This window comes from Roseateles oligotrophus, from assembly GCF_014204525.1.
Lineage (GTDB): Bacteria > Pseudomonadota > Gammaproteobacteria > Burkholderiales > Burkholderiaceae_C > Paucibacter_A > Paucibacter_A oligotrophus_A.
This window is the reverse complement of record NZ_JACHLP010000007.1, coordinates 222,567-337,909: the sequence shown is the minus strand read 5'-3', so window position 1 is coordinate 337,909 and position 115,343 is coordinate 222,567. Positions and strand designations below refer to the sequence as shown.

The following is a 115,343-nucleotide window of genomic DNA, read 5'->3' as shown; positions in this document are numbered from 1 at the left end:
AGCACCGCCACGTAGTGGCCCGCCATTCGCTCGATGGTCTCAGGCTCGAACAGCTCCCGGGCATAACTGAAGCTCGCTTCAATCTGGCCGTCCTCGTATTCGCACGTTTGCAGCGCCAACTCGAACTGAGCGTCAGATTCATCGAAATCAAGGCGCTCCACAGTCAATCCCAACCATGTCTGCAACGAGCGATGGTCGCGCCTCAAGTGGTTGAACATCACCTGAAACAAGGGATGGGTAGCCAAATGACGCTCGGGCTGCAACGCTTCTACCAACCGTTCAAACGGGAGATCCTGATTCGCCTGAGCCCCAAGCGCAACGTTTCGCGTTTGCACCAACAACTCAGCCAACGGCATCCGCCCATCGATCTTCGCGCGCAGCACCTGAGCATTCACAAAGATACCAACGATCTTGTCCACCTCGGAGTGGTTGCGGTTGGCCACCGGCACGCCAACCCGAAGGTCTGCCTGGCCCGTATGACGGAACAGCAATGCCTCGAAGGCCGTCAGGAGAGCCATAAAAAGCGTTCCGCCATAGGCCTTCGCCTGTTGCCGGAGTCGGCCCGCCAGCTCTGCATCCAGCACGATGCGATGCCGTGCCGCGGCGTACCCGCCGTCACCTGCGCGCGACCGGTTTGTCGGCAATGCCAGCACCGGATGCTCGTCGCCCATTTGCGCTCGCCACCAGGCGAGCTGGCGTTGACCTTCTACACCGTTGATCCATGCCCTTTGCCACACCGCATAGTCGGCATACTGGATCGGCGAGTCCGGCAGCTGTGGCGACGTGCCCTCAACGTACGCACCATACAAAGTGGCCATCTCATCGAGAATGATCTGAGTCGACCATTCATCGGAAACAATGTGGTGCATCACTACGACAAGGTGATGTTCATCCTTCTCAGTCTTGAACAGCGCGGCGCGAAGCAACGGCCCAGACGTAAGGTCAAAAGGCTGCGCGCATCTCCGTTCGATCTCGTCTTTCAGACGAACTTCTTTCTCATCAGAACTCATGTCCGATAGATCGAAGTAGGGCAGACGAATATCCAAACGAGCGTGGATGATCTGCTCGGCGACACCTTCGCCGTCCGCACAGAAAGTTGTCCGTAGGGAGTCGTGACGGGCGACGAGCGCATCAAGGCTGGCGCGAATGGCATCGACATCCAGATGCCCGGTAAGCGCCAGTCCGCCGCACATGTGATAGGCGGTACTCTCCGGGTTCATCTGCCACAGAAACCACTGCCGCTGCTGGGCGTACGACAGGGGCGCACGATCGCTTCGCGGTTGGCGCGGAGTGATGCTCTGTGCAGCGTTAGTCATATGCCCGCCGCGTAGCCGGGCCTGCAACATGGCACGCTGCGTCAGGCTCAAATTTGCACGGCGTACGGATAGATCCAGACTGTCGGACATGGCAAATCTCTCAAGCGGTTTCGGACACGCGATGCGTCGTGGACTCTGTGTTCTCGATCTCTTCAATCAAACGCATCTCGATGAGCAAAGCCAAGGCAGCAATCGTGGGATCCCTGAAAAACACAGCAGGATGCAGGTCAACGCCGTAAGTGCCTCTCACCTTGGCCAGCAGTTGGATCGCAAGAAGCGAATCTCCCCCGAGTTCGAACAGGTTGTCATTCGCCCCCAGGGGAGCAATGCCAAGCACTTCGGTCCAGATGCGAGCCAGGCCACATTCAAGGTCTCCGGCCGGCGCCACATAATCGGCAGAAATGCGGGGGCGCGGATGGCTGCGATCGGGCCGATGTTGGGACGGTTCGGCAACCACGATGGACAGGATGGCATCGCCCTTCACGTCCAGGCGAGCGCTTAGGTCGGTCGTCGACACGACGATTTGTGGATGCGAAACTGCAGCAGCGACGCGCTCGAAGATCAGTACCCCTTGCTCGGGTCCGATCCCAAATTGGTCTGGTAGCTGGGTCCTTGCTGCCATGCCGACCTCGCGCCAACCGTCCCAGTTGATCGAGACCACCGGCGTACCTGGAGAACGCGCGGCATCCGCTGCCACCGCGTCGAGATAGGCATTTGCGGCGGCATAGTCGACCTTGCCCAAACCGCCAGCGAGGCTGGCGAGCGAAGAGCAGAACACAACAAAATCACGCGCCTCATTCGTGATTTGCGACATCAACACCTGAGTGCCTAACACCTTCGGCGCGAACACCTGCTCGACCGCCGCACGCTCCCGCTGCGCGATCATGCCCCCTCCCGCCAAACCCGCCGCATGGACAACCCCATGCAAGACGCCAAAACGGCGCCGCACCTCGTCGAGTGCCGCTCGCATCTGCACAGCATCGGCCACATCGGCCTGAAGGGCCAGCACCTCCGCGCCAAGCGCCTCCAACTCGGCCACCGCTTTGGCTTGATCCGACGAGATGTTGCGCCCGATCAGTACCAGCCGTGCCTGCCACTGCCGGGCCAAGTAGCGAGCGAATGTGAGTCCGATACCGCCCAGGCCGCCAGTGATCAGATAGACGCCGTTCTTGCGCAGCCGCTGGACAGGAGCATCTTCGCCTCGAAGTGCGGGATGGGCGGGCTCGAATGCCCTCACCCAACGATGCGGGCCGCGGTATGCCACAAGCGACTCGCCGTCTGGCATCTCGATTTCGGCGACGATCTGCTGCACGACCCGGTCCAGCACATCGGCGTCGTCAGAAGGCAGCACCTCGACCACCCGGCATACGAGATGCGGATACTCCTGCGGCATGACCTTGCAGGGGCCGTGCAGGGTCGCCTTTTCCGGGCACAAAGGCTCGGTTCCCGTCACATCCTCAAGCTGGTTCGCCACCACCGTGAGCGAGACCTTTCGCCCGCCAGCGGCGCCCAGCACTTGCGCTAGCGCCAGCAGACTATAGAAGCTGCGCTCAAGCACTTCTTGCGGTTGCGACGGAGCGTCTCCGAGATCGACATTCCACAGATGGCAGACATCGGACGGCAGGCCGACCTCCGCTTCCACGTGGTGCAGCAGCCGCTCGAGGTCTGCCCGCTCGCCGGGACGCACTGCGTAGCGGAGTTCCCCCATCTGAGCGAACTCGTGTCCCTGCTGCACCCGAACCACAGTTCGACCCATCGCCCGCAGTTCTTGGCACAGCCGGTCGGTCAGCCCATTTTGATCGCCGATCATCAGCATGCTGCCGCGAGGCGACACAGGTTCGTCCGCAGACCGCACCAGGGGCTGAACACGCTTCCACGTCGGCACGTAGAACCAGTCGGCAATATCGCGCCCGACAGACGCTGGCTTCTCAGCGACCTTGCCGGCCGACTCCTTGGGCGGCTCCACCCAGTACGATTGGCGTTCAAACGGGTAGGTGGGCAGCGGCACGCGACAGCCGGATACACCACGGAAGAGCGGCGCTGCCTCGACCTCAGCTCCCGCTGCCCACAATTGCGCCAAGCAGCGCGCCGGCTGGTCGGCGTTGTACGCCGCGCGCTGGGGGTGGCACTGCGATGCCAGCATCGGTCTTGCACCAGCCCGCGCATGTCGGCGTGCCAGCGTGCTCAAGGTCTCGCCCGGTCCGACTTCGAGCAGCACGCGGTCGGATTTGGCGAACAGTTCGTCCAACCCATCAGTGAAACGCACAGTACCGCGCACATGCCGTACCCAATAAGCCGGACTGCATGCCTCATCGGCAGTGATCCAGCGGCCGCTGAGATTGGAAACAAAAGGAATCTGAGGTGCAGAAAGCTCGACGCGCGACAGCAACGCCTCGAACTCGCCGAGCATGGGTTCGACCAAGGCCGAGTGGAAGGCATGCGACACGTGCAGGCGTCGCACCGCCACACCGCGGCTCGCCAGACCGCGCTCGGCTTGTTCGATCGCCTCGACGGAACCAGAGAACACACACAGATCAGCCGCGTTGACGGCAGCCAGATCGCATCCAGCATAGGGGTGAGCCTGCAGGTGCGTCTCAGGCAGGCTGACGGCCAACATGGCGCCGGGCTCAGTAGCTTGCAGCAGTCGGCCGCGCGCCGCGACGATGCTCAATGCATCCTCCAACGAGAACACACCGGCCAAGCAGGCAGCCACGTACTCGCCGATGCTGTGTCCAAGCATGGCGTCGGGCCGGATGCCTTGATGCATCCACCACCGAGCGAATGCGTACTCGACCACGAAGAGGGCTGGCTGGGTGATTGCGGTCTGCGCCAGTCGCTCTCCGGCCGTCGTTTCATCCGAGGCCGCAGGAAACAGCAGTTCGCGCAGATCCAGTGCCAGGTGCGGGCGCAGCAACTCGCTGCAGCGATCGACCGTCTCCCGGAACACAGCCTCGCGCTCGTACAACGCACGGCCCATATTCGTATGCTGCGCACCCTGGCCAGGAAAAAGGAAAGCCACCGTGGGACGATCCGACAGCGCCTCTCCATGGAAGAAAGTGAGCGAGTCACGCTGGGTGAGCGCGTGAACCGCATCCTCGCGGTTGCGAACGAGCGCAACCGCGCGATGCCCGAAGTGCTTGCGCCCGACGCGTAGCGTGTGGGCGACATCGGCCAAGCGCGGGCCAGGATGCCTCTCCAGGTACCCCGCCAGTTCGCGGTTGGCTGCCTCCAATGCCGCGGCGCTTCGCGCCGACAGCATCAGTGCCTGCATACCGCCGCCGGACGCGCCGGCGTCGTTCTGTTGCGTGACACCTTCGCTGGCCTGAGGTGCTTCTTCCAGAACCAGATGCACATTGGTTCCACCCATGCCGAAGGAACTCACTCCAGCGCGCCTCGGAGTAGGCGCCGCGGGCCAGTCCTTGGCCTCGGTATTCACATAGAAGGGACTACCGGAGAAGTCGATCTGCGGATTGGGATCATCGAAGTTCAGGCTCGGCGGCAAGGTGCGGTGCTTTAGCGCCATGACTGTCTTGATGAGACCCGTCACGCCGGCCGCAGCGTCCAGGTGACCAACGTTGGTCTTCACCGAACCGATGGCGCAATGGCCCTTGCGGTCGGTGCCACCCCGAAACGCCTGGGTCAAGGCGGCGATCTCGATCGGGTCGCCAAGCACGGTGCCGGTGCCGTGCGCCTCGACGTAGCCGATGGTGTCTGCGCTCACGTCCGCCATGGCTTGTGCTGCGAGAATCACCGCCGCCTGGCCGTCGACGCTCGGCGCCGTGTAGCCCACCTTGGCCGCGCCGTCGTTGTTCATCGCCGACCCTTTGATGACGGCGTGAATGGTGTCGCCGTCGGCAATCGCCTCGTTCAAGCGTTTGAGCACCACCACGCCGACGCCGCTGCCGATCATCGTGCCCCCGGCCTTGGCATCGAAGGCACGGCAGTGACCATCCGGTGACAGAATGGCGCCGGGCTGATAGTGATAACCGCTGCCCTGCAGCACATTGATCCAGACGCCACCGGCCAGTGCCATGTCAGCCTCGTGGTTCAACAGCCCTCGACAAGCAAGATGGACCGCCGCGAGAGAAGTGGAGCATGCCGTCTGCACCGCAACCGCCGGTCCACGCAGATCGAGCTTGTATGCGACGCGCGTAACCAGGGAATCGAGGTCGCTGCCATTGAGCAGGCCGAGCAGCGAGGCAATGTCGCTGTCACGCAGGCTCATTGACGGCAATAGATGCTGAAGCAGGTAGAGGCTTGGGCCGCTGCCGGCATAGACACCGACCATAGCCGCGCCCGTACCGCCGCCGTAGCCGGCGTGCTCCATGGCCTGCCACGCCGCCTCCAAGAACAAGCGCTGCTGCGGATCGATGCGCTCGGCCTCGCGTGGCAAATAGCCAAAGAAATCGGCGTCGAACCGATCGATGTCCTCCAGGAGGATGCCCTTCTTGACATAGCCCGGTTCGGCGAGTGCCGCAGCTGAAACGCCGCGTGCGCGCAAGTCCTCGTCGCCCAGGGGGGCGACCGATTCGACGCCATCGCGGACATTGCGCCACAACGCGTCGACATCCGGGGCACCTGGAAAGCGACCTGCCATGCCGACAACGGCGATCTCGACGCCGGTGAACGCTTCGGGTGTATGACTCATGAACCGGTCCTCTCCATCTGCGGCCGACGCGGCAAGAACGCTTGCCGCTGCCGTACCGCCCGCTCTGCGACTTGTTGCCGCGTGTCGCCCGTGGCTGGGCCTGTGGTCAGAAACCCTGCCAGGGACTCGATCGTCGGATACCTGAACAGATCGACGACGGAAGGAGTGACTGCAAAACAATGGTCATCGAGGCGCTGGTGGAGTTTGAGCAGCAGCAGCGAATGCCCTCCCAGCTCGAAGAAGCTGTCGCGTCGGCCGATGCGCTCCATGCCGAGCAACTCGGCCCAGAGCTTCGCCAGCACTGCTTCCACTTCACCTTGCGGGGCCTCGAACGTGAGCTGACTCGGGCGTTCGGGTTGGGGCAGTGCGCGCCGATCCACCTTGCCGTTCGGGTTCAGCGGCAAGGACTCCAGCGACACGACCACGCCGGGCACCATGTAGTCCGGGAGCACACGGGTGAGCCGGGCGCGCAGCTCGCGCACATCAAGCGACATCCCCTTGTGCGGCGACACGTAGGCGACCAGCCGGGCATCCTTCTCCACCGCCACCACCACCGCCTCTCGGACCTCGGGCTGCGCCAGCAACTGCGCCTCGACCTCGCCCAACTCGACACGGAAGCCGCGGATCTTCACCTGATGGTCGATGCGCCCCAGGTACTCCAAGTCCCCATCAGCATTCCAACGTACACGGTCGCCGGTGCAGTAGAGACGGCCACCATCCGAGTCGAAGGGGTCCGCCACGAAACGCTGCGCGGTGAGTCCTGCCCGATCCAGGTAGCTGCGGGCGAGCAGCGGGCCGCCGATGTACAACTCTCCAGCCACGCCGGCCGGCACCGGCTGCAGATCGACATCCAGCACGCGCAAACTGCGGCCAGGCAGCGGCCGGCCGATTGGCATGTGAACCGGCAGTGCACGTTCACCCGCAACATGGGCGGTGCAATCAAGCAGGGAGGCGACGACCACCGCCTCAGTCGGTCCGTAGGTGTTGAGAAGTTTCACCCCGCTCAGGCCGGCCTCGTTCCAGACCGGCACGGCCTCGGCAGGCATGGCCTCGCCACCGATATGAACCTCGCGCAGGCTGCCGTAATCGCGTTGTCCGGTACGGGCGAACGACTGGATCAGCGCGAACCAGTAGGCTGTCGGCAGATCGACGATGCTGATGCGGCGTTCGCGCACTTCGCGCAGGAACTCGTCCGGACTCCACAGATCCGTCCCGCGCAGGACGACGGTCGCCCCCAGGATCAGCGGCGGAAACAGCTGCTCAATGAAGCCATCGAAATTCAGCGTAGCGAACTGGAGCATCCGGTCGTCCGGCGTCAGGCTGGAGAACGCCGCCGACAGCTGGGCGTGTTCGACGAGCGCGCGATGCGCGACAGCCACGCCCTTGGGCTTGCCGGTTGAACCGGAGGTGTAGATGACATAGGCGAGGTTCTCGCCGTGCAGTGCGATCACAGGCGTATGGGCAGGCTCGCCATCGAGATCGAGTTCGTCCAGCGCCAGAACATGCAGCGCTGGTCCGGCGGGAAGCCGCTCGCGGACGTGGCTTTGGGCAAGCACGAGCCGGGTCCGGCTATCCTCGACCATGGCAGCCAGCCGCTCGGCCGGATACTGAGGATCCAAAGGAACAAAGACCCCTCCCGCCTTCAGGATGGCCAGCAATGCCACGATCATGTCGATCGAACGCTCCACCGCCAGGCCCACCCGCTGCTCGGGCGTCACCCCTAGGCCAATCAACCGGTGTGCAAGTCGATTGGCGCGGGCGTTGAGCTCCGCATAGCTCAAGGCCTCATTGCCCAGGATCAAGGCTGTCGCATTGGGCCGGTGCGCCACCTGGCGTTCGATCAGGCTATGAACCGGTTCCCCATCGGGGTAGCGCTGCGGGTTTTGCGCCCATTGCTCGATCTGTCCCAACTCCTCGCCGTCCAGCATTGCAACGTCGCCCAGCGACTGCTCGGGCCGCTCGACCAGCGCACGCAGCAGCACGATGTAATGGCCGGCCAGACGCTCGATGCGCGACGGCTCGAACAGGTCGCGCGCATAGGTCAGATGGGCAGTCACACGACCGTCCGAATGCTCACGGGTGTCCAGCGTCAATTCGAACTGCGCTTCCTGTTCGAGCAGCGGCAGCCTCTCCACGACCAGACCGGTCTGGCGCGCAAACGCGCCGTAGTCCTCCTGAAGGTGGTTGTACATCACCTGGAACAAGGGACTGTGGCTCAGGCTGCGCTCGGGCTGCAGCGCCTCGACGAGTTGCTCGAAGGGCAGGTCCTGGTTCGACTGAGCGCCAAGTCCAGCCTCTCTGGCCTGAGCCAGAACTTGGGTAAGGCTCATGCGCCCGTGGAGACCCAAGCGCAAAACTAGCGTGTTGACGAAGAAGCCGACCACCGCCTGCAACTCGGGACGGCCGCGGTTGGCGACCGGCACGCCGACCCGGATGTCATGCTGGCCGGTATAGCGGTACAGCAGCGCATGGAAAGCGGCCAAGAGAACGGTGAAGAGCGTCGCCCCGTGGGACTCGGTCAGCCCGCGCAAGCCCACCAGCAGCTCATCCGGAATCTCGAACCTGTGCTGGGCTGCACGGTAGCGGGCCACCGGCTGGCGCGGATGATCGGCGGGCAAGGCAAGCACTGGCTGCGCTTCACCCGGCTCAACCTCGAGCTGCTTGCGCCAGAACGCCAACTGGCGTTCATGTGCGTCCTTGTCCGGGTGGCCGTGCTGCCAGGCGGCGTAGTCCGCGTACTGAACGTCAAGAGCAGGAAAGGTCGGCGCTGCCGCGCCGGCAAGCCGCGCCGCGTACAGCGCCGCCAGCTCATCCACGAGGATCTGCATCGATGCCCCGTCGGAGACGATGTGATGCATCACCAGCGCCAGCACATGAACCTGATCGGCCAGCCAGACGAGGGCGGCGCGCACCAGCGGCCCGCGGGTGAGATCGAAGGGCTGGGCGTTGAGCGCACGCAGGGCCTCGGCCGTGCGTGCCTCCCGCTCGGTGTCCGCGGCATCGCGCAGGTCGATCAGATGCAGATCCAGCGAACCGCCCGGCTGGACGATCTGCTCCACTTCGCCGTCCGCTCGCGCACGGAAAACTGTGCGCAGCGACTCGTGCCGCTGGGTCAGGCCGGCGACGGCCTCGCGCATGGCCTCGGCATCGAGCGCGCCGCTGAGCCGCAGCGCACCCTGGACATGGTAGGCGGTACTTTGCGGATCAAGCTGCCACAAGAACCACTGCCGCTGCTGGGCCGATGAGAGCGGCAGGGGCTGGGCGCGGTGCTCCGCAGACAGCACCGGGATGACGGATGCCGACTCCCGCACGCCCGCTTGCCGGCTGCGCCGAATCGCTGCGCCTTGGTCCTGCAGGCGGGGATGCTCGAACACCAGGCGTGGCGGGAAATCGCAGCCCCACCGCTGCGCAATACGCGCCGCCAGTTGCACCGCTGCGAGCGAGTTTCCGCCCAGAGCGAAGAAGTGCGCGTCGCCAGCATAAGGCCGTGTTGCATCGTGCTTGAGAACGTCACGCCAAACGTCGGCGAGCGCCCGCGCCAATTCATCGAGCGGCGGTGTGTCGATGCCGGCAGACTCCGCACCACCTTCCTGCCCACCAACGGCGCGACCGCCCTCGAAGAGCGCATAGGCATCCAGCGACCGATCCATCCATCCCTTGCGGCAGGCGCTGCGCTGCAGCTTGCCGCTCGACGTCTTGGGCAGCGCACCTGGATTGAGCAGCACCACAACCCGCGGCGCCTCGCCACACTGTTCGCTCACCACCGCGCTCAGCGCATCGGCCAACGCCTGGGGGGCGATGAGCTTCTGCAGTCCGCGCGACACCTCGGCCGCGAGGCCGATGCCTTCCTGCCCATCCACGTCCACCGCGAAGGCCGTCACCCTGCCCTTGCGCACCGCCTCCACCTCGGCTTCGACGGCGCGCTCGATGTCCTGCGGGTAGAGGTTGTGCCCGCGCACGATGATCATGTCCTTGAGCCGGCCGGCCACGAAGAGCTCACCCTCACGCACGAAGCCGAGGTCGCCGGTGCGCAGCCAACGGGTGCCGTCGCGCTCGACGAAAGCCTCTGCCGTCTCGCGCGGCTTGTTCCAGTAACCCGCAGCAATGCTGGGGCCAGCGGCCCAGACCTCACCGATGGCGCCTGCCGCAGCAACCTCGCCAGTCTGCGGATCGGCGATGCGTATATCGTGGGCGGAAGGCACCCGGCCGCAACCGACCAGCGCCGTGCCACCGGCCGCCTCCACGGCTGTGCGCCGCGACAGCGCGTCGGCATCGAACCGGTTCACCACCATTCCGCTGCCGCGTCGCCCGCCGGTCACGAAGAGCGTGGCCTCGGCGAGGCCGTAGCACGGATACACGGCGCCAGCCTGGAATCCAATCGGCGCATAGCGCTCGATGAAGGCGTCCATGGTGTCATGCCGCACCGGCTCGGCACCGGTATAGGCAATGCGCCAGCTCGAGAGATCGAGTCCGTCGACCTGAGTCTCCTTCACCCTATCCAGGCACAGCCGATAAGCGAAGTCCGGACCACCGCTGATCGTGACCCGATGACGGGAGATCATTTCGAGCCAGCGCACCGGTCGCTCCAGGAAGAAGCGCGGTGAGCACAGCACGCAGGGGATGCCGCTGTAGAACGGCTGCAGCAGGCCGCCGATCAAGCCCATGTCGTGGAACAGCGGCGACCACACGCCGAACTTGTCTTCCGCACCGATGGAGAGCCCTTCGCGGATCGCGCGCTCATTGGCCATCAGGCAGCCGTGCGTCACCATCACACCCTTGGGAGACGAGGTGGAGCCGGAGGTGTACTGCAGGAAAGCGACGTCCTCGGGCGCAGGCTCGTGCGGATGCCACTCGTCCGCCGTGGCGAGGTCGACCTCATCCACGGCGATCACCGACGACAGGCCAAACTGCGCGGCGGCCCCGCCAACCAAGCTCCGAATCGCACTGGCGGTGAGGATGCCGCGTGCCTGGGCATCGGCGGCGATGCCCGTCAGGCGCGCCAGATGCTGAGGGCGAATCGACTCGGGGGGAAACGCCGGCACCGCGATCACGCCCGCAAAGAAGCACGCGAACATGCTGGCGGCGTAGTCACCGTCGTTATCCAGCAGGATCAGCACCCGGTCGCCCTGGTCGAAGCGGCGCTGCAGCAAGGCAGCCAGGGCTCGCACGCGTTGGTCGAACGCCCGATAGGTGAGCGCCGCTTCGACAAGTTGGCCATCCCGCTCTTCCGCGACGATCAGCGCCACATCCTCCGGCCGATCCGCCGCGAGGCGCCGAAGGCATTCGACGAAATTGTGCGGAGGGGTGAAGGCGTGATCCGGAGAGATGGTTTGAATCGTCATCGGGTGTCCTCGCTGGCCGCCAGGCTCAGAACTTGTCCAGGTTGTCGTGGGGCTCGGCCATCGCCACGACCACTTTGCGCGGCCCCTTGAAGGGCGAACGCGCATGGGCGATCAACATGTTGTCGAGCATCGTGACGTCCCCCTTCTCCCACAGGAACGACACCGTCTCGGCATCCAACACCGCCCGCACGTCATCGAGCATGGCGTCGGGAATCGGGGAGCCATCGGCGAAGTAGGTGTTGCGCGGCACGTTCTCGATGCCCAGCAACTCCTCCAGCGATTCGCGCACCTCGGGCTGCAGGTTCGAGATGTGGAACAGATGCGCCTGGTTGAACCACACCAGCTCACCGGTGACCGGATGGGTCTCGACGGCCTGGCACAGCTGCGTGGTACGCAAGTCCCCGTCGGGCTTCCACTCCCAGCGGATCGCAGCCTTGCGACAAAAGGCTTCTACCTCGTCACGGCTCTCGGTGTTGAACACCTTCTGCCAAGGCACATCGAAGTCACCGAAGTTGCGCACGTAGATGATCCCGGGCGCAAAGCGATCCCGGATTGCCGCAGGCATGCGCCGGTAGATCGCCCGGCTGTCGGCAATCGGTGTCTCACCCCCTTCCGCTGCCGGTGTGACGCAGTGGAACCAAGCCTTCATCGGCCACATGCGGGTGTAGGCCTGTTCGTTGTGCAGCGGAATCGACTGGTGGGCTGGGTACTCGGTCGTCGTGTAGACGCCGCCGCCAACCTCCGTGCGCGGGGTGGAGCCAAAATCGTAAGAAAGCAGCGGATGGCCGAAGCCCGCCGCAAATGCACGGAAATCTTCCACGCTGGGCACATCAAAGCCCCGCAGCAGCACGCCTCCGACGGTCGAGACCATGGATTCGATGTCTGAGCGCAATCGACGCTGCGCGTCCAGCAGGGACTCCCCCGGCATGGACGGCGTGATCAGCGCGGGTAGATCGGACCCCACTGGCGCCTTGCGTTCGAATCGAGTCAATACCTCATTCATGTCGAATCCTTCCTATCAGCCAATATCGTCTTGAGCGGCCTGTCCACTAACACTGCGCCGCAGCAACGCGCCTGAGGAATGGCTGAGGCTCCTCGTGGAGCGCGCAGGCCACCGCCGCTGCATATCCCGCAGGGACATCGAGTCGCCATGCCCCCAACCGGGGCCATGCAGGTTCTGCGTCGTGCAGGCGATAGCGACGGTCGTCGCCTGCTGCGGGCATTTCCACGGAGAGCCGCTGGAGGTGGTCGGCCACGCCCACACCGACCGCCTTGAGCACCGCCTCCTTCACCACCCAGCGTTCGAAGAACCCGGGCTGCTGTCCAGCATCCATCTGCCGCTCGCGGGCAGAAAGCACCTGCAGTTCCAGACTCGGAACGTCGAGCGACGGATCGCAGCGCTCGATGTCCACACCAACGGCGCCGCGGTCCGAGATCGCGATGAGCGCATGGGAGCCGGCATGGGACACGTTGAACTCCACGCGCTGATCCGCCCCACACGGCTGGGCATGCTGCGGCTTGCCCCGGGCGCCGACGAAAAAGCGCAGATCCTGTGGGCGACGCCGCATCCGAGAGGCAAGCAGACGCCGCAAAGCGGCGCGGGTGGTCGCGTAGCGCACGCGGTCCTCGGCCTTCGCGTACCGAAGCGCCCTCGCCCCCTCGTCCTCGGCGAGGACCGCCCAATCCGCGTCGGCCACGGGCGCGGCAAGGTCCAGGTCAAGCCGCCAGACCTGGACGTGTGCAGGCACGGAATCAGGCAGTGCAAGCTGCTGCATGCTCTGCTCCAGAAAATCGATGCACCAGATCGCGCACGACGGCCGCCAACACCTCCCGCTCGCACGGACGAATGAAGAAGTGCCCCCCGTCGAACCAGTCCAGAGAGAACCGACCACCTGCCTCCTGGCGCCACGCCTCGATGCGGTCTGCGGCGATGTCGTCGTTCCTGCCCGCAAAGACATGGACGGGAACAGGCAGCGGCGCGGACTCGACATGTCGAAAGCTCTCGCATACGCGGTAGTCGGCCCCCAGGGTGTCGAGCGTGAGCCGCAGCAGTTCCCCGCTGGCGAACACCTCGTCCGGTGTACCGCCCTGCTTGCGCAGATCGGCGACCAAGGCTGCGTCGTCGTTCTTGCCGGCGAAACGCTGCGGATCCCGCCGCGACGGCGCCGGGCTGGCGGACGCGAACAGCGCCCACGGCAAGGGCCGCTCCAGCGCGCGCTGGCGTTGGGCAATGCCATAAGCCAGCAAGGCGCCCATGCTGTGTCCGAAAAGGGCGTAGCGGCCGCGCAGCGAGTCGGCATGCTCATCGCAAAGCTGCGCAACGAGCGGCTCGAAATCCTCGACGAAGGACTCGCCCAGGCGACCACCCCGGCCCGGCAGCTCCACGGGAACGATGCGAATCCACTCGGGGAGCAGGCGACGCCAGCGCAGGTACATGGTGGCGCTCGCGCCTGCGCACGGCAGAGCCAGCAGGTCGACGTACGGGGGCCGCATGGAAGGCATCACTGGGTGGCTACGGCGGAAGCGTCCACGACCTTGGCGGCCTGCTCGTCCATCCACTTGCGCAGCGACAGCGGGCGCATGTCGGTCCAGGTCTTCTCGACGTATTCGAGAACGGTCTTCTTGTCACCCTTGATCTGGACACCCTTCTCGTCCATCACGGCGGTCCAGCCACCGGGCACCTTCTTCCAGTGCGGCCAGATCGAATACTGGCCCTCATGGTTGACGAGGACGATGAAGGTTTCATCCTCGCGATCGAAGCAACTCGTCGTCATCTGGCATCTCCTTGCGTTGCAGGTAATGGGAGCCGGGCACCGAGCAGCGTTTGCCTCTCGTGAATTGCCCGTCCTTGCCATCAAGACGAGGCAGCCGAGAATTTGTTTAGTCCATCTCCGTCTCGGTCCGTCTCACGACGTGGCGACGGGATCCTGTGCTCGCAGCAGGACAGCGCAAGCAAGGGGGCATCAACGGCCGCGTCAGCAGCTTCGAGGACCCGACGAAGACAAATGGCGGCTACCGGAGACCGGTCGCCGCCATTGGAAGTGGGTGGGGAGTATGGAGAACTACACCCTGCCCGCGATGCTCACTCGCTGGCAGGGTCGCTACATCGGGACGGTGGCGAAAGATCGTTGACTGGCGGCACCAGACCCGCAACCAGCCAGATCTTTGCCGCCTTGTCGTAGGCAGCCCGGTTGGCGGGATCAGCCGACAACCAGGCCGCCAACTCTGCGTTGAAGGCCGGATCGTCAAACCCCACCTCATGCTGCCTCTGGACCCAGGTCCAGGCAGTGTCCCAACAGGCGTCTTGGCGAGGCGAAGGTTTGTTGTTCATGGAAGGAGCGCAGTCATGCAGCAATGCCTCCAACAATATCAAGATGAAAGCACTGTGACCAGAGTGCTACAACCTGTATCGACACTGGCGTGCATGCATCACGGCGTTGTTGCCTGGACGACGAAACCACTCTGACCGCCCCAGCAGGGAGCATGCATGCCCCTGGGGCCTTCAGTCGTCGAGGATGTCGCGGCAGCCAGCCAGCGCCGTCATCACATCCCTGATCATGAAATTCACGAGTGTGGCCGAGACGCCCACGATCTTGGCGATCTCCCGCTGAGTCCTGCCTTCCAGGCGATACAGTTCGAACACGAACCGCGTCCTTGGCGGCAGCGCTGCCAGCGCGACTTCGATCCGCTCGAGCATCCGGCGCTCGTCGATGCCCGCATCGGCCGGTTTGCCGCCTTCGACCTCAGGCAGATCGCCATCAGGGCTGCTGACAATGCAGCTGCCTTCCACCACGCGGCGCCGGCAATAGTCGAGAGCCATGTTCCGCACGACCTGACAGCAGTAGCCGAACGGGTTCAGGACTTCCCGGGCGCACACCCCGTCGACCAGCTTGAGGTAGGCATCCTGCAAGACATCGTCAACCTGGCCGTGGCGGCCAACAATCTTTGAGGCTATCGAGCGAAGATCGCTACGGCGCGCGAGATAGACCTCGACCAGCGCATGTTTCGGTGAATCAACTGTCGTCATGAAGACCTCCCTGGTCAGGTCAGCCACCCAGGGGCGGCACAAGATGCTCTTTCACCGAGGGACACTGACGCTCGGCGGCGTCTTCCTGGTGGTCTCGCGGTGCGCGGCGGCCTGAGGTACTGGATTTGCACTGGGAATGACCGCCGGAAGAAGGGAACGACGCGCACGCTCCGTGGCCCCGCAACTCCAGACGACGCCAATGGGCGTTGGTCCGGCCAGCAACGTCTCTCTGCGCCAGCCATCAATGGCTCTGCGGTTGAGGAACTTCGATCCAGCAGGCGAAGATGGGATGGCCGTCGATCACCATGGGAGATGCGGCACGGTGGGCCAGAAAGCCCGCGCGGCGCAGCAGCCGCTCAATCCCGAGCGGCGACACGGTGATGAGACGTTGAACACCATACTCGGCAGCCACCTTGAGCACCGAGCGCAGCAGATTGACCGCAACCGGCGAGGAGAACTGCCTGGACGCGCCACCAACAGGCCCCGCCTCGAGATCAACCGCCGTGAAGCGCGAGAGCTCCCACACCTCGGGATCCCTGGGCACGGGCAGCGAGCCCATCAGTTGCGGAAACACTTCGCCCAGCAAATAGGGTCGGTGGGTCGGCAGAAGACGCGCCATGCCGACCACCTCCTCGCCTTTGCGGGCGACCAGGTACAACGTATCCTCCCGGTCGAACTGGTCCAGTTCGAGCCCGTCGCGGCACGGCAGATCCCAGCCCAGCATTTCGACGAAGACCCGGTACCGGAACCGAGCCACCCGACCCATCATGTCGCCAGCCAGGGTGCGCTGCGTACCTGCAAGAATTTCCATCTGATGCCCATTGATAAATGCGAATGCTTCGCATTTCACATCAACCTATGGACGTAAGGAAACTCCCCTATTGTTCAGGTGCACAAACGGATGCCTTGTGCGTCCGGTTTTTGCGTATGGAAAGTCCTGGGCGATGAGCCGCTGCAGCGCAGCACCGCTCGCCATGGCGTGAGCAGGCGGGCTCGCCAGGCCCACCAGACGGCGGGCATCATGACGATCGGCTCTCAGGACAAGAGGCGGGGCATTCTGCCCGCCCAGGACAACAAGACCCTTTCCGACTTCAGGTTATCTGCGGCAGAGCAAGTCTGGGGCTGCTTGACGCGGACTGGTCAGGTGGTGATAGTGCGCCGCTCAATGGCAGCACGCGTTTCACCTGCCCATGGAATGGCGTCGACGATGCTGGCGAGCACCTGCAAATTGCGGTCCCAGCCGTAATCACGCTTGGCGCTGTCGATGAGCATCACATTCGAACGCGGCAAGCCAACCCGCATGCAGTTCGCCTCACCGGTCTGCAATCGATCAAGGCGCCAGTCCCAACCCAACGAGACAGGCTCGGCCATCCCCTCACTCACCCATTCGGTGTACCCCATGATGGAGGTTATGGTCCCGCAACGACGCACCTGACTCGGATCATCCTCGTCCAAGCCAGACACCAGATGCACCAAGCGAACAGCCAGCAGATCCTCGAGCGCGATCCGCAGGAAGCCATCACGAGGCGCTGCGGGTTTGGCTTCGGTTTCCACCAATCGATTCACCTCTTGAACTTCGGGCGCCCATCCTGGGCTCCTGACGCCCGGAGTGTCGGCAGTCCTTGCACTCAAAACAACAAGCCCATGGCGACCGCACGGGCAACAGCCGCGGTGCGATTGACTGTGCCGAGTTTTTCTGCGGCGTTGCGGGTATGGAACTTGACCGTGGCCACGGAGATGTCCAGGATTGCGGAGATCTCGGTGACGGTCTTGCCATCGGCCGCCCAGCGCAGCACCTCCTTTTCCCGGATCGACAAGGGGATGCTCCACTTCGCCGCCAGCACCCTTCGGAACCCCTGATGCGCGGTTTGGGCAAGCCAACGCATGCGGTGCTCCTTCGCAGCCAGTTCCTTGTCCGTGAGTGGCTCGCTGGTTCTCGATAGCGTCAGCATGCCGCCGACGCTCAGCCCCTCCAACGTTGACTTCGCCCAGCCGACACGCAAGCCGGCGTCACGCGCGTCGTCCCAGAGTTCGGGCGTCGTCGCGAAGACCTCGTCGCCCCAGATAATAGGCTGCTGCGACACCGCCCCCAGCTGCACCGTCGGATCAACGTCGAGATAATTGCGCTCTGCGTAGCGTTGCTGCCAGAGCGTCGGGTAGCTGTTGAGCATGACGGTCCTCGGACTGGTGACCGGCACCGGAAGCCGCATGCCGTACGCGCAATACTCGAAGCCCAATTGCTCGGCGGCGTGCTGCACCTTGTCAAACAAGGCGTGCTCGCTGTCAGCCCGATCGATCTCGTGGAGTAGGTCATCCGCCCAAGTCATCAACACCTCCGAACAAGCGGGGGCCCGCTCGGTTGCGCCCCGTGGGCTGCCCAGGGTTCGAACCGAGCGGCTCCACAGGAATGGGAACCGCTGTCTTGCGACAAGCGCTGCTCGGCTCCGTCTGCCTTGACCAATCAGGCCCCCTGGGTGGACAGAATTCCGGCTTGATTTTTTAGAGTAGCACGCCTTCGTAGACAAGCCGCACGGTTTAGCAGAATCGCATAACAAGGCAATGACGCGGGCGCCCAGGTGCCGGCACCTCATCCAGGCAAACGGTCGTCCAGCATCGCGCCGGCGGGAACAGTCATCGGTAACTCGACGTCGGTGTAAAGATCGGTCATCAGCTCGAAAATCTCCGGCCTTCTGGGGAGCAGTTCCCGCACGGCCTGCTTCTCCGTGATCCCGAGGATCAGTCCAATCTGCTCCTCGTCAGCACCGCGCGCGTCCAGCCGGAACGCGACCGTCCGCCTGAGTGTCATCGCCGAGAGGCCATGCATGTTGATGCGCTTGAAGATGCGGCGGTAGGTGTCGAGCATCTGGCGGCACAGGAAGCGAGTTCGCCCGTCCACGTCCTGGCACTGCACCACGTAGGGCTGCCCTGCGTCGTTGAGGAAGAGCCGGTCGGTCGGCGTGAAGCCCCGATAGGGCGCCTCGGCTTCAGGCACCGTTCCGTGTTGCACCAGGCGAAAGGCCAAGTAGCTATCGATGGCCTTGACCGCCGCCGCGCTCCGAAAAAACAGCGGACGCTCCTTGCGGTTCACCGACACCGCCGCGCGCATCACCGAGCAGGCGCGCACGGCCCCACCCGGTTCAAGGTAGTCAGCAATCTCCAACCTTGCCACCTCGAGAGGTCGCGCACCCGTGGCCAGCACGACGTGAATCAGCGCCATGTCGCGCAGCGGCGTCGGACTGCGCAGACCCGCCCGATGGATCATCGTTCTCACATCCTTGTCGGAGAGGACTTGGGGCGGAGCATCGGGCAGAACCTCACCGGCTTCGAACTGATTGAGCGCCGCATCAACACCTGCCCTTGCTGCGCGCAGCTTGTGCACATAGCCCGTCGCCTCGGGGTTGAGCCCGTCGATACCGACCTTGCGTTGCAGCAGCTTGGCCAAGCGCTTGACACGATGTTCGATGGCCGTCCGGGTCAAACCATGGGCGGCAGCAACGGCGTCATAGGTCCCCCCGGCAAGGACTGCCCTCAGTATCGCAATGGACAGGCGGGTTGACTCACTGTGCATTTCAAGCGCGGTGCATGCGGAATGGCTTGCCTCCGATGCTCTCGATCCAGCCCCATGCGGGACAGGAGAAGTTCGGCCCAAAGAAGGCCGAACTCGACATCAGCTTCCGCCCGGGAAGCGGGTTGGATGTGCCCAGCCCACACTCGCCCGTCCGCGCACAACACGCACCGCTCATGCACACCCCACCTCAAGCAGTTCCGCTCCTGAGGTCGATCCCCGCGTGAACGGGCGGGCTCGACGCCCTGCCCGCCACAAACAACCGCCCCAAACCGCCTACCCGACGAGAGAACACGCTTCCCAGGTGACACGGCATCTCCTTGTCGGCCAGGACGGCCGGTGACATTGGCATCCCCAAGACCCGGGCACGCCAGAGATTTGGACGTGGCGCGCTCGCGGGCCATCGCACGGTGACCGTCGCACGCGCGACACTGAACCGGCTTGCGGGTCATCGCGACCCGGCGCACGTCCTGACGGACGATCCGATCCTCATCGGCGTCGCGGTCGTTACCCGCCCCTCGCTAAGAAGTGCCGCCTCCGCCGCCCTTGCGCCGGAGAAAGCGGCACTGCCGCACAACGAGCGTCACGCGCTGTCGAGACGCCACACATGCATCGCAAGCAGCCCGGTCGTGAGACGACCGAACGTCGCAGTCTGGGTCTGCACTGCTTCGGCCCGCACCTTCAACCCCATCGAGGAGTTCCACTCCTCATGACGGGCGTGGGGACTCCTTGTTTATCCGGAGTCCTCAACATGGCGAAGAAAGCCACATTTGTTTCCATTTCGTATTGGCTCCCCGGCTTCGAACCTGAAGCTGGCCCAGCGAATACGCCAGTCAGTCCGGGACATCTTCCTGGCCCCCAAACGGCGCAAGTTCTGGTGCACGTCGCAGCGATTCCCCGCGATGAAGCCATCGAAGTCGTAGCGCCCCGAGTACAGAGCTGGCGACTCACCGTCGCCGAATCGGACAGCGTCGTCCGGGAAGCCGTCCCGCGATTGCATCCCGCCGATCTGAAAGGCCTGGGGAGCGCCGTAGCCAAGTTCGAAGCCAACATGCGCGCGGTCGAGGTCCTGGCCCGAATCGAGGCCGGGAACCGCTCGCCGGACAAGGATGAGCGCTCAGCCATGGTGCGCTACACCGGCTGGGGCAGCCTCCCGGCAGCGTTCAACCTCGAAGGGAAGGATCCGGCCTGGAGCACACGGGCCCAGCAGTTGCAATCCCTGCTGAGCGAAGTCGACCACGAGTCGGCCCGGGCATCGGTCAACAACAGCCACTACACGTCGCTCGACGTGATCAATGGCCTGTGGGCGGCCGTCCGGCGGCTGGGCTTCACCGGTGGGCGCATCCTCGAACCGGCGGCCGGTATCGGCCACTTCATCGGCGCCATGCCGGAAGACCTGATGGCACCCTCCCAATTGACCGCGGTGGAAATCGACCGTCTGTCGGGGCGGCTGCTCCAGGCCCTGTACACGCCGGCCGGCGTCACCGTGCACATCGCGCCATTCGAGAAGTCGTCCTTCCCGGATGGCTGGTTCGATCTGGTGATCGGCAATGTTCCGTTCGGCAACTACAAGGTGCCGGACGCGAACAACCGGCCCTACGCCGGCTTCAGCATCCACAACTACTTCATCGCCCGTTCGCTGGATCTGGTTCGACCGGGTGGCTTGGTGGTCCTGATCACCAGCAGCCACACGCTGGAATCGCACAGCACGGCCGTGCGCCGGCACCTTGCGTCCCAGGCTCACCTGCTGGGTGCGATCCGCCTACCCAAGGGCGCCTTTGCCGAATTGGCGGGCACGGAAGTCCAAACCGACGTCCTGATCCTGCGCAAGCGCGAGGGTTCGGAATCGGTCGATGGCGACTGGATCGAGCGCTTCCAGGCCCCTGACGGCTTGATCGACCCGGGCCACCGCCGGCCCTACATGCCGGTCAATGCGTGGTACGCCCGTCATCCCGAATGGGTGATCGGCCGCCTGCGCATGGAAAGCAACGGCTACGAGGAAGTGCCGACAGCAGTCTACGAGGGTGACCTCCCCGCCGCATTGGCCGAGCGGATCGCGATGCTGCCCGAGGGCATCTATCGCACCGCCAAGACCGCCGCCCTGGCGGTGCATGCGCCGGTCCCCGCCGAACCTGGTGCAAGGCCAGGAACCTTCCGCATCCGCAACAGCCGGATACACCGGGTGGATGGCGGATCGCTCGTCGATGTGCACGAGCAGTTCAACGCCACCCAGCGGGCAAGAATCACAGGCATGTGCGCGATCCGGGATCATGCCCGCGCACTGTTGGACGCCCAGTTGGCTGAGGACGGTGACGAGAAGCTGCGTCCCTTGCGGGCCATGCTGAACGGCACCTACGACCGCTGCGTGGCGAAGTACGGCTACCTGTCGACGCGGGCCAATGCGCTCGCCTTCCGGCGCGACCCGGACTATCCCCTGCTCCTGTCCCTGGAGCACTACGACGAGGAGACCGAAACCGCCCGCAAGGCGGCGTTGTTCACCCAACGGACGCTGCGCCGCGTGACGGCGCCGACCTCGGCCGACGAGCCGACGGCGGCGCTGGCGGCGTCGATGCAATGGCGCGGCCGGGTCGATCCGGGCTACATGGCGCAGTTGCTGTCCGCACCGGAAGAGGCGGTCACGGCGGCGCTGGCGGAAGCCGGACATATCTTCCAGGACCCGCTCGACGAGACCTGGAAGACGGCCGACGAGTACCTGTCCGGAAACGTCAAGGTCAAGCTCGACCAGGCGAGGATGGGTGGGCCGGCCTACCGGCGCAACGCCGAGGCGCTGGAGAAGGTTCAGCCGGAAGATCTGCCGCCGGCATCCATCGAAGTTCGGTTGGGTGCGGTCTGGATCCCAGCCGCCGACGTCGAGGCCTTCGTACAGGAGGTGCTGGAGATCAAGGACTGCAAGGTCCGGTACTCCGGTGAAGCGGGTACGTGGTCGGTCGAATACTCCGAGTGGTCGGTGCGCCAAAGCGTCAAGGCCACCCAGGAATTCGGCACACCGCGCATGCATGCGGTCGCCCTGGTGCTGTGCGCACTCAACGTACAGACCCCGACGGTCAAGGATCCGGTGCCCGACAAGGACACCTACGTCGTCAACTCCGATGAGACCCTGGCCGCCCGGGAAAAACTCGGGCTGCTGAAGGACCGCTTCGCCTCCTGGGCTTTCGAGGACATGGCCCGGCGCGAGCGGCTGTGCGCGCTCTACAACCGGCTGTTCAACGCCACCCGGCCGCGGACCTTCGACGGTTCGCACCTGGTGCTGCCGGGGTTCTCGCAGTGCTTCAAGCTGCACCCGCAACAGCCGAACGCAGTGTGGCGCATCGTGCAGTCCGGCAACACCGGGCTGTTCCACACGGTGGGCGCCGGCAAGACGGCGGTGTGCGTCATCGCCAGCATGGAGTTGCGCCGGCTGGGTTTCGCGGCCAAGCCTTGCCATGTGGTTCCGAATCACATGCTGCAAAGCTACACGGCGGAGTTCGTCCGGCTCTATCCCCAGGCCTCGGTACTGATGGCCACGAAGGAAGACCTGGAAGGCGACCGCCGCAGGGAGCTCATCTCGCGCATCGCCACCGGCGATTGGGACGCGGTAGTCATCACCCACGCGAGCTTCGAGCGCATCAAGACATCCCCCGAGTTCACCGAGGGGTTCATCAAGGAGGTCATCCATGACATAGAACTGGCCGTGCGTGCGGCCAAGAGCGAAGACCGGTCCAACCGGATCGTGAAGCAACTGGAAAAGATGAAGAAGAGCTGGGCGGCGCGCCTGGACAAGCTGTCGGCGCAGAGCAAGAAGGACGACCTGCTGACCTGGGAGCAGTTGGGCATCGACTGGCTGTTCGTGGACGAAGCCCATTTGCATAAGAACCTGTTCCGCTTCTCCAAAATGCGGGTGGCGGGTTTGCCGATGGCGAGTTCCGAGCGCGCCTTCGATCTGTACCTGAAGACGCGCTACACGATGCAGCTGCACGGTAACCGGCAGCGGGGCGTGGTGTTCGCGACCGCGACACCCGTGGCCAACACCATGGCCGAGATCCACACCATGCAGCGCTACCTGCAGCCCAACCGGCTGGCAGAACTCGGCTTGCAGCAGTTCGACGCCTGGGCCGCCACCTTCGGGGAAGCGGTCACGGCGCTGGAGATCGCGCCCGACGGCAGCGGCTACCGGATGCACACGCGCTTCGCGCGCTTCATCAACGTGCCCGAGCTGATGTCGATTTTCGGGGAAGTAGCGGACATCCAGACCGCCGAGATGCTGAAGCTGCCGGTGCCCAAGCTGCGCGGCGGCAAGGCCCGCATCGTGGCCTGCCCGCCGAGCCCGCAGTTGAAGGCTTTCGTGCAGACCCTGGTCGAACGTGCATCTGCGATCCGCAACGGTCACGTGAAACCGGACGAAGACAACATGCTGGCTGTCACAAATGATGGCCGCAAGGCAGCGCTGGACTTCCGGCTGATCGTGCCATCGGCCAAGTTCGACACCGCAGGCAAGGTTGCCGCGTGCGTACGCGAGGTGCATGCCATCTGGCAGCGCACGGCGGCGTTCCACGGTGCCCAGCTGGTGTTCTGCGACCTGTCGTCCCCCAAGGGCGGCAAGGCTTTCAGCGTCTACGAGGATCTGCGCATGCGGCTCATCGACGCCGGCATTCCCGAGCAGGAGATCGCGTTCATCCACGACGCGGACACCGACGCCCAAAAGGCGAAGCTCTTCAAGAACGTCCGGGAAGGCCGCATCCGGGTGCTGTTGGGATCGACCCAGAAGATGGGCATCGGCACCAACGTCCAGGACCGGCTGGCAGCCCAGCACGACCTGGATGCACCCTGGCGCCCGTGCGATGTGGAGCAGCGGGAAGGCCGCATCCTGCGGCAAGGCAACATGAACGAGGAGGTCGAGATCTTCCGCTACGTCACCGAGGGTTCCTTCGACGCCTACTCCTGGCAAACCCTGGAGACCAAGGCGCGCTTCATCGCGCAGGTCATGCGCGGGGATCGGGGCATCCGCTCCGTCGAAGACGTGGCGCTCGCGGCCCTGTCCTACGCCGAGGTGAAAGCCCTGGCCTCGGGCAACCCGCTCGTCATCGAAAAGGCGGGCGTGGACGCGGAGGTGGCCAAGCTCTCGACCCTGCATTGGGTGTGGCGCAACCAGCGCTACGCCAACGAGCGCGAGGTGACCGAGCTGCCGCTGTCGATCGCGGTGCTGGAGAAGAAGCTGGCGGCCCACGAGGCCGACCTGTCCCGACTGGAACCGCAGGAGATGGGCTCCATCACGGTGGAGATTGGCAAGCGGCGCATCGTCGGTCCGGACTCGGTCGGCGAGGCGCTGCGGGCGAAGGTGCTGGCGGCGAAAGAAGAAGCCGCCAGTGCGCACGTGCGCGTCGATCGCGTCATCGGGCGCTTCGGTGGCTTCGATTTGGGCATCGTCTGCGCGAGCGGTGAGCACGTGCCGGAGCTCTACCTGGCGGGCAATGTCGTGTACAACGCGACGCCCTACCAGACGGGACCGGCGCTCGTGGCGGGCTTGCTCGCCACGCTCGGCTCTGTCCAGGAACTGGCCGATAAATCCAGAACCCTGCTGCAGACACGCCGCAAGCGCCTGGCCGACCTTGAAGTCGAGCTGGGCCGGCCGTTCGAGCACGAACTGCGCCTGGACACGCTACGAGCGCGTCAGGCGGAACTGATCGAGCAACTCGACCTCACGAAGGACGAGGCCGGCAGCCACGCGGCTGATGCCGATGCCGACGCCGCGCTTGCCGTCGCATGATGGGCTCCCCCAGTCGCAAGGCTGGGGGTTTTTTTCGCCCCTCCAGCCATCGCATCATCGGTTCTGGCCCGGCCATGCTTGCCTGCGAAGATTCAATGAGGGACGAACGGACGCAACCCCAACCTCTGACCAACTGGCAGCAAGAAGGATTCAAGGACAGTCCTTGCCGGTGCGCAAACGCGTTAGTAAAATTTGATGCTGAAATTTTTACCAACACACATTGCTATTTAAGCCACCTTAACTTAAGGCCATGCCGAACAACGACGCTCCCCAGGACGCCCATCCGACGAATCCACGGATCGGGCGCTACGTCTCGACCGTAGCCTTCGACGAAACCGTCAACGCTTACGTTCCGCCCCCCTTGCCGCCGGAACCGCCACTGGCGCTCTCCCCTCAACTGCTCCAGCGACTCAGCGAGGCAGACCGGGCGATTGGCCGACTGGACGGCGTGTCCATGCTGCTTCCGGACAAGGCCTTGTTCCTCTACATGTACGTCCGCAAGGAAGCGGTTCTTTCGTCACAAATCGAAGGAACCCAGTCCACCCTTGACGACCTCCTGCAGTACGAGAACGCCGCACTTGCTGGCAAGCCACTCGACGATATCACCGAGGTGTCCAACTACGTGGACGCCATGATGTACGGGCTGGGCGTCCTGCGAGACCCCAAGGGGCTGCCGCTCTGCCTGCGCCTCTTGCGGGACATGCACGCCGGGCTCCTCCAGAAGGGCCGCGGGCAAAACAAGAATCCGGGCGAGTTCCGTCGCTCCCAGAACTGGATCGGGGGCACTCGGCCGGGCAACGCCCACTTCGTGCCTCCCCCGGTCAACGAGATGGAACGCTGCCTGGATGACATCGAGCGCTTTCTCCATGACGATTCCGCACTCATTCCCCCTCTCATCAAGGCCGGGCTGCTGCATGTGCAGTTCGAGTCCATCCACCCGTTTCTGGACGGCAACGGGCGTCTGGGCCGCCTGATGATTGCCCTGTTCCTGGTGGAGAAAAAGGTCCTCCACGAACCCCTGCTCTACCTCAGCCTGTACCTCAAGACCCATCGGGAACAGTACTACCGGCTGCTGCAGGACGTTCGACTTCGCGGCGACTGGGAAACCTGGACCGAGTTCTTCCTCACCGGTGTGGCAGAGACCGCCAACAACGCCCATGAGAGCGCGATGCGCATCGTGGCCCTCTTCCAGGCGGACAGGGAGCGTATCTCGGCTTGTGGAGAACAGACCAACTCCATGCTCCGGGTGCATGAGTTGCTCCAGACACACCCGTTTCTCAACGCGGCGCAGGCCCAGAAAAAAACCGGCCTCAGCGCTCCCACCGTCAACAAGGCATTCGAGGCATTGGAGAGTTTCGAGATCGTGGGCGAAATCACCGGCAAGCAACGCGGTCGTGTCTTTGCCTATACGGCGTTCCTGAAGATTCTGGAAAGCGGGACGGAAGTGCAGCCTCCAACCCACTGATTGAGGTTGGAACTTCGGCGGCATATTTGGAAGACGACAACCTACACAAACAGAACGACTGAAACCGTCTCTAAACAGGATCGGAGCTGTTTCAGTCTACACAGGCTTGACTCACGAGCCCATGAAAAGTATGCTGAAACCAACTCTATATCGATTTCAGACGAATTCAACATGCCCCGCCCCCTTCAGCTGAATCAGACCGCGCCGTTTGCCGTGAGGGATGGTGCCCTGCGCATCGGCGAACGGCTGACGATGGCCCGCAAGCGCCGTCGGCTGACCCTGCGCGAGCTGGCGGCCAAGGCGGGCATCAGCTACGACACTGCGCGTGCCGTGGAAGCCGGCAACCTGCAAACCGGCCTGGGGGCCTACCTGGCCATGCTCTGGGCCATGGGCCTGGAATCCGAGATCCAGGCGTTTGCCGACCCTGAGCGCGACGAGGAAGGCAAGCAACTGGAACTCACGCGCCTGCCGCAGCGGGTTCGCCACCGCAAGGAGCGACTCGATGACGAGTTCTGACCGGCGTGCCTACGTCTACCTCCAGTTGCCCCAGTCATTGGAGGTCGTGACGGCGGGGTTCTACGAGCTGGATTTCCCGCAGGGGGTGCCGACCGGCTCGTTCGTCTACAACCCGGCCTATCTGCAGCGCGCCGACGCCGTCCCGCTGGATCCGTACGAGCTGCCGCTGACGCCGCGCCGCGCTCAGACGGTCAAGCTCAAGGGCATCTTCGGCCCTCTGCGCGACGCCTCGCCCGATGCCTGGGGGCGCCGCATCATCGAAAAGCACACCGGACGCACCGACCTCACCGAGGTCGACTATCTCCTGCACTCGCCTGAGGACCGCGCGGGCGCCCTGTCCTTCGGCCGCGACAAGGTGCCCCCCGCGCCAGTCCGCAAGTTCAACCCGGTCATCCAACTGCCGGCCCTGCTTGCGGCGGCCGAACAGTTCCTGGAGGATGAGGCTGCGGGCAAGGCTGGCGTGCCCGAGCAGATGCTCGAGCTCCTGCAACCCGGCACCTCGATGGGCGGCGCCCGCCCCAAGAACGTGGTCGAAGATGGCGAGGGCCTCTGGCTCGCCAAGTTCCCGGACCGGGGCGATAAATGGAACAACGCCCGTGTCGAAGGCGCGATGCTCGCTCTGGCACAGGAATGCGGTCTGCGCGCGGCAAGACACCGCATCGAGACCGTCGCCGGCAAGGACGTGCTGCTTGTGCAGCGCTTCGACCGCACGCTGACCGCCGACGGATACCTGCGCCACCGCATGGTCAGCGGCCTGACCGCGCTGGGTGCCGAGGACTCGCATGGAGACCGGGCCAAGTGGTCGTACCTGCTGCTGGCCGACGAACTGCGGCGGCGAAGTGCGCGATCGGCACAAGACCTCGAAGAGCTGTTTCGGCGCATGGTGTTCAACGCCCTCATCTCGAACACCGACGACCATCCGCGCAACCATGCCTTGATCGCCACAACGGACAAGTGGGAACTGTCGCCTGCGTACGACCTGACGCCCAACCCGCTGACCAGCGCCGAAAAGCGGGATCTCGCCATGACCTGCGGGACCTTCAACCGCTACGCGAACCGCGCCAACCTGGTCTCGCAGCATGGGCAGTTCAAGCTCTCCCTCGAACACGCAACGGCCATCGTCGACCAGCTTCAGCAAGTGGTGGCCTCACGCTGGCATGCGACCCTGCGACAGCAAGGCGCGACGCTCGCCGACTGCGACAAACTGGCCGGCGCATTCAACTACCCAGGGTTTGAGCTTGATCCTGCCGTGGTGCTCGCGGGCCAGTAATGTCCTGTTGCAGAACGCCACCGTGGGCGACTCAGTGCCGGACATGAGCAAACTCACTCCACGCGAGCGAACCACTTCACGCTTTGCAGGACTGTTCTTCGCCGCGGGCTGCGTTCTCGTGGTGATCTTTCAGGCCACGATCGGCCTCTACTTCACGCGCCATTACTTCGTCGCCCACTTCCTGCTGGGGCTGTTCCTTCCCTTTCTGTTCTACAGCATGGGCGGCATGCGCCTGACCTTCTGGACAGGCATGGCGCTCACCGCCACGTGGCACTTCGGATACGAGTTCTGGGAAGACCAACTCGGTCGCCCGATTTACACACCGGACTGGGATCAGATCGTGTCGGGGACAGTAGGGCTTGTCGCAGCGTGGGCGACTTACCACGCGTGGAACCGCCACCTCGACGCGAGAGCCCAGTCGAAGACCGCTCCGCGCAATTCACCATGACAACGAGAGGCCCGACCCCGGTTTTCTGACTGCCCCTTCCAGGAGTCGGCGGGAAGCAGGGGCCGGAGGCCTCGACGACGGCTCACCCGGAGGGTGGGCCGCCATCTCCCTGAGCCTTGATCCAGGCACGAACGTCTTCCGCCCGCCAAGCGGTGACACGCTCGGACAGCTTGATGGGCGCGGGGAACGTTCCCGCGGAGACACGTCGCCACAGTGTCGAGTGGGAAAACGGCAGGAAGACGAGCAGTCGGGCTTCGCGCACGAACCCCGTCTCGGGCAAGGTTGGCGGGGGAGTACTCGCCGCACGCGAGGGCGGAACGAGTTGAAGAATGGTGGTTGCGGTGGGCATGTTCGGTTCCTCATGCGGGCCGAAGTTCATGACCCCCTCGTCACGATCGTGCTAGGTCAGTTTCGAACGATCGCTAGGGAAGCGCACACGCGAGGCTTGCCATCGGCTTCCCAGGCGACGGCACATTCGAAGAGACGGGTTCTCGGCGGACCAGGCGGCCACCCCGACGAACGGAAGATCCGGCAAACAACCGCAGTGGCTGCGGTCTGCCAGCAGAACAAAAGGCGGGTCACGTCCGCAACGCCCAGCGCACCATAGGCACCAGGTTCATCGAGCCAAACAGCATCTGCAGTACCACTGCTGCTTCACGGCTTGACGTGAGCGATACGGTATCGCACGTTCTGAACGACGATCAAGGCACTCCGATCCAACGCAGCAAGATTCCACCCCCAAGAGGCCGAAAACGAGATCGACTGAGCTGGTCCAGACAACGCCTCAATACAACGGTCTCCATGAAGGGGGTGCCGCCGCCGTGGCCGGCATCAAGCGGCCAAATCTGGCGGCGGCGATGCGCTCATGGCGCGCGCGATGATGCGAAAATCCCCCTCGTCGATCTTGAACAGGCCTCGACGGAACAACATACCCCAGGCCGAACGACCGCGCGTCAGGTTGAGAGCCTCCAGTAGTGGTTTGATCGCCGCGTCGTGCGCTTGAAAGTTGAAGACCCTGCGACGGAAGGGCTCGAAACACTCGCTCTGTATCGCCCGATGCGGTTCGTCATCCTCCACTCGGCCAATCGCGGTGAACGCCCGCACCTGTTCGCCCGCGTTCAACCCTCCCGCTGCGAGTAGTAGAGGATGTCGTCGCCGCGCTTTAGGCGTTTTACTGGCGCCATCTTGCCGTGACCGGCTTGGGCGAAGCCTCCTTCAATGGCGGCCTTCACATGGTCGCGGCTCGCGACACCGACCCAGCAGGTCATTGCCCGTCACCTGCAGTTGATGCCCGCTCAACGGCCTGACGCCACGCAGCGGTAGGGCGGCCGATCAGCGCACTCAACTGCTGGGCTCCATCCTCCAGTTCGCCCCTCGACGCACCCGTATCCGCGTCCGCGATGAGTTCGGCGACGACCTCGGGTAGCTTCATGTCGATGAGCATGCGCTTGTAGTCTGCCTCGGGCATGTCCCTGTAGGCGACGGGCCTGCCAGCGGCGGCTGAGATCGCGGCGGCGAAGTCGGCCAGGGTATAGCTCTCGTCACCGGCCAGCTCATAGATGCGGCCGGCCTGGCCTTCGGTCGTCAACACAACGGCGGCGGCCTCGGCGAAGTCACCGCGTGAAGCAGTCGAGAAACGCCCTTCGCCTGCGCAGCCGAGCACCACTTCATGCTGAAGCGCGGTTGGAATGAGGTGCACGTGGTTCTCCATGTACCACCCGTGTCGAAGCAATACATGAGGAACACCTGAGGCCGCAAGGATCGCTTCGGTCCGGCGATGGTCCTCACTGATGCCAAGAGCCGATGTGTCGGCATGAAGCAGGCTCGTATAGGCCAGCAGCCCCACTTTCGCGGCTTTGGCCGCGTTGATGACATTTTCGTGCTGGGCAAGGCGTCCATCGTCCGCACTGGACGAGATCAGCAGCAGCCGGTCGATCCCCTGAAAAGCCTTGACCAGCGTCTCGGGCTGCGCATAGTCGGCGACGCGGATTTCGATACCCTGGGCGACAAACTGCTTGGCGACCTCATGATCGGGGGATCGGACGCCCGCCACGATCCGACCCGGCGGGATCCGCTTGAGCAATTCCCCTATCACCAGGCGCCCAAGCTCGCCCGTCGAGCCCGTAACGAACAGCCGCGACTGGCCGGACCCTGTCACCTCAATCTCCTTGGCCGCCATGTTCAGGACCGCCCAACGGTGTGGGGCGTGATCGTGTAGCCGAAAGGATCACGAAACGCGAAGTAGCGGCCGAACGGCCCATCCTTCGGCGCGAAGACGATCTGGATGCCGCGCTCGACGAGAAGGGCGTGCAGTGCATCGGCGTCGTCGCAGCCGAACCAAAGCGCGATGCCCTCGCCCAGCCCATCCAGGTTCTTGAGTTCGTCGATCGGCTTGCGGACGGCGAACGGGATTGGCTTCGTATCGAATACGACGGCGCCGGGCGGGCTCATGGCAGAGGGCTTCAGGCCGACGACCTCCGTGTAGAAGGCTCGGGCGGAATCGAGGTCTTCGATCTGAATGCCAATGAAATCGGGGCCGATGAGATGAGGCATGACTGGACTCCTTGAGTGACCAAAGTTAAAATGACAGGGCCCTGATATTAATATAAGGACACTGATAATGGCAAGCAAGGTATCCAGCAACGAGCTGGGCGATGCATACGCGACGATCGGCTTCTCGTTGAAGCTGGCGCAACAGGCGCTGCGCACGCACATGGATACCGCGCTTCAGCAGATCGGGTTGACGACCCCGCAATACGCGGTGCTGACGTTTCTTGAAGTCGAGCCGGGTGCATCGAACGCCGAGCTTGCGCGGCGCGCCTTTGTCACGCCGCAAACCATGCAAGGAATTCTGGTCTCCCTCGAACGGGCCGGGTTCATCAAGAGGACACCACACCCCGAGCACGGGCGGATCCAAACGACCGAACTAACAGCGAATGGGCGCGCTGCCCTGAAGGCGGCCTCTGGCATCGTGTTCGAGGTGGAAAAGCGCCTGCGGGATGCTGCAGCGCCCCTCGACCCGAAGACGGTTGTCGCGATGCTCTGTCGCTTCGCAGACGCGCTTCGTTGAATGGTGCTTGGCGATGATCTGGTTGTGTGTCAGTCCGGATCTCCGGCATTCGTCGCCGGCCCATCCGTGGAGGGTTCGTCGCGAGCCTCTCCGAGGTACTCCGCTGCGGGGCTGGCAACAGCCTCTGCGCCTACGAGCGATACCTCGACCAAGCCATTGTTGTGAGGCTCCTCGGATCCCTCGCGGGCATCACCGGTGGCGTCTTGGCCCCTCGCGGCAGAACCTGCTGCCGCAGCCAGGGCATTCATCCGCCGCCGCAGACCCGACGCCAGGCTACGCGCCGAGTTGGCGACATCCCGAACCTGGCGCTTCAAGGATGCCCGCTGCTGGTCCAGGACCTGGGTGTTGATGACCTCGTGGATCTCCAGTGTCTGCAGGAGCGGCATCAGTTGGTCGAGCTTGGCGATCAGCTCGAGATACCGCCTTCCGGTCGACGAAATGATCCCCACCTCGATCTCCAGCGGCCTGGTGTCGTAGGTGGCGGCGCTGGTGATGCCGTTCGCCTTGAACAGAGCCTCAGCGCCGTCGATGGCCTGATTGAGGTTCGTGGCGACACCATCGATCCTGGACTTGATGGCCTCCTCCACCTTCGCCACGTCGGCCGACTCCAATCGGGTACGGGCGATCACGGAAATGAAGTGCGCATTGAGCTGCAGGGTGCTGAAGAAGCGCACGAACAGGCGCTTGCCCTCGGCGCTCGTGAAACGGGCCAGCACCTTGATGCTGGCTGCCTCGACTCGCCGGAAGTCCGCCTTGGACTCGCGCGCCAGGATGCGCGCATTGACTGCGCCCTCGTCGATCTTGACGATCTGCATTTCGGATTTGCTTGCCGCCATCGGAGCTCTCCACTATCGAACCGAGGCCGATGTTCCTCGCATGGCGACCGGAACTCCATCCGAATATCCCGCCCAAACCGCCCGAATTTGCCATCACGAGGTGGACTTCGCATCAGGTGGGATTGACCGCCCTGGCGCCGGTCACTATCGTTACCGCATGCAGTAGCTGGCCCTGCGCATCTCGTCGGCAAGCCCCGCGTTCCGAGCGAATCGCGTCCGCGATTCCACGTGCCACCCTTCTCCGCGTGGTGGCTGAGCTCCGCTTTGGACCCTGCTTTCGAGGCGGGAGCCTTTCGCTCCCGTGCCGAAAGCAATCTTCCCTGCGGTAGCTGGCATACCGTCCGGCGGATCGTCCGCCACAAGCCAGTCTCGTCATCACCGGCCAACGCCCACACGCAACGGCCCATTCTCACCCTGCGGGGCACACGCCCCGCTCGGACGCGTCGTGCCCCGCGTTTCCTTCCGGAGGCCACGATGCCCGATTCCAACCTTCAGCCTGTTTCTCTCCGTGCGGGCCACATGGGATTTCCGCCGCGGCGATTTCCCCGTGTCGCGGATACCGCACCCGACCCGCAATCGGTTCAGCGCCAACTCGACGAAAGCGACGAAGCGCCGCCCATCGAATGGAGCGAAGAGGACGTGGTCCGGCTGCACTGCCTGCTGCTGGACGACCTCGCTGCCCTGGCCGACCCCGGCACGCCGCTCGAGGAGAAGTTCGACACCTTGCGCTGGGTCTTCACGGATCCGGACAAGGACGGACAGCCCTTCTCTTTCGCGAGCTGCCTGCAGGTGGCGGGGTGCAGCCCGATGTCGACCTACCCCTACTTCGGCCGCCTGGACGTGAACGACGTCCGTGACCTGCTGCGGGGCTACGTCCGGCGCTGGTTGCGCGAAACGCTCGACCGCTATCCCGCCTGGGTTCGCGAGGCGATCTCGCACAACCCGCAGTGGGCATCGGACCGCCTGAGCAAGAACCCGCAATGGATCAACGAGCAGCTCAGGCGCCAGAACGTGCTGGGCGACCTGTTCGCATGACATACGTATCCATGCATCCATTCACCGGGGAGCACGCACGCTCCCTCTTCCGTTTCCAAGGAGACGTCATGGTGACGCTCAAAGACATCCTGATCCTGCTGACGGTCCTGGCCGCCTACGGGATCGTCGGCCGCATGGACTACGACGATGCCGTGCGGCACGAAGAGTTCATGCGCACGAGGCGCCTCGAACAAGAGGCTTCATGTGCGTCGGCCACGACTCCGAAACGCGCAGATACAGCGGCTGCGGCAACCCACGACCCGTTGGTGCAAGCCGTGATCGCCCGTGACTGCCCGACATCCCGCCTATAGGAGGCTCTCATGTACATGGACTCACAGAAGCGCTCGGAACCCCGTGCGGCACACCTGATGCGCGTGCGCGGGCTTGCGGAGATCGAGTTCCTCATCAAGGAAAGCGAAGTGCTCACCGGCCAGGCCGGCCGCATCTTCGTGATCTCCGGCGCCGACAAACTGACCTACCGGGTGCGCTGGCACCCCATGGTCATCGAGGTCGAGCGCCTGGACAGCACCGGCGCCGTCATCGACACGCAGCACCTGCCCCCTCATGACTTCGCGACGCACAGCGTCGTCGAGGCCCTGATGGCGGGCCAGCTCTACACCGCGCCAGTGCAGACCAGGCACTGACGCTTCTTCGTTTCCCCATCGCGGGCCCTCCCGCGATGGGTGCGGGCCCGCATGCACTTCACAGGAGCATGTCATGGACACCGTCCAAGTCCGCATCAATGAAGAAGGCACGTTGCGCAACCAGCGCTTCGCCTTCAGCGACCGGTTCACGCTGGTCACGGAACTGCTGCAGAACGCGCGCCGCGCCGGCGCGACCTTGATCGAAGTCAGCCACGACCCCGTCTCCCGTACCCTGCGGGTGCGCGACAACGGGCACGGCATCGACGACTTCGGCAAGCTGCTGGCCTTCAATGAGTCCGGTTGGGGCGAAGCGCTGCGCGCCGAGGAGCATCCTTTCGGCGCCGGGTTCTCCCGCTGCCTCTATGCCGCGAGCCGCTGCACCGTCATCTCGCGGGGCAGGCAGATCGCCTTCGACACGGCGGCGGCCCTGGCGCGGTCTGAAATCCCGGTCGAGGAAACCGACTACGGACCGGAGATGGGAACCATCATCGAACTCGAAGGCGTGGAACTCCCTGATCTCGATTCGCGGCTGGCTACCCTGTGCATGGGGTTCCCCGTGCAGGTGGAATTCAACGGCCGGCCCATCGACCGGCCCCGCGCTCCCTATCGCTTGAGCAGCGTCGAGACGCCGCTTGGTTCGGTCCACCTCGTCGGGACGCACAGCGGGCAGCATTCGCTGTCCGTCGATGTGTATCTGCAGGGCTTTCGCGTGATGTTCCTGCCGAACTACCTGTCGATCAACGAGACGCCGAACGTCGTGCATCTCGATTCGAAGGTCTTTTTCGCGCGTCTGCCCGACCGGGACACCCTGATCGACGCCGACGTGCAGGAAACGAAGATCCGGCAGCAAATCCGCCAGACCTGGCGCGACACGCTGCTCGTTCGCAAGGCGCAGATGGCCGCAGCAGAGCTCATCGAGGACTTCTTCAACGTGATGCGCCACCACCGGCATCTGGAACTGCTCAATGACATCGAGCTGATCCCGAGGCAGGTCTGCGAGCGCATCAAGGGGTACCCGCAGCGGACCCTGACGCCGCATCTGGACTTTCTGGAGCACCCGGTGCACGCCCTGCCCCGACAGGATATCGAGAGCGGACGGTTTCAACTGGTCAGGCTCGACTGGCCGGATGGGCAAAACGCCGCAAAATGGATGCTGGCCCGGGCCAAGGGCTATGTCGTCATGGCCTCGGATGATCTCGATGCGGGCCATTGGATCCATCCGACCGTCCGCGACCTGAACAAGGAAGACGTGTCGATCCGGGTCACCCATGAGCATCAGCGCTCCTACCTCGATGGCAGCTGGATCTCGGCACACGTGATTCTGTGCGAGGAAGTCACCGTCTGCATGGGCGACGTGGAGGCAACGTTCTCCGAGGACGGCCTCTACCACGACGGCACGCTGTACATCCCTGCCGGGGAGCGCAGCGGTCGTGCGGTACGCCAGTGCGCGTCCTACTACGACGGCCATGATCGCTTCCACGAATCCGACATGAACGCCGATGTCGGCGCGCTCGCGGATCTCATCCGCCGCTTGCGCATGGCCGACCCGGAGGAGGCCATGCGCTCGCTGATCAGCGACGCGCGATCCGAGCGGTACCCGCTGCTGCGCGGCCTCAGCTTCCGCGTGCAGATCGGCATCGACGCCGGTAGCCACGAGATCAGCCTGATCGAGTGATGTCCGCCGCGGCTGGCTTCGTCAGCCGCGGTATTCACCCGAGCCACACCCGGCTCCATTTCAACCCGTGCGTCCGGCTTCCACCGGACGCGCCCCGTCCCCTGTATCGCATCCGAGCCTCGCCCAAATCGGCAGGCCTTGCCCAGGGGGCTCGTCTTGGAGGTCATCATGACCAAGGAAGAGTATCAACGTCGCATCGACGACATGAAGGCCCGCGCCCACGGACGCTGGCCTGAGTTCCTGCTGCACCTGGGCCTGGATCCCCGAATGATCAGGAAGCGCCTGAACCTGCCCTGCCCCTTCTGCGGCGGCACGGACCGCTTCCAGTTCACCGACAAGTACGGCGAGGGCAACTACCACTGCCGCAACTGTGGCCCTGGTGGCGGCTTCCAGCTCGCGCAGCAGGTGACCGGGATGGACTTCAACCGCGTCCTGGAGGCGGCCGAGCAGTACTTTGGTTCGTACCCGCGGCCCCTGCAGGCTGCCGGCAACGAACCATCGCCGGATCGCATGAAGAAGCTTGTCCAGCGCATCTGGAACGAAGCCCAGCCCATCATCCATGGCGACGTCGTGGACCGCTACCTGAGGTCTCGGGGCCTGGTCCTCGATCGCTACCCGTCGGTACTGCGTTTTCACCCGAAGCTCGGGTACTACGAGAAGGACGAGGGTGGCAAGTCGCGCAAGATTGCCGAGTACCCCGCGATGCTCGCCAGCATCCAGGGGCCGGAGGGCAACATCGTGTCGCTGCATCGGACCTATCTGCCCGAAGGGCGCAAGCTCGCGGCCAACGATGCCAAGAAAGTGCTCACCTCGGGCATCATCGGTGCGGCCGTGCGGCTTTTCGGGGCGACGGACGAACTGGCGCTCACGGAGGGCATCGAGAAAAGCCTCGCGGTGCACCTGCGCACCGGCAAGCCGGCCTGGGCTGCGCTCAGCGCCGGGAACCTCGAGAAGATCTGGATTCCCGACACGGTGACCAAGGTCTCGATCTATGCCGACAACGATGCTGATGGCGATTTCGCGGGACAAGCCTTCGCTTTCGCCCTCGCGCGCCGCCTCAAGAGAGAGGAAAAAGGAGGTATCCGGCGACAGGTCCAGGTCTTCGTACCGAAGTGGCCCGGGGTCGACTGGTCGGACATCTGGTTCCGGCGTTGGCAGGCCCAGATGCGGCAAGCCGCATAGAGAGATTGATCGCATTGAGAGAGGTGCAGCCACAGGCTGCACCGCCTTTTCAGTGGCACCTGCACACGGTGCCAGCGAAAAGGTTTTCTCCGGGAGCCTCGCTCCCCTGGTAGCTGCCATACCTGCCACGCCCCTGGGCGTCGCCAAGGCAGCCTCGAAGCCCACGCGCGACACGTTCGCGCCGAATCCGGGTCGGCCAATTGGCCGGCCTTCATCAACCCTGGCGGGGATGCGCATCCCCGTAAGGGTCATGCCGTCCCCGCTTTTCATTTCCGAAAAGGAGATTCACATGAAAAGCGGACGTTCTCTCCAAAGCCTGGCCCAGGAACTCGATCGCCAGCGCCTCAGCAAGCGCGACCTGGTCCTGCCCTCTTCCCTCATCCATCACACGACGCGGGAAGACGGCGAGACCGAACTGGTCGTCGAAGAGCCCGAATCGCCGCGTCGGTATGACGTGACACCGCTCGCCCGCCGACAGCTCGCGGACAAGCTGCGGATCCCGCTGGCGTATTTCGAGCGCATGCGCACCGAGCAACCAACGCTGCTTGATCGCAACGTCAACACGTGGCTGGAGCAGGAAGGCGATCGCCACATGCTGCGCACCCTCGATGGACGGGTGCGCGCAGTGCTCTCGGATCGCTATCGGCGGCTCGACAACTACGATCTCGCCGAGCACGTGCTGCCGATCCTCGGTCATCTGGACGGCCGTGTCGAGTCGGCCGAGCTCACCGAGACGAAGATGTACCTCAAGTACATCCTGCCGCGCCTGCAGTACGAGATGCGTGTCGGCGATGTGGTCCAGGCCGGCATCGTCATCTCGAACTCCGAAGTCGGCCACGGCACCCTCACGGTCCAGCCGCTGGTCTTCCGGCTGGTATGCAGCAACGGGCTGATCGCCGTCGACCAGTCGCTGCGCAAGACTCACCTGGGCCGTGCGCTCGGCAGCGATGACTCGGTGACGATCTTCCAGGACGACACGCTCCAGGCAGATGACCGTGCCTTCTTCCTGCAGGTCCGCGATGTGGTTCAGTCCGCCCTGTCCGAAGCCACCTTCCTGCAGGTTGCAGCGAAGATGCAGACGACGATGGGCATTGAGCTTACGGGTAGCCCCGTGAAAACGGTCGAGGTGCTGCGCCAGCGCTACACGCTGACCGAAGCGGAAGGGGATGGCGTGCTGCGTCACCTGATCACGGGTGGCGACCTCTCCGGATACGGGCTCGTCAACGCCGTGACGCACTACAGCCAGGAGGTGGGCGACTACGACCGCGCCACCGAATTCGAGGCGCTGGGCGGCAAGCTCGTCGAACTGTCCAGCCGCGAGTGGAAGGGGTTGGCCGAAGCGGTTTGATCCGGTGAATGGCCGGCGCACCAGGAGACGCCGGCCCGCTTGTTCGCCACCCGTTCCTATTTCCACCCACGAGGGACACATGCGCCTCCATTCGAGGCCGTGTCCCTCGCCGTTCTCAACATCTCTTCAACCACGGAGCTTGCTCCCCAGCCGGGGAACTGGCTCCACTTCCTCTGATGGAGAAACCCCATGCACCCTGATTCCAACCCTTTCCTCCGCGGCTACCAGAACCTGCGCATCGACCGCACCTTGTGCATCACCTACGAGGACGACTGCCCTCCGGTCTGGCGCCCGCTGCATCCCAGCCAGGCGCATCTGCCCAATGACCAGATTGCGCTCTTTCCCTGCGTCTTCAACAACGACTTCGCCCTGATCACCGAAGGCCAGGACATTCCAGAAGACCTGGACGCCCAATGCCAGACCGAGGGCGTGGTGCGCACCGTGGTCTATGCCGTCAGCGGCGACGACTCCGGTCAGCCCGTGCACGTCGGCGACACCTACTCGGAGGAGGCCGCGCGGGAAGTGGTGCGGCGACTGAGCTTCGAGACGGGCTTCTACAGCCGGTGCTGGGAGATCAGCAGCGTCCATCTCACCGCCGAGGCGGGTCGTTTCCTCGCCGAACTGGCGGACATCGCCACACCGAGCGGCTTTCTGTTCGTCGCCTTCCGCATCCCGTACAGCCCCGCGATCGGCGTGAAGCTGATCGCCACCCCCTGGACGGATGCGAACCTGCAACCAATCGAAGGTATCACAGCAGAGCAGTTGCGACAGGAGCATCGCAACAAAGGCATGCCGGAATCCCTGGTCGAGGTGCTGCACCTGGCTGCGGTCGCCGACGCGCGCATGCTGGTGTTCGATGCCGATGCCCCGATACTGGAAGGGTTGACGCTGTACGGTGATGAATGACCCCCACGTGAGCCCCCGCGTGGGGCTCGTCTTACTCTTGTCGATTCGTCGATTCACACTTTACGTCCGACAATCGACATGCGTCCACCCGCATGCCGTTATCGGCGCCCCAACGCCAGGAGCACACTGGCGAGCTTCTTGACCGCCACTTCCAACTCATCTCGGGTATAGGCCGCAAACCCCATGAGGAAACCGGCCTTGTGTTTGCTCGACGCATGCAGCGCCGTCAGACCCAGGAGATCAATGCCGGCCCAGCGCGCAGCATCAATGGCCTCGCGCTCGGGAATGTCGCGGATGAAGACACAGGGCATTTGCATGCCGCCGAGGGGCACCCTCGGTTCAACGACGTCGGCCAGGTGCTTGCGCACAAGCCGCACCAGTACGTCGAGTCGCTCGGCGTAGACGCCGCGCATGGTCCGCACATGGGCGCCGAAATGCCCGCCCTCCATGAAGCGCGCCAGCGTCAGTTGTGGAATCGGCGCGCTGTGCCCGTCCAGCAGAGTTCGCGCCACAGTCATGGGTTCGACGAGTTGCGGTGGCAACACCATGTAGCCGATGCGCAGCCCCGGAAACAATGATTTGGTGAAGGTGCCGATATAGATCGTCCGGTCGTGCGCATCAAGTCCCTGCACGCAGGCCGTGGGCTTGCCGGCATAGTGGAACTCGCTGTCGTAGTCGTCTTCGATGATCCAGGCCTGGTGCCGCCTTGCCCATTCGATGACCGCGAACCGCCGGTCCAGCGCCAGCGTCGCCCCCGTCGGGAATTGGTGCGAAGGGGTCAGGAAGACCGCTTTGGCTGGCTGCGCGGCATTGAGCAGGTGTTCCACACGCATGCCGTGGGCGTCCAGCGGGACGGGCACGCACTCCAGGCCAGCGGCGTCGAACGCTCTGCGCGCCCCGTGGTACACGGGGTCTTCGATGAAGATCCGATCACCGGCGTCGAGTAGCACGGTGGCGCACAGGGTCATGGCCTGCTGCGAACTGGTCAGCACCAGTACGCGATCGGGCGTGGCGTGCGCCCCACGTTCGAGATTGACGTAATCCGCAATGGCACGCCGCAACGGCTCCATCCCCTGCGGCGGGCTGTGCGCCAAGGCCAGAGTTCCATACTCCTTCAACACCTGTCTCTCCAGGCGTTCCCAGGTCTGTAGCGGAAAGCTGCGCGTTTCCGGCACACCCGGGGCAAAAGGACGTGGCGCCAGAAAGTCGCGCACACCGCCTCCTTGATACATCGCGGCGCCGCGCTGGCTGAGGCGCATTGATTCACGCTGGGGTCTGTGGCGCTGTGCGGTGCCGCGTCTTAGCGAGCCCTGTGCCCGCTCCGACACGAAGCTCCCGCTCCCCACGCGCCGCTCGATGAACCCTTCCGCATGCAACTGACTGTACGCCGACTCAACGGTGTCGCGTGAGACGCCCAGCGACTTCGCCAGTGCGCGCGAGGCGGGCAGCGGCTTGCCGACGTCGAGCGCGCTGTCGACGATCAGTTGCCGGATGGCGCGCTGGATGCGCGCATGCAGCGGCAAAGAGCCATGTGCCGGGTCACCTATCCAGGCTTTTACGGATTCGAGTTGGGCGTGTTTGAACAAATGGTTGGTATCTCTTCAAATAAATGGCAGGGCACAGCGGACCATTTTGGAACTATAAAGCGGTTTTCAACCGGGTCAAGAACCAACCTCTCAGGAGTCACGAACAGGCCATGTCGTCTTCCACCTCTCCCTCGTCCGTTGGTCACGGCCGCTACCCCCAGGCTGTCACGGTCGAGGACTTTCGGCGCAATCTGGTTGCCGTGCAGGCACGCATCGACATCGCCTGCCGCCGCGCCGGGCGTGACCCGGCCAGCGTGCGCCTGCTGCCGGTCAGCAAGACCATCGACGACGCACGCATCCGCTTGGCCTACGCAGCCGGCTGCCGCCAGCTGGGCGAGAACAAGGTGCAGGAGGCGCACCGCAAATGGGAGGCCATGGCCGACTTGCGCGATCTGCGCTGGTCGGTCATCGGCCACCTGCAAACCAACAAGGCCAAGCTGGTGGCGCGTTTTGCGGCCGAGTTCCAGGCGCTCGACAGCCTGCGCGTTGCCGAGGCGCTGGATCGCCGTCTGCAGGCCGAGGGCCGGTCGCTGGATGTGTTCGTGCAGGTCAACACCTCGGGCGAGGCCAGCAAGTACGGCCTCGCTCCCGAGGACGTGCCGGCCTTCATACAGGCGCTGCCCGCGTTCTCGGCGCTGCGCGTGCGTGGGTTGATGACGTTGGCGCTGTTCTCCAGCGAGGCCGAACGAGTGCGGCAGTGCTTCGTCCTGCTGCGGACCCTGCGCAACAGGCTGCGCCAGAGCGCGCCCGCCGGCATCGGCCTGAACGAACTTTCCATGGGCATGTCCGGCGACTTCGAGATCGCCATCGAGGAAGGCGCCACCGTGGTGCGCGTCGGGCAGGCCATTTTTGGCGCACGCGCCTTGCCGGACAGCCACTACTGGCCAAACGAATCCATTACTCAGGAACCACACCCATGAAAACCGCCATCGCCATCCGCCACCTGCATTTTGAAGACCTCGGCACGCTGGAGCCGCTGCTCGAAGCCCGTGGCTATGCCGTACGCTATGTGGATGCCACTGCCGATGGCCTGCACACGCTGGATGTGTCGTCCGCCGATCTACTGGTAGTGCTGGGCGGCCCCATTGGCGCCTTCGATGATGAGACCTATCCCCTCATCGCCCGTGAATTGGCATTGGTGCGCGAGCGACTGGAGAACCAACGGCCGCTGCTGGGCATTTGCCTGGGCGCACAACTGATCGCCCGCGCGCTTGGCGCCAGGGTCGATGCCATGGGCGTCAAGGAAATCGGCTTCGCGCCATTGACGCTGACACAGGAAGGCGAGGCATCGCCGCTGGTGGCGCTGGGCGACGTGCCGGTCATGCACTGGCATGGCGACCAGTTCGATATCCCGCCCGGCGCACTGCGGCTGGCAGGGACGGACGTGTGCCCCAACCAGGCCTTCGCAATCGGACGCCACGTGCTGGGGCTTCAATGCCATCTGGAGGCGGACCCGCTCCAGATCGAACGCTGGCTGGTCGGCCATGCCTGCGAGCTGGCCCAGGCAGGCATTGACCCGCGTGCGCTGCGAACCCAGGCATATGCCCTGCAAACACGTTTGCCGCTGGCTACGCAGGCGGTGTTCACCCGCTGGCTCGATGGCATCGAACCGGAACCACGAGGGGAGCAGCCATGATCGAGAAAACGCCGTCGACTCCACAGCGGCCGCTGCAATTCGATGTGGTATCGGTGCAATCGCAAGAGGTCTATGGTCGGGTGGCCTGGCAGGCCAAACCCAGCGGCAAACGCGGGCGCAGCCAGACCTTCTCGGACGCGGCGATACGGTTCTGCCTGAGCATCAAGTGCCTTGCAAGAATGGGTGGGCATGGAAAGACAGCAGGACGGGCGCGAGGGCACACAACGATGCCGCGGCGGCTTGCAAGAGGCAGGGACGAGGCGTCTGGAAGACCTGGAGCGGCTACCTACCACCGGCGCAGCCTCGTGGAGGCCAAGATGCATTGCTTCAAGCGCCTGGGCGAGCGGGTGATAGCGCGCACCTTTGAGCGCCATGAGTCCGTCCGGGGCTGGGGCTATGGCGCCGGGAAATCGATTTGTGCAACAAAGCCGCTTCAGATACATGACAAGGCGATCAAGTCAACTCGCATTGCCTTCCCCGCGCCGACCTTTGCGAGTGGCCCTCGCATTTTGCGAGTTTGACGATATTGACGGAGCCATTCCCGTGCAAATAGTCTCGATCCCAACGACGCTGCCGTTCGCCGGAGCATGCCAATGACGAAGCTCACTTTCGGCCGCGTGTCTCGTCAAAGTCTGCGCGGAGAAAGCAATGGGCAAACTCGAGCTTTCGCAGGTCCAGATCGCGAATCTGAACATGCTCATCTTGATTGCGGAATGTGCCAAGCACGATAACGCAATCGCATGCAGCCGCTTCGGACTCGATGCCGACCAGGCCGAGTTTCTCGCCTCGCTCGACCTTCAGGACATTCTGAGCCTCGTCACGCACCTCGGTGACGAGTGTCTCTTCCCCCCGCGTGCCGACCTCGTCCAGGTTCTGGCCTGGCCGCCTCAACTCGCTGGCGCGCTGTTGATGGTTCATCCTGCCCAGGCCGCCCGTCCGGTTCGTCCCGCTTGCCCAGTAGATGGGAGTGCATTGCCATGAAGAGCGAACGCAATCTTCTCCATGCGCAACGACACATCCATGCCCTTGCCGTGGCCACCGAATGCGCCGAGCTCGGCGCACGGATCCGGACCATCCAGCTGCTCACGGGCCTTTCGGCAGGCCAACTGCACCAGTTATTCCGCCATCCCCTCGGCGGACCGCGCCGCGGCCGCCATCCCGATTCCCGCGAGTGGTACCACAACGCGAACCTGCTGTGCCGAACCGAGGCCTCAATCATCGTCGTCCTCTTCCGCCGGCTGGCTTCCCGCGGCATCGACCCGCCGCTCGCCCTGCTCGGCGCCTATCGGCACTACCTCAATTTCTGCAAGAAGCAGCCCCGGATCAGCTTCGATCGCGCCTTCGACCTCGTGGCCCACACCACCGGGCGCTGGTTCGTGACCGCAAGGAGCTTCTCGATCTTCACCTGCCCGACCTGCAAGAGCGAGTACCTGACCAGCCTGAGCCTAGCGCCACTCACCAACCACGAATGCCCGTTCTGCAAGCTGCTCAATCGCCACACCAAGGATCCACGCATCCAGGCTGCCTATCCCAGGCAAACGCTTCAACGCGACATCCAGATGTTCTGGATCAGCGCATGCTGGAGCGAAAGACTCGCTCCGCACCCGCCGTCGAATTCGCCTTGATCCGGGGCCAATTCCAGCTGGACGGGTCGGGCGCCGACACGCACGATGCGCCCATCGATCCGGATCAGGTACCGCGAGATGGGTGTCGCCACAAACAGTTCGCCGCCTGGGGCACAGGCGCTTTCGACCGAGTTTCGCTATCCCTCGGTCGACCCGGGCATTCCTGACCTCGACGTGGACGCCCTGCTCGCGGCGCACCAGGAACTCATCGACCGGATCAAGCTGTGCTTCGGCATGGATCGCGCCAGCTTCGACCAGACGATCCTCCCCCTGCTGCGCCGGTATGCCGCCTACGTGCATCTGCTCCCCTGCACGGCGGACAACTACTTCAATGAGCCTGGCGGCCTTCTGCGCATCGGCCTCGAAACCGCCTTCTTCGCGCTGCAAGGCACCGATGCCCACATCTTTTCCGGGCGGGCGACGATCACCGAGCGTCGCAACCTCGAACCGCGCTGGCGCCTGGCCACCTTTGTCGGCGGATTGTGTTGCGAGTTGCACCGCCCACTGAGCCATGTCATCGTCACCGACGAAGCCGGCAACGAATGGGCTCCCTACCTTCGGCCCTTGACCGGCTGGCTCCGTCACCACCAGATCAAGCGCTATTTCCTGAAGTGGCGCCCCAACGCCGTAGAAAGCCGCTCGCTGGGCCTCTTCGCCTTGCCGCACGTGGTATCCGCGGAAACCCTGCAGGATCTCGCCACGGGAAACACCCAGATCGTCCCGCACCTGCTCGCGGCGGTTGCCGGCACCCCGATCTACCGCGACCACAACGTGCTGGAATCCCTGGTCCGCCGCGCCCTGGCGCTGGTGATCGATCGTTTCCTTCTGGCCAGCGCCGAACGCTATGGCAAGCCCCAACTGGGGTCGCACCTGGAACGCTATCTCGTCGATGCGCTGCGGCGCCTGGCGGCTTCCAATCCCGGCTGGACCCCGAACGCGGAGAAGTCTCGTGTCTGGCATGGCCCGGACGGGATGTTCATGGTGTGGCCCGGCAGTGCCGACGATATTCGCAAGCTGCTCGAAGCCGACCAGCTTCCCGGCATTCCCAAGGCGCCCGAAACCATCCTCGAAGTTCTGCTCACGGCCGGTGTGCTGACCGCACAGGAAGATGGGAAGGCAACCTGGCTCATCCATCCGCCAGGCAACAAGCCCGCGCTGGAGGCCGTCAAGCTCAGCGCCCCGGCGATGCTCTTCACGGAGTCGGACAAACTGCCGGAAGCCTTCACCAATCCGCTGCTGACGCCACCGACGGCGGATGCGGCAGCCGTTGCGCCGGCCGTCTCGACCAAGCCAGCGCTTCTGACCACACCAAGCGCCGATGACAGCGCCAAAGGAAGCAGCAGGAAGCGCCGGCGTGCCAGCCCGCCATCGATCTCTCAAGTTCCCGAAGCGCCCTCCCCGCAACATCCCCAGCAACTGGCCCTGCTCGACCCGCCGCCTGCCGCACCAGCGGACGAAGCACCCACGCCCACGCCGATCACCCCTCGCCCAGACGAGCCACAGCAAGCCAGGCTGCTCGCGCCCCTTCGCCTCCCTGTCACAGTCCGCGATGCGCTGGCGGCAATCGTTGCAACGCTGTCGGAACCCGAAGCCGAGTGGGCGGCAAAGCCTACCGACGACGGACTGTTCGTTCCTCTGGCTGCGCTGACTGCACGCAAAGTAGCCCCGCCTGCCGCGACGCGCTCCCTGAGCGAGGTCGGTATGCTCGCGGAGCCGTCGCCGATCTCCCGGCATTTCCAGGGACAGGAGGTTGTCGGCGTCCTGATCGACAAACGGCACGTGATCGGCCTGCCGAGTCAGCAGAAGGAAGCTGTCTGACATGCTGGCGCGCGCATACGAGATGCCTTGGCGCCGGGCCTACGAGGCCTACGCCAGTGCCATGTGGCTGCTGGCCGTATTCGCCACGGTCACGATGGCCGTGCGAGCCCAAGCGCCCATCAGGATCGCGATGCCGCTGGCCGCCGCATGCCTGCTCATGGCCGTATGGCGAGCGGCCCAGGCCGCCCACATCATGGTGCTGCGCGCCGCCTTGAGCGGCCGTGCCATGCAGGTCATCGGCCCGGCCGAGCAGGAACGCCTGACTCGGAACCCGGACCAAGTGTTCCTGGGCTTCGGCTTCGACTGGCAACCCCTGCACTCGCAGCGCCTGTACGAACTCGCCAAGATCGACTACCGCAGCTATACGGCATCCCCCGCGCTCCTCAACCTATTGGGATACCAAGTCACTCCCCAGCCGGACTCCGAGATCGGCCTGCCCTACATCCACGGCGTCGAGCCCCGCGAGCGCCCGCTCTACCGGCCGCTGCAGAACTTCGAGGGGGGAACGCTCCTGGTGGGCACCACACAGGCGGGCAAGGGCGTCGCATTATCCAATCTTGTCACCCAAGCCGTCCGTCGCGGCGACGTCGTCATCGTCATCGACCCGAAGAACAGCCGTCGGCTCAAGCGTGCCGCCATTCGCGCCTGTGAGCGCTATCGGGAGGCCGACACCTTCCTGGAATTCCACCCCGCCTTTCCCGAGACTGGGGTGAGACTCGACTTCGCCTTCAACTGGCAGAAGCCGACTGAACTCGCCTCGCGAATCCAGTCCATCCTTCCGCCGGATACAGCCGGGGCCTTCGGTGCCTTCTCGTGGGACGCGGTCAACGTCGTGGTGCAGGGTCTCGTGGACCTCGAAGAACGTCCGAGCCTGGCCAAGCTGACCCGCTATATCGAAGGCGGCATCGAGCCGGTCCTCGAACAGTCCCTGCGGCGCTTCTACGGCGCGGAGTTCCGCGACGGTTGGCGCGAGCACCCCGAGATGAAGCGCCTGCTCCACGAGGCGCACCGCGGCAACCTGAAGCGCCCTTCGGAAGCGGCCAGCGCCGACCTCATGGCCTTCGTCGCCTTCTACGAGCATCACGTTCCCCAGAGCCAGCGCAGCAAGGTCATCGATTCCCAGGTCCGGGTCTTCCGGCACAACCGGGAGCACTACCAGAAGATCACGGCCAACCTGCTGCCCATCCTCTCGATGCTGACCTCCGGCGATCTGGGCCGCAGCCTGAGCCCCGATCCGTTCGACCCGGCGGACAAGCGGGCCATCATGAACTTCGAGAAGATCGAGCGCGCCGGGCATGTCTTGTACATGTGCCTGGACTCCCTGCCCGACCCCTCGGTCGCCTCCGCCATTGGCGCTCTGGCCCTCGCCGACCTCGCCGCCCGCGCCGGCATGCGCTACAACCTGGGCGGGTACCGGCGGATCTCGCTGTTCGTCGACGAGGTCAGCAACGTCATCAACCAGCCCTTGATCGAGATCCTCAACAAGGGGGCCGAGGGCGGCATCTACACCACCTGCGCCATGCAGACGCTGGCCGACCTGGCCAAGCGTCTGGGCAGCGAGGACGCCGCCCGCATGGCCCTGGGCAACCTCAACAACCTGATCGCGCTCCGTTCCAAGGATCGGCCGACACAGGACTTCGTGGTCGAAACCTTCGGCAAAACCGCGATCCATACGCTGCGGGTGGGCCTGAGCCATGGTGCGGACGCTCATCTGGGCGATTTCTCCGCCAGTCACTCCACACAGCTCACGGAGAGCTTCGAGGAAATGATCCCTGCCGATGTCCTGGGCAAGCTGCCGAATCTGCAGTACTTCGCATCGGTATCGGGCGGGCGCATCATCAAGGGACGCTTCCCGATCCTCGACACCGAAACACCGTTCCCGAAGCCGCGCCATCGGGTTGCAGCATGATCCGCATCATCGCTGTCGCGGCCCTGACCCTGCTGCTGGTCTTCGTGCTGTATCTGCCGGCCGCGAATCCTCCCGAGCGCTTCCTGAACCAGATCCACAGCGAACACGAGCTCAACGCGGCAACGTGGAGCGAGGCGCGCGCAGTGCTCATCCTTGAGCGCGCGCTCTCGATGAACCAGGCCCTGAGCGCCGCCAGCCCGGTACCAACCTCGGCACAAGCGCCCGGCACGGACCGCATGGCCGAAGCCGTCGCTCAGGAAATGGCTCGGGTCAATCAGCGCTTCTTTGGCAACACCTACTTCCGCTCGATCGATGCCCAGCTGCTACTTGCGACCTACCGGCTCGCTGCGCTGATCGAGTGGCTGCCGTTGCAGGCATTCGTCATCATTGCCACCGCGATCGACGGCTTCGTCGTCCGCATTCTGCGTGCCAAGCAGTTCAAGCCGCACGATCCGGAGTGGTTCGCCCTCCACGCCAGCGCCTTCGTTCTGATGGCGTGTGCAAGCATCGTCGCGGCCGTAACCCCGATCACCATTGCCCCTGCGCTGCTGGCCATGCTGCCGGTTTCCTGCGCCTTCTTCCTGAGCAGGGTGGTGGCTAATTTCCATCGCCATGGCTGATCGGCTCGACCCCGCATGAACGGAGGGCATGAACTTGCCCCTGAGGCGTCGAGCCCGTTACAATAAGAATAATTCTTATTCAATACACTTCCCTGATCCCGAAAGCTGTGCGGGCAAACCATCGCGCGGCGTGATGACTTGCCTGTGAGCGCCCTGGACCCAACGCTTTCTCCCTCCGTGGAGACCCTCTACTGCGACCACCATGACTGGTTGCAGGGGTGGTTGCGCCGCCGCCTGGGCAATGCCGCGGATGCCGCCGACCTCGCGCACGACGCCTTCCTGCGCTTGTTGGTGACGCCCCGGCGCTTTGACGGTCCGCCCGAGGCGCGCCTCTACCTGCGCACCATGGCCAATGGTCTGTGCGTCGATCTCTGGCGTCGCCGTCAGGTCGAAGCGGCCTGGCTTGAAGCGCTGGCCGCCCAGCCCGAATCGTTCGCTCCTTCGTCCGAGCAGCAGGCCATCGTCCTGCAAACCCTGCAGGACATCGACGCCATGCTGCAAAGCCTCTCATCCAAGGCCGCTCGGGCCTTCGTGCTGGCGGTGGGTTGCGAGATGACCGACAAGGAGGTTGCGGCAGAGTTGGATGTTTCCACCCGCATGGTGCGCAAGTATGTGGCACAGGCGATGCTGCTGTGCATGCAGATGGAGGCGCATGACAATGTCCGCAGCTGAACTGCCCCTCCCTCCAGCGCCCAAGGCAGCCTCGAGTGACGCCACGCACCGGGCCATGCAGGAAGCGGCCGAATGGTTCGCGCTGCTGCGCTCTGGAGAAGCCGGCCACACTGATCGCACGGCCTGGGAATCCTGGCTGGCAGCCAGCGAAGCCCACCGCGCGGCCTGGGCCTGTGTCGAACAGGTCGGCCGCCGCTTCGAGCCCATCCAGAGCAGCGTCGACCCGCGTTCCACCGTCGAAGTGCTGCAAACCGCGCGGCACCATGCGCTCCGGCGCCGCGTCCTGCTGGGCTTGGCCACTTGTGGTGGCACCGGGCTGCTGAGCTGGGCTGTATGGCGCCATACGCCGCTGCCCGCCATGGCCATGGCCTGGGCGGCCGACCACCACACCGGCGTGGGCGACGTGCGCGAAGTCTCCCTCCCCGACGGCACCCGCGTGTGGCTGGGCTCTGCCAGCGCATTCAACGAGGACTACCAGCCCAGCCTGCGCCGCCTGCGCTTGGTGACGGGTGACATCTTCATCGAGACGGCAGCCGATGCCCGCCGGGGCTTCGTGGTCGACACCCCTAACGGACGCCTGCGCGCCCTGGGCACGCGCTTCAATGTGCGGCTGGAAGACGACGGGCAGACCTTTGTCGCGGTCTATGAAGGCGCAGTCGAGGTGCGCACCGCCACCAGCGGCACCACCCGAGTCCTCCGGGCCAGCGAGCAGACCCGCTTCAGCGGCAGCGGTGTCGAGCCCCCCGCACTGGCCGACCCCGCCCGCGAATCATGGACCCAAGGCCTGCTGATCGCCCAGGACATGCCCCTGGCCCAGGTCGCGGCCGAACTGGCGCGCTACCGCCGCGGCCACCTGGCCGTCGCCCCCGAGGTCGCCGACCTGCGCGTGTTCGGCAGCTTTCCGCTGAACGACACAGACCGGGCGCTGGTCATGCTCGCCACGGTGCTCCCCGTCCAGGTGCGGCACACACTGCCCTGGTGGAGCAGCATTGAGCCCAAGGGCAAGGGAGCGGCTCCATCACCATGAGCTTCAGCACCACAGGATCACCCGAGGCCGCCGCGCTCCAGCAGCAAATAGCCGGCCTCTACTGCGACCACCACGGTTGGCTGCACGGCTGGCTGCGCAAGAAACTGGGCTGCACCCACCGCGCTGCCGATCTGGCGCACGACACCTTCGTGCGGCTGCTCACCTCCCGAATTCCGGCCCGGCTGGACGAGCCCCGGGCCTACCTGACCACCGTGGCCCGGCATGTGCTGCTTAACCACCAGCGACGCCAGCGGCTTGAGCTGGCCTGGGCAGCCGAACTGGCCCAGGTGCCGCAGGAGTTTGCGCCCTCTGCGGAAGAGCGGGCCATGGCGCTGGAAACCCTGCTGGCCATCGATGCCTTGCTCGACGGCCTGTCGGCCAAGGCGCGACGGGCCTTTCTGCTCAGCCAGCTCGACGGTCTGACCTACGCCGAGATCGCCGCCGAGATCGGCGTCTCCGTCAGTCGCGTGCGGCAGTACATGGCCGAAGCACTCACGCGCTGCTATGCCGCGCTCTGAGGTTCGGGTGGGCGACCTTGGCGCCGATCCGGGCGCAATACCAACCGCCGACCGCTCCGTGCCGAATGCGCCCGACCCACTTCCCGAGCAAGACGCTCCCTCCAACCCTACAGACCCCATCGCCGCCCGCGCCATCGCCTGGGCGGTCCAACTGCGCTCCGGCGAAGCCAGCGCGGCCGACCACGCTGCCTTTGACGCCTGGCGCCGAGCCGATCCACGGCACGAAGCCGCCGCCGCGCGCATGGAGCGTGCACTCGGCCGCCTGAACGAACTGCCACAAGGGCTGCCACCCCGCCAAGCCATGCGCCGCAGCCTGCTGGCACAAGCCGGGCGGCGCAGCGCCCTGCGCAACACACTGGGGCTGGTACTGGCCGGCGTGGGTGGCGGCCTGCTGTGGTCCCACGGGCAGCGGCCCCTGTCCGCGCTGGCCGCCGATTTTTCTACCGGCACAGGCGAACGCCGCGTCTTCGCCCTGGCCGACGGCAGCCGCCTGTGGCTCAACGCCCGCAGCGTGGTGGACCAGTCCTTCGACGGCACCGCCCGCCGCCTGCACCTGCGCAGCGGGGAACTGATCGTCGAAGTGGCCAAAGAGTCCCAAGAGGCTGGCGGTGGACGCCCCTTCATCGTGCACACCGCGCAAGGCCACATCCAGGCCCTGGGCACGCGCTTCCTGGTGCGGCAGGACGACGGCAGCAGCCTGGTGGCCGTGCTGCACTCGGCGGTACGCATCGAGCCCTTGCAGGGCCAAGCGCTGACGCTGGCCCAGGGCCACAGCGCCCGCCTGACCGCGCAGGGCGTGGCGCAAGAGGCCTTGGCTCCCCAAGCCGCCAGCGCTTGGGAAGACGGCTTCGTCGAGGTTCACGACCGCCCGCTGCAAGACGTGGTGGATGCGCTGCGCCCCTACCACCCCGGTGTGCTGCGCGTCTCGCCCCAGGCCGCCCGCCTGCGCGTGACGGGCAGCTTTCCGCTGGACGACAGCGAGCGCACCCTGGCCGCGCTCGCCCGGGCGCTCCCGATCACAGTGCATCGGCGCACCGGCTGGTGGGTGAGTATCGACCTGCGCTGAACTTTTTTCGCGCAGCCCCCTGTCACTTTTCTCCGCTCGCGGTTCAAGGCTGATGAAGACATCGCTTCCAGCCATCCCACCGTTCTTTCGGAGAAACCGCATGCACCGTCAACACGCCCGACCCGCCGCGCTGCACCCGCTGGCGTTGGCCGTACTGCTCGCCCTGGGCGGCACCCTGGCCCACACACCGGCCCGCGCGCAATCCGCCGCCAGCGCGCAGACCACCGCCTACGACCTGCCGGCCGGCCCGCTCGACGCCACGCTCACCGGCATCGCCCGCCGCGCCGGCCGCATCATCGTCATCGACCCCGCACTGGTCAGCGGGCGCACGGCGGGCCCGGTGCGCGGCAACCTGACACTGGAGCAAGCCTTCGCCCAGGCCCTGGCCGGCAGCGGGCTAGAGATCGCGCCCGGCGGCGATGGCGGCTACACGCTGAAGAAGGCACCGCCAGCGCCGACCAAGCCCGAGGCGGCGGCGCCGCGCAAGGAATCGGTGCTGCCGGTGGTGACGGTGAGGGCGGGAGCCGAACTTGAGACGGCGACGGGGCCGGTGCAGGGCTACGCCGCCAAGCGCAGCGCCACCGCGACAAAGACCGATACGCCCATCACCGAAGTCCCGCAGTCCGTTTCCGTGATCGGGCGCGAGGAGATCGATGCCAAGGGCATGCGAGAGGTCCTCGACACCCTCAACTACACGCCAGGAGTCTTCACCCGGACCTATGGACGTGATGACCGTGGCTACGAATTCCTGACCCTGAGAGGCTTTGACAGTTCGACCCACGACTACCTGGATGGGTTGGCGCAATTGGGTTTTGTCGATATCGGCCAGATGACCGAGGTCTACGGCATGGAGCGCATCGAAGTGTTGCGTGGTCCGTCCTCGGCCACCTTTGGGCAGGGTGATGTCGGCGGTATCGTCAACCGCGTCAGCAAGCGGCCATCATTGAACGAACCAATCCGGGAGGCCCAGGTGCAGCTTGGCAACTTCAAGCACCGGCAATTGGCCATAGACTATGGTGACCGGATTGGAGACGATCTCGCGTTCCGCCTGGTTGGGTTGACGAGAAGCAACGACGATCAGGCGAAGTATCCGGGAGGTGAGAGGGCCGAAACCAAGCGCCAGTACTTCGCCCCCTCTCTGTTGTGGCAACCCTCAGCAGCCACGTCGCTGACCTTGCTCGCATCCACGCTTCAACATGAGGCTGGCGACGATGTCGGTTATGTGGCTGACGCGAACAGGCAACCAACCAACGTTCGCGAAGGTGATCCGCGCTACAGCCGCATCGTCCACAAGGCATGGACCCTCGGGTACGAGTTCCGCCACGACTTCAGCGACAACTTGGGCTTCCGGCAGAAATTCCGCTACGCGGACCGCGAGACAGACAAGCACCACATAAGGTCGTCGCTGCAGGCCGACGGGCGGACGTTCACGCGGACTGCGGTTCACGGATTTGGCGATCTCAAGCAAACTTCGCTTGACAGTTTTCTTGAGGGCCGGCTCCAGACCGGCGATGTAGCGCACAGGCTGATTGCCGGCGTGGACTGGACCCGTGTACGCGCCAAAGAACAATACCTGACGGGAAGCGCCCCGGATCTGGACCTGCTAAACCCGGTATACCTGCCAATTCCCGCCCCCAACACCCCCGGCGGCGTCTACGGCCCAAACAAGCTCCGTAGCGTGGGCTTGTACGTACAGGATCAGGCCAAGTTCGCGGACCGATGGCTGCTCACACTATCGGGCAGGCACGACACGGCGAAGGGGGAGGACAGTTCGTCCTCTCGGGGCGGCACTCAAAGTAGCACGCACAAAGCCTGGACTGGTCGTGCAGCGTTGACTTGGCTTGCCCCGGGCGGCTGGGCGCCTTATGTCAGCTACGGCACCTCGTTCCAGCCGGCGTTCGGAGCATTTGATGCGCTGGATGCGAAGCCCACCGAAGGCAAACAGTGGGAAGCGGGTGTCAAGTATCAGCCCAAGAGCGGTGACCTGTTGTTGACCGCTGCGGTATTCGACCTGGAGAAAACGAACATCACGGTGACCAACCCGCTCAGCGGCATCAGCGAGCAAGTGGGTGCCGTGCGCTCGCGCGGCCTTGAATTGGAAGCCAAGGGCAAGCTGATGCCCGACCTCTTCGCTACAGCCTCTTTCACCTACAACGACATCAAAGGCCGCAAAGGCGACACCTGGTATGTGGAGCAAGGGAAGACGCCGATTCAGGCCCCCAAACAGATGGCATCGCTGTGGCTTGACTACACGTTTCGCGATAGCGGCCTGCACGGTCTGAACATTGGTGCAGGCGCACGGTACGTTGGTAAGCGATGGGACGATGCAGCCAACACCAAATCGCAACCTGGCTTCACTCTGTTCGATGCAAGCCTGCGTTACGACCTGGACAGCCATTGGCGTCTTGCGCTGAACGCAACCAACCTGTTCAACAAGCGCTATTACACGAGCAATGCCTTCGATGGCTGGTATCGTGGCGAGGAACGCACCGTCACCGCAACAGCGACTTATCGGTGGTAGCAGGTCGTAAATGGGCACGGAATTGTGAGAGATGACCGCGATCTGATTGGCGCAGCGCTGACATCTGTTGCAAGGCGAAGAAGTAATGGTTGCATGGGGTGCCAGTCGTTCCGCACGTAGTCCCGCAGCAAGTAGTGGCGGGACTACGCCTGCACTCCGGTCGCCATCCAGTCCTCCCAATGCAGCCCGGGCGTACCCTCGAAGTGACGCACGTTGTGCGTCACCAGTGTCAGCTTGTCGGCGACGGCTTGGGCAGCGATCTGGGTGTCGATGTCGCCTCGCGGTGTGCCGTTGCGCTTGCTGTGGGCCTTGATGGCGCCAAAGCAATCGGCGGCATCACCCGTCCAGGGCAGGTGCGGCAGCCGCTGCAGAAAGGCGTCCACCAGGACGCGGCGCGGATCGTCGGCGGCCATCAGCGCTTGGCCGTAGCGCAACTCGGCGCGGGTCAGCACCGAAACGGCGCAGGCGTGGGCGCGCAGCGCGTCGCCTACCCGCTGCTCGAGCACTGGCGAGACGCGGCGCAAATAGTAGCTGACGATGTTAGTGTCCAGCAGGTAGCGAAGCTCGCTCACTTCGCGGCCTCGGCAGTCCAGTCCGCGAAGGGGTCGTCGGCCGGAGCGTCGTCGCGTGGCGGGATGAACTCAGGACTGTGGCGCGGCGCGGCTTCCAGCAGGCTGAAAAAGGCCTGCAGTTCATCAGCCCCAGGTTTGGGCTGGAGCGTTATTTCGCCGGTAGCTTCGTTGCGCGTGACCCAGACCTCGGTGGCATCCATCCGGAAGGCCTTGGGCAGGCGCACAGCCTGGCTGTTGCCTGTCGTGAACAGTTTGGCGGTGGCGTGCATGGTCTGGCCTCGGCGAGATGTATATACGAAATCATAGCTACGGGATGGCAAATCGACAAGCGTGAAGCGCCTCGACCACTCGCGTTGCACCTCCCTGACGCAACACGATAAAATGCGAACAATTCCCAATTACAAACTCACCAGCCAAGGTGCCGAGCACCCCAGCCAGCTTTCACGCGAGGGTGTTCGTGTCCGCCGCTCAGTCCGCCATTCAGCAGCAAGTGCATGCGCTGTACAGCGACCACCACGGTTGGCTGCACGGCTGGCTGCGCCGAAAGCTGGGCTGCACGCACCAGGCCGCCGATCTGGCGCAGGACACCTTCGTGCGCGCCTTGCTGGCCCCGCGGCTGGACGAGTTGCGCGAGCCGCGCGCCTGGCTCACCACCGTGGCCCACGGCCTGATGGTGAACCACCTGCGCCGGCAAGACCTGGAGCGCGCCTACCTCGAAGCACTGGCTGCCCAGCCGGTGCCTCATGCGCCCAGCCCCGAGGAGCGGGCGATGGTTCTCGAAACCCTGCATGAGATCGATGCCCTGCTCGACGGCCTGCCGCCCAAGGCGCGCAGCGCCTTCCTGCTCTCGCAACTCGAAGGCTTGAAGTACGCCGACATCGCCACGCGGCTGGGCGTGTCGGTCAGCATGGTCAAGAAGTACATGCTCCAGGCCATGACGCACTGCATGGGCGTCGCAGCGCCGTGACTACGGCCCCGCCATCCCCTGGGGCATCCACGTCTGGCCCCGACGCAGCCCCGTCGGCCGAACTCCTGCAAACCGCCGCCCGCTGGTTCGTGCAGCTGGCCTCGGGCGAGGCCACCGATGCAGACCGCCAGCGCTGGCAGGCCTGGCGCGCCGCCGATCCCCGGCACGAGGCCGCCTGGCAAAGAGCCCAGGCCGTGACCGCGCCCTTTGCCCATATCCCCCCAGCCCAGACCGGCGTCTCGGTGGCCGCGCTCGAAAAGCAGCAAGGCCGGCGCGCCGCTCGCCGCCAGGCGCTCAAAAGCCTGGGCGGGCTGGCCGGCTTGTTCTGCGCTGGTTGGTTCGGCTGGCAAGGCTGGCGCAGCAGCGACGCCTCCGCCGACGCGCTGACCGCCGTGGGCGAACAGCGCGACCTGCTGCTTGCCGACGGCAGCCAACTGCGCCTGGACACCGACACTGCCATCGACGTGGCGTTCTCGGCCAGCGAGCGCCTGATCCACCTGCGGCGCGGCCGCGTGCTCATCACCACCGCCAAGCCAAAGGGCGAGGGTGATGGCGACCAACCCCCGCCACCGTTCTGGGTCGAAACCGCCGAAGGCCGCGTGCGGGCGCTGGGCACGCGCTTCGCGGTTCGACAGGACGCAGGCAGCACGCACGTGGCCGTGATGGAGGCGCGTGTGGCCATCCACGCCGGGGCGCTCGGTCATTTCGGGTTCGCGCCCACGGCTGAGGCGGTGGCAACGGACGATGCCCCCATCCTCGCTGCGGGCGAAGCCGCACACTTCAACCGCCTGGGCCTGCTTGGCCGCAGCGCGGCCCGCAGCGCCGACAGCGCCTGGGCGCGCGGCATGCTGGTGGCGGACGACCTGCCCCTGGCCGACTTCGTGGCCGAACTGGCGCGCTACCGTACTTCGCCGCTGCTGTGCGACCCGGCCGTGCGGGCGTTGCGCATCTCCGGCACCTATCCTTTGACCGACACCGACAAGGCGCTGGCCGCGCTGGCCCGCGCGCTACCGGTGCGCGTGGTGCCGGCGAGAGGGAACGATCCGGCGGGAGGGCTTGCGATCCGCCCGCTATAGAGCGGCTTTGTCATGACGGCCGCTGGCCGAATGCAATCCGCGCTGTACCTTTTTCGCGTTCGATTGGCGTGCAGGGTGAAAACCTTCATCCAACCGAACCCGAGGAAGCTTTCCCATGCACAGCCAGCACACCCGGACACCCGTCCGCCGCCCGTTCCCCCCATCCACCCGGCCCGTCATCCACCCCCTTGCACTGGCACTGCACCTCATCTTTGGCGGCACCTGCCTGACAGCCGTGGCGCTGCCCACGCCGGCCATGGCGCAAGCGCAGAGCACGGCTCGCGAGTTCGACATTCCCGCCGGCCCGCTGGCGACCACACTCAACCGCATCGGCGAATCCGCCGGCCTGCTGTTGAGCTTCGACCCAGCCCTGGTCAAGGGCAAAACGGCCCCAACCATCAAGGGCCGCCTGACCGCCCAACAAGCGCTGGAGCAGGCCCTGGCAGGCAGCGGACTGATGGCCAGCGCCGATGGGGCGTCCATCGTCATCAAAACCGCGCCGCCAGCGCCCGTGAGCGCGAAAGAGGCGGTGCTGCCGGTGGTGACGGTAAGGGCTGGCGCCGAGCGCGAGACAGCCAACGGGCCGGTTACCGGCTACGTGGCCAGGCGCAGCCTGGGCGCCACCAAGTCCGATCTTCCGCTGGCGGAAACGCCGCGCGCTGTGTCGGTGATCACCGAGGACCAGATGCGCGACCGCAAGGTGCTGACGGTGGAAGATGCCGTTGCCTACACGGCCGGCGTGCAGGTGGGCATGTCGGGCAACGATCCACGCTTTGACGAGATCTATGTGCGTGGTTTCGACGTCACCACTGACGCAGACTACCGCGACGGCCTGCGCCAGCCCAACTCGGAATGGTTGTCGTACTCCCACACCGAGCCCTATGCCCTGGAGCGGCTGGAGGTGGTGAAGGGCCCGGATTCGGTGACCTATGGCCAGATCAGCCCCGGTGGCCTCGTCAACCGGGTCAGCAAGCGGCCCAGCCGAGATGCGGTGCGTGAGGTGGAGGTGCAACTGGGTACGAACGACCACCGCCAGGCGCAGTTCGACCTCGGCGGGGAACTGGCACCGCAGAGCGACTGGATGTACCGCCTGGTGGGCCTGACGCGCAAGGCCAACACCGGCACGGTGGGGGTCAACGACGATGGCACCTACATCGCGCCCGCGCTCACCTGGGCACCCTCGGCGCGCACCCAGGTCACCTTCCTGTCGCATTGGAATCGTTTCGAAACAGCGGGATCGCCCAAGCCCTTTCAGGCGCCGGACGGCACACTCACCGAATTCTGGAACGGCGACGTCGACTTCGACGGCCTGAAGCAGACGCAGTGGGCGCTGGGCTACGAGGCCCGCCACCAGTTTTCCGACGACTGGACCGCGCGCCAGAACCTGCGCTACGCCCGGGTGCGCACCGACAACCAGTACTTGGAAGGCACGCTGGATGCCGACGGCACCACCATCCTGCGCGACAGCTACGGCGTCTACGAGAAGATGCGGACCCTGGCCGTGGATACCGCGCTGGAAGGCCGCCTGTCCACCGGCGAGCTGCGCCACGCACTCACCCTGGGCCTGGATCATTCCCGCCTGACGGCGGACGTGAGCTACCTGTATGGCAGTGCGCCGTCGATCAGCATGACGAGCCCTGACTACCATCAGGCCGTCACCCGCCCCGATACCGTGCTGGTTGAGCAAGGCGTGAAGGGCACGCAAACCGGCCTCTACCTCAACGACCAGATCACGGTGGACAACTGGCGGCTGTCGGCCGGCGTGCGGCGCGATACGGTGCGCCAGACCCAGACCGATCTGAGCACGGGCGAGCGCACACCTCAGACCGACCACGCCACCACCGGCAGCCTGGGCGTGCTCTACCGCATCGACAACACCTGGTCGCCTTACGCCAGCGTGGCCACCTCCTTCATCCCGCAGTTCGGCAGCAACCTGGCGGGCGATGCCTTCAAGCCCACCAAGGGGAAGCAGGTGGAGTTGGGGCTGAAGTACCAGCCGGACGGCGGCCGCGTCAGCCACACCATCAGTGTGTTCAACCTGGTGCAGCAAAACGTCAAGACCCGCGATCCGGCCAACGAGGTCAATTACGTCCAGACCGGTGAGGTCCGTTCGCGCGGGTTGGAACTGGAGTCCAACCTCAGTCTGGCCGCGGGCCTGGACCTGACCGCCAGCTACACCTACAGCGACGTCAGGATCACCCGCAGCAACGACGGCAACGAAGGCAAGCGGCCGATCACCACCCCCAAGCACATGGCCGCAGCTTGGGTGCACAAGCGCTTTGGTGGCGGATTCTTGCAGGGCGTTGATGTGGGCCTGGGCGCGCGCTGGACGGGCGAGACCTTCGCGGACGCAGCGAACGCCGCGCGCAATGCCGGCTACACCATCGTCGATGCGCGCATCGGCTACGACCTCCGCGAGGTGCTGCCGGGCGCCAAACTGGGCCTGAACGCCACCAACCTGACCGACAAGCGCTACCTGTCGTGCCAGGACGGCTACTGCTACCGGGGTCGCGGGCGTACTGTGGTGGCCAGCTTCAACTACCAATGGTGAGCCCGGAACACGGCGCGGCGCCCCGACGCTGGCGCGTCCGGTCAGCCATGGTTTGGCTGCACCGGTGGGTGGGCCTGGGCATGGCCGCCTTCCTCTTCGTCGCAGGGGTGACCGGCGCCGTGATCTCCTGGGACCACGAACTGGACGAGTGGCTCAACCCGCACCTCGTCGAGGCCCCCGCTGCGCAGGCTACGGTGGCCGGCCCGGCACCGGCGCCACTGGCACCATTGGCCTTGGCGCGGCAGGCAGAGGCACGCCATCCGCAGGTAGAGGTGACCTACGTGCCACTGGCGGTCGAGCCCGGCCATTCGCTGGCGCTGTTCGTCGAACCTCGGGTGGATCCGGAAGCCGGCAAGCTCTTCACACCGGGTTTCAACCAGGTGTTCATGGACCCGGCAACCGGCGAAGAGTTGGGGCGGCGCGAATGGGGCGCCGTGTGGCCGATCAGCCAGGAGAACTTCGTCTCCTTCCTCTACGTGTTGCACTACAGCCTGCACCTACCCACCTGGGGCGGCATCGACCGTTGGGGCGTGTGGCTGATGGGCATCGTGGCCTTGCTGTGGACGCTGGACTGCTTCACCGGCCTGTACTTGACCCTGCCTGCAGCCCCGCTCAGACAGGCACGCAAGCCGATGGGGCCGTCGGCTGCCGTCTCGCGTGCCCGTGCATGGTGGCAGCGCTGGCTTCCTGCCTGGAAGGTGCGCTGGCGTGCCAATGCCTACAAGGTCAATTTCGACCTGCATCGTGCGGGCAGCCTGTGGGCCTGGGGCCTGCTGCTGGTGCTGGCCTTCACCGCGTTTTCGCTGAACCTGTACCGGGAGGTGTTCTTCCCGGCGATGTCGTGGGTGTCCGACGTCACGCCCTCACCGTCGGACACGCGCACGCCGGCACCGCTGGATCGGCCCATTGCCCCAGGGGTGTCGTTCGAGGCGATCCTGCCCATGGCCGTGCAAGAGGCGGGGCGGCGCGGTTGGCCCGAACCCGCCGGTGCGATCGGCTATGACCGCAGCGTGGGCCTGTACACGGTTCAGTTCTTTGAGCCGGAGGACGAGCATGGCGCCGGGGGCGTGGGGCCGCGTGCGCTCTACCTGGACGGACAGGATGGGCGGGTTCTCGGGGCACGCGAACCCTGGCAAGGCACAGCGGCAGACCTCTTTGTGCAGGCCCAGTTCCCTGTCCACTCAGGACGCATTCTGGGGCTGCCCGGCCGGATCCTGGTCTCGGCTTTGGGGCTGGTGGTGGCCATGCTGTCGGTCACCGGGGTGGTGATTTGGTGGCGCAAGCGGCGCGGGCGACAGGGGCGCTGAGCCACAAGACCATCCGGGTTGGTGCGGACAGGTGTTCCCAGTCACAGCGCCAGGTCCTCACGCCTTCGGGAAGCTGCGCGCGCACCACGCGTCAATTTCGGCGTCGGTGTAGCCCAGCAGACTGCTGACCAGGCGCTCCCGCATCTCGTTGTGGCCCGTCCGCTCGGCCACACGCTGCACCAGCAGAAAGGCCGGAATCCGCCAGGCCTCGGCAGCCAGGGCGAATAGCACGTACTTGGCCCGGAAGTCGCGCCGCAGCCTGGGAGAGAAGGGGCCGGACAGCACGGCCTCGGCTCGCACAAATCGCCCGCTGGCGACGTGTGGCGCAAAACGCGCCTCAGGGATGATGCGCTCGTCCGGCAGCACGCTGATCTCGTCGTAGAACACTGCCAAGGGCTTGCGCCCGGCCAGCATCAGTTCGAGTTCGCGGTTGGTGTGGTTGGCGGCTTGAAGGTCGATCGGATTCCGTTCCATGTTCATCACCCAGGAACGCGCAGTGCGTTGGCATCCGCCGTGGCAATGACCTGCTCGATCCGCACAACAAGCCGCTGAAACAGCGCCACGTCCGCTGCACCGTAGGCTCGATGCACGCCGTCCAGAATGGCCTGCTGAAGCGTTTCTCCGCACAGCCCGTTCTCGGCACACAGAGCCGTCAAGTTCACATCCGCAGCCCCGCAACCGGCCCCAACCCCGCACACCGCTGACCGCCAGGCCAGGTTGAAGACCTCTGCCTGCGCATCGGTGTAGGCCTGCCCGTCAAGATGGTAGCGCTGCGTACCTCCAGCGCTGTCAAGTGACAGTTCCGGACCCAACTCCCACAAGAGGAGGGGATCGCGTGGGGACAGTATCTGCGCGCGCAGAGTGTCCAGTTCCGTCGGGCCCAGCGAAGTTCGGCCGGTCCAACTGGCTTGCAGTTGCATCAGCGGATCACCCTTCGCGCGCGGATCAAAGGCCAACTCGTGGATGACCTTGCCATTGAGCTCTTCGGACGAGAAACCGGCACATCGCTGCCGCAGGTCATCCAGTGCGGTTTGATGCCGACGCGCCAGATCGTGCGGCGCGTTGGGTGGCATCGCTTCGACGTTCGGCATGGACACGACAATGTCAAAACACAGTCGGCGCAGCGCCTGGGCGTGAAACACGCCCCCAAGTTCGGGGTGGCAAAGCGCCCCTTCCGCAGCGGCTCTGAGGTCGCGCTGGGCGAGCAGGGCGTGTGCTGAGTACTGGGCAGCATTTTGGGGGGTGTCATGTGCTCTCGGCGCGGCGGCGGGATGAGCAAGTATCTGGCCATCTGCCGCCGTCGCCTGAGCACTGTTGGGTGCAGTCCGGTTCGCACCGTCGGCATTCGCGTTGACAGTGGCGGGGGCCGAAAAGGGGCGTTGCACGAAGTACATAGAGGCTGCGCCCACGGCAAGTGCCACTGGAAGCAGCCACAGCCACTTGGAAGACAACCAAGAACGTTGCATGTTGAGCTGCGGTCGCCATCCAGTTCTTCCAGGACAGATCAGGTATGCCGGCGACCAAAGGTTTGAGGGTGGTATGCATGGTGTGGCCTCGGTGCGCTTGCATTGCAGCACCCTGACGCAACACGATAAAATGCGAACGATTCCTATTATTAGCCAAGGTGCCGAGCACCCCAGCCAGCTCTTACGCGAGGGTATTCGTGTCCGTAGGCCAGTCCGCCATCCAGCAGCAAGTGCATGCGCTGTACAGCCACCACCACGGTTGGCTGTACGGCTGGCTGCGCCGCAAGCTGGGTTGCAGTCACCAGGCGGCCGATCTGGCGCACGACACCTTTTTGCGCCTGCTGACGCGGCGCGACGCGCTGGCGCTGGACGAACTGCGTGAGCCGCGCGCCTACCTGACCACGGTGGCCAAGGGCCTGGTGTCCAACCACTATCGGCGCCAGAAGCTGGAGCTGGCTTGGGCAGAAGCGCTGGCGTCCATGCCCGAGCCGCTGGCCCCGGCGCCCGAGGTGCGCGCCATGTTGCTCGAAACCCTGATCGAGATCGACCGCTTGCTGGGCACCTTGCCCGGCCCGGTGCGCGAGGCGTTCCTGCTCTCGCAGCTCGACGGCCTGCCGCAGGCCGAGATCGCGGCACGGCTGGGCGTTTCGGTGCCTTCGGTCAAGCGCTACGTTGCCCGCGCCCTGGCGCTGTGCTGCTTTGCCGATGAGGGCTGAGCCGCCACCGATCCCGCCCCAAGTGCGGCAGCGGGCCGCCGAATGGCTGGTGGAGCTGCAGGCTGACACGGCGGACGACGCCACCCGTCAACGCTGGCGCCAGTGGCGTGACGCCCACCCCGACCACGAACGCGCCTGGCAGCGCATGGCAGCCTTCAGCGAACGCCTGCAGGGCATGCCCGCCGCGCTGGCCCGCAATACACTCGCGGCCACCGCCAAATCATCGTCCGACGTGGTTCGCACGCCGCGCCGCCAAGCCATCAAGACGCTGGCCGTGCTGCTGTTTGCCGGCGGCACCGCCTGGACGCTGCGCGAGCACACCCCTTGGCCCGAGTTGGTCGCCGATGCGCGCACCGGCCCCGGCGAACGCCGCAGCCTCACCCTGAGCGACGGCACCCGTGTGGAACTCAATGCCGATACCGCTCTGGACATCCGCTACAGCGGCGAAGAACGCCTGCTGCGCCTGCTGCGGGGCGAGATCCTCATCACCACCGCGCACGACGATGCGCCGGGCAACGAACGCAACACAGTCGGGCGCCCCTTCCTCGTAGAGACCGCCCACGGCCGCATCCGCGCCCTGGGTACGCGCTTTGCCGTGCGCCGGCTGGAGGTTGACGCAAACACGGGTGCTGCCGATGCCAGCCTGGTCAACGTGTACGAAGGCGCAGTCGCCATCCGCCCACGCGACGTGAATGGCCAGGGGCTTCCCGCCGAAGGTGCTGACCCGGTATTGCGCGCAGGCGAAGCGGCGCGCTTCACCCGCCAGGCCGTCACCCCCGCCCAGGCGGCCGACCCCGCCACGGTGGCCTGGGCCCAGGGCATGATCGTTGCGCAGGACATGCCGCTGGCCGACTTTGTGGCCGAACTGAACCGCCAGACCCGGCGCGACACCGAGACCGGCGCCGGCCGCTGGGCGGTTGATCCAGCCGTGGCCCGGCTCAAGGTGTCGGGCACCTACCCGCTGGCCGAGCCGGCCAAGGTGCTCGACATGCTGCAAACCGCCCTGCCTATCCGCGCTGAGCGGCAGCGCCGCTGGTGGGGTGGTGCCGAGGTGGTGTTGGCGGCGCGGTGATCCCTTTGCGCATCTCGCGGGGCAATGAAGACAAGCACGCTGTCTTCAACCATCCCGGAGAACCACACCATGGGTCGCACCGACCGACACACCCTATCCGCCGCCCGCCACGCGCCGGCTTCGGCAAACAGCCCCAAACATACCGCCCCAGTTCCCACCGCTTTGGCCCGCGCCGTAGCGCACGCCGTGTGGGGCATGGGCATGGCCCTGGCCGCACAGCCCACCCTGGCCCAGCAAACCAGCCCGCAGCCCACCCAACCGCAAGAAATTTCGGCGCAAGAGGCGGCCCGCACCTACGACATCCCGCCCGGCCCGCTCACCACGGCGCTCAAGCGCCTGGGGCTGGAAGCGGGCATCTTGCTGTCCTTCTCCACCGAGCAGACCAACGGCCTGCAAACCCCGGGCGTGAGCGGGCGCCACACCCCCACCACCGCCCTGCGCGCGCTGCTGGCCGACACCGGGCTGGAGGCCGTGCGGCAGCACAACGGCGGCTGGCTGCTGGTGAAACGCCCCCCGCCGCCGCCCAAACCTGAGGCCGCTGCACCGCTCAAGGAGGCGGTGTTGCCGGTGGTAACGGTGAGGGCGGGAGCGGAGCAGGAAACGGTTACCGGGCCGGTGGCGGGCTATGTGGCCAAGCGCAGCGCGACGGCGACCAAGACCGATACGCCGCTAATCGAAACACCACAATCCCTGTCCATCCTCGGCCGCGACGAACTCGACGCAAGGGGAACATCCACCGCGGCCGAGGCCATGCGCTACGTCGCCGGCGTGCAGGCGGAAGCGTATGGTCATGACAACACAGAGTTCGGATGGCTCACCCTGAGAGGTTTCGACGATCCCTACGCCTACCAGTATCTCGACGGGCTGAGAACGCCGGGCTACAGCTTCCTGACGCACAAATTCGAACCGTTCGGCCTGGAGCGCATCGAGGTGTTGCGCGGTCCCGCATCGCTCATGTATGGGCAGGCCGAGGCGGGCGGTATCGTCAACAGTGTGAGAAAGACACCACAGGCTGATGCCCCTCGGGAGATTCAAGTCCGGTTCGGTAACTTTTCCCGCAAGCAGTTGGCGGCAGATGTCGGCGGATCGATCGACGACGATCAACGCCTTGGATATCGCATTGTCGCCGTCGGCAGCGAAGCTGGGGAACTGGCCAAGTACCCCGGGCTTGATCGCCGCGAGACCAAGCGCAACTACATCGCACCGTCCTTTTCCTGGACCCCCTCGGTAGATACGACATTCGTCTTGCTGAGCGAATTCCAGGAGCTGAAGAGTCCGGTCGGCAATGTCGAGTTTCTCGACTCCAATTGGCGCAGGACCGGCCTGCTTTCCAGCGAACCCAGCTTCGACAGGCACGATCAGCGCCAGTGGAACGTTGGTTATCAGTTTTCACATCGCTTCAACTCCACCTGGAGCGTCCGACAGAACCTGCGCACGGCCGAAAATCGATTGGATGTGAAGGGAGTCTGGGGTTACAGCAGGGACGCGGATACCGGTGAAATTGCCCGCGCAGCCAACGTGCTGCACCAGAACATCCGCTACACGGCCGTCGATACGCAGTTGACGGGGCACTTTGCAACCGGCCCCTGGCAGCACACACTGCTGAGCGGCATCGATTACATGGACATCGATTTCGATCTGGTGCGCTACCGCAGCTGGAATGCGCCGGTTCTCAATATCAACCTGCCTCCAGCAGGCCAGTACGGGCAGGCCGTCACGACCCCGACCACGCTGTTCCGCAGCTTCGACGACAAGCAGCGCCAGCTCGGCATCTACGTCCAGGATCAGGTCAAGTTCGACAACTGGGTCCTCTCGCTCGGCGGCCGGTGGGACAAGGCCAAGACGGACAGCCTTGATCGACGATTCAGCGAGACGTCCAAGGCCGACGACGAAGCGCTTTCCATGCGGGCCGGAGTGAACTACCTCTTTGCGAGCGGCGTGGCGCCCTATCTGAGCTACACGGAGTCGTTTCTTCCCCAACTCGGCCAGAGTGCCGATGGCCGTCCGTTTGAACCCACACGGGGCAAGCAGTATGAGCTTGGCATCAAGTACCAACCCCCCGGTACGCGACAACTGTGGACACTGGCGCTCTTCGACCTCACCAAGACCAACGTACCGACGACAGACCCTGACAATCCCGACGAGCAGCTTGCAATCGGCGAAGTGCGCTCACGCGGCGTCGAACTGGAAGCCAAGCTCAGCCTGACGCGCGGCCTCGATCTGACGGCGCAGTACACCTTCAATGACGTCAAGATCACCCGCGACAATGATGGATTCGCCGGCAAGCATCCGGTGATCGTACCGAGGCACATGGCATCCGCCTGGATCGACTACACGCAGCAGGGCGGTGACTTGCGTGGATTGGGCGTGGGCCTGGGCGTGCGCCACGTTGGTAGCCGCTATGCCGACCAGGCCAATACCATCAAGAGCCCGGCCTACACCCTGGTCGATGCGTCGCTTCACTACACCACGGGGCCATGGCGACTGGCACTCAACGTGAGTAACCTGTTCGACAAGGACTACGGGACGGTCTATTCGAACTACGCCTACTATCCGGGGGCTCGGCGAACGGTTATCGCCACGACCAGCTATCGCTTCTGACCTCAACTCCCCGGCTCGCGCGCGCCTCTGGTCCATTTCTCCGGCGCGCCCCGGGGCACGTTCAGCTCAGATGTCCGCCACCCTCGCCCACTCTTCTACCCGCAAGCCCGCCGCGCAGGCGGACCCGCAGGAGTTGTGGGTGAGCGGGGCGGCCTCCTTGTCCAGCGCAAGCCCATGGTTGCTAACAGAGCACATGCAGTGCAAAATAAGTGCATCTTCACTGCATGGAGTTGCGCCATGAGCACCGTACTGCAACAGCCCTTTGCCGAGCAGTTCCGCGAGCCGGACACGCCCTACCTGTCGCCGGCCCGGATCGGGGATTGCTTTGGCTTCAAGGTCCAGGAACTGGCCGAGCGCGCCCACGTGCATCGCAACACGCCGACCGCCAGGCCGCATGCGCCGCAGTTGCAAAAGTACCTGCAGGACATGGTACGGGCGCTGGCCGTGGCCACCGAGATGACCGGCGATGAAAACCGCGCGGCTTTCCTGTTGCGCAACGAGCCGCTGCGCGTCTTCGGCTACAAAACGGCCGATGCGCTGATCCAGGACGGACGGGCCGATGCGGTCATCGCCTATCTGGAGTCGCTGGCGGGCGGCGCGGCGGGATGATCCCGAGCATCACCCTTGGCGAGAGCAAAGACGAAGTCTGCTACCGCGTCATCTCGCCCGCTTACGCGGGCACTCCGCTGTCCGGAATGGGAGCGGCGCGTCAGGGCGGCCGCTTCAACCGGCCGGGGCAGGAGGCGCTCTATCTGGCGCTGAATGAAGCCACCGCCTTGGCCGAATACAAGCAGGACATCCCCTGGCTGCGGCCGGGAACGATCTGCACCTTTTTCGTCCGTGGGTTGAGGGTGGCCGACCTGCGCAACGGCTTCGACCCGAAGCGGTGGCCGGCGTTGTGGGCAGATTTCGCGGTGGACTGGCGGGCCGAGTGCTTCGGCAAGTCGGTCGAGCCTCCCACTTGGTACATGGCCGACGATGCGGTCGCCGAGGGCCTGGACGGGATCCTTTTTCCATCGCAGGCACATCCCGGCGGCATCAGTCTGGCGGTCTACCGGAGTTCGGACCGGCCTGCCGACCAGTTGCGCGTCTACGACCCGGACGGTGCGTTGCCGAAGATCGCGCCGCCGCGATAGGCTGGAACGCACTGGCTGGCAAGGCGCAGAGCTGTTGACGATCGTCAGCCGGCTGGTCACTTCGGTGTCTTTTGGGCACCAAACCACAACCGGTTCCGCTTTTGGGCCTCTCATTCGATTAACCGGATGAGAGGCTTCCCAATCGTCCAGTCCTCCGCTGGGTTGGCGCGAAGGGGCAGCTTGATTTCGCTGATCAACCCCTTGTCCAGGAAGACGAAGCATGACGAAACGCGCCATCCACGCCCGCCGCAGGGCCGCCACACCCAAAGCCACACATTCGACCCACCACCGGCCCACACCCCTGGTACTGGCCGTGCACCTTGCGCTCATGGGCGGCACGCTGATGGCGTCCGGCTGGAGCACCGTGGCCTATGCGCAAGGCACCGGCACGGCGTCATCTTCGGCCGAAGCAGCGCCGAAGCGCTACGACATTCCCGCCGGACCGCTGGGCACGGTGTTGTCCAGGTTTGCAGGCGCCTCGGGGGTGCTGCTGGCTGGCGCCTCGGACCTGGTGCAAGGCCGCAACAGCCCGGGCTTGAACGGCACCTACACCGCCGAGGCAGCCATCAAGGCCCTGCTTGCCGGCACCGGGCTGGAGGCTGTGCGGCAGGCAAATGGCAGTTATGCGTTGCGGCAAGCTGCGGAGCCGGCACCAGCAAGCCCTCCGCGCCCCGCGGTTGAGGCGGTGTTGCCGGTGGTGACGGTGAAGGCAGGGGCAGAATTGGAGACGGCGACCGCGCCGGTGGCGGGGTATGTCGCCAAGCGCAGCGCTACAGGCACCAAGACCGATACGCCGATCGTCGAGACGCCGCAGTCGATTTCCGTCCTTGGCAGACAGGAGATGGAAGACCGAGGCGCTCTTTCCGTCATGGAGGCACTGCGCTATGTCCCGGGAGTTGTGAGCCAGGTTTACGGAGCAGACACACGTGGACAGGATGACTGGCTCAACCTACGCGGATTCTCAGGCTTCGGCACATCGCTCTATCAGGATGGTCTGCGGATGAACACCGATGCCAACGCGTTCGCGAACCAGCGCAGCGAACCCTACGGCCTGGAGCGCATTGAAGTGCTGCGTGGCCCCGCATCCGTGCTGTACGGAAAGGGGGATGCAGGGGGTATCGTGAATCGTGTCAGCAAACGGCCCCGGGCCGATGCGCCACGCGAGGTGGAAATACAACTCGGCAGCCGAAACCGACAGCAGGTCGCCGCAGACATCGGTGGCTCCTTGGACGAGCAGGGCAAGGTTCTGTATCGGGTGGTTGGCCTTGGATTGACGGCAGACACACAGGACAGGTACATCAACGGTGACCAGGTGTCTGACACCCGTCTGTACCTGGCACCTTCGCTGACCTGGACCCTGTCCAAAGATACATCGCTGACCATCATGTCCGAGTTCTTGCGCGATCGAAACGACGGGTTTGCGTTTGCTTACACCCCACCAGGCGCATCCACTCGTATGTCCTCGTCCATTCTGGTGGGAGAGCCAAAGTTCACTGGCTTTGACCATGATCAGGCGGCCATTGGCTACCTGTTCGAGCACAGATTGAATGACGCCTGGACCGTGCGCCAGAACACGCGCCTGTCGGATGTAGACGTCACCTATCGCCGCATCACATCGCGCAGTTTGGCCGACGATGGCCGTACGCTGGAGCGCCGAGTTCGTGTCTTCAAGGAGAACAACAAGCAGGTCGCCATCGATACGCAAGTCGAAGGTGCGATCAAGACTGGGGATATCGAACACAAGCTCCTGTTCGGCCTGGACGCCGAACGCCAGAAGACGAGCAACCTCACCTTCACTGGCGAAGTGGGAACGCTGGACGTCCTCAATCCGATCTACGGCCAGACCGTATCGGTGTCCCCAACAGCCGATTTCGACGATTCAGGGCAACGCCTGAGCCAACTGGGCCTGTATGCGCAGGATCAGATGCGCTTGACCCGAAACTGGTTGGTCACGCTGGGTGGGCGCATGGATTGGACCACTGTAAAAACCCTCGACCACATGGCTGGAACCTCGATTGAGCAGAAGGACAAAAAATTCACCGGTCGTGTCGGTATCAACTACCTGACCGAATCCGGTTGGACCCCGTACTTCAGCTACGCCGAATCCTTCCTGCCGACCATTGGTCGCGATGCCAACAGCAATGCCTTCAAGCCGACCCAGGGGAAACTATATGAGGTGGGCGTCAAGTTCACGCCCGACAACGGTCGCAGCCTTTACACCGCCGCGTTGTTCGATTTGCGCAAGGACAACGTGCTGACCATCGACACCGCGAATCCAGACTACCAGATTCAGAAGGGGGCAGTGCGATCGCGGGGACTTGAACTGGAGGCGAAAACAGCCATCACCAGGGGTTTAGACCTGATCGCGAACTACACGTACAACGATGTTAAAGTCATCAAGAGCAACGACGTTGATCTCGGGAAGGTTCCGACATCGACACCCAAGCAAACGGCGTCGGCCTGGCTGAACTACAAGGTTCAGACCAGTGATTGGCGTGGTCTTGGCATCGGCATTGGTGTGCGGCATGTCGGCGCCACGTACAACGATGCCGCGAACAGTTCTCGCAATCCGTCGTTTGCGTTGCTTGATGCTGCCCTGCACTACGACACGGGCCCATGGCGCCTGGCGCTCAACATAAGCAACCTGACGAACAAGGAGCAAGTGGCCGCCTGCTTCGAATCGGTCGGCGGCGGCAATCAGTGCTTGTACGGCCAGAAGCGGACGGCAGTACTCAGCGCCAAGTACCGATTCTGACGAGGCGTTGCACGAGCCACCCAGTCCTCCCAACCCAGGCCGGCACGGCCTCGGGGTAGCGAAAGGAACGCTGCGGTGAGCCGCTGGTGTACGGGCGATGGCACACAGCACAGGGCACTTCTACGCTTTCACACGCGCGCGCGGTGTCCTTTTTCCGATCTCGCGTGTCATAGCAAGTGAGAGCCCTGTGCGCGGCCGCGCCGCGTACAGGTTTCCCTTACTTCGATCCCCTTCACCCGCCGCCAGCACCGGGCGTTGACTTCGGCCCCGCATCTGCCCAGCCGCCGCGTTCGTCTCTCGCTGGCAGGGGATGGTCATGGTCGAAGCGCGGCCAATGGCGGGGTTGAACGGGTAGAGAAAACCCACCAAAGGACTGCACATTTTCGGCCGTCGTGCGTCTATAGAAAGAGTAAGACTCATTTGCAATTACCTGATTCTCGAAGAACAACAATCGATGCGTCATCCGCCGCTTTCACTCGCCTCTGCCCTGCCCGTCCTCGCCCGAGTGGCCTGCGCCGTCCTGGGCGGCTACGCGCTGACCGTGCTCACCGCCATCGACCTGGCCGGAGCCCTGCCGCTGTCGCGCGCCGATGGCGTGCTCACGGGTATGCTGGCGGCGTTTCCGCTCTACGCGGCGGCGGTGATGTGGGCCTTCGCGGCGAAGAGTGCCCGCCTCGCCTGCCTTGGCATGCTGGGTGCGTTGGTGCTGGCCGGGGCAGCGGCCTGGGTGGCGACATGAGCGCCCCCAACCCTGGCTTTGCCAGGCCCCCCGAGGGGGTACCGTCGTTCTTGGGGCGGCCCGGCGAACGACTTTTGAGGGCAGCACCATGAAGGAAACCTTCCGCGCCTCGATGGCCTGGCTGCACACCTGGGCCGGCTTGCTGCTGGGTTGGGTGCTGTATTTCATGTTCGTCACCGGCACGGCGGGCTATCTGGACACCGAGATCGACCGCTGGATGCAGCCCGAACTGCCCCTGGTCGCCCAGGCGGAGGAACCGGCACCGGCCGCAGAAAAGGCGCTCGCCTCGCTCGCACAGCGAGCACCGCAGGCCGATCGCTGGTTCATCGGCCTGCCAACCGGGCGCGAAGCCTTGCACCTCTCCATCTTCTGGCAGGCGGGCAAAGGCCCGCAGGCCGATGGCGATCTGGAACTGGACGCAGCCACGGGGGCGCCGCTTGCCTCGCTCGGCGCACGCGCCACCGGCGGCGGGCAGTTTCTCTACCAAATGCACTGGCAACTGCACTACCTGCCGCGCGCCGTGAGCGACTGGCTGGTAGGTGTGGCGGCGATGTTCATGCTGGTGGCGCTGATCACCGGCATCGTGGTGCACAAGAAGATCTTTGCCGACTTCTTCACCTTCCGGCCGGGCAAGGGGCAGCGCTCGTGGCTGGACGCACACAACGTGATGAGCGTGCTGACGCTGCCCTTCCAACTCATGATCACCTGGTCCGGGCTGGTGTTCATGATGTTCGTCTACCTGCCGCTGGTGGTCTCGGCCCACTATGCACCGGATGCCGCCACCGGCAAGAGCGGGCGCGAGGTGTTCTTCAACGAAACGTTCGAAGGTGGCCTGCATCTGGAGCGCGCGGGCCGACCCGCACCGCTGGCGCCCTTGCAGCCCATGCTGGCGCTTGCTGAAGCACGCTGGGGCGCGGGCAAACTCAGCCGCATCGACATCCGTTACCCCGGCGACGCGAACGCACGGGTTGTGCTGCGCGCCAGAGAAGACCTGTCCCCGCTGAGCAGCGGCGAAACCCTGGTGTTCGACGGCACGAACGGCGCACTGCTGCATGTGCTGCCGGCCGTGGGCTCGACACCGAAAGCGGTGCGCGACGTGCTGCTGGGTTTGCACGAGGGGCTGTATGCAGGGCCGTTGCTGCGCGGGCTGTACGTGCTTTCGGGCCTGATGGGGGCCGCCATGATCGCCACCGGCCTGGTGCTGTGGGCCGTCAAGCGCCGGCAGCGCGCAGCCAAGGCGGGGCGCGTGCATGGCGGGCTGTGGTTGGTGGAGCGGCTCAATGTGGGCGGCATCATCGGCCTGCCCGTGGGTATTGCGGCGTATTTCTGGGCCAACCGGCTGCTGCCGCTGACCCTGTCTGATCGGGCGGCGTGGGAAGCACATGTGCTCTTCTTCGTCTGGGCCGCGCTGCTGCTGCACGCGGCGCTGCGCCCGGTGGCGCGCGCCTGGAGCGAGCAAGCGACAGTGGCGGCGCTGGCATTTGGCCTGCTGCCGGTACTCAATGCGCTGACCACCCACCGCCACCTGGGTGCGTCGCTGCCGCAGGGCGACTGGGTGATGGCGGGGTTCGACCTCGCCATGCTCGCCCTGGGGGCGGTGTTCGCGGGCCTGGCGCGGCATCTAGTTCGCAAGGCGAGAAACGCAGCGAGGCAGTCCGCATCAGCGACCTTGATGACGGTGGAAGCATCCACGGTGGGGGCCACACGGTGATGGCGGCGCTGGCACCCCTGATGGCCTTGCTGTTGAGCTTGGCCGGCTTCGTGGCGCTTGCCCTGGCCATGGAGCGGCATCACCGGCAGGTCTGGCATCGCGCACCATCACGCAAGCAGTGCCTGCTGCTGCGGTGTGTAGGCGTCATTGGCTTGGGCGCGGCGTTGACCACCTGCGTGGCTCACGCAGGCGGAGCCACCGGAACCGTGATTTGGCTGGGGTTGATGACGGTCGCCGCCTTGACGGTGGCGCTGGTGCTCGCCTATCGGCCGCGCTGGTTGGCGCTGGTGACGGCGCAGCCCAAGCCGGAGCCATCGACGTCCGCCTCGTGACACCGCCACAACCTGACGCGCCGCCCCTTGGGGGGACTGCCGTCTCTACCCCCTCTTCCTGACATGCCCGCGACCGCCCCTCCCAACCTCTTTCGCCAAGCCGCCCCGTTCGCACTGGTCGGCGCAGCGCATCTCGTCCTCCTGTGGCTTGCCACGACCGCACTGGCGCGCAGTCCGACGCCGGTGATCCCGCCTTCCGTGGTGGGGCAGCTCGTCTCGCAGGCGCCGGTGACCGAGCCTCAACCGCTGCCCATGCAGCCTGAACCGCCCCGACCCAAACCGGTGGTCAAGCCGCGCCCGACACCCGCGCCGCCCTTGCCCAAGGCGCCGCCCTCGGAGCGTGCCGTGACCGCCCCGCCAGCCGAACCCGAGCCGCCGGTGAATAACGCTCCGGTACCCGCCGAACCGCTGCAGCCCGTGCCGGCCGCCGCACCTACACCCGCCCCGTCGCCCAAGGCCGAGCCGGAGCCGGTGGCACCGCCGCGCTCCGACGCATCCCACCTCAACAACCCGGCGCCGGTGTACCCGGCGCAGTCGCGCCGCTTGCGCGAAGAGGGGCGCGTGCTGTTCGACGTGTACATCCTGCCCAACGGCAGCGTGGGCGAGATCAGGCTCAAGCGCAGCAGCGGCTACCCGCGTCTGGACGAAGCCGCACTGGAGGCCGTGCGCCGCTGGCGCTACGTGCCCGCCAAACGCGGCGACGAACCCATTCCCTACTGGTACGTGCAGCCCATCGATTTCGAGTACAGCTCCTGATCGACGGGCTCCGCGAACCCTTCCGAATCCAACCTTTTTAGGAGATCCCACCCATGCCATCCAATCCCTACGGCATTGCCGCACTCTGGAACCAGGGCGATGCCGTCATCAAATGCGTGGCCGTCGCGCTGCTGCTGATGTCCATCGTGTCGTGGACCATCATCGTCACCCGCACATGGCGCGCGGCCAGGCTACGCCGGGCCAGCCGCGCCATGGCTGGCTTCTGGCACACGCACAGCTTTGCCGAAGGCATGGCGCTGCTGGACGAACACGGCGAGGCCAACCCCTTCCGCCACGTGGCCGTCGAAGCCCAGGCAGCAGTGGACCACCACCGCAGCAACGGCGACGACCTGCACGGGCAGATCAGCCTGGCCGAGTGGCTGACCGAAAGCCTGCGCGGCGCCATCGACGAAAGCGCCGAGCGCATGCAGTCGGGCTTGGCGGTCTTGGCCTCGGTGGGCTCCACCGCGCCCTTTGTCGGGCTGTTCGGCACCGTCTGGGGCATCTACCACGCGCTGGTGGGCATCGGCACCTCGGGCCAGGCCAGCATCGACAAGGTGGCCGGTCCGGTGGGTGAAGCGCTGATCATGACCGCCTTCGGCCTGGCCGTCGCGATCCCGGCAGTGCTGGGCTACAACGCGCTCACGCGCAACAACAAAGGCGTGGTGAACAAGCTCAATCGCTTCGCACGGCAACTGCACGCCTACTTCCTGACCGGCTCGCCGGTGGCCAAGGCCAGCGCACCGGCAGCCCCGGCCCGCAAGGCGCCGGCCAGGCTCGCCACCCAAGGAGGCTGACATGGCCTTCGGCGGCAACCTCGACGACAACGACGACGTGGTCAGCGACATCAACATGGTGCCGCTGATCGACGTGATGCTGGTGATGCTGATCATCTTCATCATCACCGTGCCGGTGCTCACCCACTCGGTCAAGCTGGACCTGCCCCGCGCGGACAACACGCCCAACCTGGTCAAACCCGAGACGGTGAACCTGTCGGTCACGACCGACGGCAGCGTGTTCTGGAACGACGAGCGCGTGAGCGACGAACAACTCGGCCAGCGCCTGGAGGCGGCAGCCAGGAAAGACCCGCAGCCCGAGGTATTCATCCGCGGTGACCGCAAGGTGGAGTACGAGCGCGTGGCGCAGGTCATGGCCACCGTGCAACGCTCCGGCGCGCTCAAGCTCGGCTTCGTGACCGAGCCGGGGAACTGAGCGTGACAAGCATGGCCACTCCGGCAGCGACTTGGCTCGTTACTTTGGCGGCCACGGCTTGAGGCCGATACCGCGATGCCAGTTGAGACACCCACCCCTCGCGACATAAGCCAGCTCTCCTGGCAGCCAGGGGCCGGGACGCTACAGCGCCTGCATACGTCGGGGCTCAGACTCACGCAGGCACGGCGCGCAGTGCTGAGGGCCCTGCACGACAACCGCGGGCGCTTTCTGGATGCCGAGGCCGTGCACCGATGGACGAAGGCCGCGACCTGGCGCGTGAACCTCACTTCGGTGTATCGGATCCTCGCCGAGTTGGACAAGGCGCGCGTCGCGCAAGCGACACAACTTGGCGCGCGCACGTTCTACAGCATGGTGCCGGAAGGCGAAGCCGCCCAACCGCACTTCGTCTGCCGCCGATGCGGGCATGCCCAGGCACTCGGTAGCGATGTGCTGCTTACGCAGCTCTTCGAAGGCGCCGCCAGACTCGGCTTCCATCTCAACCAGAGATTGACACTTGTCGGCGTGTGCTCGGCCTGCAATGCCAGCGCACCAGGATCTGTCAAGCGACATCAGAAACAGACACTCTGACAACAAAAGGTCGGGGCGGTGGCATGCCCCAGGGCGAGTTGGATGTGTGAGGGCCGTCAGCACGAAATTGCGCCCCTCTGACACAACACGATAAAATGCGAACCATTCTTATTCACAGCCAAGGTGCCGAGCACCCCAGCCAACTTCCGCGCAAGGGTGTTCGTGTCCGCCGCCGAATCCGCCATCCAGGAGCAAGTGCATGCCCTCTACAGCCACCACCACGGGTGGCTGTACGGCTGGCTGCGCCGCAAGCTGGGGGACGCGCACCAGGCGGCCGATCTGGCGCACGACACCTTCGTGCGGCTGCTCTCCCGGCGCGAGGCGCTGGCGCTGGATGAACTGCGCGAGCCGCGCGCCTACCTGACCACGGTGGCCAAGGGCCTGGTGTCCAACCACTGGCGCCGCCAGCAACTGGAAGAGGCCTGGGTCGCGACGCTGGCGGCCCTGCCCGAGCCGCTGGCACCGGCGCCGGAGGTGCGCGCCATCCTGCTCGAAACCCTGGTCGAGATCGACCGTCTGCTCGACACGCTCAAGCCCAAGGTCCGCGAGGCTTTCCTGCTCTCGCAGCTCGACGGGCTGACCTACAAACAGATCGGCGAGCGGCTCGGCGTGGGCGAGCGCATGGTCAAGAAGTACATGGCGCAGGCCATGCTGTGCTGCCTGCAGGCCGACGATGGTCGATAGAAGCGGCGCCGCCGCCGACGAGCGCATCATCCAGCGCGAGGCGGCCGAATGGTTCGCCGTGCTGCACGACGAACAGGCCAGTGAGGAGCAGCGAAGGCGCTGGCGCGCCTGGATCGATGCCGACCCCGCCCACGCCCGCGTCTGGGAACGGGTCAAGGCCATCAGCCAGCCCTTCGCCCAGGCCGCCAACGCCGCCCCGGCACAGGCACTGCGCGAAACCCTCGCCAAGGCGCAGTCTGCCGGGCGCCGCCGCGCGCTGCGGGTGCTGGGCCTGGGCGGCGTGACGGTCGGGGCCGGCCTGCTGGCCCGCCACACCTTGCCCTGGCTGCCCTGGCAGGGCTGGCTGCACGAGTACGCCTTGGCCCGGGCCGACCACCGCACCAGCATCGGCGAACAGCGCAGCCTCACGCTCCCGGACGGCACGCGCCTGGACCTCAACACCGCCACGGCGGTGGATGTGTACTTCGGGCGGTCGTTGCGGCGCATCGTGCTGCACGCCGGAGAAATCCTGGTCGATTCCGCCCCCGACACGCAGGCGCCCGCCCGCGCGTTGGTCGTCGATACCCCTTGCGCGCGCCTCACCGCGCTGGGCACCCGCTTTGCCGTGCGCGGCGATGCCCGCAACGAGGCATTCAGCGGCCACGTCGCCGTGTTCGAGGGCGCCGTGCGCATCAGCCTCGCCAACGGCGCGCACCTGGAAGTACCCGCCGGCCGGCAGGCCCGCTTCACCGCGGATGGCATCGAACCCGACGGCCGCGCCGACCTGGCGCGAGAAAGCTGGTCGCGCGGCCAACTGGTCGCCGACGACATTCCCCTGGCCGCTTTCGTGGCCGAGCTCTCGCGCTACACCCCGGTTTCCGTCACGGTCAGCCCGCAGGCCGCACCCTTGCGGCTCGTGGGTGCCTACCCCATCGCCCAGCCCGCCCGCGACATCCCCGTCATCCTTGCCGCACTGGAGAGCGCCTTGCCGGTCCGCGTCGAGCGCACACCGGCGGGTGGCGTGCACATCCGCGCGCGCTGAGCGGATTGGCGCGCACCGCAGTTCCCCTTTTGGCCCGCTGCGGGGCATACCGGATGAAACACTCAATCTCATCCGGAGCCCGATGCCATGACGAAACCCACCTTCTCCCCCCGCCCGCAGCGGCTGGCACTGGCCGTGCACGCCGCCATGATGGCCCTACCCATGACGGCCACCGGCGTAGCGATCTGCGCCGCGCCGTCCGCCGCCCACGCCCAGGCAACAGCGCAAGCACCGGCGCAGGCGATGCATGACTTCGACATCCCGGCCGGACCCCTCTCCACCGCCCTGACCCGCGTCGCCGCACAGTCCGGCGTACCCCTGACGGCGGACGCCGCGCTGACCGCAGGCAAGACCGCACCCGCGCTCAAGGGCCGGATGACGCTGCGCGAGGCGCTGGCACAACTGCTGGCCGGCAGCGGACTGGCAGCCGGCGCGGAAGGAGCGTCAATCGTCATCAAGGCGGCGCCGCCAGCACCGGGCGGTGCGAAGGAGGCGGTGTTGCCGGTGGTGACGGTAAGGGCCGGAGCTGAACAGGAAAGCTCCTGGGGGCCAGTGAAGGGCTACGTTGCCACGCACAGCGCGATGGCGACTAAGACGGATACGGCGATCATCGAGACGCCGCAGTCAATTTCCGTCATTGGGCGCGATGAACTCGACGCACGCGGCGTGAATGCCACCATCGAAGCGCTCCGCTATGTGCCGGGCGTCGTTACGTCGTTCTATGGGCAGGACGACCGTTCATGGGAGTGGTTTTCGATTCGCGGGTTCGGGAGCAGCTATGACGCCAACTACCTGGACGGACTGCGCCAGCCTTCCGGCGGATACACCGTTCTCCAGAACGAGCCTTACGGACTGGAGCGCATCGAGGTACTGCGCGGCCCCTCGTCGACGATGTACGGCCAGGGCGACGCGGGCGGCGTCATCAGCCGCATCAGCAAGCGGCCGCGAGCCGATGCTCCGCGCGAAGTGGAGGTTCAACTCGGCAACTATGGCCGCCGTCGGCTTGCCGCAGACCTGGGCGGGGTGCTGGATGACGACGGCAAACTCATCTACCGCGTCGTGGCGGCAGGTCTCGGTACCGATCCTCAGAATGACTATCCAGGCTGGGACGAGAAGCGCAGTAAGCGCACCTACATCGCGCCGTCGATTGCCTGGAAGCCGTCCCCGGACACAACCCTGGTCGTCCTGGCGGACTACCACGCCTTTCGCACGACCAGCAACAGCAACGAGTATGTCGGCCAGGATCACAAGCGCACCCGCATCCTGACCGGCGAGCCTTCGCACGATCTGCATGACCAGCGCCAGTGGAGCCTGGGATATCAGTTCGAGCATCGCCTCAACCCTAACTGGACGATTCGACAGAACCTTCGAACGGCACGTGCCGACCTCGATGCGAAATTCGTGTATGGATATGGCTCCGCTGATGCTCTGGGCAACTTCGCTCAGGATGCCTACAAGCGCGACGAAAGCCTGCGCTACACGGCGCTGGACAACCAGTTGCAGGGGCGATTCGACTGGTTTGGCATGCAGCATACTGCTTTGGTCGGCGTTGATTGGTTGCGGGTCAACTTCGACGACAAGGCGTACACCGGCGCCGGCCCGACGTTGAACGTCAACAACCCGGTCTACGGCCAGCCGGTGGCCGATCCCTCGACGCTGTACGAAAGCTACGTCGACAAACAGCGGCAACTAGGCTTCTACGCACAGGATCAGATGAAGCTTGGCCCGAGCTGGCGAATCACCGCTGGATTGCGCCACGACCGTGCCCACACCGACAACAACGAAAGACTGGCCGCAACGACGCCCCGTCGCGACGACTCGGCCACCACCGGCAGGCTGGGGGTGAGCTACGTCATGGCTTCCGGGCTTGCGCCGTACGCCAGCTACGCGGAATCGTTCCTGCCGCAGGTAGGCAGCGATTTCAGCGGCAAGCGCTTCGATCCGACGCGTGGCAAGCAGCTCGAGCTTGGCGTGAAGTACCAGCCGGGCGAAGGCAAGGCGCTGTTTACCGCCGCCGTATTCGACCTCACCAAAACGAACGTGCAGACCCTCGACCCGGAACATGTCGGCTACAACGTGCAGACGGGTGAAGTCCGCTCGCGCGGCCTGGAACTGGAGATCAAGCAGGAGTTGTTCCGTGGACTCAACGTGTCTGCGCAGTACACCTGGACCGACACGGAGGTGACCAAGAGCGGCGATGCAGACTTGGGCAAACAACTGCCCAACGTCCCGAGGCACCTGGCGTCTGCTTGGATGGACTACAAGGTGCAGGGCAACGACTGGCGTGGCCTCGGCTTCGGTCTGGGTGTCCGACACGTGGGCAAGCGCTATGACGACTCGGCGAACTCGCTGACGTCTTCGTCCTACACGCTGGTTGACGCGGCCTTGACCTACGACGCCGGCAACTGGTCTTTGGCATTGAACGTGAACAACCTGTTCGACAAAGACTACCTGGCAAATGCGTCGTATGGCTACCCCGGCTCGCGCCGCACGGCAGTCTTGAGCGCCAAGTACCGCTTCTGACGCCGGCGCGCTGGCTCGCGCAACAACGGACTGAGGGAGTAGTTGCGCGAAACTCCGTTAACCTCACGTCCATATTTCAGACCTCCAGACTTGGCATCAGGTGCATCCACCATGAGAAAAAACGACGCTCACATCCCTCCCGTATTTCGCCTGTATCCAATTTGGTTTGTCTGTTCCGCGGCATCTGCCATCGCCGCATGGATCTGGGGATCGTCCGAATGGCCGGCACATGCGTTCAGCTTCGCTTTCGGCATATCCTCATCACTCATTGCCATCTGCATGATTGTGGCGACATGCGTTTTTCTACTCGGTCGGACATCTTGGAAATACGCACACTTTGCTCGAAATGATTTCGCCAATTTCTGCCCCTGGATCGTACGCCGGCTGCATCGAGGCATTTCTGCGCTCCTCGGTTTTGGTCTCGTTACGGCCTTGGCATGGGCAAGCATTCACAGTCAGAATGGCGCGAAGCTGACCCTCCTCTGCGCGCTTTTCTCCCTTGGGCTGGGGTGGTGTGCGTATTGCCTGCAAGCCCTTTTGGAAACACAGAACTCGGGGACTTGGCGGGCAGCATCGCACTGATCGCGAATTCGATCCAAAACCGCCTGATTTCGACGGAGACGTGAGGCAACCCCATCGATACGCTTGCTTCCATACCGTATCGAGAGCTCGCCACCATGCATTCGATCCAGATGTCCCAGTCCCAGCCTTCGCACGATAGCGAAGGGAACACGCCCATCGCCGATATCGTCGAGACGCGGCTCTGGATCGACGAGCACAACTGGCTCTACGGCATCCTCAAGAGTCCGGCCAATCAGGCGCCCACCTTTCGCTTCCCCGATCTCATCAGCGCGTGCGTGACATCCACGCTGTCTTCGTCCGAAGGGGCTCGCGCGCTGTTCGACTACCTCGGCATCCAGCTTGTGCTGCGCGACCCCGCCACGGCCCGCCGTCGCGAGGCCATGTGGCGCCGACAGTATGAGCAGTTGCAGGCGCTGCAGCGCTCGCCTGCGAATCAGCACCCCAACCCCAAGTTCCAGTTGGACCAGTTGACCACGGCTGCGGTCGCGCTCTGCCGCCAGGCCGACCCGTCGGGCACGCTGGTTCTGAAGTACGCGCGTCTCAACATGGTTCAGCGCGCCACCGTTCGATCCGTGGCTCCGCAGGATTGATCGCCAAACTGATTTCACCCGTGCAGATCACCTCGCCTGCTGAGCGCAGGCTCACCCGCCGCCTACCTCGACCGGATTCCCGGCCCTACCCCTGGAACCTTCCGCGCCCGCGGGAGGCGGTTTGGCTGTCGAGAGGTGATCCATGCCCCGAACTCTGCTCGTCGCGCTGTCCATGCTCTGCGGCATGCCCCTTGGGGCGCTCGCCTGCTGGGATGAGGTGGCGCAGCGCCACGGTGTCTCCACCGATCTGCTCTATGCGGTGGCCAAGGTGGAGTCCGGCCTCAACCCCAAGGCTGTCAATCGCTCCCACATCCAGCGGACAGGCTCGATCGACATCGGCCTCATGCAGATCAACAGCCGCCATCTGCCCAAACTGGCCAAGCGCGGCATCTCGGAATCCAGCCTGTTCGAGCCCTGCGCCAACCTCGATGTCGGCGCCGGGCTGTTGGCCGAGCTCTTCGCGCGTCGCGGACTGAACTGGGACAGCGTTGGCGCCTACAACGCCGCCTGCACCGAACTTAAGGGCGACGACTGTACCAAGGCGCGGGCACGCTACGCCTGGAAGGTGTACCGGCAACTGCCGGCAAACAGCCGATCCGCCCGAGCGTCCCCAGCACCACGTCGTCCGTCCGCCGCAGCGTCCTCCGCGATCGCGATTCCCTTGCTGGCTGTGCGGGTGGCGCCATGAAGGTCCTCACTCTCGCGACTTCCGCTCTGGAAACGCTCCCTGCCGTCGCCACGACCCTCATGCTCGCGGCGTGCGCGCATCAGGCGATCGAAACACACCATTTGTCGGCCACGCTTTCGCCCGCACCGCAGCTCGCCCAAGTGGGCTATGGCAATCAGGCGGATTTCGTTCAATGCATGCCGCCGCAATGCCCGACGCGCACCCGGAAGACGCTGCGGGCAACCCCGGCCATCGAAGCCAACCAGGCAGTGGCCGAGGAAGCCCCTCCTTTGCCTGCACCCCGTTCAACGGAAGCGGTGTCCGCTGAAGCAAGCCCTTCGGTCGATCCTGAGTTAGCCTCCATCACGGAACACGAAACCTGGAGCATCCCCTTCGCATTCGGCAGCGCTCGGCTCGGTGCTGCCGGACTCGCCATCCTCAAGCACGTGACCGCCGAGCTTCCAGCTCAAGGCCCGATCACGGTCGCGGGTCGCACGGACGACGCGGGCCCTGCGCCCATCAACGACGCGCTGGCGCAGGCACGCGCCACCACTGTCCGCGACTACCTGGTGCGTGCCCGCCCCGAACTCGAAAGCGCGATCACGGTCGAGGCCGCCGGCAAGTGCTGCTTCGCCGCGCCCAACGACACACCAGCCGGCCAAGCCCGCAATCGGCGGGTCGAGATCGCGGTGGGGTACCAGGCTGCACCGCCCTGAGCCAAGCCGTTTCCCCATCGCCCCGAATCAATCTACCCGCCTTCACCCGCATCCACCCGCCTTTCACCTGCGTCCGCCACCCGCTCCGACCCGTCCGCGACCCGTCTTCCGACGCTCATCTCAACGGAGGTCTTCATGAGCATTGCAACGCTGGCGCCGTCGTCCATCGACGCGCGCCGTCCCCTCGCCTTTCTCACGCTGCTGGCCATCGCATTGCTCGGCCTGTTCGCGGCTTTCCCGAGCTTCGCGCTCGATCTGGTGGGTTTCACCGGCATTACGGGTCCGCTCACGTCGGCCCTGACGCAGATCGCGTCCCTCGGTCCGGGCATCAAGGCCCTGGTAGGTTTTGTGGGCTTCGTCGTCGCCCTGATCTCGCTGGCCGCGCTGCGCAACTTCGGCCCGGTGCTGTTCTACGTGGGCCTCGCCATCTTCGGCGCCGTGGGTCTCGTGATCGCCGGGGCGATCATGGGCGCCGTGATCTGAACCGGCCTCTGGTCCAGGGAGTCCGGCATGCGCACCGACACCTACATCCCGCGCCGTCTCGACGACAGCTGGAAGATCGGCTTCTGGGACGTCGATGTCGCGGCGCCCGCCTTGTTCGCCTTCTTCATCGGCTACCTGTCCGGCACGAAGCTCTCCTTCGCGGTCTGCATGACCGTGGGCATTGCGCTCTCGCGCTGGGTTTCGAAGCTCAAGGCGGACAAGCACCCGGCCTTCGCCGTGCATTGGCTGTGGTGGAACCTGCCCGCCACGCCCCTGACGGCGCTGCGGGCCACGCCCCCCTCTCACATCCGCCGCATGGTCGGCTAAAGCGGGGAGGACATTCATGGACTTCGAACGCCTCAACGTCGACCGCAAGGAACTCCAGCGCCGAAATCGCGGCCTGAGCCTTGCGGTCGGCGCCCTCGCCATCGGCCAGATCCTCACGCTGGTAGCCCTCCTCAACGTACTCGGGTCGGAGCGCACGGTGGTCGTGCCGCCGACCCTCAACAAGTCCTTCTGGGTCACCGACGAGAAGGCCAGCGGCGCCTATCTGGAACAGATGGGCACCTTCATCGCCTGGCTGATCCTCGACGTCACGCCCGCCACGATCGACTGGAAGAAAGACGTCCTGCTGACCTACGTGGAGCCGGCTCAGCACGGCGCGCTCAAGTCCCGGCAGGAGGTGGAGGCCGAGCGCCTAAAGCGCATCAACGCCACCACGGCATTCGCCCTCGATCAACTCGTGCCCAGCGAAAACGGCCGCAGCGTCGTGATCCGGGGCCGCCTGCGCACCCTGGTGAATGGGATCGAAACCGCCAACGAACCCAAGGCCTATCTGGTCGGGTTCGGCTTCGCCGGCGCGCGCATGCACCTGAAAACATTCCAGGAGGTGCCCTATGCAAGCCACTGAAACGCGCGCCCTGCCCACCCGTCTGGCGTGCGCCCTGGCACTCCTCTTCGCCATGGGCAGCGCCCATGCGCTGCAGGTCGTCGATGCCAGCGACGGCGCATCGGTGGAAGCCATTGTGTCGATCCAGGAGCCGACCCGCATCCGCATCGAGGGCAGCGCCATCACGGATGTCTTCGGCAACATCTACAGCAGCGGGTGTGTTGCCTTGCCGACGCCATCGGCCCTCCCCATCGGCGCGTCGCCCGCAACGGGCATGCCCACGGCCGCACCGGCCGCTTCGTCGATCAACCCAGCCGGCGAGATCGTGCTCGAGTGCGATCGGGACAAGGGCGAGATCTACGTCCGGCCCGTGGGCGAGAGCAAGAAGCCCATCAACCTCTTCGTGTCGTCGGCACGCGGAACCTACACGCTCGTGCTGCGCCGAGCCGACACGGCGGCCGACACCATCGTCATCCGGGACAAGGCTGCCCTGCAGCGCCGTGCCGAAACCGCGGCAGCCCGCCCTGCTCCAGGCGCCGCCGCCAGCCATGTGCGGGCTCTGAAGGCCTTGCTGGTAGCTATGGCCTCCGAGCGCGTGCCCTCCGACATCCAGGTCGAGACCGTTGGCCAGCCGGTGACCTTGTGGCGCGAGGCCCGGTTCACGCTCGAACGCACCTACCGCGGGCGGGGCCTGCTCGGTGAGCGCTATGTGATGCAGAACGTCAGCGACGCCCCCATGGTGCTGACCGAAGCCGAGTTCGACCGGGAGGACGGCGAGTCCGGCAGCGTGGCAGGCATCGCCATCGAACACCACAACCTGCGTCCGGGTGAGCGCACCGTGGTCTTCGTGATCCGCAAGGAGGTTCAGCCATGAATGGGCAGATTCCTCCCCTGCGCGAGCGCGCGGGCAGCGCACTGCGCGGCATCGCCGAACGCTTGTCGCCGCGCCAGCGCCAATACGCCTTGCTGGGCCTGATCCTGGTCGCCGGCGTCGGACTCCTCTGGATGATTCTCACGCTCACCGCGTCGCCACCGCACCCCGGCGGCACACCCAAGCCCGCGGACCGAGCCAGTGGGGTCACCAACATCGGCGTCCTGCCGCCCGGCGCCCAGGTCAATCCGGTGGACCAGTGGGTCGGCACCGCCGGCCGCAAGCTCGCCCAGTACGAATCCGAACGCGACGAACAAAACCGGCTGAACAAGGAGCGCTCGGCGTTCGAGCAGCGCACGATGCAGCGCTTTGCCGAATTGGAGCAGAAGCTGACCTCGGCGAGCCAGGCTGCCGCTTCGGCGCAGCCGCCCGCCGCACCCGCACCCACAGCGCCGACGACGGCAATGCCGCCGGCCGAGGCGCTCCCGCAAAGGCCCGCCGGCCATGACAGCGCCCAACTGGGCATGCCTCCCGGCACGCCGGCGATGCCCATTGCCCCTGCTTTGCCGGAAACACCTCGCATCATGCGGATCACGATCACCCCGCGCGACAACGCCGCAAACCACCCCGCACAGCCTGCCAACACCGAAACACCAGTGCGCGCCGATGGCACAAAGGCCGCAGAGACCCGCACCGTCTCGACCTTCCTGCCCGTGAGCTTCACCCGCGGCACCTTGCTCGGTGGCCTGGATGCACCCACCGGCGGCCAGTCCCAGAGCAACCCGCACCCGGTCCTGATCCGGCTGTCCGACACCTCCGTCCTGCCCAACCGCATGCGTGGCGAGTACCGGGAGTGCTTCGTGATCGCCGCGGGTTACGGCGACATCAGCTCCGAGCGGGCCTATCTGCGCACCGAGTCCCTCTCCTGCGTGCGCCCTGACGGCGCGACGCTGGAAGTGCGCATCCAGGGCTCGATCTACGGGGAAGACGGCAAGGTCGGTCTGCGCGGGCGGCTCGTGACGAAGCAGGGCCAGATGCTCGCCAACGCGCTGCTTGCCGGTGTCGTCAGCGGCATCGGCCAGGGCCTTGCCACCTCATCCACCGAGTACAGCACCTCGGCGCTGGGGACGGTGGCCACCGCCAACGGTTCGGACGCCTACCGCGCCGGCCTGGGCTCCGGTGTGGGCAAGGCCCTCGACCGCCTTGCCCAGTACTACATCAAGTTGGCCGAGAACACCTTCCCGGTCATCGAGGTCGATGCCGGCCGCGAGATCGACGTGGTGATCACCAAAGGCGTGCGCATCGATATCCCGATGGCCGCTGCGGCGACCACCGGCCGCAGCGCCCTGTCCCCCGCCAACCGTTACCTGGAGGCTTCCGATGACCCGAATTACTGATGGCGGGCCCATACCCCCGCACGTGTCCATGCGCAAACGCACGCTCGTCAGCGGGGCGCTGCTCGCCCTGCTGGTGGCATCGGGGATCGCGCCCACCGCCCACGCGGCGCCCGACGAAGCCAGCCGCTTGCGCGCCGCGCTTGAGAAAGCCCACCCGGGTACCCGCTTCACCGACATCGCCCCGGCCCCCGTCAAGGGTCTGTACGAAGTCTGGATGGACGGGAACGTGGCCTACGTGCTCGCCCAGGATCCCCGCTACTTCCTCTTCGGGCGGCTCTTCGACACGCAGGCGATGAAGGATCTCACCGGCCCCAGGCTCGCCCAGCGAGCCCCGTCCGATCCGGGCATGGCCGCTGCCAAGCCGATCGCCTTCGATCAACTGCCGCTTCAGGACGCCATCAAGGCTGTCCGTGGTGACGGTGCCCGCAAGCTCGCCGTGGTCAGCGACCCCGCCTGCCCGTACTGCAAGCAGCTGGAAGCGGAGCTTGCCGCCATCGACAACGTCACCGTCTACACCTTCCTCGTCCCCTTCCTGGGCGAAGCGCGTCCAATCGCCATCTGGTGCGCGGCGGATCGGGTGGCTGCTTGGCACGACTGGATGAGCAGGGGCGATGCGAGCCGGCAGCACACCGGCACACCCTGCACCCACCCCATCGCGCGCAACCTCGCGCTGGCCCGCAGCTTCGGCATTCAGGGCACGCCCACCCTCATCTGGGCCGATGGGGAGCGCACAGAAGGCTTCATCGACCGGGCCGCCATCGAATCCCGACTCGCGGCGACCGCCATGGGAGGCCGTCCATGAGCGCTTTCGTTCGTTTCCCCCTGATCCATCCCGCGCTCCGACTCCTCCCGCTCCTGTCCGCGCTCACCTTGGGCGGCTGCGTCTCCATGTCCGGCCTGGGCGGCGACTCCAAGTACGCATGCCAGGCCCCCGAAGGGGTGGCGTGCGAATCTGTTTCGGGCACCTATGCGAACGCGGTGGCGAACAACCTGCCGGGCCAGCGCAAGCGCGAGTCTCCGGCCGCCCCCCGGAAGCCGGAGCCCTCTACGCCTCGCACCTCGGCCCCGACGCGCACGGGACTGCCGGCTGCCGGCAGTTCGTCCCCGCAGGAGGATGGAGCGCCGCTGCGCGCGCAATCGCGCTACCTGCGCCTGTGGATCAAGCCCTGGGAGGACATCGACGGCGACCTCTATGACCAGGCCCACGTCTACGTCCAGATCGACCAAGGCCGCTGGCTGATCGACCATGTGCAGCAGCGCATACGCGATGCCAACGCGCCCCTGCGTCCGCCGCCATCGACCTCCGCGCCCTCGAACGCAAGCGAAGGCACCAGTTCCCCGGCACAGCCCGCTACAAGGCCCATTCTCCCGGCGCCGGCTCGCCTCTTGAACAGCCCCAGCGAGGAGTCGCAATGAGCATCGCCACCGACACCCCACGGCCCGAGCAACGGGGCCGCAGCGATTGGCGGCCGCTGCACCTCCCGTTCGGCCTGGGCTTCTCGCCGGACACCCCGGCCGAGCAGTTCGCCAGCTGGCTCCCCTACATGGGATACCTGGACACCGAGCGCATCTTTGCGAACCGCGACGGCATGGGCTTCATGCTGGAGCTGATGCCCCAGTCCGGCGCGGACGATCGGATGACGGAGGTTCTGGTCTCCCTCTATGCCAACTGCCCCGCCGGCACGGGCCTGCAGTTCCACCTATTCGCCTCGCCTCATATCCGATCCCAATTGCGTCGCTACGCCAACCTGCGCGTCGAGGACGAGGATCAATTCGAGAAGGCCCAGCACTGGGGCCGCCCCGCGCGCAACGAGAACCTGTTCCGTGCCCTGGCACGCCAGCGCGTGGGCCACCTGCTCGAAGGGGCGCAGAAGTCCCTCACGGCGGGCTTTCACTACACCATCCGCGACTTCCGCCTGATGCTGTCGGTCGCCTTCCCGGCCGACCCGGACAACTTGAACAAACGCGAGGAACTGCTGGCACTGCGCGATTCGATGGCGTCGACGCTGCGCTCGGCGTCGCTGCCGAACCGCGTCTGCGACGCCTCCGACCTCATCAACTGGTGCGCGATCTTCACCAACCCGGACCGGATGTCCGGCACGGACGCCCCAGACCTCAACTACGACGACGGCCGGGAACTGCGCGATCAGATCGTCGACTTCGACACCATCCAGGACCCGCACCCGACCGGCCTCACCTTCTGGAAAGAATCCGGCCCGGATGCCCTGGAGGCCCGCTTCTACTCGATCAAGAGCTTTCCGGAGCGCTTCGCCCTCTGGCAGATGGGTTCGCTCATCGGCGACCTGATGCAGCCGGCGCTGCAGTACAGCGCCCCCTTCCTGCTCACCCTGGGCGTTCAGATCCTCGACCCCAACGTCACCAAGTCGGTGGTCACCGCCAACCACGTCCGCGCCACCCAGAACGCCAAGTCGAAGATGGCCGACGTGATGCCGGACGTCCGGAAGAAGCTCGACGACTGGACAGCCGCCGCCGATGCCATAGACAACGGCGGGAATCTGGTGAGCATGTACCACCAGCTCGCCATCTTTTCGACGCCGGAAAAGGCCGCGGCTGCCCATGAGGCGGCCAGTGCGATCTGGCGCAGCCGGGGCTTTCAGCTCAACGCCGACGCCTACATGCACCGCCAGGCGCTGCTGGCGAGCCTGCCCATGACGCTGACCGAGCGCTTCCACAAGGACCTCGTGAAGATGCGCCGCGTCACGCGCAAGACGATGTCCAACGCCATCCACATGGCCCCGCTGATCGCTGAATGGCGCGGCACCCGCACACCGGCCCTGGTCTTCGGCGGCCGGCGTGGTCAGCTCATGACGCTGGATCTCTTCGACAACGACCTGGGCAACTACAACTTCGCCATCATCGGCGCCCCCGGTTCCGGGAAGTCCGTGCTGATGAACGAGATGGCCTGGTCCTACCGCGCCATCGGCGCCAAGGTCTGGATGCTGGATCTGGGCCGCTCCTTCGAGAAGCTGTGCCGCAAGGCGCGGGGCACATACATCGAGTTCAGGCCCGACGTGGACCTCTGCCTCAATCCCTTCTCCATCGTCCAGGACATCAACGAAGACATCGACATGCTGGTGCCGGGCATCTCGAAGATGTGCTCGATGCAGCACGCCCTGGAGGAAGTCCAGTACAAGGCCATCTCGGCCATGGTCCTGAAGCTGTGGCGCGAGTACGGCCAGGACCTCACGATCACCGGTCTGCGAGATGCCTTCCGCACTGGCTCCCTGGAAGAGCTGGGGGCAGTCAATGATCAGCGCATCAAGGATCTCGCGATCATGCTCAACCCTTACGCCAAGGGTGGGCAGTACGAACGCTTCTTCGAAGGCCGAGCCAACGTCGATTTCTCGAACGACTTCATCGTCATCGAGAACGAGGAACTGAAACGGCGGCCCGATCTGCACGCCGTGGTGAACATCCTGCTGCTGCACCAAATCACGGGCGAGATGTACCTCACGCGCAACCGGCGCAAGGTACTCTTCATCGACGAACTGAAGCAGCAGTTGGGCGACATCGGCGCCGACGATCCCGTGAAAGCTGCCGTAGTCGAGGAAGCGGCCCGCCGCGCTCGCAAGTATGGTGGCGCGCTCGGCACCGCGACCCAGAGCGCCGACGACTACTACGGCTCCGCCCAAATGGAAGCCGCCTTCAACTGCTCGGACTGGGTCTTCCTGCTGCGGCAGAAGCCGGAATCGATCGAGATGCTGGACCGCAAGGGCCGGCTCACGATGGACGAACCCAAGAAGCGGCTGCTCAACTCCCTGCGCACGGAGGCCGGCGCCTTCTCCGAACTCTACATCTCTTCCCCGGTGGGCGAAGGCGTGGCCCGCAACATCCTCGACCCGGCAACGCATCTGCTTTTCAGCAACAAACTCGAGGACAACGCGCCCATCGACGAACTGCGCGCCCGGGGCTACTCCATCGACGAAGCCATTGCCGAGTTGCTGCGCCAGCGGGGGCATGCGTTATGAGCCCGCGCGTCCTGTTTGTCGCCAATTTGCTGGTGAGCCTGATCGCAGTCGGCAGCGCGCTGCTCGCCTACAACCGCCTGGTCATCCTTCCGGCCCGGACCATCGGCGTCGTGGATCTCGCCGACGTCTATCGCACCAAGGAAGACGAGTTCACCCGGCGGCTCACCGCCGCGCATACGGAAGAAGAGCGCCAAGCCACCTTGCAGATGGCCAGGGCCTTCGCGCAGCGGCTGCCCGTCGCCCTGGAGAGCCTGCCAGCCGAATGCGGCTGCCTCGTGGTTCTCAAGGCTTCCGTCGCCGGTCCCACGCCCTACACCGTCGATCTCACGGCGCGTCTGCGCCAGAAGGTGGAAACGCCATGAACACGACCCCGATCCGCAGCCAGCCGCGGGGGCAGCCATCCTGGCCCATCCGCACACGGCATGCGGCCATGGATTTCCTGCGGCACATGCGTCAGCGCTGGTACCTCTACCTGCCCATCTTCGCAATCTGGGGCTTGGCCTACCTGCGCCTGTTCGTCGACGCCACGCCGCGGGTGCCGGTGTTGTTCAACTGGACACCCAGCCTGCCGTACAAGGTCGCCATACTTCACAAAGGCACCTCGGCGCTGCACCGCGGAGACTTCATCGTCTTTGCCTTCGCGGGCGAAGGCAGCCGCCGCTACCCAGGCCTTGCCGGGCAGCCCTTCTTCAAGGTCGTGCGTGGCCTGCCGGGCGACACGATCAGCGTCGCCGGCCGCGAGGTGCGGATCAATGGCCAACTGGTCGGCATCGCCAAGTCCCATGCGTTCGATCGCCAACCGCTTGAGCCGATCGCGCCCGGCGTCATTCCGCCCGGCCGCTACTACGTCCAGGGTCTGAGCCCCGACTCCTTCGATTCCCGCTACCGCGAAAGCGGCCTCGTGCAAATCGAGCAGGTGATCGGCGTCGTCGACCCGCTGTTCTGAAGGAGCCGCCATGCCCTTCCCCCTTCGCCATCCTCCTGACCATCCTCTGAGCATTGCCCGGCTCGTACGCTTCACGCGGCTACTGGTGATCGCGATTCTGGCAACGCTCATCGCCTTGGGAACAGTGGTCACGGCTCGGGCACAAACCAGCCCTGCACGAGGCCCTGCCTCGGCAACCAATGACATGCCCTTGGCGGACTACCTGGGTCTGCTACAGCAACTCGCGCCGGCTGCCGCGGACGGCGCCAAGGTCTATCTGGCCGCCTACCGCCTCCAATGCGGCCGCATGCTGACCACCGCCGAACTGCGCCAGGCCGTTTCCAAGGAAGGCGGAGATCCCGTGCTGATGGGGCTGATCCGTGCCACCAAGGAACAGGACGCTTCCCAGCGCGCCCAGCTCATCCGGCAGATCCGCTGCACCGCAGGAGGGACGCGATGAACCCGCGCATGCGCCCGCTCCTTGCGCTATCTACGTTCGCCCTGCTGACTGGAACCACGCCGGCCCATGCAGCGGATGCCGGAGTGATCGGCCCGACTTACGAGATTGCCGAACCGCATCTCCTGCGCTTCATCGAGCAACGCCTGCGCGACAAGGCCGCGAGTGGCGAGCTGCAGCGCCTGGAACAGGAAGCGCGCGCCCGTGGCGTCGATTCCGTGCGCAACCCCCAGCCCGTAGCCGACCTCGTGACCACCCAGGCGAAACGCACCTTCTACTTCGATCCGACCTACGTCCTCGATCGCAACGTGAGCGATGCCCGGGGACGGCTCATGTTCGCCGCCGGCACGCGCGCCAATCCTCTAGACGTCGTCTCCCTGTCGCGCCGCCTGTTCTTCTTCGACGCCCGCGACCCGCGCCAGGTTGCCCAGGCCCGCAGCCTGATGCTGCATTACGACGGCAAGGTGAAACCCATCCTCACGGCGGGTTCCTACCTTGACCTCATGCAAGCCTGGCACTCGCCCGTCTATTACGACCAGCACGGCCTCCTGACCAGGCGCCTGGGCATCCGGCAGGTGCCCGCCCTGGTGTCCCAGGAAGGCAAGCAGCTGCGCATCGACGAACTGGAGGTCAAGCCATGACATCCGCCCGGTTCATTCGATCCGTGGTGCTGCCGTTCCTGGCCTGCATCGCGTGGGCCCAGGCGCTTGCGGCCGGTGCCGCCACCTGCACCGGCAAGTTCCCGAACCCCATCACCGACATCTGCTGGAGTTGCATCCTGCCCATCAGCGTCGGTAGCGCACGCATCGGCAACTACGGCAACCAGGAAGACACCGACAACCCGTCCAGCCCGATCTGCAGTTGCGGGGTGAATCCGATCATCGGACTCTCGATCGGCTTCTGGGAGCCGGCCCGGCACGTCGAGGTGGTCAGGAAGCCCTACTGCCTCGTCTCCCTGGGCGGCATCGATCTCGATCCTGGCATCCCGGCACCCGAGGCCGCCCGCTTCACACGCCCGGAAGGCGATGGCGACGGCGGCAGCTTCTACCAAGCGCACTTCTACATCAACCCGGTGATGTACTGGCTGGAGGTTGTCACCGACTTCCCTTGCCTGGAAAGAGGCTCCTTCGATCTCGCCTACCTGACCGAAGTCGATCCCCTGTGGGCGGATGACGAACTGACCCTGATCCTGAACCCGGACGCGGTGCTCTTCGCCAATCCCATCGCAGTCGCGGCCTGCGCTGCCGACTGCGTGGCCGCGACCATGGGCTTCGGCATCAAGGAGATGTTCTGGTGTGCGGGCTGCCAGGGCGCGATCTACCCCATGGACGGCCATGTGCCCTACCACATGGGCGGTGTGCGCACCGCCTCGCTGCTGGCCCAGCGGCTCACTGCCAAGATGCACCGCGAACTGATCGCCTGGGGCTGGCATGGAACCCCCGGCCTGTGCGGTCCCTACTTCGAACCCGTCATGGACAAGACGGCCTACAAGACCCAACTCACCTACCCCATCCCCAACACCGCAAAGGAAGGCGGCCGCTGCTGCCAGCCCTTCGGCCGCACCACGATCATCTGGGGCGCAGGCAAGGAATACCCGGTCAAGGGCGAGGACTTCGCCTTCATGCTTTTCAGGAAAAGGAACTGCTGTGTGGGCTACTGATCTTTTTCCAGGCGGTTCCGTGATCCGCCCCTCTGCCGTACTGGCCGCTCTGCTGTTTCCCCTCGGGGCTGCGGCGCAGCCTGCGCCGGTGATCACCGACGAAGACCTCGCGAGGGTCCGGCGCGAGACGCCGACCGTCACGGAAGACGATGTCCGCCGCATCCAGCGACAGCACTCGGTCCCGGTACCCCAAGCCGGGGCGGTCACCACGCCGCGCATCGATGCACTGCCCAAGCCCCTGACGAATGCGTTGCCCAACATCGGCGACATCGCCCAAGGATATGCGCAGGGAACACCTCCCGCACTCGGTTCCGACCCAGGCCTCTTCGTGTTCGTAAGCCTGGCCATGCCCGAGTCCACCCTGGCGCGTCTCGTGGATCAGGCGGCACGCGCAAAGGCAGCGATCCTCATCCGGGGCTTCGCCAATGGCTCGCTGCGCGATACGGTCATGCGTATCCAGAAACTCATCGGCACGCGCGAGATCGCCATCCTCATCGATCCGCAGGCCTTCGACCGCTACGCGGTCAAGCGGGTGCCCACCTTCGTGCTTGCCCGGGATGGCAGCCGGCCCGCCGGTTGTGCTGGCAGCACCTGCCCGCCCCCGACCGACTATGTCAGCGCAGCGGGAGACGTGAGCCTCGACTACGCCCTCAATCAGTTGCGCCGTGCGGCGCCCCGCTTCGATTCCGACGCCGGCATCTTCCTCGCGCGCCTCAGACCCTGAGCCCAGGACGGAGTGACCACCATGCGCCGCTTCATCGTCTACTTCACCCTCGCCTGCTTCGTCACAACGCAGACCGCAGCCATTGCCGGGCCATTCGAAGAGGGCACGGCTGCCGGGCAGGCGACCAACCCGGTCGCCCGAGGCGCGGTCGGGACATCGAGCGCTTCGAGTGTCGTGCCGGGCTATACGACGACGCCTGCGGAGACGGCGTACTACGGCCAGCCCAGCCTATCCGGTGCCGCCAACGCTCGCCTTGCCGCTTGCTCGGGCAATTCCACCGACCCGGTGTGCCAGGCGCAAAGCACTGCGGCGATCTCCGCCAATACCCCGCGTACCGCCATCTCGCCCTACGACCCCTCGGTAACGACAGCCCGCAACATCGCCGACAGCCCAAACAGCGTGCTCGGCAGCCTTGCCGACTACTACTCCGGGTGCGCAGCTTCAAGCTGCCCGTCGAACGTCTTCTGCCTGGGTTCGAACTGCTTCAACACCAGCTACACCAATGACGCCGACTTCGCTCGGTCCATGACCTACATGGAGGCCGTACGGGAGGCCGGTGTCTATCTCGACACGACGAACATGCGGGTCTTCAAGGGCGAAGACAACCGCTGCCGCGACCGGCTGCTGAAGAACTGCTGCCATTCGGACTCGGCCGGCGCAGGCATGACCAACCAGAGCCTTTTCGGTACCGGATCGAGACTCGTCTTCGATGTGCTCATGAATGCTGAGAACCGACAGTTCCTCTATCAGGGCATGCAGGCGCTGCTCATGAGTGGCGGTTTCTCCGGCACGTTCACCACCTACGGCGTCACCGTGGCCGTGAACGGCGCGGCCTTGCCTGCAGGCTCCGCTGTGCTCTACGCGGGAGACAGCCTGGTCATCGCCTTTGACCCCTGGACACTGGCCATCGCGGTCGTCATCTACATCGTGATGTCAATGATGTCCTGCAACGAAGAGGAGGGGAAGCTGGCTATGAAGGAAGGGGCCGGCCTGTGCCACACGGTCGGCACCTGGTGCTCGTCATGCATCCGCATTCTCGGCAAGTGCGTCTCGTGCATCGAACACACCACCAGCAAGTGCTGCTTCAACAGCAAGCTCGCCCGGCTCATCAACGAGCAAGGGCGAATGCAGGTCGGAAGAGGCTGGGGAGCCGCCAGGAGTCCCGACTGCTCGGGCTTCACGGTCGCCGAACTGCAAAGCCTGAATTTCTCGGCGATGGACCTGACCGAGTTCTACGCCTCCATCGTGCCCACGCTGCCGAACGTGGGCAGCCTCCAGAGCAACAACGCCGCCCGCGTGACTTCCTGCTACTACGGTCAAGGGAAATGCCAATGAACCGCACCGCTCTCATCCGTTTTGCACTGGTGATCGCAGCCTTCGCGCCATGCGCACGCGCCGACGATGTGGCCCGCACTCCCGTCACCGATCCTCGTCCATTGATGTTCGCCGCCCTGCAGGCCAGCGACGGGCAAGCCCATGGCGTGCTCATCGGCGACGTTGCCGAAGCCATCACCAAACGCTTCAGCGCGTCCTCGCCCATCTACATCGATGTCTCCACGGAGAAGCGCTACGCCCAGCCCGGATGCGCACGCCTGAAGGTGTCTTTCTGGCAGGACGGCGTGAACCTGCCCGGAGCAGCGGCACCCCGGCGCCAGACCGTCGAATTCGGCATCAACTACTGCCTCGACGGGCGTCCGCCCGGCTCACTCTCGTAGGGGGTTTCGTGGAGCACCGCCGATTCATTGCCGGAATGGCCCTCGGCTTCGCCATGTTGTTGGCGACGGCCTCCCTGCCCGCTCAAGAGGCCGGACCATCCCAAGCCACGGCGCGCGCCACGCCACCCTCTACCTATTGGAGGGACCGCTGGCGCGGCTGGCACTTCTACGAAGACCCGGCCCAGGAAGACGAGCAAATTCCGCAGCCGACTCCAGCGCCATCAACTGCAACAGCGCAGCCGCAGAAGGCACGCATACCCGAGTTGGAAGAGTTTGCCCGCCTGCAGAAGACCCTGGAGGAGTACCGCAACATCGCCATCATCCGCCCGACCGAGGCCAACGTGCGACGTTACATGGAACTCGAATCCAAGGTGGTGGGCCAAGCCTCCGCCTTCGCCGACATGGCCAAGCGCGTTGCATGGGCGACGCCGGAACTGGACCCGACACTTCAAGGTCGCCCCGTCAACGCCAAGGCCCTGGAAGTCTTTGACGAAACCCAGCGCGCCGAACGCTCCCGGGCCGTGGCCCACTTGGGCAAAGACCATGTGCTGTTCTTTTTCTACAGGTCGGACTGCCCCTACTGCCACGCCTTCGCGCCAGTGCTGAAAGCCTTCCAGGCGCGGCATGGCATCCAGGTGGTCGCCGTCAGCATCGATGGCGGTCCCATGCCCAGCTTTCCGGGGGCCCGGCGCGACAACGGCATTGCCAATGCCCTGCAAGTCGCCCAGGTGCCTGCGGTCTTCCTCGCGCAGCCCTTCACCGGCCAGATCACGCCCATCGGTTTCGGCGTGCTCTCGGAATCGCAATTGCTGGAGCGCATCGCCATCGTGAGCAGCCCCGAGGGCCAGGCCATGCTCCCCAGCGCTACACGTCAGATCGCCTTGCCCTAGGAGCCGCCCATGCCCCGAATCCAACCCGCAGCCCGCCGAGTGATCGCCATCGCGCTGTCCATCGCCGTCGCGACCACCTCCGCCCCGCTCCGTGCGGGAGACCTCAATACCGAGGTCAACAACATGTTCAACAGCCTGGGCGCCATCGGCAATTACACCGCCCCCGGTGCCTTCCGTGGGCAGGCCTACAACACCTACACCGGCGGCAACCTGATGATGCGCACGCCGAGCAAGGTCTACCAACTCGCGGCCATCCAGTTCCCGAGCGCCAAGGCGGGCTGCGGCGGGATCGACGTCTTCGGTGGCAGCTTCAGCCACATCTCGGCCGACGAGTTCAAGAACATGCTGAAGAACATCACGGCCGCACTCCCTGGCATCGCCTTCCAACTCGCGCTCGAGGCCGTCTCTCCCCTGCTGGGCGGTCTCACCAAATGGGCGAAGGGCCTGGAAACCTGGATCAACAACGCCCGCATCAACTCCTGCGAAACGGCCAAGGCCATCGTCAGCACAGCGGCCGAATCCCTGGGCTACAGCTCGCAGGAGACCTGCGCCGACCTCGCCATCGAGATGGGCATGGAGAGCGACCGCGATGCGGCCCGGCGCCGCTGCTCCAGTGACCGCCCCAGCATCCTCGCTTCGGCTCGCGGTTCCGGCGACGCCAATGTCCGCAACAAGGCACCCTTCGTCGGGAACCTGACCTGGAAGGCCCTGCAGCGCACAGGCAGCTACCTGGACGACGCCGAGCGCGAGCTGATCATGAGCATGGTCGGCACCGTCATCTACTATCCCGAGGAAGATGCCCGTGATCCCGAACCCGTCGCGCCGACGCTGACCTCGATCAGCCAGCTGCTCTACGGGCAGGCGGCCGGCAGCGGCACCAACGTGGTCCAGCACATGCTGAGCTGCAACAACTACAGCGACTGCGACGTCGTCTCCCTCAACACGGCCTACAACCACACCCCGTTCACCGCCAAGGTGGAGACGCTGATGCGCTCCATCGCGGATAAGATCGCCACGCGAACCGCCATCCCCAACAACTCGGCGGAGGTCGGCTTCGTCAATCAGACCACCGAGCCGGTCTACAAGATGCTGTCGATCGGCACCAGCATCCCCGGCTCAGGTCTCGCGGACAGCCTGATCGCCCAGTACCGCGACCTGATCGCCGCCGACTATGCCTACGTCTTCCTCGATCGCAACTTGCGCGTAGGGCTCGCGGCCCTGGAGAAGGACTTCACGCTGCAGCAAACCCAACGGGAGCAAGCCATCTACATCCGCCAGCGCGCCATGGCCATGCTCTCCCAGATATCCCAGGAGAAAAATCTCCTCTACCAGAAGGTCGGTTCGTTCCGCGCGGTATCGAGCCATCTGGAAGAACTCGAGCGCCAACTGCGTTCCAGCATGCCCCAGCACGTCATGGACATGCTCGGGCAACAAGCCGCCTACATGGCGCGCTGATCCGACGCTGACCGGGGAGCGCCACCATGTGGGAAATCTATGCTTACCAGAACGCGGCCAGCCTGTTCGGGGTCTTCAACGCCGCGGCTGCCATCCATGCCTCCGGCGACTATGCATCCGCAGTTGCAGCGGTGGCCTTTTGTGGCTTCGTCGCCGCCCTCATCGCCTATGCATTCGCTCCCGACAAGCTCCAGGGTTGGAAGTGGCTGGGGACGGTCGTTCTCGTCTTCTCGATCCTGATCGTCCCCAAGGTCACGGTCGGCATCGTCGACAAGACCGGCGGCACGCCAGTGCAGGTGGTCGACAACGTCCCCTTCGGCGCAGCCGTGCTCGGCAGCCTCACCAGCACCATCGGGCACACACTGACCAGCCTCTTCGAGACGGCATTTCAGGTCATCCCCGGCCCCGGCGCCCTGCCCAGCGAGCTTCGTTACGAACAGAACGGCCTGATGTTCGGCAACCGTCTGATCCGGGAAACCGGCGGCGCGGTCTTCCAGGATCCGAACTTCCGCACCGACCTGATCAACTTCATCCACAACTGCACGACCTACGACCTCCTCGACGGGACGATCTCGCCGGCCACGTTCTCCACATCGGACGATGTCTGGGCCCTGATGTCTACGCCCAACCCGGCACGCTTCACACCGCTCACCAACACGACCGGTACGACGGTGGACACCTGCCCCAACGCCTACGTCAATTTGAGCGCCCGGATCCCCGCCCAGATCAGCCGCATCCAGGGGCAACTCGCCTTCCGGCTGAACCCCACGCTGCCTGGCACGGCCGCCGCCAGCGTGATCGCCGGCCAGATCCAGCAGGCCTACATCAAGAACAACATTGCCTCGGCATCCGCCACCGCGGCGGATCTGATCCGCCAGAACGCCGTACTGAATGCCATCGCTGACACCGGTCAGATCGTCGGGCAGAAGGTGAATGACCCGGCCGCCATGGTGCTCGCCGTCGGCCGTGCCCAAGGCGTCGCCCAGCAGAATGCCGCCTGGATCAATGCGGGCAAGACCGCCGAGCAGGCGCTGCCCGTGTTCCGGAACGTGATCGAGGCGGTGACCTACGCCCTCTTTCCGCTCTTCGTGCTGCTGCTCCTGCTCACCAGCGGCCAGGAGAGCCTGATCGCCTTCAAGGGATACGCAGCGATCCTGATCTGGATCCAGCTCTGGCCGCCCCTCTACGCGGTGCTGAACTACATGGCATCGATCTACGCGGCCTACGACATCGGCTCAGCCGCCGACCTTGGCACGGGAACGAAGATGCTGGCGTTGCAGACCGCGTCCAGCATCTACTCCCGAGCGATATCTGGTGAAGCGATCGTCGGCTACCTGTCGATCAGCATTCCCTTCATCGCCTGGGCAGCATTGAAGCGCATGGAGAACTTCGGGACGGCCATGGTGGGCGGACTCTCCGGGCTGCAGGCCATGCTGGGCTCCGCAACAGGTTCCGCAGCCTTGGGCAACACCAGCCTGGGCAACGTTTCCATGGATCAGATGCGGCTGGCGCCCAACCGCACTTCGGCGTTCATGAGCAGTTGGCAGAACGATCTCTCGGGGGACACGTTCTCCTCGAACGCGTTGACCGGACGCACGGCGGTGAGCCTGTTGCGCAACCAGGGTTTTACCTCACGGGTCGTATCGATGCGCGTGTCCGAGCAGGATGTCGAACAGGCCAGCCGACAAGTTGATGCTGCACGCGGTGAAGCCGTCGCCGCAAGCACGGAACGGTCTGCAGCGCTGTCGGAAGTGTTCTCGCGTGGGCTCAGCAAGCTGCGCTCCACGCGCAACAGCGCCGGCAACAGTTCCGCCAGCTTCGAGCAGATGGGGGAAACGCTGAACAAACTGGATCAGATCGTCCAGACGGTCTCACAGAGCACCGGGCTCAGCCAGGCTCAGGTAGCACGGCTTGCATTCGGCGCTGCCGCTCATATCGGCGCCGACGCCAAGTTCATCGGCGGGAAGTTCCAGGCCAGCGGCGACAAGTCATACCTGTCTGGCCTTTCCGCTCAGGATCAGAAAGCCCTGGCCAGCCTGAGCGGAGATCAATTGGTGGCCTTCAAGCAATTCGGAGACCGCGTCTCCAGGGACACCAGCTTCCTGCAGGCGGTCTCGAACGATGCCAGTGAGGTACGGGAAATGTCGTCCCGCCTCAGCACGACGCAGGCCCGTTCGGAACGAGCGGATGCGACGCTTTCCGATCGAATCAGTTTCGCCAACCAGGTATCAACCGCCTACTCCAAGGGTGAAGCTATCTCGATCGATATCGCCCAGGACCCACACAACATGGAGATGTTCCTGCGCTACGCCCAAACGTACGGTGGCAACAGTGCTGCGGCCCATGCCATGATGTCAGCGGAGTTGGCCCGCCAGTCACTGGGACCCACACGGATCCTGTCGGATGGAAGCAGCCTTCCCGCTTCCTTCGAGGGTATTCGTGAGCTTCATCGGCAGCAGCGGAGTGAAACAGCCCTCTCGCCGGATATCCAGAACGCCCATCGCGCCCACACCGGGGCGACGTCGCGCTTTGGCAGCAACCCCAGCCGTCCGCTTGACCGCCCCGCCGATCCACCCTCACCGATTCGCCGAGAGGTTCAGCAGCGAGCCAGCGAGATTCAGGGCACGACTGCGGCCAAGGGCGGCGAGTTCGACAACAAGGCAGGGATCGTCAAAACAGAGGATGGGACGCTGGAATCGAAGAAGTCCCTACTGGGACAGTCGATAAAGCAGATCAGAAACGATGCCAGCACCACAGCTCAAGAAGTAACCGACGCGGCGAAGGATCTGTTCAACCGCAAGTAGTACGGCTTGATCACCGATCCCATCGCCGTATCGGCACATCCCCTTTGAACAGTCCGCCAGACGAGACCCCACCTGACAGGCCGACCCACCGGGAAGCAGATCGACTGCGACGGCTACGCCCACCGACTCCAGCCACAGTTGCCGCAATCGGAGCGGTGAACAGAAGCCCTACCCCTACGGCGACAGTCCCCAAGAGCCAGTCACCCTTGCTGGCGATGGTGAAGAACACACCACCCCCAATGCCGATAGCCAAGATCAACAAGGCAAAGAACTTTCGCATACAGGTCACCTCCTGGCCCCAGCTTATCCAGAGCCGATCAGTTTGCAAGTGCAGCGCTATCGCTGCGGGCCAATGTCCAGGCGCAAAGCGCCCGTACCTGACGGACAAACCACTCCACCAAATGTGCCGTCCTTGCGACTACAGACCGAGACTGTGCTTCGCAGCCCCGAAGTTCGGGGCGTACTCCATGCCAACCGCTGCAAGATCACCAGAGATGTCGTTTTGGAGGTGTCTGGTGTTCGGCGCGAAATACTCCTTGGTATTCGACGACGCGAAGACGATGGGCACCGTCATGCCGGCTGCACGCAATTGGCTCGCAGCTTCGATGTAGGCCTCGACGATCACGCAGTCCTTCATCGACTCCTTGCCGCGCCGAGCGGGGGTACGCGGCTCATTGACGCGCCTGAACGCTCGACTGGCAACCCCGTCGTTGTGCGGCACAACCTGGGCGACTTGCTTCCAACGATCGAGCACCGGCTTGGCCCGGCTGACATGTCCGTCGAGATGGTAGATCTGGAGATTTCCTTGGGCACCAAAGGCCGTGGCCACATCGTGGATGCGCTGGGCCTGAGCCAGGAATTTCTGCAAGGCGGCTTGCGCCTCTTGTTCCACGCTCGCGACGTTGCCTGCGATTTCCAGAGTGACCTGTTCCGCCATGAGGACGATCAGGTCGGAACCCGCTTCGGCCATCGAGAGCAAGGCAAGCCCGGCATTGACGTCGCCGGTCGTGACTGTCTCGCGCGTGATGTCGCGAACCACATCAAGCACGGTGCATGTGTCGACGCAAAGCACCGGCGAACCCAGCCCCACCAGGCGGGAAACCTCCTGCGAACTCAAGCTCATGAGCGCGACTGGTCATATTGCTCGAGAAGACCGAGGGCGAATTCATAATCGATCGCCAATTCGTGGGCTTTGTCTTCGGACCAATGTTCCACCTCGACGAGCCAGCGAACGAGTTGATCGGTATCCAGGCGCTTCGATGTGTGGTGTGTCGCGATCAGGAAGGCATACCACCGCTCCCTATCCATGGGATGCGCAGCACCTGAGGACTTGTTGGCCAAGCGCGAAAAACGCCGCAATGCTGCCGCGGGTTCTGCGTCGAGCCAATCATCCAGTGATTGATGGGGAGAAGTCAGTTCAACATCGAAGCCGCTGACGCTGGCGGCAGGCGCTGCAATCCTGGCGACGAAGTCTCGCAGGATGATGTTGTACTTGGTGATACCAAGTTCACCGACATTGCGTGGAACGATGTTGGAGACTTTGTAGCCTTCTCCCTCCTGCCAGAGCACCAGGCCGGATTCGTCAACGTCATCGAGTGCATCTCGCACGAGAACGATCACGTCCTCGCCATCGCTTGCGTGACCCCGGATGTCTTCTTCCCGCTCCTGATCGTGGTGCCAGGGTTCCTGAACCTGGGCCAGGATGCCGGCTCGGATGGAGCTTGCCGATGAACGGCCTTTCAAATGCAGGTCTTGGAAGACCTCGATGCTTTTTTCTGTCATGTTGGCTGGACCAATCTGAAGTGATGGGAGTTTCCGCAAAATCAGCGTCTCCGCCGTGGCGGTGCCAGCGGTTCGGAGTGGCCTATCGTCACGCGGAGCTGCTCGGGTGGCTCTGGGTCGGAGAAGCCGTCCGCAGCAATCGCGGTATCCAGGCCTCGGAGCGCTACGGATTTCTTCGGGTCCCGTCGCGATGTCATGCCTTCATTCCACGCATGCACCATCTGCTTGGCAACCGGACGCCAGCGCGGCTCGTTCCTGGCCGCTTCGATCACTTCCTCGCCGATCTGAACCGCCGATCCGCACAAGCGCTCGACCATCTCAGCGTAGTGCCGTGGCGCGATGCCGAGCCGCGCATTGAAGAAGCGCTGCAGCGCCTTGCCCGCCACCCAGGTCTGGCGGCCGTCGATGGACAGCCCCGGCGGATCGTTCGCGAAGGGCGGGTAAGTCTGTGTCGTTACGATATCGTAGACCGGCGTGAAACCCACGTCGCCGAGCCGGGTGTAGGGCAGAGCAATGCTCTTGGCGTGGCAATCCGCGTTGCGCACCACATAGTTGGTCAACACATGCCAGCCGAATTGCTCCAACTGAACACGTAGCTGGGCGGACGGCAGGTAGGCGCGCGTGGCGTTCAGCACCTTCTCTGTGGTGGTCGCGTATTTTTCGTGGGGCGGCAGGCCGAGCAGCCCGCAGGCATCTTCGAGTCCGTGCGTCGGCGTGCCATGCTCGTCCACGTCGAAGCGTTCGGCCACCAGCACCCGGCGATCCTCGGACATGCGGGTTCGGACCACCGGCACGACATTCAGGCGCTCCAGCACCCGCATGCTGTAGAACACGTTGAAGCCGAGGTAAGGCGTGCTGTCGTCCGAGCCCTTGATGATGTGGCGACTGGTGCGTAGCGCGGGCTTGCCCAGCGGTCCCAGCGGTCCCAGTGGCTCGTCGTGCGTTTCTTCCGGCGCGATGAATGGGCACCACGCCCGAAATCGATGCGCGGGCATAGCGGCGCACCAGCACTGCGAAATGCCCGGCGGTGTTCTCGGCCGTCAGCAGGCTCTCGATCTGCAGGGGCGCCATGTCCACGCCGGGCTTGCCCCCCTCGGGCGTGACCGCGACACCACCGATGCCGCTGCCCCCGACAACTGCCAGCAGGGACAGATCTGTGCCATCGAGCAGTGGCCCGAACTCCTCGCGAATGATGTTCAGCAGATAGCCCTCGGGCAAGTTCTGGCGGAAGAACGGGTGCAGATCACGCTGCCAGCGCCATGGTTCATCACGCACCGGCATGGTCAGGCTGACGAAATCGGCCGGATCGGCGTCAGGCAGATACTTCAGGACGTACTCGTCACGCTCGCGATAGAGTTGAGCGACGGTCTTGCCGCTAACCTGAACATCGAGCTTCATGCAGAATCACCTCGACGCTGCTCGGCGAGGATGTCCTCGACCGTGCGCGCGTGTCCAGCCTTCACCAGCTTCAGGTCGTAGCCGGCGGCTTCGAGCAAGCTCACCAGCGCGGACACGCTCATGTCACCGTTGGCCAGGTTTTCCATCCGCGCCACGGTCGTACGCGCGACGCCCGCCCGCTGGGCAAGTTCATCTTGGCTCAGCCCCGCTTCTCGGCGAGCACCTCTGAGCATTCCGGCAACATCGGACAGCGTCGTCACTGTAGCCCCCAAGCATCAAATTAACCTCACAAGGCCAATAATGTAGCCCTCGGGACACAAAATCTTGAGCAACCGACTGCGATGAGTGTCCGTCAAGCCACCTCAGGCTACTCACCATGGAAGTTGCCCATTCATTTCGCCCAACGCGATCTGGACGCGATCATCCAATGTCCCGCATGCTGAGGATCAACGACAACGGATCCACCGTCGCCTGGTCTGGAATCAGGGCCGGGCTGTAGGTCCACAACTGCCACTCGTGAGCACCCGGCATCGCCTCAGGCAGTTCCTTAATTCCGGCCTTGGTTGCCGCACGTTGCATCATCCAAAGAGTCGTGGATAAATATGCAGCTTCAGGTCCATAAGCACATGATGATTGCCCAGCCCCAGCCTATCCCGTGCCACACACCCGCGCGCGCTGTCGACACGTTGCAGAGCGATCTGGCCGACTTCGTTCCGGTTGGGCGGCGACATGTTTCTTGCAACCAAGGACGGCTCCACAACAGCACGCACAGCACGGAATCCCGTTCCTCCCGTCATCCCGCTGGCGGAGCCCACCTCCAGTTGTCCACGAGGGCGCACGGGTCCGCGCCGATCACGGATAGGCTGCCACCCAGCTACAAAACAGGTGACTTGGCGATCATGTCCCAGCAGGTCACACCATCTCGCCCAAGATTTGTAGCTAGACTTGTAGCCAGCACAGATTGACGTCAATGATCTACAAAAAACACGAACAAAATCAATAGGCTACGAAACATATGAAACTTGCCACCTGGAACGTCAACTCCCTGGCCGTGCGCCTGCCGCAGCTGCTGGACTGGCTGGCGGCCAATCCGGTCGACGTGCTGGTGCTGCAGGAAACCAAGCTGACGGACGATAAATTCCCTACCCTGGACATCGGCGCGGCCGGCTACCAGGTGCAGTGGTTTGGCCAGAAAACCTATAACGGCGTGGCCTTGATCAGCCGTGAGCCGGCCCTGGATGTGGTGAAAAACATTCCCGGCCTGGCGGATGAGCAGGCCCGGGTGATCGCCGGCACGGTCGCGGGCGTGCGCTGCATCGGCGCCTACTTCCCCAACGGCCAGGCACCCGGCAGCGATAAATTTGCCTACAAAATGGGCTGGCTGGAGGCCTTGCGCGTCTGGGTGGCCGATGAGCTCAAGCGGCACGAGAAGCTGGTGCTGATGGGCGACTTCAATATCACGCCCGATGACCGGGACGTCTACGACCCCGTGGCCTGGGCCGGTCAGATCCACTGCACACCAGAGGAGCGCGCCCATTTCCAGGGCCTGCTCGATCTAGGCCTGGTGGACGCCTTCCGCCTCTTCGAGCAAGCACCCAAGAGCTGGAGCTGGTGGGACTACCGCAACCTCGCCTTCCGCAAGAATCAGGGTCTGCGCATCGACCACATCCTGGTCAGCCAGGCGCTCAGGAGTGGGGTCAGGTCTTGCGTGATCGACAAGCTGCCGCGCAAGAATGAGCGGCCCAGCGACCACGCCCCGGTGCTGGTGGAACTGGCACCGTAAGGCGGGCCGAGCCCCGTCTTACTTTGACGCGCGGGACACGTAGAGGGCCAGGGCCTTGATCTCGGCCTCGCTGAGCTGCGGGAAGGCCGGCATATTGCCCAGGCCGTTGCGCAAGGCGCGAGTCACACGATCGGCATCGGGCTTGATTTCATCCAGCACCGGGCCGACCGCACCCTCGCTTTGCGCGTCTTTCAGCGTGTGGCAGAGGGCGCAGGCGGGCGCGGCGTCCTTGATGAACAAGCGCTTGCCCAAGGCCATTTGGGCCTCTACTTGCCTGGCCTCATTGGCGGGCGCCTGCGCGCTGGCCGGCTTGGCTTGCAGCAGGCTCAACGCGCTGACTGCGGCCAGGGCAAGACCCGCGGTGCGCCCGTGGGGGTTCGTCTTGATTGCTGCAATCAACATGGCCGAGACCTGTCTGAGAAGGATCAAGCCAGCGTCACGCTGACAGCGTGATCGGCCCAGCTATTGTTGTTGTAGCCGCCCACGTTTTCCATGCGCTGCTCGGGCTGCACATTGCCGGCGGTGTCGGTGGCGCGGCTGACCAAGGTGTGGCTGCCTGGGGCCAGCTTGGCGGCCAGGGCAAACTGGCGCCAGGCGTACTTGCCCAGATCCGGGCCCACCAAGCGGGCATCGCGCCAGGTTTTGCCCCCGTCAATGGAGACCTCGACCCGCTTGATGCCATGCAAGCCGCCAAAGGCCACGCCCTGGATCTGCACCGGGCCGGCCACGCCGGGGCGCTCGGCCAAGGGGCTGTTGATCCAGGACTTGACGACCATCTCCAGCACCGAAGGCTGGCTGGGATCGGCCTTGCTGCCCGGTGGCGAGATGCGATAGCCGTGGGCCATGATCTTGGCGTCGGACTCTTGCGCGGTGAAAGCCAGGCGCTTGATGTACTTGATCTGGTTGACGCCCTGGTAGCCCGGCACGATCAGGCGCAGCGGGCCGCCATGGGCCAGGGAGATGGGTTGACCGTTCATTTCCCAGGCCAGCAAGGCCTCGCCCATGGCCTGGGCGGGCACCGAGCGTTCCACCACAATGGACTTGGGGTCCAGCCCGGCAGGCAGTGCCTCACCACCGGTGCCGGTCATGAAGCCATGGCCGGGCAGCACACCGCCCAGCAAGTCCACCACCTGGCGAACCGGCACGCCGGTCCAGACCACGCAGCCGGCGGCGCCCACCGTCCAAGGCGTGCCGCTGGGTTTGCTGGGGAAGAAGCCGCGACCATTGCCCGAGCATTGCAAGACCATGGTGAGGGTCTCGACCCCCAGGGTCTTGAGTTCGCGCAAGCTCAGGCTGCGAGCTGATTTGACGCCTTCCACCTCGAGCTGCCAGGCCTCGCGGTCGTCCAGGATGCTGGCATTGGGCGCGGGCAGATTGTTGCGCACATAAAGCTGCTCGGACGGCGTGATCAAACCCATGCCGAACACCGAGCGCTTGGTTTCCAGCGTGCTGCTGCTGTGCTGGATCAGGGCGCTGGCATCCTTCCAGGCCGCATAAGCGGGCAAAGGCTTGGCGCCGGCCGCCGCCGGCGCAGCAGAAGCCGCCGGAGCCGCGGCCTGGGCACCTGCGGCCTGGCTGAAAGAACCCAGACCCACGGCAGCCAGCGCGGTGGCGCTGCCGGCCAAGATCTGACGCCGGGCAAGGACAGGGGCTTGGGTGGACTGGGGCATGGAAATCTCCGGGGAATTTTTAGGGAGTCCGGATGGTAGCGCCACTGCGTACCAGCCTGACTCAGGTCAAGCCCTGTTGATGGCGTCCTGCGCCCTTCCATCAGCCTGATCGCAATACGCACGCCTGCCAGGGCAAATTTGATCAAAAAGGACGGCGCCCCCTTGCCCATGCCCATCGCTACACGTATTCTTTTTAATACCAAATTTACAATTGGTATTAATTTGGTAATTTTGTGGTTACTTTGGTGCTGAGCGCTCGTGCCAAGCCAGCAAAGTTGTCCCGTCCAAGATCCGCTTACACACCGTGCTGAATAAAAAGTCCAGACTCAAGCCTCCCTGCCCCCCTAACGCCGCGGGCTTCACCCTGGTGGAGTTGATGATTGCCGTCGTCGTCGCAGGCATCCTCGCGGCCCTGGCCCTGCCGGCCTATACCCAGTACATCAGCAAAAGCCGGGCCAAGGGCGCCAGCGCCGACCTGGCCGCCCTGGCCCTGAACCTGGAAAACAAATACCAGTTGCAGCTGAGCTACCCGGTCATCGAGGAAGGCGCCGCCAACTCCACCCGGCAATTCAGCGCCTGGGCACCGACGCAGGCCGATTACTTCAGCTACGCCGTGCGCAGCGATGCCAATAGCTACACCTTGTCGGCCAGGGGCAAGGGCTCGATGGCCGATTGCAGGCTGAGCATCAATCAGGCCAATACCCGGACGGCCACCCCGGCCTGCGGCTTCAGCACATGGTGAGGGCACGCGCCCGGCTCGCTCGGCGGCAGCAAGGCCTCACCCTGATCGAGCTGATGGTGTGCATCACCATCGCCATGCTGCTGGCCGCGGCCGCGACACCGTTTGCGCTGTCCTGGTCGCACCAGTCCTCCGTGCGCCAGACCCATGCCCAGTTGCGCCAGGGCCTCAGCCAGCTCAAGGCCACGGCTTTGCGCAACCCGGTCGCGGCGCGCTCGCCCGATACCTCGGCCACCCTGGTCACCCAGGCCGGCCAGTTATGCCTGCATGCCGGGCTGCCCACGGAGCTGAATTGCACGGCCGCCCTGTGGCAATCCCGAGTGCCTGCCAGCGTGACGGTGGCGGGCGCCAGCAGCAGCTGCGTGGCGCTGGACAGCAATGGCTTGCCGCTTGCGGCCAATGTGGGCAACCGTGCCTGCGCCAGGCAGCCGACTTTTGTGATCAGCCGTGGCGACGAAACAAGCCAGCTCATTTTTGATTGAACACCCTATGGCAAAGACCCGGCAGCACTATCAAGCCCCCCTGCGCAGGCCGCAAGCACAGCGCGGCATCGCCCTGATCGAAGCCCTCGTGTCCATGGTCTTGCTGGCCATCGTGGGCCTGGGTCTGGTCTACGCCCTGGGCCGCAGCCTGGTGGCGCAGAAGTACCAGAAGGCACAAAGCCTCGCCGTGCAAACCATCCGGGCCGACTTGCAAGGCCGGGGCTTGGCCGATGGCTGCCCGAGCAGCGGCAGCAACAAGCTCACCCGCAACGCCGAGCCCATCGTCGAAAGCGTCGACCTCAGCGGCCTGAGCAAAGCCTGCACCATCAAGACCGTCACCGTGGATATGGCCGGCATCAGCAAGACCACCACCATGGCCCAGGTGCGCTACGAACTCGAGGCCCAGACCCTTTTCGGTCCCGGCACCCTGCTGTTGAAGAACTGATGATGCGCAGCCACCCGATACCGAAGAGAACACACCCCCAACACCACCAACAAGGCCTCAGCCTGATCGGGCTGATGGTGGGCTTGCTCATTTCCATGCTGACCATCCTGGCGGCAAGCACGCTGTATCGCAGCACCGTCAAGACGGTCTTTGGCGAGCAGGGTTTGCTCAAGAGCGCCGTGCAAGACGGCCAACTGGCCTCCGGCTTGATGAGCGCGCAGATGGCTTTGCAAGCCGCCGGCTACGGCATCAGCGCCCCAAGCGCCGGCAGCCATTTGCTGCTCCTGAAAGACGCCAGTCTCAGCCAGGACGGCAAGAGCCTGCGCGGAACGCCGACGGCGATTGGCAATGTGCTGCAGTCGGGCAATGCCCTGGTCTGGATCTACGACGACAATCCCTCGCCAGCGCTGAGCAGCCCGCGCTGCCAGGCGCTCTACTCCGACGCGGTCAGCAAGGCCTTCTACCTCCTGAGGTCGAGCACCGCCTGCGAACCCCTGGCCACCCAGTGGGGCAAGATCGCCTGGGAGCGGCACACCTTGGTTGAAGCGTCCGTCATGCAACAGGCCATAGGCCTGAGCGCCCAGTCCGGCAGCAATTGCTGGCCCTTTGGCGGCCTGCCCGAAGCCATCAGCACTTACAGCCCGCCCGCCGCCTCGCTCAGCGTGCAACTGAGCTATGCCGGCAGCGTGCCGGGCAGCAGCAATACCTATACCAGCTGCCTGGCCAACTTCCCAGCCTGAACCATGCACCGACCCCTGCCCTCCACGCGCGCGCAGCAGCGCGGCGTCTCTACCCTGCTCTTCATTCTGCTGACCGGCCTGTCCCTGGGCGGCATGGTGTTCGGCGCGATCTCTTATGTGCGCGGCCTGCAGTCGCAATCCACCACCGTGCACGCCTTGACACAGGCCCAGCTGAAGGCCTGGAACGGCGCCGAAGTCCTGCGCCAGTACCTGTTGCAAGTCAATGCCAACGATCTCAGCAAGCTGGCCCTGAACTCGCCCGCCACATTCACCGGTCTGGACGATGTCACCGCGACCCTGAGCCAGGCCCCCAGTGATGATGCGCTCAACTGCCCGGGGGGCAAGATGCTGGCCTTCGACATCGTCGGCAGCAGCGCCGGCGCCAGCGCCCTGCTGGCCACCAGCTACTGCGTCAAGCCCGGCAAGGCTCACAACCCAGGGCCCAAGGCGGCCATCAATATCAAAGGAGATCTGGGGCTGGGCGGCAATATCGAGGTGGTGGGCGGCGATGGCCGAGCCCGTGTGGTCGTGGACGGCAAGGTCACGGGTGGCGGCAGCATCAGCGGCATCGAATTCCTGTACGCCAAAGGCGCGATTGAGTTGCAGGGCAGCACCTCCAACGGCACGCTGTTCTCCGAAAGTTCCATCGCCCTCTCGGGCAGCGGGGACTACAACAAGCTGCAGGCCATGGGGGATATCAAGCTGTCCGGTGGCGTGAGCGTCAAAGCCAGTTACAGCAATGCGGCGACCTCGCTGAGCAGCAATACCGTCATCGATCTCAAGTCCATCGGTCCCGTCACCCTGGCCGGTGCCGCCAGGGTCACAAATCTGATGACCAAGGCCTATGTGGATCACAAAGGCGCCGAAATCAGTGGCAACGCCCAGGTCCAAGGCGACTACCAGAAAAACGGCTGGGGCAGCGTGGCCAGCGGCAACTATGGCGGAGCGCTGACCGGCACCGGCGGCGCCATGGTGAACATGACGCGCAGCCCCGGCCTGCAAGTCAATCTCCCCTTGCTGACGGCAGAAACCATCACGGCGCCCACCTTCGATGCCTACCCCTACAAGGCCGTGGCCAACTATGTGTTCGAGCGTGTCAACGGCGCCACCAAGGTCAGCGTGCGCTCGGTCACCGGCATCCCTGACGGGGCCTACTTCCTCGTCGGCGAGGGCAGCAATCAAGACTATTTGTGCAAAAGCAATAGCTACAACGCCAACAGCTGCGTGGCCAAAATCTGCACCGGCAGTTCGGCCAACAACTCCTGCTTTGCCTATGACAACGGCAGCAACACATGGAGCATCAGCAGCAATATCAGCGACGGCGCCATGGCGCCAGGCGTGCTCTGGTTCGACGGCAATCTGGTGGCAGGCAACGGCGTCTACTACAACTCCTGGATCGCTACGGGCAATATCAGCACCCAGGGCAACCACCGCAGCTACGCGGTCAATTTTGCGGACTACGCCCGGATCTGCAACGGCAGCCGTTATGCCCGCACCCTGCCCAGCAATTTCTGCGTCCCGGGCCAGGCCACATTGAAGCCCCAGAGCGTGGGCAATATCTGCTTGGGTTCGGGGGGCTTGCTGAACGGCAGCTTCCGCGGCGGCAAGATCAGCCTGGGGGCCAATGTCGAGGTCTTTGGAGACGTGCTGGCCGGCGACGTGCTGGAGAGCAGCGGCAGCACCGTCATCCACGGCTATATCGCCGCCGCTGATCTGGGCACTTATATCGGCGGCAGCAAGCTGGGTGCCAGCACCCGCCTCGATATGAACAACCTCCCCGCCAGCTACACCCCGGGTGGCGGCCAGGACATCCATATTCCCGCCGCAGTCACCCTGCTCTGGTCGCGCTACCGCTGAATATCCGGGGCTGACACCGCCGCAAGCGCGGCGGCCTCCCGCAGCTTGTCCTTCTTGCTCTTGCGCCGGCCCTTCACGCCGCCATTGCCGCTTCTTTCGGCCTCGGCCAAGGCAAGACTGCTGGGCTCGAAGCCGGCAATTTGCTCGCGCGGCACGCGCTGGCCCTGGCGCTTTTCGATCAGGCGGAAATGCGCCTCGCCATTGCTCAGCTGGCCGCTGATGAAGCTCAGGGCCAGGCCCGACTCACCGGCCCGGCCGGTGCGGCCGATGCGGTGGGTGTAGTCGGTGGCCGAGCGCGGCAGATCGTAATTGAGCACCACCGGCAGATTGGGAATGTCCAGGCCGCGCGCCGCCACATCGGTGGCCACCAGCACCTGCACTTCGGAGTTCTTCAGGGCTTCCAGCACCCGCGTACGCCCGCCCTGACTCAGCTCGCCATGCAGGGCGGCGGCCTTGATGCCGGCCTTCCAGAGCTTGTCCGACACATGTTCGGTCGCGTATCTGCTCGCCACAAACACCAGCACACGGGGCCAGCCCTCCTGGGCCAGCAGATGGCGCAGCAAGGGCGTGCGGCGACTCTCGTCCACCACCAGGGCGCGCTGGGTGATGGCGGCCGCGCGCTGCGGCTCCGCGGCGAGCTCGACCCGCGCGGGATTGCGCAACAAGCCCGCCGCCAGGCGCTCCACCGCTAGCGGGAAGGTGGCCGAGAAGAACAGGTTTTGCCGCCGCGCGGGCAGCTTGGCCAACACGGCCTGCAACTCCTCGCTAAAGCCCAGATCCAGCAGACGGTCGGCCTCGTCCAGCACCAGATGGTTGACGGCGCCCAAGCTCAAGGCACGGTGTTCCAGCAGGTCGAGCAGGCGGCCCGGCGTGGCCACCACCACATCGGTGCCGCCCCGCAGCGCCATCATCTGCGGATTGATGGAGACGCCGCCAAAAGCGACCGAGATCTTCAGCGGCTGGGCCAGTGCACGGGCCAGCTCACTCAGGCTTTCACCCACCTGCAGCGCCAACTCGCGCGTGGGCACCAGGATCAGGGCCAAGGCCAGGCGCTGCGGCGCTTTTTGCTCGAAGCGCTGCCGCAAGACGTTTTGCAGCAAGGGCAAGGTGTAGGCCGCCGTCTTGCCCGAACCGGTCTGAGCCAGGCCCAGCACATCGCGCCCCTCAAGAATCAGCGGAATGGCGGCGCTCTGAATGGCGGTGGGAGCGTGGTAGCCTTGTTCGCGCACGGCGCGCAGCAAGGCGGGCGACAGGCCCAGGGTAGCGAATGACATGCAAGGCCTAAAAGTGAGGGGGCGATTTTACGGCCCGCCGTGGCCGCGGCCATGGATCCAGGCCGGATTCAATCGAACAAGCCCTGCTGCTCGGCCACGGCCTGGCCGCTGGCGCGCGCCTCGATGGCCAGCAGGCGCTGCTTGGTCTGCACCCCACCAAAGGCGGAGAAGCCGCCCTGCCCCTGGTTGAAACCGCCTCGCGCGGCCAGCACGCGGTGGCAGGGCACGATGGGCGCAAACGGGTTGTGGCCCTCGGCCCGGCCGACGGCGCGGGCCGCAGCGGGCCGGCCCAAACGGCTGGCGATCTCGCCGTAGCTCAAGGTCTGGCCGACGGGGATGCGCCGCGTCAGGGCCAAGACCTGGGCATCAAACTCGGCCAGGCCGCGTTCGTCCAGCACCAGGCTGAGCAACTCGCCCGCATCGGCCGTCTCGCCGGCCAGCAAGCGGCGCACACCGCGGATCGCATGCAAGACATCCGCCGGCAATTGCTCGCTCTCGCGCGCCGCGGGGAAGCGCACTCGCATGCGGTCGCGCGTCGCGCCTTCACTTTCTTCCGGTAGCTGCGAGCCGCAAATGCCGCGCGGCCCCCAGGCAATCGCGCAAACGCCCAAGGCCGTGCTGTAGCAATGGAAGAAGACCGACTCGTTGGGATTCATGCGCGCGAGCCTCTGCTTGGATGGGTGTTGACTCTTTCAGAGCAAGGCCGCGGCCTGGTGCCGGGCCTCATGCGCCTCCACCTGGGCCGCGATGCCGCTGCGCGACTGGCTGGCCAGGCGCGCCACCGCCCGCACATCCATGGCCTTGTACTGATGATCGGACCAGATCTGCCGCCAGCGCCGCGAACCCGCCTGGCCATTCCACAGGCCCAGGGCATGGCGCATGGCCTGGGTCCAGGGCCGGCCCGAGGCGACCTGCTGCTCCAGATACAGCAACCAATCGGCCTCCACCTGTTCGCGGCTCTGCGCCGGCCCCGCCGTGCCGAAGAAGCGCTGATCCCAGCCCGCCATCTGCCAGGGCTCGTGATAGGCCTGGCGGCCCACCATCACGCCGTCCACATGCTGAAGCTGCTCGGCGATTTCGTCATCGCTCTTGATGCCACCGTTGAGCACGATGGTCAGCTGCGGGAACTCGCGCTTGAGCTGATGGACCAGCTCATAGCGCAGCGGCGGCACCTCGCGGTTCTCCTTGGGCGAGAGCCCTTGCAGCCAGGCGTTGCGGGCATGGACGATAAAGACCTCGCAGCCGGCCGCGGCGATCTGGCCGACGAAGTCCCGCACAAAGCCGTAGCTCTCGATCTTGTCGATGCCGATGCGATGCTTGACCGTGATCGGAATGCTGACCGCATCGCGCATGGCCTTGACGCCATCGGCCACCAGGCCGGGCTCGGCCATCAGGCAGGCGCCAAACGCGCCGCGCTGCACCCGCTCGCTGGGGCAGCCGCAGTTCAGATTGACCTCGTCATAACCCCATTGCTCGGCCAGCTTGGCGCAAGCCGCCAGATCGGCCGGCTCCGAGCCCCCCAACTGCAAGGCCACCGGGTGCTCGACCTCGTTGAAATCCAGATGGCGCGGCTTGTCGCCATGCAGCAAGGCCCCGGTCGTCACCATCTCGGTATAGAGCAGGGTTTGGCGGGTCAGGAGTCGGTGAAAGGTTCTGCAGTGCTTGTCCGTCCAGTCCAGCATCGGCGCGACGCTCAGACGCCAGCGCCCGTGAGAGGCCTGTTTATCGATGGAATCCGCGCCGTTCGCGCCTGTCTCGTTCTCGCTCATTTGCTCGCTTTACTGCCCTTAGCGGGACCTGGACGCAATAATCGGTGCAACAAAACACAGATATTGCACCGATCTATGGGGCCGATTCTCGCATGCGGGCACTGCAAGAGCCGCCCCTGCTGGAGCGGGCCCGCCGGACTGCGCGTCAAAGCTCGGCTTGCACGCGGCGGCGCTGAAACTCGCTGGGCGCCTCGCCAAAATGCTTTTTGTACATGCGGCAGAAATGCGCGCTGCTATTGAAACCCCAGGCAAATGCGACCTGGGAAATCATCGGTTTGGCAGCGGCCCGCTCACTCAGCTCCTGATGGCAGCGTTCCAGCCGGGCCTGCCAGATATAGCGGTCGATGGAAATGCTCTCGTCCTCAAAGACCCGGTGCAGATAGCGCTTGGAGCAGCGCATGGCCAGGGCGATGCGGTCGATGCTGAGGTCGACCTCGGCCAGATGAGCATGCACATACTGCTTGACCCGCGCCCGCAGCACGCTGGGCAAAGTGGCATGTTCGCTGGCCTCGCTTTGGTGGGCGGCCATGGTGGAGGCCAGCAGGCCGATAACGGTCTCGCTGAGCGGCTGGCCCACACCATTGGGCAGCGCCGGCAGCTGACCGGCCAGTGAGCGAAGGAATGAGCTCAATACAGCGTACAGACCTTGGGCATTGCTGCTGCTCGCCTCGCAGGTATGCAGGCTGGGCACCTTGAAGCCGCGCAACTGCTCGCGCGGCACCTGCACCACCAGCAGGTCCATGCGCTCGA

106 protein-coding genes and 2 pseudogenes (2 of these 108 cut by a window edge) are annotated in these 115,343 nt (G+C 65.0%); 74 read left to right on the top strand and 34 right to left on the bottom strand.

The window, feature by feature from the left end:
- The 13 genes from HNP55_RS18470 to HNP55_RS18410 all read right to left on the bottom strand — a co-directional run.
- Positions 1-1,406: part of a condensation domain-containing protein coding region (locus HNP55_RS18470; RefSeq protein WP_246448510.1), annotated on the bottom strand (this coding region is incomplete at its 3' end). 150 nt of the annotated region lie to the left of the window's left edge; the window shows 1,406 of its 1,556 annotated nt.
- A 10-nt stretch (positions 1,407-1,416) separates the two neighbouring features.
- Complete coding sequence (locus tag HNP55_RS18465) at positions 1,417-5,964, bottom strand: type I polyketide synthase (RefSeq protein ID WP_184302698.1); 4,548 nt, start codon at positions 5,962-5,964, stop codon at positions 1,417-1,419.
- Entirely contained in the window at positions 5,961-11,306 is a 5,346-nt protein-coding gene (locus tag HNP55_RS18460; RefSeq protein WP_184302696.1) for a non-ribosomal peptide synthetase, read from the bottom strand. The genes HNP55_RS18465 and HNP55_RS18460 overlap by 4 nt, the downstream gene beginning before the upstream one ends.
- 25 nt (positions 11,307-11,331) lie before the next feature.
- A complete protein-coding gene (locus HNP55_RS18455; RefSeq protein ID WP_184302693.1) occupies positions 11,332-12,309 on the bottom strand; it encodes a TauD/TfdA family dioxygenase in 978 nt (325 codons plus the stop codon).
- Between the two features lie 46 nt (positions 12,310-12,355).
- Positions 12,356-13,081: a 4'-phosphopantetheinyl transferase family protein gene (locus HNP55_RS18450; RefSeq protein WP_184302690.1), complete on the bottom strand. Its 726-nt coding sequence runs from the start codon at positions 13,079-13,081 to the stop codon at positions 12,356-12,358.
- Positions 13,059-13,799 (bottom strand): thioesterase II family protein, encoded by a 741-nt coding sequence (locus HNP55_RS18445; RefSeq protein ID WP_184302687.1) that lies wholly within the window; start codon positions 13,797-13,799, stop codon positions 13,059-13,061. Before HNP55_RS18445 ends, HNP55_RS18450 begins: the two co-directional genes overlap by 23 nt.
- Before the next feature lie 8 nt (positions 13,800-13,807).
- A complete protein-coding gene (locus tag HNP55_RS18440) occupies positions 13,808-14,080 on the bottom strand; it encodes an MbtH family protein (protein WP_184302684.1) in 273 nt (90 codons plus the stop codon).
- A 308-nt stretch (positions 14,081-14,388) separates the two neighbouring features.
- Positions 14,389-14,637, bottom strand: a complete 249-nt coding sequence (locus HNP55_RS18435) for a DUF4880 domain-containing protein (RefSeq protein ID WP_184302680.1) — start codon at positions 14,635-14,637, stop codon at positions 14,389-14,391.
- A gap of 171 nt (positions 14,638-14,808) precedes the next feature.
- Entirely contained in the window at positions 14,809-15,333 is a 525-nt protein-coding gene (locus tag HNP55_RS18430; RefSeq protein WP_221439663.1) for a sigma-70 family RNA polymerase sigma factor, read from the bottom strand.
- Between the two features lie 241 nt (positions 15,334-15,574).
- The gene (locus HNP55_RS18425) at positions 15,575-16,144 is read right to left on the bottom strand and encodes an acyl-homoserine-lactone synthase (RefSeq protein ID WP_184302674.1); all 570 of its coding nucleotides are present in this window, start codon (positions 16,142-16,144) and stop codon (positions 15,575-15,577) included.
- A gap of 329 nt (positions 16,145-16,473) precedes the next feature.
- Positions 16,474-16,887, bottom strand: a complete 414-nt coding sequence (locus tag HNP55_RS18420) for a DUF4902 domain-containing protein (protein WP_184302671.1) — start codon at positions 16,885-16,887, stop codon at positions 16,474-16,476.
- A gap of 74 nt (positions 16,888-16,961) precedes the next feature.
- A complete protein-coding gene (locus HNP55_RS18415) occupies positions 16,962-17,660 on the bottom strand; it encodes an autoinducer binding domain-containing protein (RefSeq protein WP_184302668.1) in 699 nt (232 codons plus the stop codon).
- A 260-nt stretch (positions 17,661-17,920) separates the two neighbouring features.
- On the bottom strand, positions 17,921-18,775 hold the full coding sequence (locus HNP55_RS18410) for a site-specific integrase (RefSeq protein WP_184302666.1): 855 nt from the start codon (positions 18,773-18,775) through the stop codon (positions 17,921-17,923).
- Between the two features lie 874 nt (positions 18,776-19,649).
- On the opposite strand from HNP55_RS18410, the gene HNP55_RS18405 reads away from it, so the two are divergent.
- The 5 genes from HNP55_RS18405 (at position 19,650) to HNP55_RS18385 (ending at position 28,361) form a co-directional block, all read left to right on the top strand.
- Complete coding sequence (locus tag HNP55_RS18405) at positions 19,650-24,662, top strand: Eco57I restriction-modification methylase domain-containing protein (RefSeq protein WP_221439662.1); 5,013 nt, start codon at positions 19,650-19,652, stop codon at positions 24,660-24,662.
- Between the two features lie 250 nt (positions 24,663-24,912).
- Positions 24,913-26,127 (top strand): Fic family protein, encoded by a 1,215-nt coding sequence (locus HNP55_RS18400; RefSeq protein WP_184302663.1) that lies wholly within the window; start codon positions 24,913-24,915, stop codon positions 26,125-26,127.
- A 171-nt stretch (positions 26,128-26,298) separates the two neighbouring features.
- Positions 26,299-26,643: a helix-turn-helix domain-containing protein gene (locus HNP55_RS18395; RefSeq protein WP_184302660.1), complete on the top strand. Its 345-nt coding sequence runs from the start codon at positions 26,299-26,301 to the stop codon at positions 26,641-26,643.
- A complete protein-coding gene (locus HNP55_RS18390) occupies positions 26,630-27,913 on the top strand; it encodes a type II toxin-antitoxin system HipA family toxin (RefSeq protein WP_184302657.1) in 1,284 nt (427 codons plus the stop codon). The genes HNP55_RS18395 and HNP55_RS18390 overlap by 14 nt, the downstream gene beginning before the upstream one ends.
- Positions 27,914-27,956: 43 nt before the next feature.
- Positions 27,957-28,361, top strand: coding sequence for a hypothetical protein (locus tag HNP55_RS18385; protein WP_221439661.1), 405 nt, complete (start codon positions 27,957-27,959; stop codon positions 28,359-28,361).
- Between the two features lie 82 nt (positions 28,362-28,443).
- Here HNP55_RS18385 and HNP55_RS18380 read toward each other — a convergent pair whose 3' ends face one another.
- The 5 genes from HNP55_RS18380 to HNP55_RS18360 all read right to left on the bottom strand — a co-directional run bounded on the left by HNP55_RS18380 (position 28,444) and on the right by HNP55_RS18360 (position 30,914).
- Positions 28,444-28,710, bottom strand: a complete 267-nt coding sequence (locus tag HNP55_RS18380; protein WP_221439675.1) for a helix-turn-helix transcriptional regulator — start codon at positions 28,708-28,710, stop codon at positions 28,444-28,446.
- A gap of 482 nt (positions 28,711-29,192) precedes the next feature.
- Positions 29,193-29,483, bottom strand: a complete 291-nt coding sequence (locus tag HNP55_RS18375; RefSeq protein WP_184302654.1) for a hypothetical protein — start codon at positions 29,481-29,483, stop codon at positions 29,193-29,195.
- Positions 29,480-29,629: an EVE domain-containing protein gene (locus tag HNP55_RS18370; RefSeq protein WP_184302651.1), complete on the bottom strand. Its 150-nt coding sequence runs from the start codon at positions 29,627-29,629 to the stop codon at positions 29,480-29,482. Before HNP55_RS18370 ends, HNP55_RS18375 begins: the two co-directional genes overlap by 4 nt.
- Positions 29,626-30,540 (bottom strand): SDR family oxidoreductase, encoded by a 915-nt coding sequence (locus HNP55_RS18365; RefSeq protein ID WP_184302648.1) that lies wholly within the window; start codon positions 30,538-30,540, stop codon positions 29,626-29,628. Before HNP55_RS18365 ends, HNP55_RS18370 begins: the two co-directional genes overlap by 4 nt.
- 2 nt (positions 30,541-30,542) lie before the next feature.
- Positions 30,543-30,914, bottom strand: a complete 372-nt coding sequence (locus tag HNP55_RS18360; RefSeq protein ID WP_184302645.1) for a VOC family protein — start codon at positions 30,912-30,914, stop codon at positions 30,543-30,545.
- Positions 30,915-30,981: 67 nt separating this feature from the next.
- Here HNP55_RS18360 and HNP55_RS18355 point away from each other — a divergent pair, with 67 nt between their 5' ends.
- Positions 30,982-31,431, top strand: coding sequence for a MarR family winged helix-turn-helix transcriptional regulator (locus HNP55_RS18355; protein WP_221439660.1), 450 nt, complete (start codon positions 30,982-30,984; stop codon positions 31,429-31,431).
- 29 nt (positions 31,432-31,460) lie between these two features.
- Here the strand turns inward: HNP55_RS18355 and HNP55_RS18350 are convergent, their stop codons facing one another.
- On the bottom strand, positions 31,461-32,267 hold the full coding sequence (locus tag HNP55_RS18350) for an AcaB family transcriptional regulator (protein ID WP_184302642.1): 807 nt from the start codon (positions 32,265-32,267) through the stop codon (positions 31,461-31,463).
- 474 nt (positions 32,268-32,741) lie between these two features.
- On the opposite strand from HNP55_RS18350, the gene HNP55_RS18345 reads away from it, so the two are divergent.
- The 7 genes from HNP55_RS18345 to HNP55_RS18315 all read left to right on the top strand — a co-directional run bounded on the left by HNP55_RS18345 (position 32,742) and on the right by HNP55_RS18315 (position 39,057).
- On the top strand, positions 32,742-33,302 hold the full coding sequence (locus HNP55_RS18345) for a hypothetical protein (protein ID WP_221439659.1): 561 nt from the start codon (positions 32,742-32,744) through the stop codon (positions 33,300-33,302).
- A 68-nt stretch (positions 33,303-33,370) separates the two neighbouring features.
- The gene (locus HNP55_RS18340; protein WP_184302640.1) at positions 33,371-33,613 is read left to right on the top strand and encodes a hypothetical protein; all 243 of its coding nucleotides are present in this window, start codon (positions 33,371-33,373) and stop codon (positions 33,611-33,613) included.
- 9 nt (positions 33,614-33,622) lie between these two features.
- Positions 33,623-33,946 carry a hypothetical protein gene (locus HNP55_RS18335; RefSeq protein WP_246448508.1) on the top strand — a complete coding sequence of 108 codons (324 nt, stop codon included), beginning with the start codon at positions 33,623-33,625 and terminating at the stop codon, positions 33,944-33,946.
- Positions 33,947-34,019: 73 nt separating this feature from the next.
- Positions 34,020-35,621, top strand: coding sequence for an ATP-binding protein (locus HNP55_RS18330; RefSeq protein WP_184302637.1), 1,602 nt, complete (start codon positions 34,020-34,022; stop codon positions 35,619-35,621).
- A gap of 168 nt (positions 35,622-35,789) precedes the next feature.
- The gene (locus HNP55_RS18325; protein ID WP_184302634.1) at positions 35,790-36,803 is read left to right on the top strand and encodes a toprim domain-containing protein; all 1,014 of its coding nucleotides are present in this window, start codon (positions 35,790-35,792) and stop codon (positions 36,801-36,803) included.
- A gap of 289 nt (positions 36,804-37,092) precedes the next feature.
- On the top strand, positions 37,093-38,151 hold the full coding sequence (locus HNP55_RS18320; protein ID WP_184302631.1) for a DUF932 domain-containing protein: 1,059 nt from the start codon (positions 37,093-37,095) through the stop codon (positions 38,149-38,151).
- A gap of 189 nt (positions 38,152-38,340) precedes the next feature.
- Entirely contained in the window at positions 38,341-39,057 is a 717-nt protein-coding gene (locus HNP55_RS18315) for an ABC transporter substrate-binding protein (protein WP_184302628.1), read from the top strand.
- A gap of 98 nt (positions 39,058-39,155) precedes the next feature.
- On the opposite strand, the gene HNP55_RS18310 is transcribed toward HNP55_RS18315, so the two are convergent.
- Positions 39,156-40,643 (bottom strand): PLP-dependent aminotransferase family protein, encoded by a 1,488-nt coding sequence (locus HNP55_RS18310; RefSeq protein ID WP_184302626.1) that lies wholly within the window; start codon positions 40,641-40,643, stop codon positions 39,156-39,158.
- A gap of 110 nt (positions 40,644-40,753) precedes the next feature.
- On the opposite strand from HNP55_RS18310, the gene HNP55_RS18305 reads away from it, so the two are divergent.
- From HNP55_RS18305 to HNP55_RS18240, 13 genes and pseudogenes are all read left to right on the top strand, one after another.
- On the top strand, positions 40,754-41,563 hold the full coding sequence (locus HNP55_RS18305) for a YggS family pyridoxal phosphate-dependent enzyme (RefSeq protein ID WP_058198342.1): 810 nt from the start codon (positions 40,754-40,756) through the stop codon (positions 41,561-41,563).
- A complete protein-coding gene (locus tag HNP55_RS18300) occupies positions 41,560-42,279 on the top strand; it encodes a glutamine amidotransferase (protein ID WP_184302624.1) in 720 nt (239 codons plus the stop codon). Before HNP55_RS18305 ends, HNP55_RS18300 begins: the two co-directional genes overlap by 4 nt.
- Before the next feature lie 211 nt (positions 42,280-42,490).
- Positions 42,491-42,650: pseudogene (locus tag HNP55_RS18290) on the top strand (IS5/IS1182 family transposase); the annotation flags it as partial.
- 277 nt (positions 42,651-42,927) lie between these two features.
- The gene (locus HNP55_RS18285; RefSeq protein WP_184302623.1) at positions 42,928-43,260 is read left to right on the top strand and encodes a flagellar transcriptional regulator FlhD; all 333 of its coding nucleotides are present in this window, start codon (positions 42,928-42,930) and stop codon (positions 43,258-43,260) included.
- Positions 43,257-43,904, top strand: a complete 648-nt coding sequence (locus HNP55_RS18280; protein WP_184302621.1) for a FlhC family transcriptional regulator — start codon at positions 43,257-43,259, stop codon at positions 43,902-43,904. The genes HNP55_RS18285 and HNP55_RS18280 overlap by 4 nt, the downstream gene beginning before the upstream one ends.
- 78 nt (positions 43,905-43,982) lie before the next feature.
- Positions 43,983-45,722 carry a MobH family relaxase gene (gene mobH / locus HNP55_RS18275; protein WP_184302619.1) on the top strand — a complete coding sequence of 580 codons (1,740 nt, stop codon included), beginning with the start codon at positions 43,983-43,985 and terminating at the stop codon, positions 45,720-45,722.
- Between the two features lies 1 nt (position 45,723).
- Positions 45,724-47,631 carry a conjugative transfer system coupling protein TraD gene (gene traD, locus HNP55_RS18270; RefSeq protein WP_184302617.1) on the top strand — a complete coding sequence of 636 codons (1,908 nt, stop codon included), beginning with the start codon at positions 45,724-45,726 and terminating at the stop codon, positions 47,629-47,631.
- The gene (locus tag HNP55_RS18265; protein WP_184302615.1) at positions 47,628-48,251 is read left to right on the top strand and encodes a DUF4400 domain-containing protein; all 624 of its coding nucleotides are present in this window, start codon (positions 47,628-47,630) and stop codon (positions 48,249-48,251) included. The genes traD and HNP55_RS18265 overlap by 4 nt, the downstream gene beginning before the upstream one ends.
- Before the next feature lie 177 nt (positions 48,252-48,428).
- Positions 48,429-48,923: a sigma-70 family RNA polymerase sigma factor gene (locus HNP55_RS18260; protein WP_184302613.1), complete on the top strand. Its 495-nt coding sequence runs from the start codon at positions 48,429-48,431 to the stop codon at positions 48,921-48,923.
- Entirely contained in the window at positions 48,910-49,950 is a 1,041-nt protein-coding gene (locus HNP55_RS18255; protein WP_184302610.1) for a FecR family protein, read from the top strand. The genes HNP55_RS18260 and HNP55_RS18255 overlap by 14 nt, the downstream gene beginning before the upstream one ends.
- Positions 49,947-50,468 carry a sigma-70 family RNA polymerase sigma factor gene (locus HNP55_RS18250; protein WP_184302607.1) on the top strand — a complete coding sequence of 174 codons (522 nt, stop codon included), beginning with the start codon at positions 49,947-49,949 and terminating at the stop codon, positions 50,466-50,468. Before HNP55_RS18255 ends, HNP55_RS18250 begins: the two co-directional genes overlap by 4 nt.
- 58 nt (positions 50,469-50,526) lie before the next feature.
- Positions 50,527-51,534 (top strand): FecR family protein, encoded by a 1,008-nt coding sequence (locus HNP55_RS18245; RefSeq protein WP_348648731.1) that lies wholly within the window; start codon positions 50,527-50,529, stop codon positions 51,532-51,534.
- Positions 51,535-51,634: 100 nt separating this feature from the next.
- On the top strand, positions 51,635-54,055 hold the full coding sequence (locus HNP55_RS18240) for a TonB-dependent siderophore receptor (RefSeq protein WP_184302603.1): 2,421 nt from the start codon (positions 51,635-51,637) through the stop codon (positions 54,053-54,055).
- A 143-nt stretch (positions 54,056-54,198) separates the two neighbouring features.
- Here the strand turns inward: HNP55_RS18240 and HNP55_RS18235 are convergent, their stop codons facing one another.
- The gene (locus HNP55_RS18235; protein WP_184302600.1) at positions 54,199-54,627 is read right to left on the bottom strand and encodes a PIN domain-containing protein; all 429 of its coding nucleotides are present in this window, start codon (positions 54,625-54,627) and stop codon (positions 54,199-54,201) included.
- Positions 54,624-54,896: an antitoxin gene (locus HNP55_RS18230; protein ID WP_055397084.1), complete on the bottom strand. Its 273-nt coding sequence runs from the start codon at positions 54,894-54,896 to the stop codon at positions 54,624-54,626. Before HNP55_RS18230 ends, HNP55_RS18235 begins: the two co-directional genes overlap by 4 nt.
- Before the next feature lie 188 nt (positions 54,897-55,084).
- Here HNP55_RS18230 and HNP55_RS18225 point away from each other — a divergent pair, with 188 nt between their 5' ends.
- The 4 genes from HNP55_RS18225 (at position 55,085) to HNP55_RS18210 (ending at position 60,528) form a co-directional block, all read left to right on the top strand.
- On the top strand, positions 55,085-55,594 hold the full coding sequence (locus HNP55_RS18225; RefSeq protein ID WP_348648730.1) for a sigma-70 family RNA polymerase sigma factor: 510 nt from the start codon (positions 55,085-55,087) through the stop codon (positions 55,592-55,594).
- Positions 55,591-56,670 carry a FecR domain-containing protein gene (locus HNP55_RS18220; protein WP_348648729.1) on the top strand — a complete coding sequence of 360 codons (1,080 nt, stop codon included), beginning with the start codon at positions 55,591-55,593 and terminating at the stop codon, positions 56,668-56,670. Before HNP55_RS18225 ends, HNP55_RS18220 begins: the two co-directional genes overlap by 4 nt.
- A gap of 115 nt (positions 56,671-56,785) precedes the next feature.
- Positions 56,786-59,221 (top strand): TonB-dependent siderophore receptor, encoded by a 2,436-nt coding sequence (locus HNP55_RS18215; protein WP_221439657.1) that lies wholly within the window; start codon positions 56,786-56,788, stop codon positions 59,219-59,221.
- 47 nt (positions 59,222-59,268) lie between these two features.
- Positions 59,269-60,528 carry a PepSY-associated TM helix domain-containing protein gene (locus HNP55_RS18210; protein WP_184302598.1) on the top strand — a complete coding sequence of 420 codons (1,260 nt, stop codon included), beginning with the start codon at positions 59,269-59,271 and terminating at the stop codon, positions 60,526-60,528.
- Between the two features lie 57 nt (positions 60,529-60,585).
- Here HNP55_RS18210 and HNP55_RS18205 read toward each other — a convergent pair whose 3' ends face one another.
- Together HNP55_RS18205 and HNP55_RS18200 are read right to left on the bottom strand one after the other, a co-directional pair.
- On the bottom strand, positions 60,586-61,008 hold the full coding sequence (locus HNP55_RS18205) for a hypothetical protein (RefSeq protein ID WP_184302595.1): 423 nt from the start codon (positions 61,006-61,008) through the stop codon (positions 60,586-60,588).
- Positions 61,008-61,994: a hypothetical protein gene (locus tag HNP55_RS18200; RefSeq protein WP_184302592.1), complete on the bottom strand. Its 987-nt coding sequence runs from the start codon at positions 61,992-61,994 to the stop codon at positions 61,008-61,010. The genes HNP55_RS18205 and HNP55_RS18200 overlap by 1 nt, the downstream gene beginning before the upstream one ends.
- A gap of 197 nt (positions 61,995-62,191) precedes the next feature.
- Here HNP55_RS18200 and HNP55_RS18195 point away from each other — a divergent pair, with 197 nt between their 5' ends.
- The 38 genes from HNP55_RS18195 to HNP55_RS18010 all read left to right on the top strand — a co-directional run bounded on the left by HNP55_RS18195 (position 62,192) and on the right by HNP55_RS18010 (position 100,654).
- On the top strand, positions 62,192-62,710 hold the full coding sequence (locus HNP55_RS18195) for a sigma-70 family RNA polymerase sigma factor (protein ID WP_184302589.1): 519 nt from the start codon (positions 62,192-62,194) through the stop codon (positions 62,708-62,710).
- Positions 62,700-63,782: a FecR domain-containing protein gene (locus HNP55_RS18190; protein WP_184302586.1), complete on the top strand. Its 1,083-nt coding sequence runs from the start codon at positions 62,700-62,702 to the stop codon at positions 63,780-63,782. The genes HNP55_RS18195 and HNP55_RS18190 overlap by 11 nt, the downstream gene beginning before the upstream one ends.
- Before the next feature lie 69 nt (positions 63,783-63,851).
- Entirely contained in the window at positions 63,852-66,383 is a 2,532-nt protein-coding gene (locus HNP55_RS18185; RefSeq protein WP_184302583.1) for a TonB-dependent siderophore receptor, read from the top strand.
- A gap of 237 nt (positions 66,384-66,620) precedes the next feature.
- Positions 66,621-66,992, top strand: a complete 372-nt coding sequence (locus HNP55_RS18180) for an antitoxin Xre/MbcA/ParS toxin-binding domain-containing protein (RefSeq protein ID WP_184302580.1) — start codon at positions 66,621-66,623, stop codon at positions 66,990-66,992.
- Positions 66,989-67,519 (top strand): RES family NAD+ phosphorylase, encoded by a 531-nt coding sequence (locus HNP55_RS18175; protein WP_184302577.1) that lies wholly within the window; start codon positions 66,989-66,991, stop codon positions 67,517-67,519. The genes HNP55_RS18180 and HNP55_RS18175 overlap by 4 nt, the downstream gene beginning before the upstream one ends.
- 220 nt (positions 67,520-67,739) lie before the next feature.
- On the top strand, positions 67,740-70,274 hold the full coding sequence (locus tag HNP55_RS18170) for a TonB-dependent siderophore receptor (RefSeq protein ID WP_184302574.1): 2,535 nt from the start codon (positions 67,740-67,742) through the stop codon (positions 70,272-70,274).
- Positions 70,275-70,728: 454 nt separating this feature from the next.
- The gene (locus HNP55_RS18165) at positions 70,729-71,013 is read left to right on the top strand and encodes a DUF3649 domain-containing protein (RefSeq protein ID WP_055397101.1); all 285 of its coding nucleotides are present in this window, start codon (positions 70,729-70,731) and stop codon (positions 71,011-71,013) included.
- An 88-nt stretch (positions 71,014-71,101) separates the two neighbouring features.
- Positions 71,102-72,724 carry a PepSY-associated TM helix domain-containing protein gene (locus HNP55_RS18160; protein ID WP_184302570.1) on the top strand — a complete coding sequence of 541 codons (1,623 nt, stop codon included), beginning with the start codon at positions 71,102-71,104 and terminating at the stop codon, positions 72,722-72,724.
- Between the two features lie 20 nt (positions 72,725-72,744).
- On the top strand, positions 72,745-73,056 hold the full coding sequence (locus HNP55_RS18155; RefSeq protein ID WP_202907156.1) for a DUF3325 domain-containing protein: 312 nt from the start codon (positions 72,745-72,747) through the stop codon (positions 73,054-73,056).
- A 345-nt stretch (positions 73,057-73,401) separates the two neighbouring features.
- Positions 73,402-73,812, top strand: coding sequence for a TonB family protein (locus HNP55_RS18150; protein ID WP_221439656.1), 411 nt, complete (start codon positions 73,402-73,404; stop codon positions 73,810-73,812).
- Between the two features lie 53 nt (positions 73,813-73,865).
- A complete protein-coding gene (locus tag HNP55_RS18145; protein WP_184302567.1) occupies positions 73,866-74,609 on the top strand; it encodes a MotA/TolQ/ExbB proton channel family protein in 744 nt (247 codons plus the stop codon).
- 1 nt (position 74,610) lies between these two features.
- Positions 74,611-75,024 carry an ExbD/TolR family protein gene (locus HNP55_RS18140; protein ID WP_184302564.1) on the top strand — a complete coding sequence of 138 codons (414 nt, stop codon included), beginning with the start codon at positions 74,611-74,613 and terminating at the stop codon, positions 75,022-75,024.
- Between the two features lie 75 nt (positions 75,025-75,099).
- Positions 75,100-75,612, top strand: coding sequence for a Fur family transcriptional regulator (locus HNP55_RS18135; RefSeq protein ID WP_281385266.1), 513 nt, complete (start codon positions 75,100-75,102; stop codon positions 75,610-75,612).
- A 123-nt stretch (positions 75,613-75,735) separates the two neighbouring features.
- Complete coding sequence (locus HNP55_RS18130; RefSeq protein ID WP_409993755.1) at positions 75,736-76,296, top strand: sigma-70 family RNA polymerase sigma factor; 561 nt, start codon at positions 75,736-75,738, stop codon at positions 76,294-76,296.
- The gene (locus tag HNP55_RS18125) at positions 76,286-77,317 is read left to right on the top strand and encodes a FecR domain-containing protein (protein WP_184302558.1); all 1,032 of its coding nucleotides are present in this window, start codon (positions 76,286-76,288) and stop codon (positions 77,315-77,317) included. Before HNP55_RS18130 ends, HNP55_RS18125 begins: the two co-directional genes overlap by 11 nt.
- Positions 77,318-77,404: 87 nt before the next feature.
- Positions 77,405-79,840 carry a TonB-dependent siderophore receptor gene (locus tag HNP55_RS18120; protein ID WP_184302555.1) on the top strand — a complete coding sequence of 812 codons (2,436 nt, stop codon included), beginning with the start codon at positions 77,405-77,407 and terminating at the stop codon, positions 79,838-79,840.
- A gap of 677 nt (positions 79,841-80,517) precedes the next feature.
- A complete protein-coding gene (locus tag HNP55_RS18115; protein ID WP_184302552.1) occupies positions 80,518-81,012 on the top strand; it encodes a hypothetical protein in 495 nt (164 codons plus the stop codon).
- A 142-nt stretch (positions 81,013-81,154) separates the two neighbouring features.
- A complete protein-coding gene (locus tag HNP55_RS18110; protein ID WP_184302549.1) occupies positions 81,155-81,700 on the top strand; it encodes a lytic transglycosylase domain-containing protein in 546 nt (181 codons plus the stop codon).
- On the top strand, positions 81,697-82,395 hold the full coding sequence (locus HNP55_RS18105; RefSeq protein ID WP_184302546.1) for an OmpA family protein: 699 nt from the start codon (positions 81,697-81,699) through the stop codon (positions 82,393-82,395). The genes HNP55_RS18110 and HNP55_RS18105 overlap by 4 nt, the downstream gene beginning before the upstream one ends.
- Before the next feature lie 135 nt (positions 82,396-82,530).
- Positions 82,531-82,878, top strand: coding sequence for a hypothetical protein (locus tag HNP55_RS18100; RefSeq protein ID WP_184302543.1), 348 nt, complete (start codon positions 82,531-82,533; stop codon positions 82,876-82,878).
- Between the two features lie 27 nt (positions 82,879-82,905).
- Positions 82,906-83,205, top strand: a complete 300-nt coding sequence (gene traL / locus HNP55_RS18095; protein WP_004354778.1) for a type IV conjugative transfer system protein TraL — start codon at positions 82,906-82,908, stop codon at positions 83,203-83,205.
- Positions 83,206-83,221: 16 nt separating this feature from the next.
- Positions 83,222-83,788: a type IV conjugative transfer system protein TraE gene (gene traE / locus HNP55_RS18090; RefSeq protein WP_184302540.1), complete on the top strand. Its 567-nt coding sequence runs from the start codon at positions 83,222-83,224 to the stop codon at positions 83,786-83,788.
- Positions 83,775-84,641, top strand: coding sequence for a type-F conjugative transfer system secretin TraK (locus HNP55_RS18085; protein ID WP_221439655.1), 867 nt, complete (start codon positions 83,775-83,777; stop codon positions 84,639-84,641). The genes traE and HNP55_RS18085 overlap by 14 nt, the downstream gene beginning before the upstream one ends.
- Positions 84,638-86,035, top strand: coding sequence for a TrbI/VirB10 family protein (locus HNP55_RS18080; RefSeq protein ID WP_184302537.1), 1,398 nt, complete (start codon positions 84,638-84,640; stop codon positions 86,033-86,035). The genes HNP55_RS18085 and HNP55_RS18080 overlap by 4 nt, the downstream gene beginning before the upstream one ends.
- 28 nt (positions 86,036-86,063) lie before the next feature.
- The gene (locus HNP55_RS18075) at positions 86,064-86,837 is read left to right on the top strand and encodes a DsbC family protein (RefSeq protein ID WP_184302534.1); all 774 of its coding nucleotides are present in this window, start codon (positions 86,064-86,066) and stop codon (positions 86,835-86,837) included.
- A complete protein-coding gene (traV, locus tag HNP55_RS18070) occupies positions 86,834-87,451 on the top strand; it encodes a type IV conjugative transfer system lipoprotein TraV (protein WP_184302531.1) in 618 nt (205 codons plus the stop codon). The genes HNP55_RS18075 and traV overlap by 4 nt, the downstream gene beginning before the upstream one ends.
- On the top strand, positions 87,448-90,024 hold the full coding sequence (gene traC, locus HNP55_RS18065) for a type IV secretion system protein TraC (RefSeq protein ID WP_184302528.1): 2,577 nt from the start codon (positions 87,448-87,450) through the stop codon (positions 90,022-90,024). Before traV ends, traC begins: the two co-directional genes overlap by 4 nt.
- Positions 90,021-90,386 carry a hypothetical protein gene (locus HNP55_RS18060; protein WP_004354762.1) on the top strand — a complete coding sequence of 122 codons (366 nt, stop codon included), beginning with the start codon at positions 90,021-90,023 and terminating at the stop codon, positions 90,384-90,386. The genes traC and HNP55_RS18060 overlap by 4 nt, the downstream gene beginning before the upstream one ends.
- Positions 90,383-90,970, top strand: a complete 588-nt coding sequence (traF, locus tag HNP55_RS18055; RefSeq protein WP_039920396.1) for a conjugative transfer signal peptidase TraF — start codon at positions 90,383-90,385, stop codon at positions 90,968-90,970. Before HNP55_RS18060 ends, traF (HNP55_RS18055) begins: the two co-directional genes overlap by 4 nt.
- Before the next feature lie 10 nt (positions 90,971-90,980).
- Positions 90,981-91,409, top strand: coding sequence for a hypothetical protein (locus HNP55_RS18050; RefSeq protein ID WP_246448506.1), 429 nt, complete (start codon positions 90,981-90,983; stop codon positions 91,407-91,409).
- Positions 91,406-92,047 (top strand): type-F conjugative transfer system protein TraW, encoded by a 642-nt coding sequence (traW, locus tag HNP55_RS18045; protein ID WP_184302525.1) that lies wholly within the window; start codon positions 91,406-91,408, stop codon positions 92,045-92,047. Before HNP55_RS18050 ends, traW begins: the two co-directional genes overlap by 4 nt.
- Entirely contained in the window at positions 92,044-93,066 is a 1,023-nt protein-coding gene (gene traU / locus HNP55_RS18040; protein ID WP_184302522.1) for a conjugal transfer pilus assembly protein TraU, read from the top strand. The genes traW and traU overlap by 4 nt, the downstream gene beginning before the upstream one ends.
- Positions 93,067-93,085: 19 nt before the next feature.
- Positions 93,086-93,790 (top strand): type-F conjugative transfer system pilin assembly protein TrbC, encoded by a 705-nt coding sequence (gene trbC, locus HNP55_RS18035; RefSeq protein WP_211207630.1) that lies wholly within the window; start codon positions 93,086-93,088, stop codon positions 93,788-93,790.
- 21 nt (positions 93,791-93,811) lie between these two features.
- A complete protein-coding gene (gene traN, locus HNP55_RS18030) occupies positions 93,812-95,125 on the top strand; it encodes a conjugal transfer protein TraN (protein ID WP_004354754.1) in 1,314 nt (437 codons plus the stop codon).
- Positions 95,122-95,505: a hypothetical protein gene (locus tag HNP55_RS18025; protein WP_184302519.1), complete on the top strand. Its 384-nt coding sequence runs from the start codon at positions 95,122-95,124 to the stop codon at positions 95,503-95,505. Before traN ends, HNP55_RS18025 begins: the two co-directional genes overlap by 4 nt.
- Before the next feature lie 35 nt (positions 95,506-95,540).
- Positions 95,541-96,395, top strand: a complete 855-nt coding sequence (traF, locus tag HNP55_RS18020) for a conjugal transfer protein TraF (RefSeq protein WP_184302517.1) — start codon at positions 95,541-95,543, stop codon at positions 96,393-96,395.
- A 9-nt stretch (positions 96,396-96,404) separates the two neighbouring features.
- The gene (locus HNP55_RS18015; RefSeq protein ID WP_184302513.1) at positions 96,405-97,850 is read left to right on the top strand and encodes a conjugal transfer protein TraH; all 1,446 of its coding nucleotides are present in this window, start codon (positions 96,405-96,407) and stop codon (positions 97,848-97,850) included.
- A 26-nt stretch (positions 97,851-97,876) separates the two neighbouring features.
- The gene (locus HNP55_RS18010) at positions 97,877-100,654 is read left to right on the top strand and encodes a conjugal transfer protein TraG N-terminal domain-containing protein (protein ID WP_184302510.1); all 2,778 of its coding nucleotides are present in this window, start codon (positions 97,877-97,879) and stop codon (positions 100,652-100,654) included.
- 418 nt (positions 100,655-101,072) lie between these two features.
- Here HNP55_RS18010 and HNP55_RS18005 read toward each other — a convergent pair whose 3' ends face one another.
- The 4 genes and pseudogenes from HNP55_RS18005 to HNP55_RS17990 all read right to left on the bottom strand — a co-directional run bounded on the left by HNP55_RS18005 (position 101,073) and on the right by HNP55_RS17990 (position 104,094).
- A complete protein-coding gene (locus tag HNP55_RS18005; protein WP_184302507.1) occupies positions 101,073-101,777 on the bottom strand; it encodes a PIN domain-containing protein in 705 nt (234 codons plus the stop codon).
- Positions 101,774-102,436 carry a hypothetical protein gene (locus HNP55_RS18000; RefSeq protein ID WP_184302504.1) on the bottom strand — a complete coding sequence of 221 codons (663 nt, stop codon included), beginning with the start codon at positions 102,434-102,436 and terminating at the stop codon, positions 101,774-101,776. Before HNP55_RS18000 ends, HNP55_RS18005 begins: the two co-directional genes overlap by 4 nt.
- 41 nt (positions 102,437-102,477) lie before the next feature.
- Positions 102,478-103,834 (bottom strand): annotated as a pseudogene (locus HNP55_RS17995) (type II toxin-antitoxin system HipA family toxin).
- Positions 103,831-104,094, bottom strand: a complete 264-nt coding sequence (locus HNP55_RS17990; RefSeq protein WP_004354738.1) for a helix-turn-helix domain-containing protein — start codon at positions 104,092-104,094, stop codon at positions 103,831-103,833. Before HNP55_RS17990 ends, HNP55_RS17995 begins: the two are co-directional and overlap by 4 nt.
- A gap of 755 nt (positions 104,095-104,849) precedes the next feature.
- On the opposite strand from HNP55_RS17990, the gene xth reads away from it, so the two are divergent.
- The gene (gene xth, locus HNP55_RS17985) at positions 104,850-105,617 is read left to right on the top strand and encodes an exodeoxyribonuclease III (protein WP_184302501.1); all 768 of its coding nucleotides are present in this window, start codon (positions 104,850-104,852) and stop codon (positions 105,615-105,617) included.
- A gap of 18 nt (positions 105,618-105,635) precedes the next feature.
- Here the strand turns inward: xth and HNP55_RS24805 are convergent, their stop codons facing one another.
- On the bottom strand, positions 105,636-106,019 hold the full coding sequence (locus HNP55_RS24805; RefSeq protein WP_184302498.1) for a c-type cytochrome: 384 nt from the start codon (positions 106,017-106,019) through the stop codon (positions 105,636-105,638).
- Positions 106,020-106,042: 23 nt separating this feature from the next.
- Positions 106,043-107,287: a sulfite oxidase gene (locus HNP55_RS17975; RefSeq protein ID WP_184302495.1), complete on the bottom strand. Its 1,245-nt coding sequence runs from the start codon at positions 107,285-107,287 to the stop codon at positions 106,043-106,045.
- Positions 107,288-107,591: 304 nt separating this feature from the next.
- Between HNP55_RS17975 and HNP55_RS24705 the strand changes: the two genes are divergently transcribed.
- The 5 genes from HNP55_RS24705 to HNP55_RS17950 all read left to right on the top strand — a co-directional run bounded on the left by HNP55_RS24705 (position 107,592) and on the right by HNP55_RS17950 (position 111,550).
- Positions 107,592-108,029 carry a type IV pilin protein gene (locus tag HNP55_RS24705; RefSeq protein WP_348648728.1) on the top strand — a complete coding sequence of 146 codons (438 nt, stop codon included), beginning with the start codon at positions 107,592-107,594 and terminating at the stop codon, positions 108,027-108,029.
- Positions 108,023-108,508 (top strand): type II secretion system protein, encoded by a 486-nt coding sequence (locus HNP55_RS17965; RefSeq protein ID WP_184302491.1) that lies wholly within the window; start codon positions 108,023-108,025, stop codon positions 108,506-108,508. Before HNP55_RS24705 ends, HNP55_RS17965 begins: the two co-directional genes overlap by 7 nt.
- A gap of 7 nt (positions 108,509-108,515) precedes the next feature.
- Positions 108,516-108,953: a prepilin-type N-terminal cleavage/methylation domain-containing protein gene (locus HNP55_RS17960; RefSeq protein WP_184302488.1), complete on the top strand. Its 438-nt coding sequence runs from the start codon at positions 108,516-108,518 to the stop codon at positions 108,951-108,953.
- A 74-nt stretch (positions 108,954-109,027) separates the two neighbouring features.
- Positions 109,028-109,693, top strand: coding sequence for a hypothetical protein (locus HNP55_RS17955; protein WP_184302486.1), 666 nt, complete (start codon positions 109,028-109,030; stop codon positions 109,691-109,693).
- A 3-nt stretch (positions 109,694-109,696) separates the two neighbouring features.
- Positions 109,697-111,550 carry a hypothetical protein gene (locus HNP55_RS17950; protein ID WP_184302483.1) on the top strand — a complete coding sequence of 618 codons (1,854 nt, stop codon included), beginning with the start codon at positions 109,697-109,699 and terminating at the stop codon, positions 111,548-111,550.
- Here the strand turns inward: HNP55_RS17950 and HNP55_RS17945 are convergent.
- From HNP55_RS17945 to HNP55_RS17930, 4 genes are all read right to left on the bottom strand, one after another.
- Entirely contained in the window at positions 111,541-112,824 is a 1,284-nt protein-coding gene (locus HNP55_RS17945; RefSeq protein ID WP_184302480.1) for a DEAD/DEAH box helicase, read from the bottom strand. The genes HNP55_RS17950 and HNP55_RS17945 overlap by 10 nt on opposite strands.
- Before the next feature lie 68 nt (positions 112,825-112,892).
- Positions 112,893-113,480, bottom strand: a complete 588-nt coding sequence (locus tag HNP55_RS17940) for a methylated-DNA--[protein]-cysteine S-methyltransferase (protein WP_184302477.1) — start codon at positions 113,478-113,480, stop codon at positions 112,893-112,895.
- Between the two features lie 36 nt (positions 113,481-113,516).
- Complete coding sequence (dusA, locus tag HNP55_RS17935; protein ID WP_246448518.1) at positions 113,517-114,506, bottom strand: tRNA dihydrouridine(20/20a) synthase DusA; 990 nt, start codon at positions 114,504-114,506, stop codon at positions 113,517-113,519.
- 232 nt (positions 114,507-114,738) lie between these two features.
- On the bottom strand, positions 114,739-115,343 hold the 3' portion of the coding sequence (locus HNP55_RS17930) for a helix-turn-helix domain-containing protein (RefSeq protein ID WP_184302471.1). It continues 358 nt past the right edge of the window; 605 of the gene's 963 nt are visible here — the last part of the coding sequence; its start codon lies off the right edge, out of view — the gene reads right to left on this strand; it ends in the stop codon at positions 114,739-114,741.

Coding starts and splice junctions, on each gene's coding strand:
- traW (WP_184302525.1), top strand. CDS start 91,406: ATGAACCCGCGCATGCGCCCGCTCCTTGCGCTATCTACGTTCGCCCTG.
- HNP55_RS18005 (WP_184302507.1), bottom strand. CDS start 101,777: ATGAGCTTGAGTTCGCAGGAGGTTTCCCGCCTGGTGGGGCTGGGTTCG.
- HNP55_RS18345 (WP_221439659.1), top strand. CDS start 32,742: ATGCCCGATTCCAACCTTCAGCCTGTTTCTCTCCGTGCGGGCCACATG.
- HNP55_RS18350 (WP_184302642.1), bottom strand. CDS start 32,267: ATGGCGGCAAGCAAATCCGAAATGCAGATCGTCAAGATCGACGAGGGC.
- HNP55_RS18135 (WP_281385266.1), top strand. CDS start 75,100: ATGCCAGTTGAGACACCCACCCCTCGCGACATAAGCCAGCTCTCCTGG.
- HNP55_RS17960 (WP_184302488.1), top strand. CDS start 108,516: ATGGCAAAGACCCGGCAGCACTATCAAGCCCCCCTGCGCAGGCCGCAA.
- HNP55_RS18050 (WP_246448506.1), top strand. CDS start 90,981: ATGCCCTTCCCCCTTCGCCATCCTCCTGACCATCCTCTGAGCATTGCC.
- HNP55_RS18285 (WP_184302623.1), top strand. CDS start 42,928: ATGGGCAAACTCGAGCTTTCGCAGGTCCAGATCGCGAATCTGAACATG.
- HNP55_RS18010 (WP_184302510.1), top strand. CDS start 97,877: ATGTGGGAAATCTATGCTTACCAGAACGCGGCCAGCCTGTTCGGGGTC.
- HNP55_RS17975 (WP_184302495.1), bottom strand. CDS start 107,287: ATGCCCCAGTCCACCCAAGCCCCTGTCCTTGCCCGGCGTCAGATCTTG.
- traE (WP_184302540.1), top strand. CDS start 83,222: ATGGACTTCGAACGCCTCAACGTCGACCGCAAGGAACTCCAGCGCCGA.
- HNP55_RS18365 (WP_184302648.1), bottom strand. CDS start 30,540: ATGGCGGCCAAGGAGATTGAGGTGACAGGGTCCGGCCAGTCGCGGCTG.
- HNP55_RS18105 (WP_184302546.1), top strand. CDS start 81,697: ATGAAGGTCCTCACTCTCGCGACTTCCGCTCTGGAAACGCTCCCTGCC.
- HNP55_RS17950 (WP_184302483.1), top strand. CDS start 109,697: ATGCACCGACCCCTGCCCTCCACGCGCGCGCAGCAGCGCGGCGTCTCT.
- HNP55_RS18370 (WP_184302651.1), bottom strand. CDS start 29,629: ATGACCTGCTGGGTCGGTGTCGCGAGCCGCGACCATGTGAAGGCCGCC.
- HNP55_RS18160 (WP_184302570.1), top strand. CDS start 71,102: ATGAAGGAAACCTTCCGCGCCTCGATGGCCTGGCTGCACACCTGGGCC.
- HNP55_RS18115 (WP_184302552.1), top strand. CDS start 80,518: ATGCATTCGATCCAGATGTCCCAGTCCCAGCCTTCGCACGATAGCGAA.
- traF (WP_039920396.1), top strand. CDS start 90,383: ATGAACACGACCCCGATCCGCAGCCAGCCGCGGGGGCAGCCATCCTGG.
- HNP55_RS18180 (WP_184302580.1), top strand. CDS start 66,621: ATGAGCACCGTACTGCAACAGCCCTTTGCCGAGCAGTTCCGCGAGCCG.
- HNP55_RS18175 (WP_184302577.1), top strand. CDS start 66,989: ATGATCCCGAGCATCACCCTTGGCGAGAGCAAAGACGAAGTCTGCTAC.
- HNP55_RS18205 (WP_184302595.1), bottom strand. CDS start 61,008: ATGAACATGGAACGGAATCCGATCGACCTTCAAGCCGCCAACCACACC.
- traD (WP_184302617.1), top strand. CDS start 45,724: ATGCTGGCGCGCGCATACGAGATGCCTTGGCGCCGGGCCTACGAGGCC.
- HNP55_RS18000 (WP_184302504.1), bottom strand. CDS start 102,436: ATGACAGAAAAAAGCATCGAGGTCTTCCAAGACCTGCATTTGAAAGGC.
- traF (WP_184302517.1), top strand. CDS start 95,541: ATGGCCCTCGGCTTCGCCATGTTGTTGGCGACGGCCTCCCTGCCCGCT.
- HNP55_RS18305 (WP_058198342.1), top strand. CDS start 40,754: ATGTCGTCTTCCACCTCTCCCTCGTCCGTTGGTCACGGCCGCTACCCC.
- HNP55_RS18060 (WP_004354762.1), top strand. CDS start 90,021: ATGAGCCCGCGCGTCCTGTTTGTCGCCAATTTGCTGGTGAGCCTGATC.
- HNP55_RS18125 (WP_184302558.1), top strand. CDS start 76,286: ATGGTCGATAGAAGCGGCGCCGCCGCCGACGAGCGCATCATCCAGCGC.
- HNP55_RS18210 (WP_184302598.1), top strand. CDS start 59,269: ATGGTTTGGCTGCACCGGTGGGTGGGCCTGGGCATGGCCGCCTTCCTC.
- HNP55_RS18440 (WP_184302684.1), bottom strand. CDS start 14,080: ATGACGACGAGTTGCTTCGATCGCGAGGATGAAACCTTCATCGTCCTC.
- HNP55_RS17945 (WP_184302480.1), bottom strand. CDS start 112,824: ATGTCATTCGCTACCCTGGGCCTGTCGCCCGCCTTGCTGCGCGCCGTG.
- HNP55_RS18080 (WP_184302537.1), top strand. CDS start 84,638: ATGAATGGGCAGATTCCTCCCCTGCGCGAGCGCGCGGGCAGCGCACTG.
- HNP55_RS18450 (WP_184302690.1), bottom strand. CDS start 13,081: ATGCAGCAGCTTGCACTGCCTGATTCCGTGCCTGCACACGTCCAGGTC.
- HNP55_RS18200 (WP_184302592.1), bottom strand. CDS start 61,994: ATGCAACGTTCTTGGTTGTCTTCCAAGTGGCTGTGGCTGCTTCCAGTG.
- HNP55_RS18465 (WP_184302698.1), bottom strand. CDS start 5,964: ATGAGTCATACACCCGAAGCGTTCACCGGCGTCGAGATCGCCGTTGTC.
- HNP55_RS17940 (WP_184302477.1), bottom strand. CDS start 113,480: ATGAATCCCAACGAGTCGGTCTTCTTCCATTGCTACAGCACGGCCTTG.
- HNP55_RS18280 (WP_184302621.1), top strand. CDS start 43,257: ATGAAGAGCGAACGCAATCTTCTCCATGCGCAACGACACATCCATGCC.
- xth (WP_184302501.1), top strand. CDS start 104,850: ATGAAACTTGCCACCTGGAACGTCAACTCCCTGGCCGTGCGCCTGCCG.
- HNP55_RS18215 (WP_221439657.1), top strand. CDS start 56,786: ATGCACAGCCAGCACACCCGGACACCCGTCCGCCGCCCGTTCCCCCCA.
- HNP55_RS18380 (WP_221439675.1), bottom strand. CDS start 28,710: ATGCCCACCGCAACCACCATTCTTCAACTCGTTCCGCCCTCGCGTGCG.
- HNP55_RS18250 (WP_184302607.1), top strand. CDS start 49,947: ATGAGCTTCAGCACCACAGGATCACCCGAGGCCGCCGCGCTCCAGCAG.
- HNP55_RS18340 (WP_184302640.1), top strand. CDS start 33,371: ATGGTGACGCTCAAAGACATCCTGATCCTGCTGACGGTCCTGGCCGCC.
- HNP55_RS18025 (WP_184302519.1), top strand. CDS start 95,122: ATGAACCGCACCGCTCTCATCCGTTTTGCACTGGTGATCGCAGCCTTC.
- HNP55_RS18140 (WP_184302564.1), top strand. CDS start 74,611: ATGGCCTTCGGCGGCAACCTCGACGACAACGACGACGTGGTCAGCGAC.
- HNP55_RS18320 (WP_184302631.1), top strand. CDS start 37,093: ATGAAAAGCGGACGTTCTCTCCAAAGCCTGGCCCAGGAACTCGATCGC.
- traU (WP_184302522.1), top strand. CDS start 92,044: ATGACATCCGCCCGGTTCATTCGATCCGTGGTGCTGCCGTTCCTGGCC.
- HNP55_RS18325 (WP_184302634.1), top strand. CDS start 35,790: ATGACCAAGGAAGAGTATCAACGTCGCATCGACGACATGAAGGCCCGC.
- HNP55_RS18120 (WP_184302555.1), top strand. CDS start 77,405: ATGACGAAACCCACCTTCTCCCCCCGCCCGCAGCGGCTGGCACTGGCC.
- HNP55_RS18390 (WP_184302657.1), top strand. CDS start 26,630: ATGACGAGTTCTGACCGGCGTGCCTACGTCTACCTCCAGTTGCCCCAG.
- HNP55_RS18230 (WP_055397084.1), bottom strand. CDS start 54,896: ATGCACGCCACCGCCAAACTGTTCACGACAGGCAACAGCCAGGCTGTG.
- HNP55_RS18355 (WP_221439660.1), top strand. CDS start 30,982: ATGGCAAGCAAGGTATCCAGCAACGAGCTGGGCGATGCATACGCGACG.
- HNP55_RS18185 (WP_184302583.1), top strand. CDS start 63,852: ATGGGTCGCACCGACCGACACACCCTATCCGCCGCCCGCCACGCGCCG.
- HNP55_RS18300 (WP_184302624.1), top strand. CDS start 41,560: ATGAAAACCGCCATCGCCATCCGCCACCTGCATTTTGAAGACCTCGGC.
- HNP55_RS18425 (WP_184302674.1), bottom strand. CDS start 16,144: ATGGAAATTCTTGCAGGTACGCAGCGCACCCTGGCTGGCGACATGATG.
- HNP55_RS18405 (WP_221439662.1), top strand. CDS start 19,650: ATGGCGAAGAAAGCCACATTTGTTTCCATTTCGTATTGGCTCCCCGGC.
- HNP55_RS18445 (WP_184302687.1), bottom strand. CDS start 13,799: ATGCGGCCCCCGTACGTCGACCTGCTGGCTCTGCCGTGCGCAGGCGCG.
- HNP55_RS18165 (WP_055397101.1), top strand. CDS start 70,729: ATGCGTCATCCGCCGCTTTCACTCGCCTCTGCCCTGCCCGTCCTCGCC.
- HNP55_RS18455 (WP_184302693.1), bottom strand. CDS start 12,309: ATGAATGAGGTATTGACTCGATTCGAACGCAAGGCGCCAGTGGGGTCC.
- HNP55_RS18255 (WP_184302610.1), top strand. CDS start 48,910: ATGTCCGCAGCTGAACTGCCCCTCCCTCCAGCGCCCAAGGCAGCCTCG.
- traV (WP_184302531.1), top strand. CDS start 86,834: ATGAGCGCTTTCGTTCGTTTCCCCCTGATCCATCCCGCGCTCCGACTC.
- traC (WP_184302528.1), top strand. CDS start 87,448: ATGAGCATCGCCACCGACACCCCACGGCCCGAGCAACGGGGCCGCAGC.
- HNP55_RS18015 (WP_184302513.1), top strand. CDS start 96,405: ATGCCCCGAATCCAACCCGCAGCCCGCCGAGTGATCGCCATCGCGCTG.
- HNP55_RS18155 (WP_202907156.1), top strand. CDS start 72,745: ATGGCCTTGCTGTTGAGCTTGGCCGGCTTCGTGGCGCTTGCCCTGGCC.
- HNP55_RS17955 (WP_184302486.1), top strand. CDS start 109,028: ATGGTGGGCTTGCTCATTTCCATGCTGACCATCCTGGCGGCAAGCACG.
- HNP55_RS18415 (WP_184302668.1), bottom strand. CDS start 17,660: ATGACTTGGGCGGATGACCTACTCCACGAGATCGATCGGGCTGACAGC.
- HNP55_RS18100 (WP_184302543.1), top strand. CDS start 82,531: ATGAGCATTGCAACGCTGGCGCCGTCGTCCATCGACGCGCGCCGTCCC.
- HNP55_RS24805 (WP_184302498.1), bottom strand. CDS start 106,019: ATGTTGATTGCAGCAATCAAGACGAACCCCCACGGGCGCACCGCGGGT.
- HNP55_RS18315 (WP_184302628.1), top strand. CDS start 38,341: ATGCACCCTGATTCCAACCCTTTCCTCCGCGGCTACCAGAACCTGCGC.
- dusA (WP_246448518.1), bottom strand. CDS start 114,506: ATGCTGGACTGGACGGACAAGCACTGCAGAACCTTTCACCGACTCCTG.
- HNP55_RS18110 (WP_184302549.1), top strand. CDS start 81,155: ATGCCCCGAACTCTGCTCGTCGCGCTGTCCATGCTCTGCGGCATGCCC.
- HNP55_RS18330 (WP_184302637.1), top strand. CDS start 34,020: ATGGACACCGTCCAAGTCCGCATCAATGAAGAAGGCACGTTGCGCAAC.
- HNP55_RS18240 (WP_184302603.1), top strand. CDS start 51,635: ATGCACCGTCAACACGCCCGACCCGCCGCGCTGCACCCGCTGGCGTTG.
- HNP55_RS18435 (WP_184302680.1), bottom strand. CDS start 14,637: ATGAACAACAAACCTTCGCCTCGCCAAGACGCCTGTTGGGACACTGCC.
- traL (WP_004354778.1), top strand. CDS start 82,906: ATGCGCACCGACACCTACATCCCGCGCCGTCTCGACGACAGCTGGAAG.
- HNP55_RS18085 (WP_221439655.1), top strand. CDS start 83,775: ATGCAAGCCACTGAAACGCGCGCCCTGCCCACCCGTCTGGCGTGCGCC.
- HNP55_RS18145 (WP_184302567.1), top strand. CDS start 73,866: ATGCCATCCAATCCCTACGGCATTGCCGCACTCTGGAACCAGGGCGAT.
- mobH (WP_184302619.1), top strand. CDS start 43,983: ATGGGTGTCGCCACAAACAGTTCGCCGCCTGGGGCACAGGCGCTTTCG.
- HNP55_RS18190 (WP_184302586.1), top strand. CDS start 62,700: ATGAGGGCTGAGCCGCCACCGATCCCGCCCCAAGTGCGGCAGCGGGCC.
- HNP55_RS18460 (WP_184302696.1), bottom strand. CDS start 11,306: ATGACGATTCAAACCATCTCTCCGGATCACGCCTTCACCCCTCCGCAC.
- HNP55_RS18075 (WP_184302534.1), top strand. CDS start 86,064: ATGCGCAAACGCACGCTCGTCAGCGGGGCGCTGCTCGCCCTGCTGGTG.
- HNP55_RS18265 (WP_184302615.1), top strand. CDS start 47,628: ATGATCCGCATCATCGCTGTCGCGGCCCTGACCCTGCTGCTGGTCTTC.
- HNP55_RS18400 (WP_184302663.1), top strand. CDS start 24,913: ATGCCGAACAACGACGCTCCCCAGGACGCCCATCCGACGAATCCACGG.
- HNP55_RS18360 (WP_184302645.1), bottom strand. CDS start 30,914: ATGCCTCATCTCATCGGCCCCGATTTCATTGGCATTCAGATCGAAGAC.
- HNP55_RS18170 (WP_184302574.1), top strand. CDS start 67,740: ATGACGAAACGCGCCATCCACGCCCGCCGCAGGGCCGCCACACCCAAA.
- HNP55_RS18395 (WP_184302660.1), top strand. CDS start 26,299: ATGCCCCGCCCCCTTCAGCTGAATCAGACCGCGCCGTTTGCCGTGAGG.
- HNP55_RS18385 (WP_221439661.1), top strand. CDS start 27,957: ATGAGCAAACTCACTCCACGCGAGCGAACCACTTCACGCTTTGCAGGA.
- HNP55_RS18335 (WP_246448508.1), top strand. CDS start 33,623: ATGTACATGGACTCACAGAAGCGCTCGGAACCCCGTGCGGCACACCTG.
- HNP55_RS18430 (WP_221439663.1), bottom strand. CDS start 15,333: ATGACGACAGTTGATTCACCGAAACATGCGCTGGTCGAGGTCTATCTC.
- traN (WP_004354754.1), top strand. CDS start 93,812: ATGCGCCGCTTCATCGTCTACTTCACCCTCGCCTGCTTCGTCACAACG.
- HNP55_RS17965 (WP_184302491.1), top strand. CDS start 108,023: ATGGTGAGGGCACGCGCCCGGCTCGCTCGGCGGCAGCAAGGCCTCACC.